Origin of the sequence: Ulvibacterium sp., from assembly GCF_965248315.1 — a bacterium.
GTDB lineage: Bacteria > Bacteroidota > Bacteroidia > Flavobacteriales > Flavobacteriaceae > Ulvibacterium.
This window is the reverse complement of sequence record NZ_CBDFIX010000001.1, coordinates 178,015-293,357: the sequence shown is the minus strand read 5'-3', so window position 1 is coordinate 293,357 and position 115,343 is coordinate 178,015. Positions and strand designations below refer to the sequence as shown.

General features: G+C 41.4%; 111 protein-coding genes and 1 tRNA gene (2 of these 112 only partly in view). 81 read left to right on the top strand and 31 right to left on the bottom strand.

Annotated features, from left to right (window positions below):
- The 8 genes from ACP2AF_RS01310 to ACP2AF_RS01275 form a co-directional block, all read left to right on the top strand.
- A protein-coding gene (locus tag ACP2AF_RS01310) for a DUF3667 domain-containing protein (RefSeq protein ID WP_425234441.1) crosses the window boundary here: on the top strand, positions 1-555 show its final stretch. The gene continues 573 nt to the left of window position 1, outside the view; 555 of the gene's 1,128 nt are visible here — the last part of the coding sequence; its start codon lies off the left edge, out of view; the stop codon is at positions 553-555.
- A 6-nt stretch (positions 556-561) separates the two neighbouring features.
- Positions 562-948: a Co2+/Mg2+ efflux protein ApaG gene (gene apaG / locus ACP2AF_RS01305; RefSeq protein WP_425234440.1), complete on the top strand. Its 387-nt coding sequence runs from the start codon at positions 562-564 to the stop codon at positions 946-948.
- A gap of 86 nt (positions 949-1,034) precedes the next feature.
- Positions 1,035-2,663, top strand: a complete 1,629-nt coding sequence (pruA, locus tag ACP2AF_RS01300; protein WP_425234439.1) for an L-glutamate gamma-semialdehyde dehydrogenase — start codon at positions 1,035-1,037, stop codon at positions 2,661-2,663.
- Between the two features lie 124 nt (positions 2,664-2,787).
- Positions 2,788-3,300, top strand: coding sequence for a DinB family protein (locus ACP2AF_RS01295; RefSeq protein ID WP_425234438.1), 513 nt, complete (start codon positions 2,788-2,790; stop codon positions 3,298-3,300).
- Positions 3,301-3,404: 104 nt separating this feature from the next.
- On the top strand, positions 3,405-3,782 hold the full coding sequence (locus ACP2AF_RS01290) for a hypothetical protein (protein ID WP_425234437.1): 378 nt from the start codon (positions 3,405-3,407) through the stop codon (positions 3,780-3,782).
- Between the two features lie 587 nt (positions 3,783-4,369).
- Entirely contained in the window at positions 4,370-5,338 is a 969-nt protein-coding gene (locus tag ACP2AF_RS01285; RefSeq protein WP_425234436.1) for a GlxA family transcriptional regulator, read from the top strand.
- Between the two features lie 79 nt (positions 5,339-5,417).
- Positions 5,418-6,455: a DJ-1/PfpI family protein gene (locus tag ACP2AF_RS01280; protein WP_425234435.1), complete on the top strand. Its 1,038-nt coding sequence runs from the start codon at positions 5,418-5,420 to the stop codon at positions 6,453-6,455.
- Positions 6,452-7,435: a prolyl oligopeptidase family serine peptidase gene (locus ACP2AF_RS01275; protein WP_425234434.1), complete on the top strand. Its 984-nt coding sequence runs from the start codon at positions 6,452-6,454 to the stop codon at positions 7,433-7,435. The genes ACP2AF_RS01280 and ACP2AF_RS01275 overlap by 4 nt, the downstream gene beginning before the upstream one ends.
- Before the next feature lie 60 nt (positions 7,436-7,495).
- Here ACP2AF_RS01275 and rsmG read toward each other — a convergent pair whose 3' ends face one another.
- The gene (rsmG, locus tag ACP2AF_RS01270) at positions 7,496-8,128 is read right to left on the bottom strand and encodes a 16S rRNA (guanine(527)-N(7))-methyltransferase RsmG (RefSeq protein ID WP_425234433.1); all 633 of its coding nucleotides are present in this window, start codon (positions 8,126-8,128) and stop codon (positions 7,496-7,498) included.
- 118 nt (positions 8,129-8,246) lie between these two features.
- On the opposite strand from rsmG, the gene ACP2AF_RS01265 reads away from it, so the two are divergent.
- The 3 genes from ACP2AF_RS01265 (at position 8,247) to ACP2AF_RS01255 (ending at position 11,556) form a co-directional block, all read left to right on the top strand.
- The gene (locus ACP2AF_RS01265) at positions 8,247-9,350 is read left to right on the top strand and encodes a fatty acid desaturase family protein (protein ID WP_425234432.1); all 1,104 of its coding nucleotides are present in this window, start codon (positions 8,247-8,249) and stop codon (positions 9,348-9,350) included.
- A gap of 13 nt (positions 9,351-9,363) precedes the next feature.
- The gene (locus tag ACP2AF_RS01260) at positions 9,364-10,548 is read left to right on the top strand and encodes a pyridoxal phosphate-dependent aminotransferase (RefSeq protein ID WP_425234431.1); all 1,185 of its coding nucleotides are present in this window, start codon (positions 9,364-9,366) and stop codon (positions 10,546-10,548) included.
- A gap of 204 nt (positions 10,549-10,752) precedes the next feature.
- Complete coding sequence (locus ACP2AF_RS01255; RefSeq protein WP_425234430.1) at positions 10,753-11,556, top strand: MBL fold metallo-hydrolase; 804 nt, start codon at positions 10,753-10,755, stop codon at positions 11,554-11,556.
- A gap of 102 nt (positions 11,557-11,658) precedes the next feature.
- On the opposite strand, the gene ACP2AF_RS01250 is transcribed toward ACP2AF_RS01255, so the two are convergent.
- The 5 genes from ACP2AF_RS01250 to trkA form a co-directional block, all read right to left on the bottom strand.
- Positions 11,659-11,958: a hypothetical protein gene (locus tag ACP2AF_RS01250; protein WP_425234429.1), complete on the bottom strand. Its 300-nt coding sequence runs from the start codon at positions 11,956-11,958 to the stop codon at positions 11,659-11,661.
- Between the two features lie 11 nt (positions 11,959-11,969).
- A complete protein-coding gene (locus tag ACP2AF_RS01245; RefSeq protein ID WP_425234428.1) occupies positions 11,970-12,308 on the bottom strand; it encodes a hypothetical protein in 339 nt (112 codons plus the stop codon).
- Positions 12,309-12,359: 51 nt separating this feature from the next.
- Complete coding sequence (locus ACP2AF_RS01240) at positions 12,360-12,698, bottom strand: helix-turn-helix domain-containing protein (RefSeq protein WP_425234427.1); 339 nt, start codon at positions 12,696-12,698, stop codon at positions 12,360-12,362.
- Positions 12,699-12,802: 104 nt separating this feature from the next.
- Complete coding sequence (locus tag ACP2AF_RS01235; RefSeq protein WP_425234426.1) at positions 12,803-14,293, bottom strand: TrkH family potassium uptake protein; 1,491 nt, start codon at positions 14,291-14,293, stop codon at positions 12,803-12,805.
- A complete protein-coding gene (gene trkA / locus ACP2AF_RS01230; RefSeq protein WP_425234425.1) occupies positions 14,293-15,642 on the bottom strand; it encodes a Trk system potassium transporter TrkA in 1,350 nt (449 codons plus the stop codon). Before trkA ends, ACP2AF_RS01235 begins: the two co-directional genes overlap by 1 nt.
- Positions 15,643-15,896: 254 nt before the next feature.
- On the opposite strand from trkA, the gene ubiE reads away from it, so the two are divergent.
- Positions 15,897-16,625 (top strand): bifunctional demethylmenaquinone methyltransferase/2-methoxy-6-polyprenyl-1,4-benzoquinol methylase UbiE, encoded by a 729-nt coding sequence (gene ubiE, locus ACP2AF_RS01225; RefSeq protein WP_425234424.1) that lies wholly within the window; start codon positions 15,897-15,899, stop codon positions 16,623-16,625.
- 4 nt (positions 16,626-16,629) lie between these two features.
- Complete coding sequence (locus tag ACP2AF_RS01220; protein ID WP_425234423.1) at positions 16,630-17,331, top strand: porin family protein; 702 nt, start codon at positions 16,630-16,632, stop codon at positions 17,329-17,331.
- 56 nt (positions 17,332-17,387) lie between these two features.
- On the opposite strand, the gene ACP2AF_RS01215 is transcribed toward ACP2AF_RS01220, so the two are convergent.
- A complete protein-coding gene (locus tag ACP2AF_RS01215; RefSeq protein WP_425234422.1) occupies positions 17,388-18,107 on the bottom strand; it encodes a TrmH family RNA methyltransferase in 720 nt (239 codons plus the stop codon).
- Positions 18,108-18,131: 24 nt separating this feature from the next.
- Here ACP2AF_RS01215 and ACP2AF_RS01210 point away from each other — a divergent pair, with 24 nt between their 5' ends.
- The 4 genes from ACP2AF_RS01210 (at position 18,132) to accD (ending at position 25,186) form a co-directional block, all read left to right on the top strand.
- Entirely contained in the window at positions 18,132-20,729 is a 2,598-nt protein-coding gene (locus ACP2AF_RS01210; protein ID WP_425234421.1) for a BamA/TamA family outer membrane protein, read from the top strand.
- A gap of 44 nt (positions 20,730-20,773) precedes the next feature.
- Positions 20,774-23,140, top strand: coding sequence for a hypothetical protein (locus ACP2AF_RS01205; protein ID WP_425234420.1), 2,367 nt, complete (start codon positions 20,774-20,776; stop codon positions 23,138-23,140).
- Between the two features lie 84 nt (positions 23,141-23,224).
- Positions 23,225-24,292: a class II fructose-bisphosphate aldolase gene (gene fbaA, locus ACP2AF_RS01200; RefSeq protein ID WP_425234419.1), complete on the top strand. Its 1,068-nt coding sequence runs from the start codon at positions 23,225-23,227 to the stop codon at positions 24,290-24,292.
- A 33-nt stretch (positions 24,293-24,325) separates the two neighbouring features.
- Positions 24,326-25,186, top strand: coding sequence for an acetyl-CoA carboxylase, carboxyltransferase subunit beta (gene accD, locus ACP2AF_RS01195; RefSeq protein WP_425234418.1), 861 nt, complete (start codon positions 24,326-24,328; stop codon positions 25,184-25,186).
- Between the two features lie 55 nt (positions 25,187-25,241).
- On the opposite strand, the gene ACP2AF_RS01190 is transcribed toward accD, so the two are convergent.
- A complete protein-coding gene (locus ACP2AF_RS01190) occupies positions 25,242-26,111 on the bottom strand; it encodes a hypothetical protein (protein WP_425234417.1) in 870 nt (289 codons plus the stop codon).
- 269 nt (positions 26,112-26,380) lie between these two features.
- Here ACP2AF_RS01190 and rpsO point away from each other — a divergent pair, with 269 nt between their 5' ends.
- The 8 genes from rpsO (at position 26,381) to ACP2AF_RS01150 (ending at position 36,167) form a co-directional block, all read left to right on the top strand.
- Positions 26,381-26,650, top strand: coding sequence for a 30S ribosomal protein S15 (rpsO, locus tag ACP2AF_RS01185; protein ID WP_422083837.1), 270 nt, complete (start codon positions 26,381-26,383; stop codon positions 26,648-26,650).
- Between the two features lie 208 nt (positions 26,651-26,858).
- A complete protein-coding gene (locus ACP2AF_RS01180) occupies positions 26,859-29,078 on the top strand; it encodes a polyribonucleotide nucleotidyltransferase (RefSeq protein WP_425234416.1) in 2,220 nt (739 codons plus the stop codon).
- A 109-nt stretch (positions 29,079-29,187) separates the two neighbouring features.
- A complete protein-coding gene (locus ACP2AF_RS01175; RefSeq protein WP_425234415.1) occupies positions 29,188-30,000 on the top strand; it encodes a hypothetical protein in 813 nt (270 codons plus the stop codon).
- Between the two features lie 56 nt (positions 30,001-30,056).
- Positions 30,057-30,620, top strand: coding sequence for an RNA polymerase sigma factor (locus tag ACP2AF_RS01170; RefSeq protein ID WP_425234414.1), 564 nt, complete (start codon positions 30,057-30,059; stop codon positions 30,618-30,620).
- Positions 30,610-32,106 (top strand): hypothetical protein, encoded by a 1,497-nt coding sequence (locus tag ACP2AF_RS01165; RefSeq protein ID WP_425234413.1) that lies wholly within the window; start codon positions 30,610-30,612, stop codon positions 32,104-32,106. Before ACP2AF_RS01170 ends, ACP2AF_RS01165 begins: the two co-directional genes overlap by 11 nt.
- Positions 32,107-32,245: 139 nt before the next feature.
- Positions 32,246-33,109, top strand: coding sequence for a sigma-70 family RNA polymerase sigma factor (locus ACP2AF_RS01160; protein ID WP_120713364.1), 864 nt, complete (start codon positions 32,246-32,248; stop codon positions 33,107-33,109).
- Positions 33,110-33,329: 220 nt separating this feature from the next.
- Positions 33,330-33,530: a DUF1508 domain-containing protein gene (locus ACP2AF_RS01155; protein ID WP_425234412.1), complete on the top strand. Its 201-nt coding sequence runs from the start codon at positions 33,330-33,332 to the stop codon at positions 33,528-33,530.
- A gap of 579 nt (positions 33,531-34,109) precedes the next feature.
- Positions 34,110-36,167 carry a hypothetical protein gene (locus ACP2AF_RS01150; RefSeq protein ID WP_425234411.1) on the top strand — a complete coding sequence of 686 codons (2,058 nt, stop codon included), beginning with the start codon at positions 34,110-34,112 and terminating at the stop codon, positions 36,165-36,167.
- Positions 36,168-36,753: 586 nt separating this feature from the next.
- Here ACP2AF_RS01150 and ACP2AF_RS01145 read toward each other — a convergent pair.
- On the bottom strand, positions 36,754-37,704 hold the full coding sequence (locus ACP2AF_RS01145) for a sugar phosphate isomerase/epimerase family protein (RefSeq protein WP_425234410.1): 951 nt from the start codon (positions 37,702-37,704) through the stop codon (positions 36,754-36,756).
- Between the two features lie 111 nt (positions 37,705-37,815).
- On the opposite strand from ACP2AF_RS01145, the gene ACP2AF_RS01140 reads away from it, so the two are divergent.
- The 6 genes from ACP2AF_RS01140 to ACP2AF_RS01115 all read left to right on the top strand — a co-directional run bounded on the left by ACP2AF_RS01140 (position 37,816) and on the right by ACP2AF_RS01115 (position 43,909).
- On the top strand, positions 37,816-40,461 hold the full coding sequence (locus ACP2AF_RS01140; RefSeq protein WP_425234409.1) for a hypothetical protein: 2,646 nt from the start codon (positions 37,816-37,818) through the stop codon (positions 40,459-40,461).
- Positions 40,462-40,517: 56 nt separating this feature from the next.
- Positions 40,518-41,177: a ribulose-phosphate 3-epimerase gene (rpe, locus tag ACP2AF_RS01135; RefSeq protein ID WP_425234408.1), complete on the top strand. Its 660-nt coding sequence runs from the start codon at positions 40,518-40,520 to the stop codon at positions 41,175-41,177.
- Positions 41,177-42,160, top strand: a complete 984-nt coding sequence (locus ACP2AF_RS01130) for a YpdA family putative bacillithiol disulfide reductase (RefSeq protein WP_425234407.1) — start codon at positions 41,177-41,179, stop codon at positions 42,158-42,160. Before rpe ends, ACP2AF_RS01130 begins: the two co-directional genes overlap by 1 nt.
- Before the next feature lie 97 nt (positions 42,161-42,257).
- Entirely contained in the window at positions 42,258-42,773 is a 516-nt protein-coding gene (locus tag ACP2AF_RS01125; protein WP_425234406.1) for a hypothetical protein, read from the top strand.
- A gap of 4 nt (positions 42,774-42,777) precedes the next feature.
- Positions 42,778-43,521, top strand: coding sequence for a hypothetical protein (locus ACP2AF_RS01120; RefSeq protein WP_425234405.1), 744 nt, complete (start codon positions 42,778-42,780; stop codon positions 43,519-43,521).
- 4 nt (positions 43,522-43,525) lie between these two features.
- Entirely contained in the window at positions 43,526-43,909 is a 384-nt protein-coding gene (locus tag ACP2AF_RS01115; RefSeq protein WP_425234404.1) for a DUF2721 domain-containing protein, read from the top strand.
- On the opposite strand, the gene ACP2AF_RS01110 is transcribed toward ACP2AF_RS01115, so the two are convergent.
- Positions 43,910-45,862 carry a thiamine pyrophosphate-binding protein gene (locus ACP2AF_RS01110; protein ID WP_425234403.1) on the bottom strand — a complete coding sequence of 651 codons (1,953 nt, stop codon included), beginning with the start codon at positions 45,860-45,862 and terminating at the stop codon, positions 43,910-43,912.
- 74 nt (positions 45,863-45,936) lie between these two features.
- Positions 45,937-46,695 carry a flavodoxin family protein gene (locus tag ACP2AF_RS01105; RefSeq protein ID WP_425234402.1) on the bottom strand — a complete coding sequence of 253 codons (759 nt, stop codon included), beginning with the start codon at positions 46,693-46,695 and terminating at the stop codon, positions 45,937-45,939.
- A 328-nt stretch (positions 46,696-47,023) separates the two neighbouring features.
- On the opposite strand from ACP2AF_RS01105, the gene ACP2AF_RS01100 reads away from it, so the two are divergent.
- Positions 47,024-48,172 carry a hypothetical protein gene (locus tag ACP2AF_RS01100; RefSeq protein WP_425234401.1) on the top strand — a complete coding sequence of 383 codons (1,149 nt, stop codon included), beginning with the start codon at positions 47,024-47,026 and terminating at the stop codon, positions 48,170-48,172.
- Positions 48,173-48,412: 240 nt separating this feature from the next.
- Positions 48,413-49,363: a nitrilase family protein gene (locus ACP2AF_RS01095; RefSeq protein WP_425234400.1), complete on the top strand. Its 951-nt coding sequence runs from the start codon at positions 48,413-48,415 to the stop codon at positions 49,361-49,363.
- A gap of 49 nt (positions 49,364-49,412) precedes the next feature.
- On the opposite strand, the gene ACP2AF_RS01090 is transcribed toward ACP2AF_RS01095, so the two are convergent.
- From ACP2AF_RS01090 to ACP2AF_RS01080, 3 genes are read right to left on the bottom strand one after another with little or no spacing between them, the layout of a single operon-like run.
- Entirely contained in the window at positions 49,413-49,874 is a 462-nt protein-coding gene (locus ACP2AF_RS01090) for a Spy/CpxP family protein refolding chaperone (protein WP_425234399.1), read from the bottom strand.
- A gap of 5 nt (positions 49,875-49,879) precedes the next feature.
- Entirely contained in the window at positions 49,880-50,197 is a 318-nt protein-coding gene (locus ACP2AF_RS01085) for a hypothetical protein (protein WP_425234398.1), read from the bottom strand.
- Positions 50,198-50,246: 49 nt separating this feature from the next.
- Complete coding sequence (locus ACP2AF_RS01080) at positions 50,247-50,828, bottom strand: RNA polymerase sigma factor (RefSeq protein WP_425234397.1); 582 nt, start codon at positions 50,826-50,828, stop codon at positions 50,247-50,249.
- 116 nt (positions 50,829-50,944) lie between these two features.
- Between ACP2AF_RS01080 and ACP2AF_RS01075 the strand changes: the two genes are divergently transcribed.
- From ACP2AF_RS01075 to ACP2AF_RS01000, 16 genes are all read left to right on the top strand, one after another.
- On the top strand, positions 50,945-51,244 hold the full coding sequence (locus ACP2AF_RS01075) for an EF-hand domain-containing protein (RefSeq protein ID WP_425234396.1): 300 nt from the start codon (positions 50,945-50,947) through the stop codon (positions 51,242-51,244).
- Between the two features lie 17 nt (positions 51,245-51,261).
- The gene (locus tag ACP2AF_RS01070; RefSeq protein WP_425234395.1) at positions 51,262-52,038 is read left to right on the top strand and encodes a YHYH protein; all 777 of its coding nucleotides are present in this window, start codon (positions 51,262-51,264) and stop codon (positions 52,036-52,038) included.
- Positions 52,025-52,606 carry a toxin-antitoxin system YwqK family antitoxin gene (locus ACP2AF_RS01065; RefSeq protein ID WP_425234394.1) on the top strand — a complete coding sequence of 194 codons (582 nt, stop codon included), beginning with the start codon at positions 52,025-52,027 and terminating at the stop codon, positions 52,604-52,606. Before ACP2AF_RS01070 ends, ACP2AF_RS01065 begins: the two co-directional genes overlap by 14 nt.
- Complete coding sequence (locus ACP2AF_RS01060; RefSeq protein ID WP_425234393.1) at positions 52,587-53,258, top strand: SCO family protein; 672 nt, start codon at positions 52,587-52,589, stop codon at positions 53,256-53,258. The genes ACP2AF_RS01065 and ACP2AF_RS01060 overlap by 20 nt, the downstream gene beginning before the upstream one ends.
- A gap of 269 nt (positions 53,259-53,527) precedes the next feature.
- Positions 53,528-53,716 carry a hypothetical protein gene (locus ACP2AF_RS01055; protein ID WP_120713390.1) on the top strand — a complete coding sequence of 63 codons (189 nt, stop codon included), beginning with the start codon at positions 53,528-53,530 and terminating at the stop codon, positions 53,714-53,716.
- Positions 53,713-54,087, top strand: a complete 375-nt coding sequence (locus ACP2AF_RS01050) for a type II toxin-antitoxin system death-on-curing family toxin (protein WP_425234392.1) — start codon at positions 53,713-53,715, stop codon at positions 54,085-54,087. Before ACP2AF_RS01055 ends, ACP2AF_RS01050 begins: the two co-directional genes overlap by 4 nt.
- A 226-nt stretch (positions 54,088-54,313) precedes the next feature.
- Positions 54,314-54,826, top strand: a complete 513-nt coding sequence (locus ACP2AF_RS01045) for a GNAT family N-acetyltransferase (protein ID WP_425234391.1) — start codon at positions 54,314-54,316, stop codon at positions 54,824-54,826.
- Between the two features lie 273 nt (positions 54,827-55,099).
- On the top strand, positions 55,100-56,038 hold the full coding sequence (locus ACP2AF_RS01040) for a LuxR C-terminal-related transcriptional regulator (RefSeq protein ID WP_425234390.1): 939 nt from the start codon (positions 55,100-55,102) through the stop codon (positions 56,036-56,038).
- A 116-nt stretch (positions 56,039-56,154) separates the two neighbouring features.
- Positions 56,155-56,577: a VOC family protein gene (locus ACP2AF_RS01035; protein WP_425234389.1), complete on the top strand. Its 423-nt coding sequence runs from the start codon at positions 56,155-56,157 to the stop codon at positions 56,575-56,577.
- 14 nt (positions 56,578-56,591) lie between these two features.
- Complete coding sequence (locus ACP2AF_RS01030; protein WP_425234388.1) at positions 56,592-57,470, top strand: glycoside hydrolase family 16 protein; 879 nt, start codon at positions 56,592-56,594, stop codon at positions 57,468-57,470.
- A gap of 100 nt (positions 57,471-57,570) precedes the next feature.
- Positions 57,571-58,149, top strand: a complete 579-nt coding sequence (locus tag ACP2AF_RS01025; RefSeq protein WP_425234387.1) for a Crp/Fnr family transcriptional regulator — start codon at positions 57,571-57,573, stop codon at positions 58,147-58,149.
- Between the two features lie 174 nt (positions 58,150-58,323).
- A complete protein-coding gene (locus ACP2AF_RS01020) occupies positions 58,324-59,079 on the top strand; it encodes a DJ-1/PfpI family protein (protein WP_425234386.1) in 756 nt (251 codons plus the stop codon).
- A gap of 302 nt (positions 59,080-59,381) precedes the next feature.
- Positions 59,382-59,732: a YciI family protein gene (locus ACP2AF_RS01015; RefSeq protein WP_425234385.1), complete on the top strand. Its 351-nt coding sequence runs from the start codon at positions 59,382-59,384 to the stop codon at positions 59,730-59,732.
- A 212-nt stretch (positions 59,733-59,944) separates the two neighbouring features.
- On the top strand, positions 59,945-60,469 hold the full coding sequence (locus ACP2AF_RS01010) for a hypothetical protein (RefSeq protein ID WP_425234384.1): 525 nt from the start codon (positions 59,945-59,947) through the stop codon (positions 60,467-60,469).
- Between the two features lie 93 nt (positions 60,470-60,562).
- Positions 60,563-61,033: a nuclear transport factor 2 family protein gene (locus ACP2AF_RS01005; RefSeq protein ID WP_425234383.1), complete on the top strand. Its 471-nt coding sequence runs from the start codon at positions 60,563-60,565 to the stop codon at positions 61,031-61,033.
- 16 nt (positions 61,034-61,049) lie between these two features.
- Positions 61,050-61,502 carry a GNAT family N-acetyltransferase gene (locus ACP2AF_RS01000; protein ID WP_425234382.1) on the top strand — a complete coding sequence of 151 codons (453 nt, stop codon included), beginning with the start codon at positions 61,050-61,052 and terminating at the stop codon, positions 61,500-61,502.
- A 113-nt stretch (positions 61,503-61,615) separates the two neighbouring features.
- Here ACP2AF_RS01000 and ACP2AF_RS00995 read toward each other — a convergent pair whose 3' ends face one another.
- Positions 61,616-62,008 (bottom strand): VOC family protein, encoded by a 393-nt coding sequence (locus ACP2AF_RS00995; protein WP_425234381.1) that lies wholly within the window; start codon positions 62,006-62,008, stop codon positions 61,616-61,618.
- A gap of 83 nt (positions 62,009-62,091) precedes the next feature.
- Between ACP2AF_RS00995 and ACP2AF_RS00990 the strand changes: the two genes are divergently transcribed.
- The 5 genes from ACP2AF_RS00990 to ACP2AF_RS00970 all read left to right on the top strand — a co-directional run bounded on the left by ACP2AF_RS00990 (position 62,092) and on the right by ACP2AF_RS00970 (position 67,937).
- Positions 62,092-63,090: an AraC family transcriptional regulator ligand-binding domain-containing protein gene (locus ACP2AF_RS00990; protein WP_425234380.1), complete on the top strand. Its 999-nt coding sequence runs from the start codon at positions 62,092-62,094 to the stop codon at positions 63,088-63,090.
- A gap of 175 nt (positions 63,091-63,265) precedes the next feature.
- The gene (locus tag ACP2AF_RS00985; protein ID WP_425234379.1) at positions 63,266-64,939 is read left to right on the top strand and encodes a DUF4038 domain-containing protein; all 1,674 of its coding nucleotides are present in this window, start codon (positions 63,266-63,268) and stop codon (positions 64,937-64,939) included.
- 143 nt (positions 64,940-65,082) lie between these two features.
- A complete protein-coding gene (locus ACP2AF_RS00980; protein ID WP_425234378.1) occupies positions 65,083-66,261 on the top strand; it encodes a DUF6786 family protein in 1,179 nt (392 codons plus the stop codon).
- 68 nt (positions 66,262-66,329) lie between these two features.
- Positions 66,330-66,734: an EthD family reductase gene (locus tag ACP2AF_RS00975; RefSeq protein WP_425234377.1), complete on the top strand. Its 405-nt coding sequence runs from the start codon at positions 66,330-66,332 to the stop codon at positions 66,732-66,734.
- Positions 66,735-66,740: 6 nt separating this feature from the next.
- Positions 66,741-67,937 carry a hypothetical protein gene (locus tag ACP2AF_RS00970; RefSeq protein WP_425234376.1) on the top strand — a complete coding sequence of 399 codons (1,197 nt, stop codon included), beginning with the start codon at positions 66,741-66,743 and terminating at the stop codon, positions 67,935-67,937.
- Between the two features lie 80 nt (positions 67,938-68,017).
- On the opposite strand, the gene ACP2AF_RS00965 is transcribed toward ACP2AF_RS00970, so the two are convergent.
- On the bottom strand, positions 68,018-68,398 hold the full coding sequence (locus ACP2AF_RS00965) for a putative quinol monooxygenase (RefSeq protein WP_425234375.1): 381 nt from the start codon (positions 68,396-68,398) through the stop codon (positions 68,018-68,020).
- Between the two features lie 134 nt (positions 68,399-68,532).
- Here ACP2AF_RS00965 and ACP2AF_RS00960 point away from each other — a divergent pair, with 134 nt between their 5' ends.
- The 10 genes from ACP2AF_RS00960 to ACP2AF_RS00915 all read left to right on the top strand — a co-directional run bounded on the left by ACP2AF_RS00960 (position 68,533) and on the right by ACP2AF_RS00915 (position 80,123).
- Positions 68,533-69,525, top strand: a complete 993-nt coding sequence (locus ACP2AF_RS00960) for a GlxA family transcriptional regulator (RefSeq protein WP_425234374.1) — start codon at positions 68,533-68,535, stop codon at positions 69,523-69,525.
- Positions 69,526-69,757: 232 nt separating this feature from the next.
- A complete protein-coding gene (locus ACP2AF_RS00955; RefSeq protein WP_425234373.1) occupies positions 69,758-70,876 on the top strand; it encodes a tetratricopeptide repeat protein in 1,119 nt (372 codons plus the stop codon).
- Positions 70,877-71,027: 151 nt separating this feature from the next.
- On the top strand, positions 71,028-71,765 hold the full coding sequence (locus ACP2AF_RS00950; RefSeq protein WP_425234372.1) for a DUF6503 family protein: 738 nt from the start codon (positions 71,028-71,030) through the stop codon (positions 71,763-71,765).
- Between the two features lie 50 nt (positions 71,766-71,815).
- A complete protein-coding gene (locus ACP2AF_RS00945; RefSeq protein WP_425234371.1) occupies positions 71,816-72,559 on the top strand; it encodes a hypothetical protein in 744 nt (247 codons plus the stop codon).
- 87 nt (positions 72,560-72,646) lie between these two features.
- Positions 72,647-73,597 carry a TolB family protein gene (locus tag ACP2AF_RS00940; protein ID WP_425234370.1) on the top strand — a complete coding sequence of 317 codons (951 nt, stop codon included), beginning with the start codon at positions 72,647-72,649 and terminating at the stop codon, positions 73,595-73,597.
- A 171-nt stretch (positions 73,598-73,768) separates the two neighbouring features.
- Positions 73,769-76,621, top strand: a complete 2,853-nt coding sequence (locus ACP2AF_RS00935) for a DUF1549 domain-containing protein (RefSeq protein WP_425234369.1) — start codon at positions 73,769-73,771, stop codon at positions 76,619-76,621.
- A gap of 13 nt (positions 76,622-76,634) precedes the next feature.
- Complete coding sequence (locus tag ACP2AF_RS00930; protein WP_425234368.1) at positions 76,635-78,068, top strand: DUF1501 domain-containing protein; 1,434 nt, start codon at positions 76,635-76,637, stop codon at positions 78,066-78,068.
- Positions 78,069-78,169: 101 nt separating this feature from the next.
- Positions 78,170-78,748, top strand: coding sequence for a Crp/Fnr family transcriptional regulator (locus tag ACP2AF_RS00925; protein ID WP_425234367.1), 579 nt, complete (start codon positions 78,170-78,172; stop codon positions 78,746-78,748).
- A gap of 72 nt (positions 78,749-78,820) precedes the next feature.
- The gene (locus tag ACP2AF_RS00920) at positions 78,821-79,501 is read left to right on the top strand and encodes a hypothetical protein (RefSeq protein ID WP_425234366.1); all 681 of its coding nucleotides are present in this window, start codon (positions 78,821-78,823) and stop codon (positions 79,499-79,501) included.
- A gap of 52 nt (positions 79,502-79,553) precedes the next feature.
- Positions 79,554-80,123, top strand: a complete 570-nt coding sequence (locus ACP2AF_RS00915) for a class I SAM-dependent methyltransferase (RefSeq protein WP_425234365.1) — start codon at positions 79,554-79,556, stop codon at positions 80,121-80,123.
- 44 nt (positions 80,124-80,167) lie between these two features.
- On the opposite strand, the gene ACP2AF_RS00910 is transcribed toward ACP2AF_RS00915, so the two are convergent.
- Complete coding sequence (locus ACP2AF_RS00910) at positions 80,168-80,560, bottom strand: response regulator (RefSeq protein WP_425234364.1); 393 nt, start codon at positions 80,558-80,560, stop codon at positions 80,168-80,170.
- Between the two features lie 323 nt (positions 80,561-80,883).
- Positions 80,884-81,774 (bottom strand): leucine-rich repeat domain-containing protein, encoded by an 891-nt coding sequence (locus ACP2AF_RS00905; protein WP_425234363.1) that lies wholly within the window; start codon positions 81,772-81,774, stop codon positions 80,884-80,886.
- Positions 81,775-82,104: 330 nt separating this feature from the next.
- Between ACP2AF_RS00905 and ACP2AF_RS00900 the strand changes: the two genes are divergently transcribed.
- From ACP2AF_RS00900 to ACP2AF_RS00820, 17 genes are all read left to right on the top strand, one after another.
- Entirely contained in the window at positions 82,105-83,019 is a 915-nt protein-coding gene (locus ACP2AF_RS00900; RefSeq protein ID WP_425234362.1) for a helix-turn-helix domain-containing protein, read from the top strand.
- Positions 83,020-83,143: 124 nt separating this feature from the next.
- Entirely contained in the window at positions 83,144-85,063 is a 1,920-nt protein-coding gene (locus tag ACP2AF_RS00895; RefSeq protein ID WP_425234361.1) for a nuclear transport factor 2 family protein, read from the top strand.
- A 446-nt stretch (positions 85,064-85,509) separates the two neighbouring features.
- Positions 85,510-86,892, top strand: coding sequence for an ankyrin repeat domain-containing protein (locus ACP2AF_RS00890; protein ID WP_425234360.1), 1,383 nt, complete (start codon positions 85,510-85,512; stop codon positions 86,890-86,892).
- Positions 86,893-86,977: 85 nt separating this feature from the next.
- Positions 86,978-87,571, top strand: a complete 594-nt coding sequence (locus ACP2AF_RS00885; protein ID WP_425234359.1) for a Crp/Fnr family transcriptional regulator — start codon at positions 86,978-86,980, stop codon at positions 87,569-87,571.
- Positions 87,572-87,653: 82 nt separating this feature from the next.
- Entirely contained in the window at positions 87,654-89,198 is a 1,545-nt protein-coding gene (locus ACP2AF_RS00880; protein ID WP_425234358.1) for an amidohydrolase family protein, read from the top strand.
- Between the two features lie 116 nt (positions 89,199-89,314).
- Complete coding sequence (locus ACP2AF_RS00875; protein ID WP_425234357.1) at positions 89,315-89,803, top strand: DUF1572 domain-containing protein; 489 nt, start codon at positions 89,315-89,317, stop codon at positions 89,801-89,803.
- 202 nt (positions 89,804-90,005) lie between these two features.
- A complete protein-coding gene (gene msrB, locus ACP2AF_RS00870) occupies positions 90,006-90,536 on the top strand; it encodes a peptide-methionine (R)-S-oxide reductase MsrB (RefSeq protein ID WP_425234356.1) in 531 nt (176 codons plus the stop codon).
- Positions 90,537-90,836: 300 nt separating this feature from the next.
- Entirely contained in the window at positions 90,837-91,745 is a 909-nt protein-coding gene (bla, locus tag ACP2AF_RS00865; RefSeq protein ID WP_425234355.1) for a class A beta-lactamase, subclass A2, read from the top strand.
- 158 nt (positions 91,746-91,903) lie between these two features.
- On the top strand, positions 91,904-92,968 hold the full coding sequence (locus tag ACP2AF_RS00860; protein ID WP_425234354.1) for an alkaline phosphatase D family protein: 1,065 nt from the start codon (positions 91,904-91,906) through the stop codon (positions 92,966-92,968).
- 406 nt (positions 92,969-93,374) lie between these two features.
- A complete protein-coding gene (locus ACP2AF_RS00855; protein WP_425234353.1) occupies positions 93,375-93,872 on the top strand; it encodes a Crp/Fnr family transcriptional regulator in 498 nt (165 codons plus the stop codon).
- An 82-nt stretch (positions 93,873-93,954) separates the two neighbouring features.
- Positions 93,955-94,509, top strand: a complete 555-nt coding sequence (locus tag ACP2AF_RS00850; protein WP_425234352.1) for an NADPH-dependent FMN reductase — start codon at positions 93,955-93,957, stop codon at positions 94,507-94,509.
- A gap of 6 nt (positions 94,510-94,515) precedes the next feature.
- Positions 94,516-95,928, top strand: coding sequence for an alginate export family protein (locus ACP2AF_RS00845; protein WP_425234351.1), 1,413 nt, complete (start codon positions 94,516-94,518; stop codon positions 95,926-95,928).
- 35 nt (positions 95,929-95,963) lie between these two features.
- Positions 95,964-97,268, top strand: a complete 1,305-nt coding sequence (locus ACP2AF_RS00840) for a hypothetical protein (RefSeq protein WP_425234350.1) — start codon at positions 95,964-95,966, stop codon at positions 97,266-97,268.
- Between the two features lie 41 nt (positions 97,269-97,309).
- Positions 97,310-98,104 (top strand): hypothetical protein, encoded by a 795-nt coding sequence (locus tag ACP2AF_RS00835; protein ID WP_425234349.1) that lies wholly within the window; start codon positions 97,310-97,312, stop codon positions 98,102-98,104.
- Positions 98,105-98,121: 17 nt separating this feature from the next.
- Positions 98,122-99,135: an LLM class flavin-dependent oxidoreductase gene (locus ACP2AF_RS00830; protein ID WP_425234348.1), complete on the top strand. Its 1,014-nt coding sequence runs from the start codon at positions 98,122-98,124 to the stop codon at positions 99,133-99,135.
- 5 nt (positions 99,136-99,140) lie between these two features.
- Positions 99,141-99,596 carry a YqhA family protein gene (locus ACP2AF_RS00825; protein ID WP_425234347.1) on the top strand — a complete coding sequence of 152 codons (456 nt, stop codon included), beginning with the start codon at positions 99,141-99,143 and terminating at the stop codon, positions 99,594-99,596.
- 19 nt (positions 99,597-99,615) lie between these two features.
- A complete protein-coding gene (locus ACP2AF_RS00820) occupies positions 99,616-100,656 on the top strand; it encodes an AI-2E family transporter (protein WP_425234346.1) in 1,041 nt (346 codons plus the stop codon).
- A 267-nt stretch (positions 100,657-100,923) separates the two neighbouring features.
- On the opposite strand, the gene ACP2AF_RS00815 is transcribed toward ACP2AF_RS00820, so the two are convergent.
- From ACP2AF_RS00815 to ACP2AF_RS00755, 13 genes are all read right to left on the bottom strand, one after another.
- Positions 100,924-100,997, bottom strand: a tRNA-Arg gene (locus tag ACP2AF_RS00815).
- Between the two features lie 31 nt (positions 100,998-101,028).
- Positions 101,029-101,478 carry a GatB/YqeY domain-containing protein gene (locus ACP2AF_RS00810; RefSeq protein ID WP_425234345.1) on the bottom strand — a complete coding sequence of 150 codons (450 nt, stop codon included), beginning with the start codon at positions 101,476-101,478 and terminating at the stop codon, positions 101,029-101,031.
- A 90-nt stretch (positions 101,479-101,568) separates the two neighbouring features.
- Positions 101,569-103,494: a cell division protein FtsZ gene (gene ftsZ, locus ACP2AF_RS00805; protein ID WP_425234344.1), complete on the bottom strand. Its 1,926-nt coding sequence runs from the start codon at positions 103,492-103,494 to the stop codon at positions 101,569-101,571.
- A gap of 44 nt (positions 103,495-103,538) precedes the next feature.
- Positions 103,539-104,864, bottom strand: coding sequence for a cell division protein FtsA (ftsA, locus tag ACP2AF_RS00800; protein WP_425234483.1), 1,326 nt, complete (start codon positions 104,862-104,864; stop codon positions 103,539-103,541).
- Between the two features lie 8 nt (positions 104,865-104,872).
- Entirely contained in the window at positions 104,873-105,592 is a 720-nt protein-coding gene (locus tag ACP2AF_RS00795; protein ID WP_425234343.1) for a cell division protein FtsQ/DivIB, read from the bottom strand.
- Positions 105,582-106,934 (bottom strand): UDP-N-acetylmuramate--L-alanine ligase, encoded by a 1,353-nt coding sequence (gene murC / locus ACP2AF_RS00790; RefSeq protein WP_425234342.1) that lies wholly within the window; start codon positions 106,932-106,934, stop codon positions 105,582-105,584. The genes ACP2AF_RS00795 and murC overlap by 11 nt, the downstream gene beginning before the upstream one ends.
- A 27-nt stretch (positions 106,935-106,961) precedes the next feature.
- Positions 106,962-108,062 carry an undecaprenyldiphospho-muramoylpentapeptide beta-N-acetylglucosaminyltransferase gene (gene murG, locus ACP2AF_RS00785; protein WP_425234341.1) on the bottom strand — a complete coding sequence of 367 codons (1,101 nt, stop codon included), beginning with the start codon at positions 108,060-108,062 and terminating at the stop codon, positions 106,962-106,964.
- Positions 108,049-109,248 carry an FtsW/RodA/SpoVE family cell cycle protein gene (locus tag ACP2AF_RS00780; protein ID WP_425234340.1) on the bottom strand — a complete coding sequence of 400 codons (1,200 nt, stop codon included), beginning with the start codon at positions 109,246-109,248 and terminating at the stop codon, positions 108,049-108,051. Before ACP2AF_RS00780 ends, murG begins: the two co-directional genes overlap by 14 nt.
- A gap of 2 nt (positions 109,249-109,250) precedes the next feature.
- Positions 109,251-110,585 carry a UDP-N-acetylmuramoyl-L-alanine--D-glutamate ligase gene (gene murD / locus ACP2AF_RS00775; protein WP_425234339.1) on the bottom strand — a complete coding sequence of 445 codons (1,335 nt, stop codon included), beginning with the start codon at positions 110,583-110,585 and terminating at the stop codon, positions 109,251-109,253.
- Between the two features lies 1 nt (position 110,586).
- A complete protein-coding gene (mraY, locus tag ACP2AF_RS00770) occupies positions 110,587-111,807 on the bottom strand; it encodes a phospho-N-acetylmuramoyl-pentapeptide-transferase (RefSeq protein WP_425234338.1) in 1,221 nt (406 codons plus the stop codon).
- Between the two features lie 24 nt (positions 111,808-111,831).
- Complete coding sequence (locus tag ACP2AF_RS00765; RefSeq protein ID WP_425234337.1) at positions 111,832-113,295, bottom strand: UDP-N-acetylmuramoyl-L-alanyl-D-glutamate--2,6-diaminopimelate ligase; 1,464 nt, start codon at positions 113,293-113,295, stop codon at positions 111,832-111,834.
- Positions 113,292-115,298 (bottom strand): penicillin-binding protein, encoded by a 2,007-nt coding sequence (locus tag ACP2AF_RS00760; RefSeq protein WP_425234336.1) that lies wholly within the window; start codon positions 115,296-115,298, stop codon positions 113,292-113,294. Before ACP2AF_RS00760 ends, ACP2AF_RS00765 begins: the two co-directional genes overlap by 4 nt.
- On the bottom strand, positions 115,298-115,343 hold the 3' end of the coding sequence (locus tag ACP2AF_RS00755) for an FtsL-like putative cell division protein (protein WP_120713444.1). 278 nt of this gene lie beyond the right edge of the window; the window shows 46 of its 324 coding nt (coding positions 279-324); its start codon lies beyond the right edge, outside the window; it ends in the stop codon at positions 115,298-115,300. The genes ACP2AF_RS00760 and ACP2AF_RS00755 overlap by 1 nt, the downstream gene beginning before the upstream one ends.

The following is a 115,343-nucleotide window of genomic DNA, read 5'->3' as shown; positions in this document are numbered from 1 at the left end:
CTAGATTTTAGCGATCGTTTCTATACCAAGGCAGAATTTTTCAATACATTAATCCGAAAAGATAGGGTGTACACCCTTAAAGATGCCATGGGTAAATATCAAATTCCTGAATCCTTCGAAAACAAGATGTCCTTTGGTGCAGCGGCAGGTTTTGTAAGGGCCTCACGACAACCGGGAAGTTTTATCAGTTCTTTGATTTCAAAGTTACCGTTTGCGGTTTTTTTCTTTCTTCCCGTGTTCACACTGTTCATTGGGTTGGTATACATCAGGAAAAAATATACTTATACCGATCATCTTGTCTTTAGCTTTCACAATACTTCATTGTTATTTATATTGCTCATTATTAGCTATTTGATAGATTCTATATTCAACGTTAGCAGTAATTGGATTTTTATTACCATATTTTCCATATATCTGCTGCAGGCCATGCGGAAATTCTATCAACAAGGCACCTTTAAAACTATTGTTAAATATCTTTTTCTGAACGCGATTTTTTTTATTTTAGCGTTGTTCGGTGTAGTGTTTCTCCTAGCGGGAAACATTTTTACATATTAGACAACTATGATTACTCAAGTAACCAAGGGCATAAAAATTTCGGTACATACTAGTTTTGAGGGTACTTTCTTCAAAAACTACAAAATGCATTTTGCTTTCGGTTATACCATCACCATAGAGAACCAAAGTAAGGATTCCGTTCAATTGACCTCTCGTCATTGGCAGATATATGATGCCCTTAACGATCTGGAAATTCTGGATGGCGAAGGGGTTATCGGTAAGAAACCCGTAATAAGGCCCGGCGAATCCCACACCTATAATTCGGGTTGTTTATTGGCCTCCCCGATCGGAGCTATGAAAGGCCATTACAATATGGTGAATTTTACTTCCACGGAGAAATTTAGGGTCTATATCCCTACCTTTAAATTTCATGCTCCCTTTGCGTTGAATTGAAACGTATTTTTAAGCATTTATTAGTTTTTAATCGAATTCCCATTTAGTACCTTTGCTGCGATTTTTAACACCTAAAAAATAGCATTATGGGCAAGGGTTTTTTTCATGTACCTACAGCGCTGAACGAGCCGATAAAAAGTTACGCTCCCGGCACTCCGGAAAGGAATGACGTATTAAAACAGTACCGAGCGTATTTTAACGGAAAAGTGGAGGTTCCACTATATATTGGGAGCGAAGAAATATACACCGGAAACACCAAACCCATGTCCCCGCCCCACAATCATGGGCATAGTGTTGGCGAATATCATTTGGCTGAAAAACAGCATGTGCAAAAGGCCATCAAAAATTGTCTCGAGGCCAGGACTGCCTGGGCAAATCTGACCTGGGAACAGCGTGCGGCCATATTTTTAAAAGCTGCGGAACTCATTGCCGGACCCTATCGAGCAAAGATGAACGCTGCCACCATGATCGCACAGTCCAAGACCATTCATCAGGCAGAAATAGATGCGGCCTGCGAGTTAATAGATTTTCTAAGTTTCAATGTGGAATATATGTCCCAGATTTATGAGGAGCAGCCTGATTCTGCCGAAGGAATCTGGAACCGAGTAGAATACCGTCCCTTGGAAGGTTTTGTATATGCCGTTACCCCTTTCAACTTTACGGCCATTGCCGGGAACCTGCCTGCGAGTGCGGCCATGATGGGAAATGTGGTAGTTTGGAAACCTAGCGATCATCAAATATTCTCGGCAAAGGTAATTATGGATGTCTTTAAGGAAGCCGGCCTTCCGGATGGGGTCATCAATATGGTCTATGGTGATCCGGTAATGATAACGGATACCGTTTTGGAAAGCCCCGATTTTGCGGGTATCCATTTTACCGGCTCCACCCATGTCTTCAAAGAACTATGGAAAAAAATAGGGAACAATATACATACGTACAAAACCTATCCCAGAATTGTTGGTGAAACGGGAGGTAAGGACTTTATTATTGCCCATTCCACAGCTAAACCAGTGCAAGTAGCTACGGCTATAACCAGAGGGGCATTCGAATTCCAGGGACAGAAATGTAGTGCAGCCTCACGCGTATATTTGCCAAAATCGACCTCAAGGGAAGTATTGGAGCTGGTGAAAAAAGATATCGAATCCTTTAACCCACCGGGTTCTCCAGAGGATATGTCCAACTTTATTACCGCCGTTATCCATGAGGGTTCCTTTGATAAATTGGCCAAATACATTGATGGGGCCAAAAAGGACAAGGACGCGGAAATCGTTGCTGGAGGTGGGTACGACAAATCCAAAGGTTACTTTGTGGAACCCACGGTTATTGTAACCACAAATCCGCATTATACAACTATGGAAACGGAATTGTTCGGTCCGGTGGTTACTGTATTCGTCTATGATGACAAAGACTGGAGCAAAACCTTGGAATTAGTAGATTCCACTTCGGAATACGCGTTGACCGGGGCCGTTTTGGCCACAGACCGATATGCCATTGATCAAGCTACCAATGCCCTTCAAAACTGTGCAGGAAACTTCTATATCAACGACAAACCAACAGGTGCGGTAGTAGGCCAACAGCCATTTGGAGGAGCACGTGCCTCCGGCACTAACGATAAGGCCGGTTCTGCCCAGAATCTATTGCGATGGGTTTCCCCACGATTGATCAAGGAAACTTTTGTAACCCCAGAGGATTATAGATACCCCTTCTTGGGATAGATAGGACAGATATCGTATTTCCTAAATTTTATGGGAAATAGTGCTTGGTTTTTAATACCTTGTAAGCTACATAGTTATCTACTATGACTAGCGAACAATTTATAACAACTTAAACACTTAGAAAATGAAAAAATTAACTGTATTTGCTGCGTTTCTGACGATGGCTATAACGTATGCGCAAGATACCATGGTCCAAAGCACCATCCAAGGAATGCTAACCTACAACCAAGGGCAGGTAATATCCCTAGCGGAAGCCTTTTCCGAGGAACAATATGACTGGCGTCCTGCTGAGGGCATTCGCTCGGTGGGAGAATCCCTTTTACATATTGCCGGAGCCAACTATTACTTGGCCTCCAAATTAGGTTTTGCCCCTCCAGAGGATGTTGATATGATGAACATTGAAAAAATAAAGGGAAAGGAAAATGTTTTGGCAGCCTTAAAAAAATCGAACGAGTTTATCCTTGAGAAGATGACCATGGTGGAAAATGACAAACTTAATGAGGAAGTTGATTTTGGTTTCGGTAAATTCAGCCGACTTTCCGGTCTTTTGATTGTCCTAGAGCACAATGGGGAGCACAAGGGGCAATTGATCGCCTATGCACGATCCAATAACGTAACTCCTCCTTGGAGTAAATAACATAAAAAAAAAGAATTCATTTTTCAACCTCCAGGGGCATGGCTTCTGGAGGTTTTTTGCGCAACCATTTTTTGGTGGGCTATCTATGCTAAAAAGGATATTCTATGAAAACTGCTTCAATCGTATTTTTTGCACTATTTGTACTTCTATCTTGTTCGAATGATGACGATGTTATAAGACCGGCTTGTGGAGTAGACAATCCTGCAAAAGAGTTGTCATGGCTCAGAATGGAAATAGATATGAGGAAGGCCAACATTACGGAAGACACCAAATACTGCTACATAACCCAAGGCGAATACAAAGGGCAGGTGATATTTGTATATTGGGACTGCAACCCTTTGATTGACAAGAACATTCCTATCTTTGACTGTGATGGGAATATGCTAAGTGGCACTCCGGAAAATCCAATTTCTCTCGATGATTTGGAGAATCAGATTATAATTTGGAGACCTGCCCTTTTTGTCTGTGAGCCCGAGCTCTAATTCCAAGTCTATCAACGCATAATTCTTCTGGTATCATCTTTTTGTATGCAGTTCTTGAAGCAAAGAACGTTCAAACAGTAGTTGGACGGGAGAAATTTATTGACATTCACTAAAACAAATCCTACCGAGCTTTACTCCCTGGAATCACCCACAAAAATCTTCTTCGGTCCTAATCGTGCACAATTTATATGTAAATTTAACGTTAATTAATTGTAAATTAAAAGTAATCTATCTAATTTTATACCCTATTAGATGCCTAGCCACTTGTCAAGAAAAAACAGCCATACAATCAAGAGACCAAAATCCGATTCTATTTTTAAAAGTATTTGGACCTATATAAAGGGCTATGCCAAAAAATACAAAAACTTCTACTATCGGATGTTAAGCCTGTAAGCCTGTTGTTGAACTTCGGCAAGGGTTATTTGCTTATCGCATTAGAAATCTTTTATAAAATTTTCCAATACTCCAAAAGTCAATATAGCCATGTATTTTTGCAGTGCTTTTGATTATACTTCTGCTTTTTATCCAATAATACCCTTATTTTTGGAGGGCGAACACACCACTTTTTCAATTCAGAAAACAAATAGTTGCAGAACAATCGCACCTATAACGCCTACTTTTTAATCCCCCCGGAAGTTCAACTTCTGGATATAGCCGGACCAATACACTTGTTTTATGAGGCCAATGAATATGGTGCCCAATTTAAGACCCATTATCTAAGCCTGAATCCTGGTACCGAGGAAATATCCAGTGCTGGCATAGCATTGGGTAGTTTGGAACCTTTTTGGAATTTTACTTTAGGGCCAAATGACCTGCTTTTTATTCCCGGTCTGGAATCCCATTTGTTTTTTGCCGAAGATTTTAAAAGTAAAAACCAACGTTTTTTTAGTTGGCTAAAAGAACAACACCAAAACAAGGGAAAAATCTGCTCGGTTTACACCGGAGCCTACCTCATGGCTTTTGCCGGGCTTTTTGAGGGAAAGAGCTGCACCACCCATTGGAAGTATTTCCGGGATTTCAAAACCCGATTCCCTCTAGCGAAATTGCTATCGGACCGATTAATCGTTAAGGACGGTAATTTGTATTCCAGTGCCGGCGTTTCATCCGGTATTGATTTGGCATTGTTCCTTTTGGAGGAAATATACGGTCCCGTTTTTGCCACCAAAATTGCCAAGGAAGTAGTTATTTATCTTCGCAGAACGGAAAACGATCCGCAACTAAGTGTTTTTCTGCAATACAGAAACCATATGGATAATCGTATTCACCAAGTACAGGATACATTGGCCCAAAACCTGGACAAAAAATTAAAGATCGAGGAACTGGCCGAAAACTCTTATATGAGTCCAAGAAATTTGACTCGGGTATTCAAAAAAACCACAGGCATTACCATAGGGGATTATTTGGCCAAACTTCGTGTCGAACGCGCCCAGCAATTGCTTTCCAACGGTACAAAAGTGAACGCAGTCTCATTGGCCTGCGGTCTTCAAAGCAGTAATCAATTGCGGTCCTTACTTAAAAAACATACCGAATCCCTTCCTTCCCAGCTTCGGGAATAATTGTCCCAATGCTGCGTATTCTTGTCCTTTGCTAAATAGCATGGGCATAGTAGCTTTGAAAAACATCAAAAATCAAAAAATGAACAGATTTGCTTTACTCACCGCTCTGTTTTTTGGAACGTTGTTTTTCCATGGACAGAGCGGTATCCATGAATCCATTATATATGTTTGCCCGCCTTGCGGCCTTAGTTGTGATACGGATGAACATGATGCCCCGGGAAGATGTTCGTTTTGCAATATGGTACTTATGAAAAAAGAAGATGTGAAAACCATTGCTTTTTACCTACAGGACAGGGTTGAAGTCCTAGACTTCGCAGGGCCAATGGAAGTGTTATCCTATGCGGGCTTTGAAGTCTTTACGGTCTCCGCGAAAAAAGGCCCGATAAAGTCTCAGGGAATTCTCAACGTTATTCCGGACTACACTATAGATAACGCCCCGAAGGCGGATATTTTGGCCTTTTTTGGAGGTAATACCTCGCCAACCGTAAAAAACCCAAAGGTCATTGAATGGGTCAAAAATCAAGAACATATTGAATACTATTTTTCGGTTTGTACCGGGGCCTTTATTCTGGCGGAAGCGGGCATACTGGATGAAAAAACCGCAACGACCTTCCATAGCGCATTGGATGATCTGCAGGACTCCTATCCCAAAATCAATGTAAACAAGAATGTTCGTTTTGTTGACAATGGAAATGTAATCACAACGGCCGGGATATCCGCAGGAATAGACGGGGCCCTACATTTGGTGGCAAAACTACATGGACTCAAAGCAGCAAAACGCATCGCCTACAACATGGAGTATGATAATTGGCGATTGGGCGATGGCCTAATTTTATCCAAGGACAACCCCTATACCGAAAAGGTTGCACCATCCTTTTTAAAGCATTTTGAAGGCACCTATGAATACGGAAACGGTTCACAAATAGAGTTGACGTATGACAAAACGAAGGGCGATCTTTATGCCACGATAAATGGTATTGCCTATCCGGTTTATCATGAATACGAGGATGTCTTTTCAAATATTGACCAAGAGCCTATCTTTTTCAAAAGGGACACATCCAATCAAATTAAGGGATATTCACTTGCCGAGGACGGTACTTTTTACAAAAAACTGTGAGGTATCCATATCTATGTTTCAATCTATTTTTGACCCTAGGTTACTTGGGTCTTATCCAAGGGCAACATACCACCAAGTATCGCTGCCCTCCATGTAATTCGGATTGCCATACCGTTCAATATGAAAATCCCGGGGACTGCCCTGTCTGTGCCATGCCCCTTATTGAAATAACAAATACCAAATTTGAGGGATATAACAAAGAGGAAATGGTAATCCAAAATGGGGACATTCGATTGAACGCCGCATATTACACTCCCCAAGATAAAAGCAAAATTCGAGGTGTCCTTGTGGTGGTCCACGGTTCCGCTCCTTCAACTTATGAAGACGTAACATACTATACAAGAATTGGCACAAAACTGGGTATGGCCGTTTTGGCTTATGACAAAAGAGGTGTGGGCAAATCAGAAGGGCATTATCAGTTCTTCAGTGTAGAAGGAAGTGAGAAGTGGTTCAACCTACTTGCTTCGGACGTACTGGCCTGTGTATCCTGGTTAAAAAACCGGCCAGAACTTAGTGCTGCCAAGCTCGGTCTTTTAGGGGGAAGCCAAGCCGGATGGATCATGCCATTGGCTGCATCAAAAAATGATATGATAAAATTTATGATCATAGGAGAGGGGGTTGCCGTTTCTGCAGGGGAGGAACATTACTTTAGCCAATTGACCGGTGATGGGGATGTGCACAAGCTTACCATAGCCGACGCACATTCAAAACTGCAACATTTTAATGGGCACAGGGGATTTGATCCAAGAAGCATCCTAAAAAACTTAAAGACCAAAACTCTGTGGATTCTAGGTACCGAAGATCCAGTAATTCCGGTGGATGCCACCATAAACGAGCTGAAACAGATGAATAATCCCAACTTTCAAATTCAAGTATTGGAATACGGAAACCACGATTTTATTAATACAAAAACTGGAAAACCCTATAATTTACTGGATTATTTGGTACCCTGGTTAACTAAAATTGGTGTTTTAAAATAGCCATATTCCACCCGTAAAGTCACGAGAACAGATGCAGTTAATGAATAAGCCATTAAGAGCTTATTTAAACTTCTGAGGCAAATACACCAATTTTTTGGTCTCGAAAAATGCTTCTTCAAAATAATCGGTTAGTTCAAAAATCCGGGCGGCCCTATATCCCTGTAGTTCTTCTTTAAGATCACCTCCTTTAAGATAGAAAATCCCATTACGTCTTTCATGTAAGGATTCCTTCTTAATTTTCCCCTTTACCCAATGTACAAAAGTCGGCATCACTGCCACAGCACGGCTCACGATGAAATCAAACCTTTCCTCCAGATTCTCGACACGCTCGTTGATGGGCCTAACATTAGTTAATGCCAAACCTTCCACCACTTCCTGTACCACTTTTATTTTTTTTCCAATCGAATCTACCAAAGTAAAATGAACTTCAGGAAAAAGTATAGCTAAGGGAATCCCAGGAAAACCGCCCCCCGTACCCACATCCAAGACAGTACTTCCAGCTTTAAATTCCTGAACTTTGGCAATGCCCAATGAGTGTAAAACATGTCTCAAGTACAGTTCATCGATATCCTTTCTTGACACCACATTTATCTTTATGTTCCAATCTTTATACAGCGCTTCCAACAACAAAAATTGTCTTTTTTGCGCCTCTGATAAATTGGGAAAATATTTGAATACTATTTCACTGCCCATGCGTACATTTGTATTTCGTCAAAAATAGTATATTCACATGGCAAAGATTCCTTTTTAATTAACTCGTAGGAATATTTAGGTTTCTAAATACGTTATATTTATCAAAAGATTGCTTTACATGGACCAAAAAACAATTCGATTTTCACGAAAAGATTCCACCCAATTTTTTAGGACATTGAACAAGCGGGTGAATGATTATTTCCAAGAAAACAAAATAAAGAAAACCGGAAACTGGCGATTACACCTTAAAACGGTGATCATGTTCGCCCTATTCCTCACGCCATATTTCTTGATTCTCACTTTGGGGCTTCCCAATTGGGCCAATGTATTATTGACCATAGTTATGGGAATAGGCATGGCGGGAGTTGGCATGAATGTTATGCATGATGGTAATCATGGCTCCTACTCAAAGAAAAAATGGGTCAACAAGCTTATGGGAGGTAGTATTTACATTCTTGCAGGAAACGTTTACAATTGGCAAGTACAGCATAATGTACTTCACCACACCTACACCAACATCCAAGACCATGATGAGGATATGGAAGCAGGACGTATTTTAAGGTTTTCCAGGCACTCGGAATGGCGAAAGCACCATAAATTCCAACATTACTACTCTATCTTTTTATACGGGTTGTTAACTTTCAATTGGGCAATTACCACAGATTTTCAACAGATGTACCGCTACATGAAACGAAAACTCAGTTATGGTAAGCTACCCAATCCGGTAATAAATTGGAGCACGTTGGTCATTACCAAGGTCCTTTATATCACCATATGGATCGTTTTACCACTTATTTTCATTGACATTGCCTGGTGGAAAGTGCTTCTGGGCTTTTTCATCATGCATTATGTGGCCGGGGTTATTTTAAGTGTGGTGTTCCAATTGGCCCATATTGTAGACGAAGCGGAAACCCCATTGCCCGATGAAAGCGGAAACATGAAAAATACTTGGGCCATTCATCAGCTATTCACAACGGTGAACTTTGGTACGAAAAACAGAATTGTGAACTGGTTTACAGGAGGGTTGAACCATCAGGTAGAGCATCATATTTTTCCTAACATCAGTCATATACATTACACAAAAATTTCCAAAATTGTGAAACAGACGGCAAAGGAATTTAATTTGCCCTACAACGAGTATAAAACTACCAGAAAAGCTATAATTTCGCACTTTAAACACTTAAAGGAATTGGGCAAAAGGCCCGCCCTACAGTACCAGTAAATTTATACCGCAAATGAGCAACCATTTATCCGAAAGAATCAATAGTATGTCTACTTCGGCCACCTTGGCTATGGCCGCAAAAGCACGGGAATTAAGAAACCAGGGAAAAGATATTATAGGTTTAAGCCTAGGGGAGCCGGATTTTAACATCCCCGACTTCATAAAGGAAGCGGCCAAAAAGGCCATTGACGAAAACTATAGCAGCTATTCTCCCGTTGACGGATATGCCGATTTAAAGCAGGCCATTTCCAATAAATTCAAACGGGACAACAATCTGGAATACGGATTAAACCAAATTGTGGTTTCTACAGGGGCCAAGCAGTCCTTGGCCAATATAGCCATGTGCATGCTGAACAAAGGAGATGAAGTAATACTACCGGCACCGTATTGGGTAAGCTATAGCGATATTGTAAAATTGGCCGAAGGGGTTCCGGTTGAAGTGCCTACAAGTATCGAAACCGACTTTAAAATGACCGCAGCGCAACTGGAGCAAGCCATTACGCCCAAGACCAAGATGCTATGGTTTAGTTCGCCCTGCAACCCCAGTGGTTCGGTATATAGTCTGGAAGAATTGGAAGGATTGGCCCAAGTATTACGAAACCATCCTAATATTTATGTAGTTTCAGATGAGATTTACGAGCATATCAATTTTCGTGGCGGGCATGTTAGTATTGCAGGCATTGAAGGAATGTACGACCGTACCATTACCGTAAATGGAGTTTCCAAGGCTTTTGCCATGACGGGATGGCGTATAGGGTACATTGGCGCGGCAGACTGGATTGCAAAAGCCTGTACCAAATTTCAGGGACAGAACACCAGTGGGGCCAACGCCATTGCACAACGTGCCACCATTACGGCTTTGGAGGCACCGATAAGCAAGATTCAGTTTATGATCGACAAGTTTCATGAACGCCGTGACCTGATTCTTGGACTTCTTGGGGAAATCGATGGTTTTAACCTCAACGTACCCGAAGGGGCCTTTTACGTATTCCCGGACATTTCCAGCTTTTTTGGAAAGACACTTAACGGGACCCAAATTGAAAATGCATCGGATTTTGCCTTGTATCTACTGGAAAATGCCAATGTAGCCACGGTTACCGGGCAAGCCTTTGGCAATCCCAATTGTATCCGTATTTCCTACGCCGCTTCCGAGGATGAGATTAGGGAAGCTGTAAAACGGATCAAGGCAGTGGTTTAAAATAAAATCTTACTCAGATGAAACCCCTCCTTGATCAAGGAGGGGTTTTTTGTACCCTAGTGGTGGGCAAAAAATCAAAGTTTGGTCAAAAACTAGGGAATACTTGTTTCCCTTCACATATTTCAACACTATTGTTTTTTCGCAAAATGACCAAGGTCATGGTATGCGATTATTCTTGGATTTAGTTTTGGTCTTTAAATTAAAATGAAATTGGAAATAGGCATACGAGTTTCTTTTATGCTGTTTATGCCCATAATTGTGCTCGTTCAAGGTTGTACCATGGTAAAAATATCCATCAGTGAAAAAAGAAATCCGGCCCTCCAACAAATCAGCATAGGGGAAAATACGGTGTTATCTACCTGGGGAACGATTAAGGTGAATAAATCCCATTTCTTTCCCTCAAGCTTTCAACTCAGAACAAAGGATAAGGTAATTTACATTGACCCGGTTGGAATAGGAACCACCAAAAAAGCGGATTACATTTTGATTACGCATTCGCACCCCGATCACTTTTCCATGAATGATATAGAAAAGGTTATCCAATCGGAAACAAAAATCATTTGTTCCATGGGCATCTCAAAAAAGCTAAAGGCCTATAATCCCCATTTACGGGTTATGAAACCTAGGGATGTCCTCAAATTTGAGAACCTAGATATAGAAGCTACTCCGGCCTACAATACAAAATCAGTTTTTCTATGGATAAAGGCCCACCCTAGATCAAAAGAGAATATTGGTTTTATCTTGAACTTGGAAGGAAATCTAAGGATATATCATGCCGGCGACACGAATTACATTCCCGAAATGAAAGGGTTAAAAGACATAGCGGTTGCTTTAATTCCCATAGGTGGAGACAACTTGACTATGGATGAAGAAGAGGCTGCCCAAATCGTAAACGAAATAGGACCTGAAAAAGTAATTCCCATGCATTATGAAATTAAAAATAGGGAAACACTGAAACGTTTTGAAAGTCTAGTATCCCCAGGCATAAAAGTGGTAGTGCTAGATTAGTAAAAATAATATACCGCGCCTTAAATCGGGTTACTTACCCTATATCTGCAATACTTCTAACAAACTATTATCAACACAGTAGTAGCATACAAAATTAGAGGTCTACTCTACAAGCTGATACGTCTCCAACTCAAACTTGATCTTGCCTTCTTGCATAAAGGCAGTCCATTGTACGGTAACCCCATCAAAATCCTTGCTCTCCATACAAGCCAAATGGGATTGCTGATTCTCCCATACAAGATAGGTAGATAAATGGGTTTCATTCTCCGCTATTAATGATTTCATTTCGATTAATCCTGGTTGTTTCCTAAAAATCTCAGTGGATTCTTTGGACATGGCAAGAACATCCTCCTTGGAGGATTGATCTTCAATAATTGTTCTTGTAATCACATAATACGCCATAACTTTTAAATTTATATTTTCCTTTTTTCTACTTGGTATACCCAAAAGGCCATAAGGATAAAAAGCAAAGATACCGATCCAAATACTACCATCCCGTTCATAAAAACCGCTAAGGAGGCAATTACAAAGGTGGCCATCATCAGTAAGGCCCCATATTTTCTAGTTGGTACAGGGATCAGCAGTATTCCTCCCAATACCTGGACTATACCCAACCCAAATGTGAGTGTTGCAGTCATCCCCAATACTTTAAAAAGTTCAATATCCGCTTCTTGTCGAAGTACTTTGAACACCCCAGTCGCAAGACTCAATACAATGAGTAAGATCAAGTTGATTTTGTAAAGTAATTTCATGGTTTTTTACAAAAATGCAAGCTGTTGAGCAGAAAACCTTATCGAAAATTGCTATTTACTATGGCGTCTTCTAAATTCAGAAGGTGTAAACGAGGTTTCTCTTTTAAAAAGATTGGAAAAGGAAGGTATACTTTCAAAACCGACCTGTGTACATACTTCCTTGATCGGCAAGCCTTTTCTGAGGAGTTTTTTGGCCTTTTCAACCCGCTTGTGTTTTAAATATTGGTGGGGTGTAGTACCATAGGCTTCCTTAAAAAGCCTTAAAAAATGATATTTTGACAAATACACGCTCTCAGAAATATCGCTGAGCTTAATGGGGTCGGAAAAGTGACGATCTATAAGGATTTTGGCATCCTTTATACGTTTGTACAAATAAATCTTCGGATACATGATACTCGCGAGTATAAATGATTCATTCCCAGCTTGGAAATGAAAATACTTAATTTCAACGAAAAACATATCGCGGAAAAGAAGGAATGCCAGCGGAGTCCATGTTAGATCCGTTTCCAGAAATAAGGGGTCAATAAAATCAATACGGTAAAGAGTTCCAACCGACCGGCAAGCATTAAAAAACCACACCACCATTTTCCTGCATCCGGCAGGCCATTAAAATTACTGACCGGATTAAGACTGCCCAGGGCCGGCCCTACATTCCCCAGTGAGGAGGCCGCCCCACCAATGGCGGAAACAAAATCCAATCCCAAAGCTCCCAATACCAAAGCTCCAATAACGAACAATAACATGTAAAGCACAAAAAAGGCAATGATGTTATAAACAATATGCTCGCTTACGGTTTTGTTATTGTATCGCACGGGGATTATAGCGTTCATATGCAAGGTGCGCTTAAATTCCAGCAGACCATTTTTAATAATGAGCAGATGCCGCATTACCTTAATTCCTCCTGCTGTAGAACCTGCTGATCCCCCCAAAAACATCAATCCAAAAAAGAAAATCGTTAAAAATGGGGTCCAAGCTGTAAAATCGGCTGAAACAAAACCCGTGGTCGTTACTACCGCAACGACTTGAAACAAGGCATGCCGAAACGCGCTTTCACCCTCACCCAAAACCATGGGGTGATATTCCGATATGGGAACATTCGCTCTAAAATAAACCACCAAAGCGGCAATAACCATGAAGACAACTATGAAACCTGTATAAAACTTAAACTCCTCGTCCTTGATCACCCGTTGCACTTTTCCCTTAAAGGCAAAATAACTTAGTACAAAATTGGAACCGGCCAAGAACATAAAGAAAATCACGATATATTGGATCATGGGTTGATCGTTCCAATGGGCAAGGCTAGCATTTTTAGTGGAAAAACCGCCTGTGGACAAGGTAGCCAATGCATGGTTTATAGCATCAAAAAAGGACATCCCGGCCAACTTTAACAAAAGCGTTTCTGCAGCGGTATACCCAAAATAAATCAACCAAAGCCGTTTTGCCGTATCCGTAATCCTAGGGTGTAATTTATCGGCGTTGGGGCCCGGAGCCTCGGCGGCGAACAATTGCATACCTCCAATTCCCAAAAGTGGCAGTATGGCAATGGCCAAAACAATAATTCCCATACCTCCTATCCAATGGGTAAGGCTTCGCCAAAAAAGAATACCCTCGGGTAAGGACTCTATATCTTCCAAAATGGATGCACCCGTGGTCGTATAACCAGATATGGTCTCAAAGAAAGCATTGGTTATTCCTGGGATGGCCCCGGAGAATATATAAGGCAACATTCCGGAGATGGACATCACGATCCATCCGAAAGTGACTATGATATATCCCTCTTTACGCTTTACCTCTTTTTTATGGCCTCTGGTGTAAAACATGGCAAACACGCCACCGAACATCGTGGAGATAGCCGCTGTAGTAATTTCCAAGGTAACGCCATCATCATAAATACCGCTCACCAAAGCAGCCAAAAGCATAAAACCTCCGTTACAGACCAACAGGAGGCCCATGAGATGAAATATTATTCTGGAATTAAGGGTCATTACAGGAACAATCTTTCTATTCTGGGAATTACATCAGGTAGGCAACACACTACAACGCGGTCACCTTCTTGGATTTTGAAACCTCCCAAGGCAATAATGCCTTCTCCATTCCTAACAACACCACCAATTGTAGCCGACTTTGGGAAATCCAGCTCACGTATGACACTTCCGGTTACCCGGGAATTCGGTTTTACCACAAATTCCAGTATCTCCGCATTTAAGTTGTTAAGACGCATCAGGGCTACGACCTCTCCCTTCCGAATATATCTAAAGATATTATTGGCCGCCAAGAGTTTTTTATTGATCAACGTATCGATACCAATAGAGTGCGAAAGCTGAAAATAATCCATATTCTCCACCAAAGCTATGGTCTTTTTAATACGTTTGGACTTGGCAACCAGACAAGACATGATGTTGGTCTCTGAATTTCCGGTAACTGCAATAAAGGCATCCATAGAATCCAAACTCTCTTCCTCCAAAAGTTCTACGTTGCGGCCATCTCCATTAATGACCAGGGCATTGGGTAAATCATCGGCCAAATCAAAGGCCTTTTCCTTATTTTTTTCAATGAGCTTTACATTGAATTTTTTGGCGCAAAGATCGCGGGCCGCTTTGAAACCTACCTTACTTCCACCTAAGATCATTACATTCTTAATGTCCGCCTTTTTCTTTCCGGTGAGCTTATATAGCTCATCCACCCCCTCCTTTACCGTAATGAAATAAACCTGATCTCCTTCCTTAAAAACGGTATCGCCCCTGGGTATAACAGTAAACTGCGTGCCCAAACGTTGTAGGGCTATGGGCATAAAATGGAGTTCCGGGAAAATTTTTGCGGCTTCCTTTACCATTTTTCCAACAAAGGGAGCTGTTTTGATTAGGGACACGCCTATCATGATCAACTTGCCATCCTCAAATTCATAGGTGTCATTAAATGCGGATTTGTTCAACAAGAGTTGTATTTCAGTTGCTGCGAGCTCTTCCGGGGAAATCAATTCATCGATTCCTAGGTCCGAAAACTTGATGATTTCCCTATTATCCATAAATTCGGTATTGGATATCCGAGCTATGGTCCGTTTGCTCCCCAACTGCTTGGCCAACATACAAAGCGTTAAATTTGTGGTCTCCGAGGACGTGACCCCAATTACCAAATCAGATTTTTCAACTTTTGCGTCACGAAGGACAGTTATGGAAGTGGCATCTCCCTTCAGTACACGTATATCCAAATGGTTATCCGCATAAACCAAGCTTTCTTTATGGGTATCTATGAGCGTTATGTCCTGGGATTCGTACGAAAGAAGTTTTGCCAAATGAAAGCCTACTTCACCAGCTCCTGCAATTATGATTTTCATTTAATCGGATACATTGTTGTCATTGGCAAGAATAAAATATAAAACCAACTGATCGAAAGAAATAACACTTTGAGTGTCAATACACATTTGTATTACCTGCTTGCCAATTCTGATGTGCAAAATTACATAAATTAATTATGTTGCCCGTCAAAATAATACTTCAAGTATTCAAAATAAGTTCATTTGCCCATATTGAAGGGCAATAATGGAGTCACCTGATCTGTATGCGCTATATTTGCCGAAAATTGCCTGGAATGCAGAAAAAAATCACTCCATATTCCAATTCCCGTTCTGGAAAAAAGGAGCAGGTAACCCAAATGTTCGATGCCATTTCCAAAAACTATGATGGCCTAAATAGGGTTATTTCCTTTGGGTTGGACGTAAAATGGAGAAAGCGGGTGGTAAAGATTCTACAGAAAAAAAAGCCTGTACAAATTCTTGATATCGCCACAGGAACGGGTGATTTGGCCATTAGCCTTGTACGAACGGGAGCTACTAAAATTATAGGTCTCGATATTTCTCAAGGCATGCTGGAGATAGGTAAAAAAAAGGTAAATACTAAAAATCTGGAAAATACGGTGGAGATGGTTGTTGGCGACAGTGAAAATCTTCCCTTTTCCGACAACTCTTTCGATGCGGTAACGGTGGCTTTTGGTGTACGCAATTTTGAAACTTTGGAAAAGGGCCTACTGGAAATCTATCGCGTGCTACGACCATCAGGCACTTTTGTAGTGCTGGAAACTGCGGTTCCAAGCAAAACACCTTTTAAGCAAGGGTATCATTTCTATTGCAAATACATGCTTCCGGCCATTGGCAAACTCTTCTCCAAGGATAAATCCGCCTACTCTTATTTGTCCAAATCTGCATCGGTTTTTCCCCATGGTACGGACTTCAACAATATTTTGCTCAAAACGGGGTTTATAGATGTAGCGAACAAGCCTCAAACATTTGGTGTCGCCTCTATTTATGTTGCCACAAAATAAGCATATGAAGTACATCTTTTTGTTGTGCATGGGTCTACTTTTTCTAGGTATACCCGTCAATGCCCAATTTAACGAAAAACCTATCCTAAATCTGGAAAATGAGGACAAGGCATTACTCAATTGGGGGTATTTTCTGGGGTTTAATCAATATGATTTTAAATTCAACTATAAAAACGATCCCGGGGATACGGATATCCTGGTCAGTAAGTCCATTGGTTTTAATGTAGGGCTGATCGGCGAAATGCGAATCAATGAGTTTTTAGACCTTCGGTTTGAGCCTGGCTTGCTATACAATGCAAGAACTTTGGGTTTTCCAGGATTTACCGAGGAATCTGATGCCATTAGAGAGGTAAAATCCACCTATATCAATTTCCCGCTTTTGATCAAAGCAAGCGCGCGGCGTTTTGGCAACTGGAAGCCTTTTTTAATCGGGGGCGCCTCCGCCTCATTAAATCTGGGCAGTAATGAAACCGCCTTGGACGATAACAGTTCGGGTACCTTTCGGATGAAGAAGTGGGTTTACAATTATGAATTAGGCTTCGGAATAGATTTTTATTTAGAGTACTTCAAATTTACACCCTCTATTAGAGGGGTTTTTGCCATAAGCGATGAATTGGTCCCGGACAATGACCCCAATAGTCCATGGACAGGGAACATAGATGGACTGCGCACAAGAGGATTTTTTATCAATTTTACATTTGAGTAGTTGGGTTGATGGTAAAATGCAAAAATTCAACAACCTCAAAAATCGGAACCCCAATTCTATCTTCTCAGCTCGTTTAACAAAACAGCCGTGGCCGTAGCCACATTTAGGCTTTCTGCCGTCAACTTGCCAAATTGTGGAATGCCTATCTTTTTGTGACATAAGGCTCTGATTTCTTCCGAAATCCCATGGGCCTCATTGCCCATGACCAAAATTCCGGAACTGGGTAACTTTGCACCATAAATACTTTGTCCATCCATGAAAGCACCAAAAACCTGTTGTCCGGATTCCCTTAAAAATTGTGATAGATCCATATATCCCACATGTACCCGGGCGATGGAACCCATTGTAGCCTGAAGTACCTTAGGGTTATAACAATCCACAGTATCCTTGGAACATACCAAATGAGATATCCCGAACCAATCGCAAAGTCGAATAATGGTCCCTAAATTTCCGGGGTCGGATACATTGTCCAAGGCAACGACCCAATCCTTAAAATCCACTTTCCACGTTTCAGGCTTATAAAATACCCCGAGCACGGTATTGGGGTTTTTTAGAGAGCTCATTTGCTTGAGCTCAGATTCGGAAATCAAGACCTGGTAATCACCCCTTCCCTTCAAAATGGATACATCGGTAGTGAATATGCCATATACCCGCAATCCGGAATCCAATAGTTCTTCTACGGTCTTGACGCCCTCTACCAAAAAAAGTCCATGAAGGTTTCGGTACTTTTTTTGATGTAGACTTTTGATAAGTTTTATTTGGTTTTTAACAACCATGCAAATAATGTATTTTTGGCTTCTATGAGGATGTATTTGGGCACCACAGGAACCTGGGCTAAAATAAGCCTATTATTGATAGGTTTCGCAATCACTTCCTGCAACACCCTCAAAAGAGTTGGTGAAGATGAGCTTCTCCTTGTAAAAAATACGATTTACACGGATAGTCTAAAAGTCACCGATGAAGATATAGAAAGTCTTATCGTCCAGAAACCCAATAGCAGAATATTGGGGTATCCCCTACGCTTGAACCTCTATAATATTGCCAAAAAAAATCCGGATTCCTCCTATCAGGATTGGCTCTACAGAAAACCCAAGCGAAAAGATAGGCTGGACAATTTTTTATCCGAAAAACAGGTAGAGCGACTAGGAGAATCCTTTTTAGTAAAAGGGCTTAGTGTTTGGTTAAAAAGAATTGGCGAGGCACCCGTAGTCATTGATACTTCCAATACAAGAAAAAGTCTGGAAAGACTTAGTGTCTATTACGGGAGCAAAGGCTATTTTAATAACAACACCACATTTGAAATTGATAGTGTATCCAGAAAACAAAGAGCGGAAATCAACTATAAGATTTCCCTGGGGGAACCCTATATGGTAGATTCTATATCCCATTCAATTGCTTCCAGTGCTATAGATTCCCTTTATACACTACATTCAGAAGAATCTTTCGTGGAACAAGGGAAACAGTTTGATCTTGCGGACTTTAATGCCGAACGGGAACGTTTGGCGAACATTTTCAGAAATTCCGGTGTTTATGATTTTCAAGAAAGCTCCATAAGCTATAACATTATCCGGGACACTACAAAACTGGGGGAAGACCGTAAAATGGACGTTGAGCTTAATATCGATAATCTGAAAAGAAGAAGCGATACCACCTTGACCACTTCCGAGTATAAAATCCATAGGTTTGATAAGATCAATATCTATACGGACTATCTGTACAATGAACGTGATAGCGAACAACGTTTTACTCGGTTCGGCGATTACACCATATTTTATCACAATAAACTACGCTTTAAACCCGAGACTTTGGCAGATGCCATCTTTTTTGAAAAGGATAGTATTTATAGGGACTTGGACAGAACCCGTACCTACCGCCAAATAAATAACCTCAATGTTTTTAAGTATCCGACCATCACATTTGAGGAAGATAGCACGCGGACAAAACTAACTACCAATGTTTATTTGGCGGCAAGACCAAAGTATTCCTTGGGAATGGGTTTTGATGTTACCCATTCCAACATTCAACGTGTAGGCCTTGCCTTTAGCCCCTCATTGCAGGCCAGAAACCTCTTTAAGGGTGCGGAGAATTTAAGCCTCACCGGAAGACTGAACGTTGGTTCCTCAAGCGATCCGACCATACTTGACAGCCGTTTCTTTAATATTCTGGAATTTGGGGCGGATCTCAATTTGGATTTTCCCAGAATCTGGTTTCCTTTTCTAAACACAAAAAAGATTATCCCCAGTTATACCCTGCCTAGAACACGAATATCCCTAGGAAGCAGTTTTCAACAAAATATTGGCCTGGATAAACAGACCTTTAACTCTATCTTAAGCTACAATTGGAGTCCTTCCGATTTTAGAAGGAATACCGTAGAACTTTTAAACATTCAGTTTGTTCGAAATGTAAACACAGATCGCTTCTTCAACGTCTACAGGAATTCCTATGATAGGTTGGATGAAGTAGCCGATGATTTTGAAGGAGATCCCACCTTGGTCGAATTTTACGAAACACCGGATGGCTCAGACGACCCCCGATTGATCATTCCCGAAGGAACTACAGGTTTTACTGAGGCTATATTAAATGGTGAGGTGGAGGACGTGGACGCACAACAATTGCAAGAGGTGAACAGTATTGAGGAACGCAGAATACGGTTAACGGAGAACAACCTCATCTTTGCCAGTAACTACACCTTTCATAAAAACAATAGGAACGGACTCACCGATAATAACTTTTTTCAATTTCGGTGGACTTTGGAAAGTGCCGGCAATCTGCTTTCCGGCTTCGCCAATTTCATCCCCTTCAACAAAAATGATGATGGGGATCTTTTGGTTTTTAGTGTTCCCTATTCGCAATATATCAAAACAGATATCGATTATGTGAAGTACTGGGATCTTTCTCGTTCAAAGGTCTTGGCCTTCCATACATTTATTGGAATAGCCGTTCCTTATGGCAACTCTACCAACATTCCCTTTGTACGCAGTTACTTTGCCGGGGGATCCAATGATAATCGTGCCTGGTTTCCATATTCTTTAGGCCCTGGAAAGACGAATGCCATAAATGATTTTAACGAGGCCAATTTTAAATTGGCGTTCAATTTGGAGTATCGGTTTCCCATTGTAGGTGATATTAAAGGTGCCCTGTTTGCGGATGCTGGAAATATTTGGAATGTTTTTGATGACCAGGAAAACCCAGATGCCGTTTTTGACGGTCTTGAGGATTTGGGGGATATTGCCCTGGGAACCGGATTTGGGCTTCGCTATGATTTCACCTATTTTCTTTTCCGTGTAGACTTGGGCTTTAAAACCTATAATCCGGCCGAAGAACCTTCCAAAAGATGGTTTCGAGATTATAATTTTGGTAATTCCGTGCTTCAAATTGGTATTAACTATCCTTTTTAGTATTTTATAAGGGTATTTGGACATAAGTCAAAAACGCCCGTGATGTGAAATTCCCCCATAGTCTTCTATTAGTTTTCTGGTGTACTTTTTCAGTTGCTCAATCTTCTTTAATAGAGCAACTACATGCCATGCAAATAAATCCCCGATTGAAGGAAAAGGTGTATGTGCATACCAATAAGACCACCTATTTTCCCGATGATATCATCTGGTTCAAGGCATATGTTGGTGATTCTATTAATTATCCGTCGGCTAGAACCAAAATTTTGGAAGTAAGGTTGTTTGATGAAAATGGTGACCAAATGTTTGCTAGGACTATTTCAATAACGGACGGGACGGGTTTGGGCCAATTTGAACTGAATGACGCCATCGCTCCCGGCACCTATTACCTTCAGGCCCGCACCAACTACATGCGCAATTTCGGGGAAGAATACCAGTACTTGCAAGAAATCACAATTCTGGGGGAAAAAGCATTGAATATACCCAAGAAAGAAGGTCCTATATACGACATACAATTATTTCCCGAAAGCGGCGATCTTGTCGAGGATATTGAAAACAAGTTGGGTATAAAAGCCCTATTGAACGGTAAAAGCATTGATTTTAAAGGAAGCATTATCAACGAAGAAGGAGAAACGATAACCACTTTCCAAAGTGAACATGAAGGACTGGGACGATTTAGCTTTGTCTACAAAAAAGGTGAAACATACAGGGCAAGAATAAAGGTTAAGGATACGGTTCTTGAACAAGCGGTCCCAGCTGCATCCGAAAAAGGTGTGGTGTTGAGTATAGACAATTCAGATGAAGAGTTCCTGCATGTTTATTTAAAAGTCAATGAAGCAACTTTCTATAATCAAATCTATTCCAATTATACGTTGTTGTATCATCAAGACCGGCAGCTCTTCCAGCTCTATTCCGTTGCTCGACTGGATTCGGTCACCTCGTCGATCAAGACCAAAAAGGACATTTTCTTGGATGGCGTACATACCTTGACCCTTTTTGCGGATGACCGGCCCATAGCCCAGCGAAAATTCTATATTGAAACCGATCGAAAAAAAACATTGATTTTTCTGGAAAAATCGAAAATCGATGCCGACTCTGTTACGTATCGCCTTTTATCAAGGGGAAAGAAGAATAATTTAAGCGCCGATCTAAGTATTTCAATACTCCATAAAAAATCGAAGGTCGCAGATCTAAAAAACACCATTAAAAGTGCCTTTCTACTAAGACCCCATGTAAGGGGTTACATTGAAAATCCCGCCTATTATTTCGATATTGAAAATGAAAAAAGAAAGGAACACCTGGACCTTTTGTTACTCACGCAAGGCTGGACGGGGTATACTCTGGATGAAATAATCAAGGAGATCAACCCTATCGAAAAATACGCGTTTGAAACTGGTTTTGAGCTTAAAGGAAAAATTAAGGAAGAGATCAAAAGGAAAAAACTGGTACTAATTCCTAATGACTTCCGCATTATGGACAAGGCCAAATTACAGGATAAATCCACATTTGTTTTTCAAGACCTGGACGTGTTCAAAGGTGACACGGTAAGGGTAGCCTACCAAAATTGGCTGGGCAAAATTAGTAGGCCCTTAAAAATCGAATATGATACCACGACCTACAGTAAAAATAGATATAGGCTTTCAATTGCCGCCAATGAAAACTACAAAGCCGACCACTCCGGTAAAACGGCACAAAATGGAATAACCGGTTGGACTGATGACACTCCTTTTGAAAATGTGGATGGAACCATCGACTTGGATGAGGTAATAGTAACCGAAAGAAAACGTAGCGAACAATACGTACAGAGAAGAAAAACCATTAAAAAGTATGAACCCTTGGTAAGCGACATTGGAAAATACTATAATGTACCGCTTCCCGAAGTATTGAATAACTCTGATAGCAATTTAATGGATTTTCTGGTGAATGAAGGGTTTTCTCTTAAAACAACAGGTACCGGACACTCCTATCTTGGGGGCCATCGCAAGGTCGCCTTCCTATCTATTAATGGTAGACCAATCCGGCCCGAACGGCTGCCGAACTTACAAATTAAAGACATTGAAAACATTATGGTCAACAATCTTGGCTTTAACCCAGCAACCCAGATAAGCACTATGATTTTTCAAGTATTTACCTCAGATGCTTTGGGTCAAAATAAAAATACACTTTACGATAAATTCGTTATTAAAAATGGTTTTCACCGGGCCAAAAAGTATTATACCCCCTTGTATGTTTTTGAGCGATCAAGACCTCTGGAATTAATAGAAGTTGACTGGAAACCCAATGTAATAACGAATAAGAAAGGTGAGGTTAGCTTTAAAATCGTAAGAAAAGATTCGGAGAATGGCTTACTTTTTGAAATACAGGGTTTTTCAAATGAAGGTCATTTGATTTCGAAAACAATATTGACCGATTAATTCATTTTTACAAAACTGCTTTTTTAAGCCTTGTTTATTTTATTACTTTTGTCCCGTTCAATACTAAACTAACAGACCAAAATTATGGCCCACAATATTAAACCGGGGGTTGCCACCGGAGACGAAGTCCAAGAAATATTCAACTATGCCAAGGAAAAAGGGTTTGCCCTACCTGCAGTAAATGTTATTGGTTCCAACACCATAAATAGTGTGCTGGAAACGGCAGCCAGTTTAAATTCCCCTGTAATCATTCAATTTTCCAATGGGGGTGCCCAATTCAATGCCGGGAAAGGCTTGTCCAATGACGGACAACGTTCCGCCATATTAGGAGGAGTTGCGGGAGCCAAACATATACATCAATTGGCCGAAGCCTACGGGGCAACCGTAATCCTACATACAGATCATTGTGCAAAAAAATTGTTGCCCTGGATCGATGGGCTTTTGGATGCCAGCGAAAAGCATTTTGCGGAAACTGGAAAATCCCTTTTCAGTTCGCATATGATCGATCTTTCCGAAGAACCTATTGAGGAAAATATTGAAATCTGCAAGGAATATCTGGCCCGAATGAGTAAGATGAACATGACCTTGGAAATAGAATTGGGCATTACCGGGGGCGAGGAAGATGGTGTGGATAATTCGGATGTTGATGATTCCAAACTATACACCCAGCCCGAGGAAGTGGCCTATGCCTATGAAGAACTTTCCAAAATAAGCCCTAGGTTCACTATTGCTGCCGCATTTGGCAATGTTCATGGGGTGTACAAGCCAGGTAATGTAAAGCTCACCCCAAAGATTCTAAAGAATTCCCAAGAATACGTTTCAGAAAAATACGGCGTGGAACATAACCATATTGATTTTGTATTTCATGGAGGGTCGGGCTCTACCGTCGAGGAAATCCGGGAAGCTATTGGTTATGGTGTCATAAAAATGAACATCGATACCGATTTACAGTATGCCTTCTTGACCGGGGTTCGAGATTACGTGCAAGGCAAAAAAGACTATCTTCAAGCTCAAATAGGCAACCCGGAAGGAGCGGACGAACCCAACAAAAAGTTTTATGATCCCCGCGTATGGCTCAGGGAGGGCGAAAAGACCTTCGTTGAACGCCTAAAGAAAGCATTTGAAGATTTAAACAACGTTAATACGTTGTAGTTCCGAAGATTACCTCTATTTAATATGGAAGATATGACGGCTTGGTTTAAAAGAAAGGAAAAGGGAATACAGACCGCCACGGAGCAAAAGAAGGATACGCCTAGGGGATTATGGTACAAATCGCCTACTGGAAAAATCGTGGAATCCGAGGAGTTGGCCAAAAACTTTTACGTAAGCCCGGAAGACGATTATCATGTGCGAATAGGAAGCAAGGAGTATTTTGAAATCCTTTTTGATGATAACAAGTTCACCGAACTGGATCCGAAACTTTCCTCAAAAGACCCGTTGAAGTTTGAAGACACCAAAAAATATTCGGACCGCCTAAAAGCAGCACAAAAAAAGACAGGTCTAAAAGATGCCGTAAAAACGGCCATAGGTAAATCTATGGGCAAGGACTTGGTGGTGGCCTGTATGGATTTCAGTTTTATAGGGGGCTCCATGGGAAGTGTTGTTGGGGAAAAAATTGCCCGGGCTATTGATCATGCCATTAAAAAGAACGTTCCTTTTGTAATGATATCCAAATCCGGGGGAGCAAGAATGATGGAAGCCGCCCTTTCCCTGATGCAGTTGGCAAAGACATCGGCCAAATTGGCCCAGCTTGCGGAAGCTGGCATTCCATACATTTCGCTATGTACCGATCCAACTACCGGTGGTACAACAGCCTCTTACGCCATGCTAGGAGATATCAACATTTCAGAGCCTGGTGCCCTAATCGGTTTTGCCGGGCCTAGGGTAGTAAAGGAAGCTACAGGCAAGGAACTTCCACCAGGATTCCAAACCGCGGAGTTTGTACAGGAACATGGTTTTTTGGACTTCATTGTCCATCGAAGGGATTTGAAAAAGAACATAAACCTCTACATAGACCTGATCCAAAATAAGCCGATCAGAAAATAAAAAGCCCCGACCAGATAGCCGGGACTTTTCAACCAAATCAATCAAAAAAGATTCATTAATTCCTAAAACGTCGAAGGAAGATTTCCTCGGTTCGCCCATCGGGGTATGTTAAAACTCCTTTGGCATCACATTCCCCGTCCCCAAAATCCAGACTGGCCGTGAGGTCGTTCCGGGAAATTTCCAAAATACCGCTAACGATAAAACGACAGGACCATTCCCTGCGTAATGGGGTTATAGTTTCCTTAATCAATACATTGCCCTGAGGCCCGGTATAGGTTCTTTTACCTGTAATCAAAAACACATTATCGCCCCAAAATCCGCTACCATAACCTTCGATCCATTCACGTGTGCGGTTGCCGGTAAAATTGGAAGTGCTGCCATCCGGCCACGTACCATTGAATATGCCTGTGGCATCTGCCTGCGGATTGCCATTTTCATTAGACCGTACCCTTTCTATTGTGGCCTCACCTTCTACAGCAACTTCATTAAATGTAAAATCTACCAAAGAAAGCGTAATAGTTTTCGTGGCCAACTCCATATCCTTTTCGTAGGAAAGAAAGATAATGCCACTTAGGACATTTCCGTTGGGCAACTCACATCCAAGACCAAAATCGATGGTTTTTTCCCTAGTGTTATCCGTAACCACGGTCGTGATGGTGACACAATCCGGTAGGTAATCCGACCGGTACGAAGCTTTGGAAATTGTACTGATTTCATCCGAGGAATATACATCCTCCGCAACAGTGATGACTTCTTCCGAAATAAGTTCGGCTTCATCACTGGCCGTTAAGGCCACGACATCTAAACTTTGTTCGCCTTCCGTAATAGGTGTTTCATCTTTGTTACAGGAAAAAAATAATAGTGTTGCCAGCCCGATGGTCATCGGAAGTAACCCTGTAAAGTTCATTTTTTTGAGACTTTTCATTTTTTTAATTTTTAAATGGTTTAATAGGTAAAATGTAATCCGCCATTAAAGATTTAGTCTAAAACCAACACTCAAAATGGCTCATTTCACACTAACATTTTTTTAACATTACCTTTCTAGGACTGGAGTATGCCCCAAAAGGTTTAACGGAGCTCAAAAAAAATAATCGACTTGGTTCAAAAAAGTCTCTTAATCTAAAAATATTTCTATCTTTGCGCACTGATTGAAAATCAATCAAATACATAAAAATCATTTAATACAATATTGGAATGTATTTAACCAAGGAAATTAAAGCCGATATTTTCAAAAAATATGGCGGCAAAGACACAAATACAGGCTCTACAGAAGGGCAGATAGCTTTGTTTACACATCGTATCAACCACTTAACACAACATCTCAAAAAAAATCACAAGGATTTTAATACAGAAAGATCTTTGGTACGTTTGGTGGGTAAACGGAGGAGTCTTTTGGACTACTTAAAGAAGAAGGATATTGTAAAATATCGTGAATTGATTAAAGATTTGAATATTAGAAAATAAGAATAAAAGGGGAGTGATGCTCCCCTTTTTAATATGCCAGATTAGTTTTGGCATTTTTAATATGTTTAGAAGACCCCGATAGTCTCGGGGTTAAAAAAGCTGCACACAGTTTTTCATTGGTCAACACACAACAACACAACCCTGGCCGTCCGGTAAGACGGTAGACCATTGTTTAACAAATCCACTACAGGTGGATTAAATCTAATGTATGATTCCAAAAACTTTTAAAGAGGTCATTGACCTCGGTGACGGTAGGGAAATCTCTATCGAAACCGGAAAATTGGCAAAACAGGCCCATGGGTCCGTTGTTGTCCAGTCAGGAAAATGTATGCTATTGTGTACCGTAGTTTCCAATTACAAACAAAGTGATGTCGATTTTTTGCCTCTAACGGTAGATTATCGCGAAAAATTTGCGGCTTCTGGCCGTTATCCTGGTGGATTTTTCAAAAGAGAGGCCAGGCCCAGCGACGGTGAGGTCTTGACCATGCGATTGGTAGATAGGGTACTACGCCCACTTTTTCCAAAGGATTACCATTCGGAGACTCAGGTAATGATCCAGCTCATGTCTCATGATGAGGATGTTATGCCCGATGCCATGGCCGGATTGGCGGCATCCGCTGCTATTCAGCTCTCTGATTTTCCTTTTGAATGCGCCATTTCCGAATGTCGCGTCGGTCGTATTAATGGGGAGTTTATCATCAATCCGACCCGAGCACAGTTGGAAGAAAGTGATATTGATATGGTTATTGGCGCCTCGGCAGATTCCGTAATGATGGTGGAAGGTGAGATGAAGGAAATCTCCGAGGAAGAAATGACCGAGGCCATCAAATTTGCCCATGAGGCGATCAAAGTGCAATGTGCAGCCCAAATACGGTTGGCCGAGGCATTTGGCAAAAAAGAAGTTAGGGAGTACGAAGGTGAGCGCGAAGATGAGGAACTGGCCCAAAAAATACACGACCTTACGTATGACAAGGTTTATGCCATAGCCAAAGCAGGTTCTGCCAAGCAAGAACGGAGCGCTGCATTTGATGCCATAAAAGAGGAAGTAATGGCCACATTTACCGAAGAGGAATTGGAAGAAAACGGCGACTTGGTTTCCAAATATTTTTATAAGGCCGAGAAAGCCGCGGTTCGTGACCTTACCCTAAATGAAGGCTTACGATTGGATGGTAGAAAAACCGATGAGATCAGACCCATTTGGTGTGAAGTGGATTATTTACCTTCCACTCACGGCTCGGCTATCTTTACACGAGGGGAAACCCAAGCTTTGGCAACAGTAACTTTGGGAACCTCTAGAGAGGCCAACCAAATAGATATGCCTTCCTACGAAGGTGAGGAAACCTTCTATCTACACTACAACTTCCCTCCATTTTCAACCGGGGAAGCAAGACCCATACGTGGAACATCCCGTAGGGAAGTAGGCCATGGTAACCTGGCCCAACGTGCTTTAAAGGGTATGGTCCCAGAGGATTGCCCCTATACCGTCCGTGTCGTTTCCGAGGTATTGGAAAGTAATGGTTCATCATCCATGGCTACCGTTTGTTCGGGAACTATGGCCCTGATGGATGCCGGGGTACAGTTAAAAAAACCGGTTTCAGGAATTGCCATGGGATTGATTTCCGATGCGGATAGCGGAAAATATGCTGTGCTTTCGGATATTTTGGGAGATGAGGATCACTTGGGCGATATGGACTTTAAAGTAACGGGTACATCTGATGGTATTACCGCTTGTCAGATGGACATCAAAGTAAAAGGCCTTTCCTATGAAATCTTGGTAAAGGCATTGAAACAAGCCAGCGATGGTCGTCTACACATTTTGGAAAAATTAGTGGATACCATTTCGGATCCAAGACCGGACGTTAAACCGCATGCACCCAAAATGGTTACTACCGTTATTCCAAACGAGTTTATCGGCGCCTTGATCGGTCCTGGTGGAAAAGTAATCCAAGAATTGCAAAAAGAGACCAAGACAACGATCGTTATTAACGAGGATCCTGTAACAGAAGAAGGTATCGTAGAAATTTTAGGTACCGACCAAAATGGTATAGATGCTGTTTTGGCGAAAATAGATGCTTTGATGTTCAAGCCGGAAGTTGGTAGCGTTTATGAAGTAAAGGTTATTAAAATGCTCGATTTTGGAGCTGTTGTCGAATACAACGATGCCCCAGGCAACGAAGTATTGCTTCATGTTTCGGAATTGGATTGGAAACGTACCGAAAATGTTTCCGATGTAGTTAACATGGGCGATGTCTTTGATGTAAAATATATGGGAACAGATCCAAGGACCCGCAAGGAAAAGGTTTCTCGAAAGGCCTTGCTTCCAAAACCGGAAGGTTTTGTGGAAAGACCTCCAAGAAACAATGACCGTAACCGTGGAAGGGACGACCGACGACGGGATAATCGGGATAGGAAGCCCAGACGCAATTAAGTTCTTTTACGGAACAAATTGAAAACCTCAACCTAGCAGTTGGGGTTTTTTTGGTTTTTAACGCAACCTTTTACCATCAGTACGGACTACCAAATAAAAACATATCCCAATGAAAAAAATCAATGTACTGCTACAAATGGCCTTTATCGGTTTTCTTTTGGTCTCTGTATCGTGTTCTGTTGAAAGCGAACCAACTCTTACCGAAAGCCTCCAGAATCCCACACCAACACCTGAGACAACTGTTGTCGGTGGTTCAGAATCCCAGGGCATTCAGAGATCGGTATCCTATAAACTATCCGGTAATTTTTCCGGAAAATTGGACGTAACCTTTCTTTCCAGTGATGGCTTTGCTCCTCCAGATCCTTTTTTGGGTATGGAAATACCTTGGGAAACGGAGTATGATATTCCCGGGCAAACCTATGCTATTGGTGGCTATGCTAATGGACTATACGGCGATGGAAATCCGGAAGAAACTGCTTCCTTACAAATGTTCCTGGATGATAGACTCTTGGAAACCGTCATAAGAACGGCCGACGAAGACGGATTTGTAACATTGCCTTTGGAGTCCTATAGTCTAGAATACGACACATCGGAAAAAACCATTTCAGATAGTAATATTGGTAAACAAATAACCTATAAAGTTGATGGCGATTTTTCAGGAAAAATCATATTGGTCTACAAGATAGCGGACGGAAGCCGGGAGAATATTGAAATAAACGCCCTTCCTTGGGAGTATACTTTCGAAACCACGGTGAACTCGGCAAGAGTTAGTATTTACGGATTAGGTACCCAAGGAATGAAAAACGAAAAAATCCAATATAGCCTATCTTTGAATGGCACGGTAGTAGATTCAGGTAACGTGGAGGCCTATGAAGATGGAAGCATATCCCTAACACCTGAATTCTTTATAGACTTTGATTAAAAATTCGAATCACTTGATACAAAATCGAATGGAACAATTCTAAAAATCCAACTTTTTTGAATTTAGACCAACTTATTAAAAGTTGCATCAAAAAAAATAGAGGGGCTCAGGAAAAGCTTTATACATCATACGAAAAAAAGCTATTTCCTGTATGTCTTAAGTACTGTCGTTCTTATGCCGAAGCAGAAGATCACTTGCACGATGTTTTCCTAGAAATTTTTGAAAACATAGGAAAATATAAAGGCAAGGGTTCTTTTGAGGGTTGGATGAAACGAATTGCCATCAACAAAGCCATAGACAGATACAAAAAAAATGTTGTATTTGACTTAAGGGACTTCGAAGAGGAAAAAATCACCGAAGACATTGCCATTGCTGAAGATGACCTTCCGCTTTCATTTGAAAGATTGATTCAACTTATTCAGCAGTTGCCGGACCAATATCGCATAGTTTTTAGTATGTACGAATTGGATGGCTATTCCCATAAGGAGATTTCAAAATCATTAGGTATAAGCGCGGGTACTTCCAAATCCAATCTACATCGCGCAAAGGCTATTCTAAAGAATAGGATCATACAGTTTAAAAAGGGAGCGAAACAAATTAAAAAGAGCCATGAAAGCTGAGAAAGACTTAGGAAAACTCATAAGAGAACGCTTGGCGGACATTGAGGTAGCACCCGAATCCAACCTGTGGAACGCTATTGAAAAATCCTTGGAACGCAAAAGAAAAAGAAGATTTGGTTTCCTATGGTCTTTGGGGCTTTTGCTATTACTTTTGGGAGCTTTTTCCGTTCTACGATTTTCCCATGAACCCGAGAAACTAGAGCAAAAACAACGTATTAATAATACCGATACCAGAATTCCACTGGAAGATTCCGTCAAAACACATCCATCCGACAGTGAAAAAAAAGGACCGCCGTTTCCCCAGGCTTTGGAGAAAAAAAAGAAAAGGGATAGCGTGCATTCGTCTTATGGGTATAGGGACAGTACACAAGGTACAAGCTCCCGAAATCCCACTGTTGGATTGTCCGATGTAACCATGGAAAAACCAGACCCCGCTTCCCAGGAGAATCCCAATGAAATTGATGTAAGACCTTCAAATAGCAAGTCAGTTGGAGAAAATGATGCGAACAAACCATCTTTATTTTGGGACAATTCAAAATCGGACAATACTTCAGACGTATCAAATCCAAACCCTAAGGTTACCGATATTGAAAAAAAACAACCTAAGGGAAACTATCAACTTGATGAACTGCATCAAAGTAAAGTTGTTGACACATCTAAAATAAATGGAGCAAAAAACACAGTTCAAAAGAATCCGTTTGTGGCCTCCAATAAAAATGAAAGTGCTATTTCGGAATCTGGGGAAGAAGGTGTTCGGAAAACTACCAAAAAAGATTCCTTGCCCTTGAAACGAGAAGAAACCAGTTCCCCAAAAAAATATTACATCTATCCTTTTTTGAGCTCGTCCAGTTATGGAGGGCTTTCAAAAGCTTCGGCCATAGATGAACGACTGAACAGCAACCGAAGATCAAATGAGTTAAGCTATGGTTATGGTCTATATGTTGTCTTTAAACCTAATAAGAAATGGGGCATTCGTTTAGGTGCGGCCTATAGTCAAGTGAAAAAAAATACTTTTGACGTACCTATACGGCCCAATGATTTGAGCACTAATTATTATAGGGACATTTCTTTTCAAAACAATCTCTCGTACCTAGCCTTATCCAATACCTTCTCACAATCGGAAAGCATTACCCTACAGGAAAGGTTGTCCTATCTTCAGGTACCATTGGAAGTGACCCGTATACTTCTAAAACGGGAAAAATTTGAGATTGATGCCATTGCGGGAATAGGGGTCATTTACCTAAAAAAGAATGAAGTAAGCGTTTTCCGAACAACCGGCACCGCTATTGAATTGGGAAAAAATGACAACTATTCAGAAGGAAGTTTTGGAATACACTTCGGGTTTGGTTTGAATTATGAGTTAAATCAGTCGTTCAAAATTCAATTGGAACCGATTGTTAAACCCCAAATCGGATTTTACGAAAAAAGTATCGGAAACCAGCCTTTCATCTTTAATATACAATTCGGTTTGCTGTACAGATTATAAAGGAATAAGGAATCCTGCAAGTGTGTAAATCAACCGAAAAATCAAGTTTTTTTGACCCAATTGTAACATTTCCAGCTTTTTTACGTATAAGTATATGCAGCTTATGCACAATGAACTTAACTAGAAAGGAAAATTGTAGATGAGACAACTAAAGATTACAAAACAGGTTACCAATAGGGAAACCGCCTCTTTGGACAAGTACTTGCAGGAAATTGGCAAGGTGGATCTTATTACTGCGGACGAGGAAGTAGAATTGGCACAACGCATCAAGGCAGGCGACCAGATCGCTCTTGAAAAACTCACGAAAGCCAATCTTCGATTTGTGGTTTCCGTAGCCAAACAATATCAAAATCAGGGCCTTACCCTACCCGACCTTATCAATGAGGGTAATTTAGGGCTGATAAAGGCCGCCCAGCGTTTTGACGAAACACGGGGTTTTAAATTTATATCCTATGCCGTTTGGTGGATTAGACAATCCATTTTGCAGGCTTTGGCGGAGCAATCCCGAATCGTTCGATTGCCCTTGAACAAAATTGGTTCCATCAACAAAATCAACAAGACTTTTGCCTTTTTGGAGCAAGCGCACGAACGCGTGCCCTCCGCTGAAGAAATTGCAAAGGAATTGGATATGACCGTTGAAGATGTAAAGCAATCCCTAAAAAATTCAGGGCGACACGTATCTATGGATGCCCCCCTGATCGATGGTGAGGATTCCAACCTGTACGATGTACTTCGTAGCGGCGAATCTCCAAATCCGGACAAGGATTTGTTACACGAATCCTTGCGCACCGAAATTGAGCGTGCTTTGGAAACACTAACGCCACGGGAAGCGGATGTTATCCGTCTCTATTTTGGTTTGGCAGGACAACATTCCATGACCTTGGAAGAAATTGGGGAAACCTTTGATCTTACCAGGGAGCGGGTCCGTCAAATTAAGGAAAAAGCGATACGAAGGTTAAAGCATACCTCTAGAAGCAAGATTCTTAAGACCTATCTAGGTTAATTATTTGATAAAATAACACGTTAAATATTCCATAAATTGGATTTATGGCATATAAATTGTAATTTTAAGGTTAACAACAGTTTATCATGACTGTTCGTTTTTTGATTGATGAATAAACTCCGGCTGATTACCGGAGTTTTTTCATGTATGGACATTCCAAAAAAAGGGGAAGGCCGGAAAGTTCAGGTTCAACTTGAAGGCCGCCAACGGACAAGTAATTTTGAGCAGTCGGCCATATGAGCAAAAGGCTTCGCGGAAGAACGGGATAGAATTGGTAAAGAAGAATTCATGTGACGATGCAATGTATGAAAGGAAGGAGGCCAAGGATGGCAGCGCCTACTTCAATCTCGAATCATCGAATGGTCGGGCAATAAGGACCAGCGAAATGTACTCCCCGGTATCGGATATGGAGAACGTATAGCTTCCGTAGAGAAGAACTCCACCGGTGCATCTGTAAAGGACAACTTATAACGACCACTCATCCTAGATATTAATAGGCTATATTTATAATCGAAGGACGACCCCTGCTAAGGCCATTCTTTTTTATTTGTCCAAATTGGAAAAGATAGATCTTGCCAACAACATAACGACGACTACAATGATAGCGCACCACTTCTAGACCTGTTCGTAGAATTCCTCGTCCCTATAGTGCTTTCAAGGTCGTCCAGAAGGATAGCGATAAACAAAACCGTTTTCATAACCCATTTAAAATACCCAAAAACAAGTTCTGAAGAAGTCAATCTTTGGTGAACAGGGTATTTATCGGATGAATCGCTATGATAATGGTGAACTGGAAGAAGGACAATGGAGGTAATAAAAGGAGGCGAAGAAATAATACTTGGCCACGATATATTGAAAACAGAATTTGGGTGGCACAAATTGGGTCGAATCTGGCGAATATTACCGACTAAACACTTCATAGGTCAAAACCTTCCCGATTATCGATAATTATATTCAATTTTACAATCCAGTTATTAATTTAGCAGTAAAACCCCGAACCATGACCAATAGATTCCTTTTAGCGAGCTTAATTTCCTTATTTATTTTTTCTTGCAGCCAAGAGAGCCCTTCACCTGAAATCCCTGAATCTACACAAGAAGAACCCCAAATGCCAAATGAGGAAGGGGAAGAGGGAGAGGCTTTGGAAGGGGAAGAAGGTGAATCCGGCACAGGTCAAAATGTATGCCCCGCAGGGGATGTAATAATCCGAAATCTTGAGGAGTTGACCAGTTTTCAGGAGGACTATTCCGGCTGTAATACCATAGAAGGGTCGCTTACTTTCAATTTTAGTAACAATGCCATATCGGATGCCCTTTCGACAATTACCACTGTCACAGGGAATGTTTATCTAAATGATATCCAAGGTGTCGCCGATTTAAGTGGATTCGACAATCTTAGGACAATCGGCGGGAATTTGGAAATTGCAAATTCGAGTACGGAATTTACCAATATTTTCCCGGGTTTAGAGGAAATAAATGGTTATTTAAGACTATTCAAAAATACTCAAGTACAGCATTTTAGTGGATTCGATGTTTTGAAAAGAGTGGGGGGAAATATTACACTAGAGCGTTCGACCATAAATTTACTTGAAGGATTTAGCTCTTTGGAAGAAATCGATGGAAATTTGGTGATTTCTGACAGCAATGCTATCAATAGGATTAATGGATTTGAAATGCTTTCCCTTGTCAATGGAGCACTAAGTATTAGAAGTGCTTCTTCTGAAATTAGGGGTTTTAATGGTCCGTTAAGGATTGGTGGAGGACTTACTCTTTTTGGAGGTGATTCACTAGAATTGATCGAAGGATTCACAAATTTGATTTCGATAAGTGGAAACTTGACGATTAGCAGGAATAACGGTCTCGCCGAAGTAAAGGGGTTCGAAAGTCTAGAAATAGTCGAAGGTGATCTGGAACTAACACAGAACAAATTGCTAGAAATCATACCCCAGTTTAGTTCTTTGGCCCATATTTCCGGAAGATTGATAATTGGTGGTGTACAATCTATAACGGACATTTCTGGATTCGAAGCCTTGGTTTACGTCACAGAGGTCAACTTCAATAGTCCTACAGAATATATCGTATCCGGGCTCAACTCTTTGAAGTCGATAACTATTGGTGGGACTGTTACACCAGGCTTTCTTTTCTTGGCCGGAGAAGGGCTTTCCGATGTTACAGGACTAAGAAGCCTGGAATCGATCGACGGCTCGTTGAATATAGGAAACACCAACTTGCAGGGCTTGGATATCCTGCCCTCATTAACCTCTATTGGCAAAGATCTTAGAATAATAGGTAACCAAAAGTTATTGGCTATCGATGGGTTTTCCTTACTAAGTTCTATAACCGGCAGAACCTGGATATCGAGAAACTCGGTCTTAAGCGAAATATCAGGTTTAAACACTCTTATATCGACAAATGATATTTGGATTGAGCAAAATGACATGCTAATATCGATAAATGGATTTGATGGGCTTATTGCCACCAATGAAATAAACATATCCCAGAATCCCATGTTGAACCGGATAACTGGATTTAATGGAATATCGGTCGCTGAAGTAAACGTTATCCTTGGCAATAATGAAAACTTGGAGCAGATAACCGGATTTAGTAATATCACTAGAATTCTAGGAGTGCTGCAGATAACGATTTGTCCCAGTCTGTCCGATTTATCTGGATTCTCCAATTTAATGGAAATAGAGGATTACTTAAGACTTTTTCGCTTAGGAATGTCCAACTTGGAAGCATTCAACAGTTTATCCTCAGTGCCCAGATTACAGGTCATCGAAAACGAAAATTTGGTCTCTTTAAGTGGTCTGGAAGGCCTTAATTCAGACTTGGATGCAATGGACATAGAATCCAATGCCACGCTAAATGATATATCCGGACTTTCGAATGTTCTATCCGTTTCACATGCAATTAATATTGAAGGTAACCTTATGCTATCGGAATGCGCAATTGCACCGGTCTGTTCACAACTCCAAACTACGCCCGAATTTGTTACTATCAGGAACAATATGACAGGTTGTAATTCTCAAGATGAGATATTACTATCGTGTAATTAGTCATAATTCAACAATTGATGGCACCAAGCTGTTAATTGAAGTCCCATTCACTACGTTTTACCCAATATACCAGAACTCCTATTAAACCAAGGGATATTAATGGAATGAGCCAGAACTAAAGTTTCCCTTTTTTGATTCTGTACTCTAGTTTTTGTGCTTTATCGAAATTTTTTCATCCTTTTTGTCCAAAAGATCTAGGGTCGAACCGTCTTGTTCCGTAATAGTAGTATTCGCTAGTACCCGATTTCCGGGGTCGCGTTCCTAGTATCCTCTTCCTGGTAACCTTATCGGGGTAAAAATATGCAAGTCTGAAAGTGTTCGCGACCTGGGAAAATTGGGCATAGTTTAGGTTTAAAGCCTTAACATCCGTTTCTTCCTATTTGATTACTTTTTTTCTCGAGTCTTCTCGGGTCAGTCCTGAGCAAATTGCTAAGTTATGATACATACTAGCTACCATTCCGGATATTAATTTATAACAACAACCGCAACGCACATATCCATTGATTTCAACTCCTCACGATACAACTGACTATCGGAGTTCTTTTCATTTATATAGATTCCCACAAATTAGGAGAAATCCAAGGACTTACAACTCGTACCAAAAAGCATCACGTAACAGCTCCAAGCCCTTGGGAACAGCCGTATCCGGAGATTCGTTGCCCTCAAATTCAAGTGAAATATATCCTTTGTAGTTATGTCTGCGCATCATTTCCCCAATTTTGGGATAATCGATATCCAAGGTATACCACTTCCCACCCCCGTAATAGGTTTTGGCTTGTACCAAATAGGTTTGGGGTGCCAATAATTCCATCTGGGCTTCCCTATTCTCCAAAAAATTTCCGGTATCCAAAGTTACCTGCAACCAAGGGTTATTGATAGCATCTACAATGCGCTTTACCCCTTCCGCCGTACGTCCCAGGCCCCAGTGGTTTTCCAATCCCAGGACCACTCCGCATCGTTCGGCAGTAGGTATACATTGTTCAATGGCATCGATGACCCATTTAAAACCATCTTCATCGGTATATCCTTCCAAAGTGGGCTCCATTCCCTTATTGGCCATTAAATCATCAAAGGATTTTGAAGTTCCCCAACGCCCTGTATTCAAACGCATGGTGGGAATACCCAATTTGTAGGCCAGTTCTATTTGGTGCAGGGTTTTTGAAATATTTTGTTCCCGATATCTTTTTTCCGGGCTTAAATAGCCTTGATGGGTAGAAAAGCCCATAAGATCTAATCCGGCATGAAAGGCTTGTTTCTTTAATTTTTGAAGATATCCGTTATCCTCGGAATTCATTTGCACCAATAATAATTCTATCCCATCAAAACCCATGGCTGCAGCTTTTTCAATACAAAGTTCCATAGGCACATTTTCCTTAGGCCCGTTGAATTGCCAAAAAGAATACGTGGATACCCCGATGGGATTATGCTTTATTTTTTTGGGTTTTGGAGTGGATGTCAAATCTGATGGTGAAAATCCAGAAATAACGGAACCTGCACCCAACATTGCGGCTCCATTCATAAATTTACGTCGATCCATATCTAAAAAGTCGTTTGAAGTGGTTTACCCCAAAGATAACCATTTACGCACAGCTTGAAATCCCATAGCAATTCCTTACTTTTATACGGAACCCGATAAAAGTTTTATAAAATGACCAAAATCAACATCGCAGCCTATGTACTTCTGGTAGGCTGCCTTATCCTTTCCTGTACCCAAGAAACTTCAGTAAGCCCAGAAAAAGACATTGAATTCAACCTCCCGGATAACTTTGTCCTGGAAGATCTGTATAGACCTAGCATTCATGGGCAAGGATCCTGGGTGGCCTTGGCGCAAGGGCCCAACGACCGAGTATACGCCTGTGACCAGAGGGGGAAAATCTATTTCTTCCAAGCTCCAAAGGAAGGGGATGTTGTTAAGGCATCACAAGTAGATAGTGTTGATCTGAAAATTGGGGAGGCCCATGGACTGTTATGGGCCCACAACAGCCTATATGTATCCGTAAACAAAAAATGGGACGAGGAAGTTCCGGACGAGGAGGAAAACGGTAGCGGGGTATACCGCTTGACCGATACCGATAGCGATGGTGAATTGGATACATTGGACATGCTGTTGAAGCTAGAAGGACAGGGGGAACATGGTCCCCATAGTTTTGTACCGAGTCCAGATGGGAAAGACATCTATTTCATCGCTGGAAACCATACGCTGATTCCCGAATCCCTATTGGAGAATAGCCGGCTTCCCGCTAATTGGGATGAGGACAATCTGTTTCCGCCTTATCTTGATGCTCGGGGCCATGCCAATGACATCAAGGCCCCAGGGGGTTGGATCGCTAAATTCAATGCCGAAGGTACGGATTGGGAAGTCATTTCTGCGGGGTACAGAAATCCCTTCGATATTGCCTTTAACGAAGATGGTGAACTGTTCACCTACGACGCTGATATGGAATGGGACATAGGAATGCCCTGGTACCGGCCAACGCGCATCAATCATGTAACCAGTGGTAGTGAATATGGTTGGCGAACCGGTTCGGGTAAGTGGCCGGAATATTATCCGGATAACCTGCCGGCCGTACATAATTTGGAACAAGGTTCCCCAACGGCGGTCCTTTCCGGGGCCAAACTCAACTTTCCGGTCAAATACAAAAACGGACTTTTGGTAATGGATTGGAGTTTTGGTACGGTGTATTTTATCGACTTAAAGCCAAAAGGAAGTAGCTATACCGGGGAACGTGAAGAATTTCTTTCCGGTACCCCCTTGCCGCTAACAGATATGATCGCCGGTTCCGACGGAAATCTGTATTTTGCTACAGGAGGCCGTGGATTAAATTCCCATTTGTACCGTTTACGCTATACCGGGGAAGCTATGGGAACCGCAGAAGCGGAACAGGATGCAGAGGCCAAGGCTCTTCGGAAACTACGCCAAAATATAGAAAAATACCATACCGAAGAATCCGAAGAGGCCATACCCCTGGCCTGGGCCAATTTGGGTCATGAAGACCAGTTTATACGGTATGCCTCCAGAATGGTTTTGGAGCATCGACCAGTAGATCAATGGCAAAGTCGCTTTTTTAATGAAAAGGATGCCACCAAAGTTCTGGAAGCTGGTATTGCATTGGCTCGACAAGGGGATAAAGGCCTACAAGGACGTATTCTGGACAAGCTTGATCAACTTAAATTGGAGCAACTTACCAACCAACAACAGATTGCCCTGTTGCGAAGCTATGCGCTAGTATTTATTCGCATGGGCGAACCCGATGAGCAACATAGAAGAGCGACAGCCAAAAAATTGAACTCCTATTTCCCACATGCCAACAACACCGTAAACCGAGAACTGGCCCAATTACTGTTATATCTAAAAGCCAATGGAGCCACCGAAAATATAGTACAGCTACTGGAAAAGCACGCCAGGGAAAAAACTATTACAGAGGGTGTGGAACTGCTTTCTGAAGAGGCCACGCAACGCAGTGAACAATATGGGCCGCTGATCCGGGAAGTTATTGCCAAGATGCCCCCTAGCGAATCCATTTATTACGGTCTTCTTCTAAGCCATGCCACTGAGGGTTGGACCAACGAACTCCGTGAAAAATATTTCCTCTGGTTCTATGATGTACTCGGTGCTAAGGGCGGGATGAGTTTTAAGGCATACATGGAAAATGTACGCCTACAAGCCATGACCCATGTTCCTGAAGACAAAAGGGAATATTTTCAGGAAATATCCGGTGTATATTCCCCTTCAACGGCCGTGGCCGACTTACCACAACCCATTGGACCGGGAAGGGAATACTCAGGGCGAGATATGAGCCATATTCTTTGGGGCGGCGGCATGCAAAATTATAGCGGCACTTTTGCGGATGGTGAACGTGCCTACCAGGCGGCTATGTGTGTATTATGCCATCGTATGCGAGGCGAAGGTGGCGCGGCCGGACCGGATTTGACACAGGCCCATACCAAATTTAGTGACTATGATATGCTTTTTGCGATTTACAGCCCACATGACGAAATTTCGGATCAGTATGCCAACACCCTTTTCCATATGACGGATGGGAAGAAAATTGCAGGACGTATCAAGGCAGAGGATGATACAACCATTACCCTCATGCCCAACCCGTTCAATGAGAGCTATACCGTGGAACTGGCTACAAGCGATGTGGAAAAACGGGAACTCTCCCCTATCTCCCCCATGCCTCCAGGGCTTTTGAATCGGTTGAACGAGCAGGAATTGCTGGATCTGTTCGCCTATTTGAAATCCGGAGGGGATGAGAATCATGAGATCTATGAGGGAAAGGCCATGGAGTGATACAAGAACGTTTACATTTCTCTACCTTTGCATGGAAATTAGTTTAGTTTATTGGCATGCATAAAACCAAAATAGCCCCTTCCCTCCTAGCAGCGGATTTCGGCAACCTACAACGCGATGTGGAATTGGTAAACCAAAGTGTAGCGGATTGGCACCATATTGATGTAATGGACGGTGTTTTTGTACCTAATATTTCCTATGGCATGCCCGTTGTGAAGTCCATTGCGGAACATGCCACCAAACCTTTGGACGTTCATTTGATGATCGTGGACCCCAGCAGGTACATCAAGACCTTTGCAAATTTAGGTGCCTCGGTACTCACCGTTCATTATGAGGCCTGTACCCATTTGCACAGAACATTACAGGAAATAAAAGCGGAAGGTATGCAGGCCGGGGTAGCCCTGAATCCCCATACCAACATCAATGTCCTGGAGGATACCATCAACGATATTGATTTGGTACTGATTATGAGTGTAAACCCGGGGTTTGGCGGGCAATCCTTTATAGAACGTACCTATGCCAAGATACGGGACCTAAAAACATTAATCCAGGAAAGGAAGGCCAATACCCTGATCGAAGTGGACGGGGGTGTTAGCTCGGAAAATGCAAAGGTTTTGACCGATGCCGGTGCAGATGTGCTCGTAGCCGGCAGTTTTGTCTTTAAAAGTGAAAACCCTAGCGCTACCATACAGGAGCTTAAAGAAATTGCAGGATAATGAATTTGTACGATGTTGTTATTGTAGGTGGAGGGCCCATTGGAATCGCTTGTGGTTTGGAGGCCAAAAAGAATGGGCTTTCCTATCTCATTATCGAAAAGGGGCCTATTGTAAACTCGCTTTTCAATTATCCCATAAACATGCAGTTTTTTTCCTCCTCCGATCTATTGGAAATTGATAACATTCCTTTTATCAGTAAGGAAGCCAAACCCAAACGGAACGAGGCATTGGAATACTACCGAAGGATAGTGACCTCCAATCAATTGAATATTCATCTTTTTGAGAAAGTTACCCATGTAGAAAAGAACGATAATCTATTTAGTATAACTACCGAAAAAGACAGCTATACTGCCAAAAATATTGTCGTGGCGACCGGATTTTATGACATTCCCAATCGCATTGGCATTCCAGGTGAGGATCTGCCCAAAGTCTCCCATTACTATAGGGATCCCCATTTTTATGCCAGTCAGAAACTGATCGTTATCGGTGCCAGCAACTCGGCCGTGGATGCCGCTTTGGAATGTTACCGCAAGGGAGCCGATGTGACCATGGTAGTACGTGAGCCCGAAATTGGGCAAAGAGTTAAATATTGGGTACGGCCGGACGTTATCAATCGCATCAAGGAAGGCAGTATAAAGGCCCATTTCAATTCCAATGCCCAAGAAATTTTGGATGATGCCGTAATTGTGGATACCCCTGAAGGTACTATCCGTATTGAAAACGATTTTGTTCTGGCCCTTACGGGCTATATGCCCAATTTTGAATTTCTGGAAAAACTCGGGATTCAGCTATCCGATGATGAAAAACGGCTTCCCAGCTACGACCCGGAAACCATGGAAACAAATATAAACGGACTGTACTTGGCCGGTGTTATCTGCGGTGGTATGGAAACCCACAAATGGTTTATAGAAAATTCTAGAATCCATGCGCCCATTATTATCGGTTCCATATTGAAAAAAGTGGCTCAAAACGTAAACGTTTAGATTTTTCTGCGACCAAACGGATATACAGCGTTTGGCAACACTGCCCAAAATAATTTGGAATTGTTGCTAGGACCTCACCCATTTAAATGTGTTCCGTTTGTCAAGATTTTATTTACTTTTTTGGGGATTCCTCCTATGTATGGATCTAAACGCCCAAGAAGGCCTTATGGGTGGTGGGGGCCCTTCCTTTGAACTTGACGAAAATCTCTTCGGGATAAACGCCAGATTGTTTTATGGCACGGATCCTACTTTTTGCTTCGGTCCGGAGGTTACTTTTTTTCCCTATCAGGAAATCGACGAGGAATACGAATTGAGCGTAATCGATTTAAACGCCAATGCCCATTATATTGTTGAAATCTCCCATAAATTGGGCATTTATCCTTTGGGCGGAATCAACTATACCATTGAAAAGGAACGACTGATTTCGGATACCGATGACATGGAAGAAGTTAGTGAGTTCGGCCTCAATTATGGTTTAGGGGCACATTACAATCTTCATCATTTTTTCATTTTCGCTGAATTTAAAGGGGTCGCAGGCCAGCTCAACGACGAATTCTTTACCGCAGGAATCATTTTGCCTTTAGGGAAATCAAACGAAGAAAACCATCAGTAACACAATGATACAACAAGTACATCTCGCCGCACAGTATCTGGCCATGGCCGGAAAAAGCTTTTTACCACCCAAAGAGGATGACAGCCATACCAACATCGGATTTATACCGGAAACCGAAACACTGGAAACGCTGCCCTTACACCCCTCTGGACAAAAGTTGGTTTTTGACTATTCCGACTTCAGTCTAAAATGGGAATCAAATGTGACCCATTCCTTTCCATTGGACGGAAAATCCCATGAGGAGGTAATTGTTTGGATCAATACCATGGTCGCTTTGAGTCCTTTGAGCCAACGGTATGTTTATGAATTGCATTATGAGTTGCCCTACTCGGCCTTAGATGATTTCAAATTTGAACTTGCCGACCCTTCGCAGCTCCAAGAACTGCTGCGCTTACGAAAGTTGGGCCATACGGTTTTACAATCTTTTTTAGAACGGGAAAACTTGCCATCGGATATTTGTATTTGGCCCCATCATTTTGATACGGGTGCTTTTATGCCTCTGGATGATGGTTCGGGAAAATCTATTGGTCTGGGCCTGGCAATCCCCGATTCCATATGTGATGAGCACTATTTTTATATCAGCGGCTATCTAGGCCATAATCCCCTGGACGTCTCCAACTTCAATGCATTGACGCATGGGATATGGGACCCAAAACAGTTAAAGGGAGCCCTGCTTCCAGCTTCTAATAGGGATACCAAAAGTGCGATCCAATTTTTCCAGGAAACACTAAGGGCCTACACCCGTTGATGTCATGGATTGGTACGTTCCCATCACCATTGTTCCCGGAATTGGATTGCTATTATTATCCACCTCCAATATCTTGATTGCACTGAGCACCGAAATCAAAGAGCTAATAGGGAAGCAAAGCGATGTTCAGGCCATTTTATCACGAAAATTAAGGCAGCTTAAGTTACTGAACAATGCCATGGTATTTCTGTATGTCGCCGTGGCCAGTTTTGTGCTTTCCGGACTAATTGCCGGTCTTTACGAGAGCACCCACATTATGGGTACCGAAATACCGATTTATTTTACGGTAGCGGGCATCCTTAGTGCCTTATTGGCCCTATGCATCCTTGTTGTGTATTCCTTTAGGGCCGTAAAAATCCGTCAGGACCAATTTGATAATTCAAATTAGCTAAATCAAATCGACATCGGTGATAATTTCCAAGACTCCAGGACCGGGCTCCCCGAACAGCTCTTTCATGGCGTTTTCCAGTTTGCCCTGTTCGTTGACGCGCTTTCCCCATGCTCCGCAGGACAGGGCAAAATCGGCAAAATTAGGGTTGGAAAGGGACGTTTTCCAAACATCGAATTCACCGGCGCGCTGCTCCTTGGATATCTTACCCAACTCATGGTTGTTTAAAACGATGAGTTTTATCGGCATTTTGTACTTGACCAAGGTGGTAATTTCGGCCAGATATTGGCAGAGTCCCCCATCACCTGCCACGGCTACCACAGGTCTTGTATCACCTACGGCCGTCCAGGCACCAATAGATGCCGGGAGGGCAAAGCCTATGGAGCCCAAGTAACCGGACATCAGGAAATCATGGTTCTTGGATTCAAAATAACGTCCAAAGGAATAGGCATTATTGCCTACGTCCACGCACATGACCGCATTTTCCGGGGTCAATTTGTTCATCGCATCAAAAACGGCAATGGAACTTACACCTTTATCCGAGGTCTCCTCGAGTCGTTTTGCTTTTTCTGCCTTCCAAATCTTCCAGCGCTCCGCAATTTCGCCCCGCTGGTCAACGCTATTGACCGCTCCCTCTAGTTCCGTTTCAAATATTTCCAAGGTCCGGGATATTTCGCCCCAAACGGCCACTTCCACCTTGTGGAACTTGCTTAGGGCCAGGGGATCAAAATCCACCTGAATGATGGGTTTTTTAGGAGTAATCCCCGTATGGTTGGAAAAGGAGGCCCCGAAAACGATCAATAGATCGGACTCGTTCATAAACCAGGAGGCGATAGGCGTTCCACTACGGCCCAATACCCCACCGCCCAGGGGGTGATAATCCGGTATTAATCCTTTTCCTTTAAAGGTGGTTACTACGGCTGCATTGAGACGTTCGGCGAATTGCACCACGCGTTTTTTATGGGCCCGGGCCCCATGGCCCATAACGATTACAGGGCGTTTGGATTTCTTGATCAACTCGACAGCCTCGTCCACCGCCGATGCCGGCGGAGCAATTTCCAGGGAGGTCATCCGTTTCTCCGGGGTCTTTGCCCTTGCTCTAGGATTTGCTTTCTTTTCCTGTACCTCATCGGGAAAGGTCAGATGGGAAACATCGCGCTTTAAAATGGCATGTTTAACCGCCAGAGACATCAGTTCACCATGTCGGCTATCACTTTGCACCCTATGGTTAAATTCCGCTACGCTGCCAAAAGCCTGTACCAGGTCCACTTCCTGAAAATTTCCGGTCCCGACCACTTGTGTAGCCACTTGGCCGGTCAAGGCCAATAAGGGGGCACGGTCCACCTTGGCATCCCACATGCCCGTATACATATTGGTAGCTCCCGGACCCGCAATGGAAAAACAGGCTGCCGGTTTTCCGGTAAGTTTGCCATAAGCCGAAGCAGCAAAAGCGCCCGCTCCTTCATGGCGGATACCATAAAAATTGAGATTCCCCTTTTGTTCCTGCCGTTTCATAGCATCGGCAAAACCCAAATTGGAATGGCCCACCATGCCAAAAACAGTGGTTACCCCCCAATTGATCATGGTTTCTACCATAAGGTCGGACACCGTGGTATCATGCGGTGCCTCCGCTTCCAGGCCTACATAGATGGCGCCGTCCTCTTCCTTTACGGCAAAGGTTTCCACCCCATCGTCATAACCTCCTGGGGGCAGACCCGTACACGGATGAAAATCCCACCCGTGCCAAGGGCAGCGCAGCAAGCCATTTTCGATGGACCCTTCGCCCAAAGGCCCACCTTGATGGGGACATTTGTTGTCCAATGCCGAAAACTTCCCTTCAAAATGGGTAAGGCATATGCCCTTATGGGCCGCGGTAACCGTTTTAACGCGCCCTTCGGGCAAATCGTTCTTATTGTCCAATACCTTGTGCCAGACCGTATTCTCTTTTGCCACTATGCTAAAAATTTAACTGTTTTTCCGTAACCCAATATAACGATTTGGCCGGGGATTCGCGAGGCGTTTTCGCACTATCTTTTATGTTCCGGGCTATCGAATCCGGCCTTACAGCCCGCATCCCATTCATCGGGGAGATTGCCGTACGCGGGTACGCCGCCATTGTCCTTCAACATTCGGGCCAGGTGCAAGCAATTCCATACCAGAAAGGTGGTATTTCGATTCGTAAAATCGTTTTCGGGGCCACCGGAACCTTCATCGCGATACGAGGGTCCAGGACCGGCCGCGCCCATCCAACCGGCATCTGCCTGGGGCGGAACCGTATACCCAATATGGGAGAGGGAGAAGAGGATATTCATGGCGCAGTGCTTTACGCCGTCCTCATTCCCGGTGATCAAGGTAGCGCCCACCTTTCCATAATCCCGATATTGCCCCTTGGCATTAAATTGATGGGTATAGCCGTACATACGTTCCAGGGTACGATTGCATACCGAGGATTTTTCGCCCAGCCATACGGAGGTACAAACAATCAAAATATCGCAAGCATCGATTTCTTTTTGAATTTGAGGCCAATCGTCCCGGTCCCATTCCGGGGTTTGGGACATATCCAGACCCAATCCGGCCGGAATTACATAATCCACTGGGCGAATTATTTTTGTGGTTGCGCCATTAGCCTCAAAGATACGTTGGGCCACTTGGATCAAGCCCTCGGTATGGGAAAGTACCGGGGTCCGGTTTAAGGTACAGTTCAGAAATAGAACGCTTAGATCATCGTATTTTGCAGGCGGATTATCGCAGTGTTTTTGGGTCAGTTCCTTTAGTTGTTCTGTCATTTTGATGTGTTTATTGGGTTAGGTTGAGTTTAGGAAATCCCATACCACGTATGGATATGGGTTATTTGTCTAAGGTTGTTCCCTTGTACTCCATTCTTGGGTCGATGGACCTATACATTCATTACAACGGTAATGTATGAAAAAAAGAACTATTAAGGTATTCCATATATTCCATTGCCGTGGCACGCCATTTCCCAAAGGCAATGGAAACTCACCTCTGTATAGGGGAAACTTTGCTTGATTGCATAGAAGATCTCTTATCTTAGTTCCGCACATAGAAGAGTATAGATCATTAAATAATTGAAATAACTAGAAAGGAAAAGAATCCATGGACCGAAGATTATTTTTGAATTCAGCCATTTCCTTGAGCGCAATAGCGGCAACTTGGCCATTCTTGCAGTGCTCTTCTAAAGGTGGATCAAGTAATTCAAAAGGATTTTTCTCAATTGATAAGAAAGACGGTCACTGGTGGCTGATAACTTCAGATGGGGAACCATTTTTCACAATAGGTTTGAACCATATCGATCCGGCAAGTCTACGATATCCAGAAAATATACATATCTGGCGAGATAAATATCAAGGAAGCACATCAATTTGGCTAAAGGAATCAGTAGCCAAAAATCTAAAAGAATGGGGGTTTAATACCCTTGGCTGGGAACAAGAAGTTACGGTGAGACAATGGGAGCATTCTAGATCATTCACTTTCGAGGAGTACAAAGCACTAAACATGCCTTACTGTCATATGCTTCCCTTTACGGAATCACATCAATGGGAACAACATACTCGCCATTTTGATTTCTATAGTCGTGAATGGGAAGAGTGGTGTGAATATGTTGCGCGGGCACACTGTGCCGAGATGAGTGAGAATCCAAATTTAATCGGATATTTTTATAGTGATTGCCCTACCTGGGTTCACCACCGACCTGTAAATCAATGGAGAGGACCCATATTTAATCCAGAGTTACTCGAAACCGAAGCTGGGAAAAAAGAACTTTCAAACCTAGCGCAACGCTATTACAAAACTACTCATGATGCCATACGACGTTTTGACAAGAACCATTTGATCTTAGGAGATCGATATGAAGCTAACGAGTTGATCGCAGATGAAGTAATTGAAGCTGCTCTACCATATGTTGATGTGCTTTCATTCCAAGATTTTCGAGATCCTGTTACGCATCTTGACGCTTGGTTTAAAAAGACGGGAAAGCCTGTTCTTCTCGCTGATGCAGCAAAAATAAAATGGCAAACCGAACCCGGTGAATTTACGTCCAACAATGGTGAATGGTATGGCGATGTATTGACCCAACTATTTGAAAATTCTGGATGTATAGGTTTCCATCTTTGTGGTGCTTATCAGCGCAACAAAGCTAGACGTTATGGACTGTTGGACGAATTTGAAAATCCAGACACGGAAAATGTCGAGCAAATAAAAACGGCCAACCAAAAAATTAGTCAGTGGATGGAGGAGCGCTTTTAATCTGGACAATTGAAATATCGTATCAACAAGTAGCGGGCAATAAATAATACATACTTTGCGCATTATATACGACCTATAATATTGGCTATAATTCAGTGCTCCCTAGTTAACGCAAAGAATAATTTTTACTTTTAAATGGCCTGATTTCGAACTTGAAAATTTCTGATGAAATTTTCCGTACCGAAATCATAGCCGAAACATTACTCAAAATCAAGTAAAAAATTCAACATACATCCAACTATGAATATAGCGGTAGCTCAATTTCAACCGAAAGACGGGGATAAAACGTACAACTTATCGGTAATTCGAAAACTTACGGAAAAGGCAAAATCCAACGGAGCTGACTTAATAAGTTTTCACGAAATGTCCATTACCGCATACACCTATACCAAGGATTTAAGTCTAGAACAACTAACGGATTTGGCAGAGGACGTTCCCAACGGAAAGAGCACGAGGGAGTTGATCGCAATTTCCAAGGATTTGGACATTCCGATTTTGGCAGGTCTGGTGGAAAAATCAGACGGAAAAATTTATAATACCTATATCTGCGTTGCGGGTGATGGAGTGGTTGCCAAATACCGAAAAATACACCCTTTTATCAACCCATATATGTCCGCCGGAGAGGAGTATTGTGTATTTGACCTACTCGGTTGGAAATGTGGAATTTTAATTTGCTATGACAACAACGTCATAGAAAACGTTCGGGCAACCAGCCTTTTGGGGGCGGAACTGATTTTTGCACCCCATGTAACGGGCTGTACGCCATCCGCAATGCCGCATCGAGATTATGTAGATGATAAATATTGGCAAAATCGTGCAAATGATCCAGTTTCATTACGAATGGAATTTGACGGCCCTAAAGGTAGGCGGTGGTTAATGCGCTGGCTCCCTGCAAGAGCATATGACAATGGAGTTTATTATGCGTTTACCAACCCGATCGGCTATGATGGCGAACATCTGAAAAATGGGAATTCCATGATCATCGACCCTTATGGAGAAGTTTTGTCCGAAATAAAGTCCTTTGAAGACGAAATCACGATTTCAAAAATCACAAAGGAGAGAATCCGACTTTCGGGCGGTTGGCGCTACAAAAATGCTAGAAGACCGGAATTGTACAAGCATATCATCGGTGGTAATCACAAATCGGAAACAACCCCTGTGTGGCTGAAGGAGGAAACGGCCAAAGATTAAGAAAATACCTGTGCCTGGTGATAGCTATTGCAAATAGTTATGTCCCTTTTTACCGATGTGGCGGGGGCGGACCACCTCGTCCGGGGCCCGGCGGTCCAAGCGCTCCGCGGACGATACGCTTGAGCTTTCTTTTTTGTCCGGAATCGCACATATGCTCCAGTGTATTGAAAAAGGAGAAGATTTCCTTTTCCCTTTCCTCACTTAAGTGACCGATACGAGAGGTTATGGAGTCCAATCTCTGGTCTGAAAAATCGGTTGAGCCCAAATTGGAAAAAAGCAATTCCTTCAATTCCCGGGTTCGCTCATCAATGGCCCTCATTTTACGATGGTGTTCCGCATTCACCTCTTGAAACTTCATCTGTTGTTCTTCGGTAAAATTCAATTCCTTTAAAATAAAATCCCGTGGTGGTCTTGGTTTTTTGTTCGGTTCCTTAAAAGTCAAATAAAGCAGTACACCGTTCATGACCATTAGGAAAATCAGTAACAGGGTAAGGAGTAGATTTTTCTTCATAACGGTCAATTTAGCATAGATTCATCTTGAGCCGATGATAAGCCATAGGCCTCGGCAAAGGTCTGAATTTCTTCTTCCCGGTTGGAATCGCTATGGGTATAGAGCACGAGCCCGTTTAAAAGGATAAAAAGGAAAAGGGCGGCTATTTGATATTTGGGCGTAAACCAAGGGAGCCAACCCAGCTGTGGTTGGGAATCCCGAGTTTGGGAAAGCCTGTTCAATACCTTGTCCTTAAAAAAGGGAGGTGTAGAAACCGCCTCGATACCCGAAGCCGAATCTATAAGTTCATCAATGCGTTGGGAAGTATTCTTTTTCTCATTCATGGTTATTGGTATTCCTAGATTTAGATGCCGATCTGTAACAAAACTTGCGTTACCGGCCTTCTTTTTTGTAATATGTTGTTAAAATTTTTCTTAGATTCCTTTTTGCCCTAAAAAGCAGGGACTCCACAGAGGAGATACTTTTTTGGGAAATTGCACTGACCTCCTTATAGCTCAATCCGTCTATATTATGCAAGGTAAACACTATTCTTTGGGCTTCGGGCAATCGATCTATGGCCCGGAACAAGATTTCCTTGTTTTCTTTTTCCTCCAACTGTACCCCCGGATGGTTGAACTCAGTAAAATACCTAGATTTATCCAGAGGAACAGTGTTTCCGGTAATCGATTGCATGAAGCCAAATCTTTTTTGAGCATTTTTTCGGCGGATAAATTCCAAACTTTTGTTTACTGAAATCCTGTAGATCCAGGTGGAAAGCATAGCATTCCCCTTAAACTTTCCAATGGAATTGTAGACCTCTACAAACACCTCTTGAGCAACATCCTCGGCATCTTCAACATTGGGTACAAAAGAGAGACAGGTATTAAAAACCTTCTTTTGATAGAGATCCAAAAGCTGGGCATAGGCGGACTGCCTTTGTGCCTTTAACTCCGTTACAAATTGACTTTCGTCCAAAAGGAAATAGGTGCATTAGTGTGCCTACAAAGTAACGAGATTTAAAAATAATGACTTCAAGCGCAAGTTTTTTTGGGATTCCTCATCTAAACCTAAAAACAGACAAATAGAAGCATATGAATCGTAAACATGTAAAACTAGGAACCGCACTGATCGCTTTGGGGCTTTTAAGCGCTTATTCCCTAGAGGCCCAATCTAGGGAAGGTAGGCGCGAAAATAGAACTCCGCCCACCATAGAACAACTGTTCGAGGATCTGGATGCCAACCAGGATGGAAAACTTTCCGCAAAAGAGGTAAAAGGACCTCTAAAAAAGGATTTTGCCAAAATAGACGCCAACGAAGACGGCTACCTGTCTTGGGAAGAATTGGAAAAAGCGCCCAAACCGGAAAGAAACGGACCCCCAAAAAGAGAGTAATCCCTAAAAAAACAATCATGAAAAGAAATCCCATTGTATTGGGCACAGCATTGTTATTCATTGTTTTTATCGCCTGTAGCTCGGACAACGATACAACTATAGACGATGAAGGCATAGACTTGACGGACGACGATGGTTTTACCGGAGAAGTAAGCTTGAGTGCAGCATTCGCCGAATTTGATGAAGATGAGACCGATATTTATTTGGACGGCTCCAATGTGGTCATTGAAACCACGGGTTTTCCCAACCATAGTACGGTATATTGGGGAGAAGGGCATCCGCTATATCAAGAAGAGCCCGGTGTAGCACTTACTCCAAGTATAATCCCCAATTTTGACGGTTCAGCGACCTTGACCGTTCCGGCCAATCCCGAATTGGCGGCGACCACTACCTCTACCAGTTTGGGTGCCATCGGTATCGCGGTCAGCGGCGCGGCCATTTTTAACGATCAGGAGGGAAACGGTCCCTTGCAAGGTGCCGCGGCCAGTCTGGATTATACCGGTGCCCATATAGGCCCTTCGGTATATCACTATCATTTGGAGCCTACCGCATGGTCGGAAGATGATGATGCGTTGATCGGTATTTTAGCCGATGGCTTTTTTATTTACGGGAGAAAATGTAATGCCACGGGGGCCTATCCTACGGATTTGGACGCCTCGGGCGGCCATACCTCAATTACGCAGCATTCCGATGAGGCTTTGTACCACTATCATATTGAAAACGAGCTTTATTTGAATGCCTACTATATTATTTTTCCGGGAGATTATCAAGGAACGCCCAATGCCATCAATTAAGGTTTTTGGTTGGGCCGTATTTCTTTTTATTTCCTCTTTGGGGTACCATGATGGAGAGGCCGTCAAAATTCCCGATAGAGAAGTAAACAAAAACGAACTACGATTATACCCCAATACCGGTCAATGGTTGTATGTGGGCCGTCCCTTTAACGGATTTGCCATTACCCGTCACCCCAATGGTGTAGTAGCTGAAAAAATCGGGTTCTACGAGGGAAAAAAGCAGGGCACCGCCATAAAATGGTATGCCGATGGTGCCTTGGCGGGCAAAAAAAACTATGTGGAAAACCGTTTGGAAGGTGTCGCCAGAACCTGGTGGCCTAACGGTGCGTTGAGCTCGGAATCCCACTATGTAAACCGCCAACGCCATGGAAAGCAGATAAAATGGTACCCAAGTGGACAGATGGCCCGAATGATGCATTTTGACCAAGGGAAGGAAGAAGGCTTACAACAGGCCTGGTTGCGGACCGGAAAATTGTATGCCAATTATGAGGCCAAGAACGGGCGTTTTTTTGGCCTTAAACGATCTAACCTATGTTACCAATTAGAAGATGAAACTATCCAAAGATAAACTAATCTTACTTCTGGCATTGATCTTCGTTACGCTGGGATGCCGTACCGAAACCAAAAAAGAAGTCGTTAGTCGGGTAGAAAGCCTACCCTATTATGATAACCCTTCGTTTACCCCAAAATGGTTGCCCCAGAACAGCGATTCTATTTTTGGGTTGCATAAAGTGGCCCCTTTTCAATTGGTAAATCAATTGGGGGATACCATTACCCAAAAAACCTTTGCCGACAAAATTTATGTAGCGGACTTCTTTTTTACCTCTTGCCCAGGTATCTGTCCCAAAATGACGGCGAATATGGCCTTGGTACAGGAAGCATTTAAAGACGATAAGGGCATTTTGTTATTGTCCCATTCCGTTACGCCGGAATATGATTCAGTTCCTGTTTTAAAGAAATATGCGGATACCAAAGGGGTTGTCCCCAATAAGTGGCATTTGGCGACTGGGGAACGTAAAACCATCTATGATTTGGGACGTTATGCGTATTTTGTGGAGGAGGATCTAGGTGTGCCTAAGGGCGAAGACGATTTTTTACATACGGAAAACTTTATCCTGGTGGATAAAAACAGGCATATCCGCGGGATTTACAATGGGTTGAACAAAACGGCCATAGCGCAATTGATCGCCGATATCAAAACATTACAGGAGGAGGGATAATAGTGTTCTTATCCTTAAAAAATTCATGCTTCATTAGCGACAGTATGGCCTTGCCTCCCACTTATTTGAATCTGTGGCGTTGGCTTGAGGCGTATACATGTACTATCAGGACCTGGTTAGAGCAAAATGACAGAAATACATTCCCAAGTGGTAATAAATACTTTTGAAAACCCCAAAAATCCGGTAGATTAGCAGTACTAACCAGTACGAGATATACGTACGTTAGGCACATTAAAATCAACTCGTATCTTTGTATTAAACCATTAGAAATGACAACAAAACAGATTAAATCGAGAATACAGAGAGCCCTTGACAATGTCCCGGAGAATGTTCTAGAGGAAATTCTAAATTACCTCGAGGAAATCCAAGGAAAGTCGGCGGATAAAGTTGTCATGTCCCAACGAATTCGTAAAATTCTTTCCGAGGACAAAGAGTTACTCGAAAAGCTTGCACAATGATAGACCTAAAGCAGGCTTTAAGTATTCATCAAATACTAATAGAAAGGTTTGGGGGAGCCGATGGAATCAAAGATCAAGGTGGATTGGAATCAGCTTTGAACAGGCCATATGCCACATTCGACCAAAGAGAGCTGTACCCTACTCCAGTTGAGAAAGCAGCGGCTGTTCTTGAAAGTATTTTAATTAATCATCCTTTTGTAGACGGTAATAAGCGCACCGGTTATGTATTGATGAGGCTTACCTTAATGGAAGGAGGTCTGGATATTGAGACAAGTCAAGCCGATAAATATGAATTTGTCATAAAGGTGACGGAAGGAAAACTTAACATCGACCAAATCAAGGGTTGGATTTCAAGCCGACTTAAAAAATAATGTGCCCTAACAATGCCTACATTCAGCTTGCCCCTATGCTTAAGAAGAAGAAAAATCCCTAAATTCCAACTTAAAATAATCCGGAAAGGAATTCCGTCTGCGGCCCAACTCGCCGAAAAATCCGGCCAAAGGCGGACAGACATACTGGCCAACGTCGTCGTATACCAGCCGTCAAAAAACTGAAATCGCAGCCGGCGGAATCGTCGTCTGCAAGTGAATAGGGAAAATGTACATAAACATAGAAACGGAAAGGCTTAGAATAAGACCAATCAAATTGACAGATGCTGAATTCATTATCGAATTGGTGAATTCCGAGGGGTGGCTGAAGTTTATTGGAAACCGAAATATCTCCGATATAATTGATGCTAAAAAGTATATTCAAAAGATACTGGATGACACAAAAATTTTTTACAATGTTTTTGAACTAAAAGAATCGCAAAAGGCCATAGGAATTGTAACTTTTCTAGAGCGAGAAGATGAAAGATTTCCCGATATAGGTTTCGCCCTATTGCCGGAATTTGAAAAAAAGGGATATACCATTGAAGCGAGCAAAGCATATCTTAAGGAAATTGATACGTCAAATGAATACGAGAACATTATTGCAATTACCCTACCCGACAATCAAAAGTCGATCCGTTTATTGAGAAAACTCGGTCTAAAATATCAAGGTGAATACAAAAAACGGGGTGAAACCTTATCATACCATAGTCTAAAGAAGTTAAAGGAAACCCGTTGGTAACAAAGTGTATGGTATTTATAGCTGGTAAAAGATATTACGCCTCACTTACTTAAGGTTAAGGTTTACTATTTAAAAAATGATAATTTGAATTTTTAAGGCAATCATACCCGAGGAATTGCACAGTGAATTTGAAATACAATTCAAACAAACGGATATTAACGATTAATCGTCCACATTAAACCTAACAGTGACCGTAATTCATGTTGATAACATATGTTGGGACGGGTAGCGGTAAGAACGGTTGGCTATCTTCTATAACCTGAATTGGCAAAAATGAACGATAAGGACTATTTTTTGAATTTATATGAAATAGCGAGTCACCTAAATAAGGAATTCTCCCTACACTCCGCACTCCGTAAATCTTTAGAGAAGACTGTGGAAATCCTTGATTTGGAAACAGGTTGGTTCTGGCTTACCGAACCTGATAATAAATCGGTGTACCTAGCCGCTTCCCACAATCTACCACCAGCTTTAGGCAATCATCCGGAACGCTTATCAGGTTGGTGTTATTGCATAAAACAATATTTGGCGGACGATATTGAACAGGCGATGAATATCAGTGAGATTACATGCTCCAGGTTAAAGGATGTCGGCACAGGTACAAAAGGGTTGAAATTTCACGCCGTAATCCCAATAACGATAAACGGTCAAAAGGTAGGGCTCATGAATTTGCTCAGTAAGGAAACGCGACAATTAAACGAAAAGGAATTGGCCATTCTTAATACCATCAGTGAGTTGATCGGAACGGCAATTCAGCGCACTAGATTGCAACAAACTTATGGTAGTAAGGCTATTAGATCGAATACGGCCATAAGCAAAGTGTTGGAGCGGGTTTTTCATCCAAAACTAGAGGCCCTAATTTCTTGCCTTGATGACCCCCGGCAGGACAAGGACAAAATAAATGAGGCACTCAATAAAGCGAAGGAACTTCAGCAACAACTAACAATGCTAAGTAAAGAAACGAAAAACCAGGAGAGAGCCGAGGCCAACGTAAAGGAACTGCTATATCCCGACCTGCCCTTAACAAACCGTGAATTGGAAGTACTCAGCGCAATAAAAAAAGGGCTTACCAACGGTCAGATCGGCGAACAACTATTTATAACCGAACGTACCGTCAAATTTCACGTTACCGCAATCCTGTCCAAACTTAATGCAAGAACGCGCACCGAAGCTGTTGATATTAGTTTAAAGAGAGGATTTCTAAGTATGTGACCCTGTTCAAACCTCTTGTTGACCTGTACTATGGTACAGTGGCATTTCTGTACTTAAGCCCATTTTATTGCTCATACGTTATTATGATATTTGTTTCAAACTGAAAACAAAATCGTATGAAAACACAACATATATATTTGGAACACGCCAATATTACGGTAAACGACCTTCAGGAGGCCATCAAGTTCTTCCAAACCGCTTTTCCTCACTTTAGGGTAAGAGGTGGTGGTAACGATATTAGGGAATGGGTACATCTTGGAGATGACAATACCTACATAGCACTTAATCAGGCAACGCAAACTGATGTAAAAATTGAAAAAAACCATGAGAAGGCTGGAATAAACCACTTAGGTTTTGTTGTACAAAATGTAGAAGAGATTGCCAATAACCTTTTAATGAACGGATACAAACGAGACTACCCAAAACAAGTGGGGCAATTTAGGATTCGGGACTATTTTGCCGATGCCGATGGCAATCAATATGAATTCGTGCAGTACCTTAGCGAGATTCCAGAAGAAAAAAACAGTTACAACGACTAAATCCAAAACTAGAAATGAAAAAGAAAACAGCAGTTTTCATGGCATTGATCATAGGGGTATTACTTTTTTCATACCTAATAGCCATGGGTTCCAATAAGCTTACAGACGATTCAAAGCAGAATACTGCTATGACCGTTCCAAGTCCTGAATTTAAATCTTTGGTTTGGTCGGATGAGTTTGAGGGTAGTGGAGCTATTAACCCCGAAAAATGGTTCCATCAAACACAACTGCCGCCAGGAGGCAGTTGGTGGGGCGGTTTGGTGCAGCATTATACAGACAGAGTCTCCAATTCTTACGTAAAAAATGGCTATTTGAATCTTGTCGCCAAAAAAGAAATATTCGATGATCAAGGCGAGATCAAAAACTATACCGCGGCCAGGTTAAACTCAAAATATGCCTTCACTTATGGTCGCATAGAAATTCGTGCAAAACTACCGGCAGGCACAGGTACTTGGCCGGCCATTTGGCTTCTCAACAAAAATATTGACGAAGATGGTGCGTATTGGGACAATCATTGTTTTGGAACGACCAAGTGGCCCATATGTGGTGAGATAGACATCTTGGAACATTGGGGCAAGAATCAAGATTATGTGTCAAGCGCGGTTCATAATGCATCAAGCTATGGGAGCGAAGTTAAAAATCTTGGCGGTCAAAAAATAGATAATGTTTCAAATACGTTTCACATATATACTCTTGATTGGACCAAAGAGAAAATGGTATTCAGTGTTGACGGAGTGGAACATTTTCAATACCAACCGTCGCTTAAGAATTCGGAAACCTGGCCCTATGATTCCGATTATTATTTACTATTGAATATAGCCATGGAACCGGATATTGACCCTAATTTTGTTGAAAGCCCAATGGTAGTGGATTACATCCGGATTTATCAATAGTCGATGAATTATATCTTAAAACTAAAGGCTGGATAGAATAGAGTATGGCTTCCTAATGTCTGCCAGAGCCCTAAATACAATTGGACACAAAAGATATGGAATGACAGAAAGTGTTTTAACAGATCATATCAAAACGTATGTAACCCTTTCGGAAGAGGAGTTATCTAAAATCGTACTTTTTTTCGATTGCCATTCGTACAACAAAAAGGAAACACTGCTTTTTGCCGAAAAACGTTGTGACACCTTGTTTTTTGTGGAAAAAGGCTGTTTGCAATTATACTTTATCGACAGTTTAGGCAACCCAAAAACCTCACAATTCGCCATAGAAAATTGGTGGTTGACCGATTTTTTGGCATTTCAAGACCAGAGACCATCCAACTTCTATATTGAAACCGTTGAGCACTCAACGATTTTATCCATCTCTTTTTCAAAGTATCAGGGGCTATTGGATAAATTCCCCAAAATGGAAAAGTACTTTAGGATTATTTACGAAACGGCTTACGGTGCTGCATTAATGCGCTTAAAGTATGTACATAGCCTTTCCAAAGAAGAAATGTTTTTTAGGTTTCGTGATAGTTTTCCGGAATTTGTACAACGTGTACCGCAATATCTTTTGGCCAGCTTTCTAGGCCTGACTCCCGAATATCTGAGTGAAATTAAGGGAAAGCAGCTTTCTTAAACCAGTTTAATTTTTGCCACAATCGGTTTTACCACCTTTGCTCCATAGTAAACAAGGGACAGGTTTTGACTATAACCTTATCAAAATAATGCCATTACAACGGGTTGGGTTACAACATGGGCAAGACCCAATATTTTGGAAGGAGGGTTACCACCTACCTTAAAAAATAACAACATGAAAAATTTACGAAGTATAACACTACTATTTTGTGCCGCTCTTTTGCTAAACTGCATTAGCGAGAAGTCAAAAACCAAACTCAAAACTGGAAATACCGATCTTGTAGCGTCACCATCCGACACCTTAACAAAACACCTAAAACCGTTAAGACCGGAATTACCCACAATAGGCCTTCTTATGTTCAATGGTGTGCTCCAAGGAGAAGTTGTAGCTACATCCGATGTTTTTGGGAAACCGGATAAAAACATGGAACAACTTTTCAACGTAATCACCATAGCGGAAACGGAAAAATCGATCACAACCGAGGAAGGAATGCGATTTATCCCTGATTACACTTTTGAGAATTGTCCCAAGTTGACCGCTTTGTTCGTTCCGAGCGGTTACGATATGTACGCCCAGGTCCATAACAAAAAAATGGTAGAATTCATTAAAAGGAAAAACCAGGAAACCGAATACATTGTGAGCAATTGTGCCGGGGCACAGCTTATCGGGAAGTCCGGGATCGCCGATGGACATAAAATCGTTACCTATATTGGCGGTGGGAAACAACTGCAAAAGGATTATCCCGATTTAAAAGTTCAAGATGATAGTTTAGTAACCTTTGTTGAGGATGGAAAATTTAGTTCATCCAACGGAAACTTAACAAGTTACATTTCGGCCCTCAATTTATTGGAAAAAATGACGAGTGCCGAACACCGGAAATTTATAGAGAGTTATTTGTATATCGATCGACTTCAAAATTGGAAAAAGTAAATATAGGGCCAACTACATATACCATGAAAAGCCTTTGTCCAGTCTCCCGAAACCACAGGAATTCAGATATCTTTTTTTATCCTTGAATTAAGTGGCTTGTTTATGAAAATTAGTACTTAAAAACGGCTACTTTTCGAATACGAAACCCTTAAAAGCAAGTAGATAACACTTAGCAGGAGGAACAATACGAAATGTTAATTGTTCGGCTATAGACAGAAAAAAATTAAATTCATGTCCAATTTCCGGGTTTTCAATCATTATGTATATGAACGTTTACTATTTATTCATTAAAAACAAAAGACATGAAAGATTTTATGATGTTATTCCACAGCGAACCCGATCCCGATTTTAACCCTACTCCCGATCAAATACAGGAGGAGGTGAAAGCTTGGCAAGATTGGATGGAAGGAATTGGTGCACAGGGTAAACTCAAAAGTCCTGGAGAGGCCTTGGGCTTTGAAGGAAAGACCATGCACGCCAATGGGTCCATTACCGACGGTCCATATGCGGAAATCAAGGAAATCGTAGGAGGTTTTATTATTGTCTCGGCAGATTCCGTTGAGGAAGCCATTCAATTGGGCAAGGGTTGTCCCGCATTAGCTAGCGGTGGCAAAGTAGAAGTGCGGGACATCATGATTTTTGATGGCATGTAACATCCCGTTTAGCTCAGAAACAGGGCAGATGATAGGCAACTTTCCGAGATAGTTAGGCTCGAGTATAGCATCCTGGTTGCTGTACTCGGGCTTATCATGGATTGACCGATTTGCAATTGGCTTAGGACATTATTGAGCAAAAGACTATTTCGAAATCACCTACTTTACCTATATTCACCATTGCTTCATTAAGGAACAAATAGTATTACCAAATGAAAGATTTTGAAAGTCGACTTAAAGGCGGACATCCCAACTCATTGGGAAATACCGTAGAAGTCGTTGAAGACGTAATTGCGGAAAATAACCTCTTTAATGAATTGTTCAATTGCTATTTTAGCAAGGATGAAGTTGTACGATTACGGACTTCAAATGCCATGAAACGGATCTGTAAGGCGAAAAAGTCGATGCTAATTCCCTACATTGACCGATTTCTGACCGATATTGCCAAAATTGACCAAGCATCCACCCAGTGGACCTTGGCCCAATTGTTCGGGATGATGAAGCAGGAAATGACCAAAAGTCAAATTGAACAGGCGAAAAAGATCATGAAAAACAATCTTGAACATCATAACGATTGGATCGTGCTAAACCAGACCATGGATACCTTGACAAACTGGTCTAAAAAAGATACGGACTTGAAAGTATGGATACTACCGCATTTGAAACGTTTATCTTCGGATGAAAGAAAATCGGTTTCAGGTCGGGCGAAAAAGATGATTGATAAATTAACGCGATAAAGTAATCATAGCAAAAAGGTAAATTCTTTTGAAATATCCTGTAGCCAGGCCGTAATAGTAGGGCAGGCCAAAGCAATTCAAAAAACAGCTTACATGGAAAAAACAATACTTTTTACGGTATTTGCCATAGCCCTTAACGCTTATTCTCAGGGTTCAGAAACTGCGGACAAGCAAAAAATCAAATCGGTAATACAGCAGTTTTTTGAATCCTTGGAAACAAAGGATTCGGTGCTTATGCAAGAGACGACCATGGATGAGGCTCAAATTTGGCGCAGGTATAACAACAAAAAGCCTATTGAAATGGACATGCGTTTTTCAAAGGACGATCTTCCCAAAATGTACACCTTACCTGATGTAAAAGAGGAGGCTGTACAATTTGAAATTTCTGTGGGTGATGGAATTGCAATGGCATGGGTACCTTATGAATTCTGGATAGAGGATAGGTTTTCGCATTGTGGCATAGATGCATTTACCCTTTTTGAAGAGAATGGAAATTGGAAAATTATCAGTGTGGCCTATACCATAGAAAAGGAGAAATGTACCAGATTAACCGAGAAACATTAGAGCTCACCAAGAAAAAATGAAAATAATATCCGTTAGAGAAAACCCAGGCTATAAAAACAAGGCCATAGCTTATTTTCAAAGAAGCTGGAAAAGTGTCCTCCCCATTATATATGAAGATTGCATTACGCATAGTGTAGGTGCAAGGAACTCCTTACCCCAATGGTATGTATTGGAAAAAAATGCTGAGATCATCGGTTGTGCCGGACTTATCACCAATGATTTTATAAGTAGAGGAGATCTATATCCCTGGGTTTGTGCATTATTTATTGGAGAGAAGCATCGAGGCAACGCCTATGGTTCACTACTGTTGGAGAAGGCAAAGCAGGATACCAAAAAAGCAGGATTCAAATATTTATATTTATGCACGGAACATATTGGTTATTATGAAAAATATGGGTTTAACTATATCGGGCAAGGATACCATCCTTGGGGGGAGGAATCCAGGATTTATGAATTGAAAATAACATAAGTTCCTGATTTCTCTCCCTTTGGATTACCGTTCGGACCAGGCCGAAATCCAGGCCTGCTCCGGTTGAAACATTTGTCTGTTGACATTTTTTCACTTCCTGCATCGCGGGCTTCCTATTCGGAAACCTTTTGGTTAAATGCAATAAAAAAATTGTTACAATCCTTAATGACGAAGGAGCGGTCTCCCCAAAACTGATCTTCAATGGGATCTACAATATTAACGTTGGCTTTCAGCAGGCTATCGTAATATTCGTTAATATCATTCTCAAAGAGTCTGACCCATAAATAGATACCACCCCCCTCAAGAGAAGCTTTTTCAGGATTCAGGTTCAACATCAATGTAGACTCCTCAAAAGTCAATTGTGCATTGGTAGATTGCCCCCTCTCGGATTTAAGACGAAAATTCTCCTTAAATTGAAGTGTGTCAATATAAAAATCCGCAGTCTCATCTATATTAGGGACAGGCAGTACCGGTAATATTCCTTTCGGAAATTGTTCATTTTCCATAATTCTAATTAATTATTGATTTTCGGTGTAAATCTATTGACCAAAATTGCAATTCACTTGACATTTTGTGCCATTTTTGTCATATGTATTTCACAACTACCATTATTTCAGATTTTATTGAATATGCCAAGTCACTAGGAGTGGATGTACGGTCGTTGGAACATAAATTCTCCTATTTACAAAGTCGGAAGTATATTGATTACAGCACCATTGTTGAGGTATTAGGTTATTTACAACAGAAATTGAACGATGAATACCTGGGCTTGCATATAGGAGAACAAATTGCGTTAAAAGCTACCGCTTATGTGGATCAAATCATGCAAAATAGTGAAACACTTGAGGCCTCTTTTAAAAATGCAGTTCACTATTCAAAACTTATCAGTGACGCTTTGGAAAGTTCCCTATTGAAAAATGAGGACAACTACACCGTTGTTTTTGAAGAAAATCCCAATTGGAAAGTACAACACTCCTATGCTAGGAGACAGATACTGGATTTAACGGTTTTATCTTGCTTAAAATCCCTAATGGCATATACAAACAGGACATACTACCCTGTGAAAATCAAGTTCCACACCGAAAAACCAAAGAGTTTAAAGGACTATTATAGGCTCTTTAATTGTAGCCTTAAGTTCAATCAACCAAAGACCGAAATAATCTTTGGGAAACAGATTTTTGATCGACATTCAAGAACAATAAAGTTTGGATTGCTTGAAAATTTAAAACAGAAAGTCGCAAATGAGATCAAGAGTTTGAATACGGAAACCCAGTTAATCTATGATCTAAAAAAATGCATTTTAAACCACAAACCACAGCGTATTCAGATAGCGGAAGCTGCCGCTCAACTTAATTTATCCAAAAGAACGCTTCAGAGAAGGTTAAAAGAACTGCATACGAATTTCAAAAAAGTGGAATATGAGCTTCAACTTAATTTGTCCAAAACCTATCTGGAAGAACAACAGAAATCCATAGAAGAGATAAGTTACCTTCTTGGGTTTTCCGAAAGCAGCGCCTTTATTCGGTTTTTCAAGTTATTGACAAAAAAAACGCCTACTGAATACCTTAACGATGCAGCCTCGCGATAACCGCAATTTTTTACTGGCCCGTTCGCAGGTAGAATGGAATTTGCTAACTTAAAACCTGTTTACTTAAAAAGATGGATTTGAACATATATAAATTCAACGATTCCTTTTAATGTCCCCTTATAGGTTTCAAAATTGAGAGGCCGTCATAAATAGTTGCCGAACTGTTGATCGCATTATGAAAATATTTATCCGTATCACCTTAGTTGCTCTGGGCATATTGAACACCTATTCACAAGATGAAGGGTCTTTATTGGAGCTTAAGGTTAGAAATTGTATTACATTAAAAGTCTCGGAAGATGCTACAAACTTCAATTGGATATCTGGAAATCAAGATATAGCATATGTAGATGAGAATGGCGTAGTTTGTGGAATTAATACCGGACGAACCAGTATTTCGGCAGTTTCAAAAGAATCAAAACAAAATTATTTATTCAACATTAGTATAATTTCAAATCAAAAGCCCCAAATAGAAAAGGAAAAATCCAACACCGTCGAGCAGAATACTATTTGTAGGGAAAGTAAGATAGTATTGGACAAAATACTGAAAAAGCATAACAAAAAATCGACTGACCCGCGAATTGGAATTTCGAAAAATGGGAGATATTTAGTATTCAACGAAAACGATAAACCTGTAGTTTTCATTTCGCAGACCCTCTGGTCCATGACCAGAAGATTGACCAGAAAACAGATTATTGAAATATTGGATATATGTGTTGATCAGGGATTTACAGCCATTCAACTTATTGCCCATTCACATTATATGGGTGAAAATATGTATGGAGACACCCCCTTTAAAAATGAAGATTTTTTATGCCCGATACTAACCGAAGGAAACGATTGCGGCAATGAGTTGCAATATGATTGGTGGGACCACCTTGAATTTATAATTGAGGAATGTATAAAACGGGAATTGCTTGTTTGTTTATTGCCGACCTGGCGTGAACAATGGAATCAAAAAACCAACCTAAATAAACACAATGCTTTTACTTATGGAAAATTCATTGGTTCAAGGTATCGCCATTTAAATGAATGGATTATTTGGGTTATGGGAGGTGATGCAGCGCCTAACGATGAAAACAAGTTGATGATTCAAAGGGAATTGGCAAAGGGAATAGCCTATGGTGTAAATAACATAGAGGCGTATGATAATTTGATGATGTCATATCATACATTTGGACCATCAATGACAAACTTATACTTTCCGGTAGACGAAGATTTTATGGATTTTAATACAATTCAGTCGGGTCAAAGTTTGAATCGATTAAAGGGCATGATAGAAAAAAGTTGGAAAACACAACACAAACCTACCATTGATTTTGAACCATTTTATGATAAAAACGGCGAGTTACAAAATGAAACGAGAACGACCATAATCTCGGGAATTTTTAGGGGTGGATTTGGAACTTCATATGGTTGCTGGAATATTTGGCATTGCGGCGCAAGAAATGATATTGCAAAATTTAGCATTCCAGAATCACTTGAAAATAGTTACGGAGCCCATATAAAGCATCTTAAAAGAATTATAACGCCCCATTTTATTGAATACAGGATTCCCGATCAGGATGTGTTGCTAAACAATACAACATTAGATGATAAAAGGATATTGGCAAATACTTCAATAGATGGCAGTTTTATTTATGTTTATTCGCCAAAAGGTGAACCTTTTACGGTTAATCTAGATTATATTAAAGGTAATCGGATAGTTTCTAAATGGTTCAACCCGACCAATGGACAAATTCAGTTTTTAGATTTGGCAGAAAAAGAAACTGGACAAAGGAAATTCTCTCCACCATCAAATGGGGCATTGCATTCAGGTAACGATTGGATATTAATAATTGAAAAAAAATAACCCAACTTACATTTGTAGACAAATGGCCAACAAAAAAATGGGATTTTTGGGAGCCCTCGAACTGTACGGAACAATGGTTCCTAAAACTCATGTGGTCTGGCAATAAACATACTATTTCCTGTTAACTATCATAAACGGAAACCATGAAAAACACTCTTTGTGCAATACTAGCTTTGTCCATTCTAAATACTTGTATGAAACCCAATGAAAAAGGGACATTTGGTTATGATCTACATTTTTTGAATACGAACAAGAAGACAATTGTACTTAAAAACAATAATGACAAATGCCAGTTGGTAGTCATACCCGATTATCAAGGTCGGGTAATGACCAGTACTTCCAACGGTCTGGAGGGGAAGAGCTACGGATGGATCAATTATGACCTCATAGCATCCCAAAAATTTGAGGAACAAATCAATGTTTTTGGGGGAGAAGATAGGTTTTGGCTAGGACCCGAAGGGGGGCAGTATTCAATCTTTTTTAAAAAAGGGGACGAGTTTACCTTGGAAAATTGGTCTACACCAAAATCAATTGACACGGAACCTTTCTCGTTAGCTGAAAACAAGGAAACTTCCGTTGTTTTTCACAAGGATATGCAACTGACCAACTATCAGGGGTATGAATTTAATGTTAACGTTGGGAGAAGGGTATCGCTACTTGATAAAGCACAGATTAAAACGAACTTACAGCTCAATTTTGATGATGAAATGTTGTTCGTAGGATTTCAATCCGAAAACACAATGACGAATACAGGTTCTTCGGCTTGGACGAAAGCTAACGGACTACTTTCCATTTGGATACTGGGTATGTATACGCCATCGGAAAATACAACCGTTATCATCCCTTATAAAGATTCCCTAAAACTGAATACGGATTATTTCGGAGAGATCGACTCGGATAGACTAAAGATCAACGAAAAGACCATACTTTTCAAAGGAGATGGAAAATATCGATGCAAGATCGGGGTTCCTTTTCAAAATGCCCTGCCAATGTTTGGTAGTTATGATTCGGAAAACAACGTTCTTACCCTAGTGGAGTATTCTACAACGGAGGGAACTTCTTATGTAAACTCTTTATGGAAACATCAAGATGATCCATATAAAGGTGATGTTATCAATTCCTATAATGATGGCCCTTTAGAAAACGGTAAGCAAATGGGACCATTTTATGAGTTGGAATCGTCATCCGCGGCCAAAGAATTAGAACAAGGGAATTCCATTACCCATATCCATAAAACCTATCACTTTGAAGGAGCATATGAAAGCCTGAACAGCATAGCCAAACAAACCCTGAATATCGACCTTGATGAAATTAAGTTTTAACATCAATGGTTGAAAGTCAATACCGTAAAAAAATACTATCTTTCCACAAATCATTAAATCCCAACAAAATGAAAACCAAAATTATTGCTTTGATCCTTGGTGCGGTAATCCTCACCGCTTTTCAGCAGAATACCTCGGCCGATGCCAAAACCAAGAAAGGAATGATAAAAGTAACCATCCTCTATCCCAACGGTGATGGGAAAACATTTGACATGGACTACTATTCCAAGAAGCACATGCCCATGCTCAAGACCTTAATGGGCGACTCCTTAAAACTATTGGAAATAGATAAGGGAATTTCAGGCCGGACACCTGATGAACCTGTTCCCTATTTGGCCATTGGATATTTATACTTCGACAAGCTTTCCGCCTATCAAAACTCCTTTGGACCCAATGCGGAAAAAATTGTAGGTGACATCCCGAACTATACCAATACTCAGCCAATTGTTCAAATTAGTGAAGTATTGCAATAATAACGAATGAAGTATTGTGTTCCCCTCATTTTGTTATTGCTTTTCTCGTGTACTACCAAAAAGAATTACGAGGACCAAAGATTTAAATATTTGGGGCAAGAAACTCCAGATACTATTCCTCGAATTTTTGGAGAAGGTATCGTATCGGTCAAGGGCAGATTTGATATGGGGCTAACCATTTCGCCGGACGGCAAAAGCATGGCCTTTGGGGTAGCCCATGAATCCGATTCCGAGGAAACTTGTATCTACCTTATGAATTATAGGGACGGGAAATGGACTTCCCCAGATAAGTCCTTTCTTCCAGACAATAGCAATACCTTCTTTCCGATGTTCGATCCTACTGGAAAAGAACTCTATTTTACCAAATCAACAGACAGTTCGGAAACAGATTTATGGGTTGGTCACTATTCGAACCATAAGGTTATCGACCCTAGACCCTTGGATTCCGTAGTTAATTCCGAATCAAGGGAGGCCGGGCATGGTAAATCAAAAAATGGAACCTTGTATTTTACCTCTAACCGAGACGATCAAAACCAATGTTGTGGTGATGTCTATCGTTCGGAACTGGAACCGAAAGGTTATGTTACAATTCAAAAGGTGGATGGTCTAAATTCCAATTCGGATGAAGAAAGTCTGTTTTTGTCCCCCAACGAGGATTACATCATTATTCAGGCATGGAAAAACGAATTTGAATCCAAACATGACCTATATATCAGTTACAGAACAAAAAATGGTTCATGGACCATTCCAGATAGGCTAAATCCTAACATAAACGGGAAGGAAATTGAGCAGCGACCATTTGTATCCTCGGATAATAGGTTCTTGTTTTTTAGTAGAATGCACATAACACAAGAGAATGGTCAGGATGTATTTGATTCCGATATCTATTGGGTAAGTACCAAGTCGGTCTTTAAACCATATCCTTATAACACCGAAATTGAAGTTCGGGTAAGCAACAATGAAAAATTTGAGATAAATTTTCCGCACGATTTATTTAAGGACATCGATGATAGTAAGCTATTGTATGAGGTATCTATGGAAAATAATTCCGAATTACCGGAATGGATCAAATTCGATTCCAGTAGTTTATCCTTAAATGGGGTTTGGAAGTCCAAAGTCCCTCAGACCATTAAGGTAATCGCGACCGATAGTTCGTGGAATTCGGGAGCATTCAAATGTAAACTTGAGGAAAAAAGCTACTGACATCATATATGTGAACTGTTAGGCTTCATCCAAAAAAGACGGAACATGTCCTCATCGTTCCGCCTTTCCAAATTGTGTTTTTAGTGATTTAAAGCTCTCTCAAACCCAAAAACCCCTGGTGCAAAAGTGGCGTTAAGGCCCATTCCAATTGCCGCTTGCTTCATCTCTTCCGGGACTTCACCACAAAACAGGAACTCCCCGGGCACCGCTATTTCCAATAGATCCTGGAAATGCCCGGCAGCTGTAGTTCCCAAATGGAATCCGACCGCACCGGCATCTATAAAAAGATCCATGACTACTAGTTTAGAAGATGTATCGTCAAAATAGCACTGAACTTTTAAGGCTCCCGGTTCATTGGAATGCATTTGATTTTCAACTTCTCGATAGATTGCTTTTAACTCTTCTGATTTACCTTCTTTGGCCGTCCAGGTATACACTACCATTACTTCTTGACTTTCCATATTATTTATTTTTCGTTATTGATTACATTTCAAAATTATGGCGTAATTTGGGTATTAAAATGTGTCTTTTACGACTATTTAAGGGGTTGTTTTAGACACTTTAATGAATTATCTTTATAGTTAATTTGTTGATTATGAAACACATTAGTGTAATTGTTCCATCAGGTAATAGCATCGTAGATACCATAATTGCACCTTTCAACCTGCTTAAAATGGCAAACGCACATCATAAACGGTTAAATGGACAAACGGAGAATCTTTTCAAACTCGATTTAGTAGGTCTATCAAAGGAAGCCATAGTATATCAAGGCTTGTTTAGCATACAACCAACCGCCACTATTCATGAGATATCCAAAACCGATCTAATACTTATTTCTCCCATAAGTGGGGATCTGGATGAAGGAATTCGAAATAATATGGATTTTGTAAAATGGATCAAAGCCCAAAGAATTGAAAACGATGCTGAAATTGCCAGCTTATGTAAGGGTGCATTTCTTCTGGCCGAAACAGGTTTGGTAAATGGGAAATCCTGTGCCACACATTGGACCGCCCATGACCTCTTCAAGGCCAAATATCCCGAAGTAAAACTTATTCCTGAAAAGATTATTTGCGAAGACAATGGTATATACTCAAGTGGCGGGGCTTATTCCATCTTAAATTTCACGCTTTACTTGATAGAACGGTATTTTGGAAGGGAAACCGCCATATGGTGCTCAAAGGTCTCCGAAATCGATTTTGATCGATTACGTCAGGATGAGTTTATTATTTTTAGTGGACAAAAGGACCATTCGGACGAACCGATCAAAAAAGCACAACTCTATATTGAAAACAACTATCAGAACAAATTGAATGTGGACGAGATTGCGCAAATGCTGAATTTGAATGGTCGGAGTTTTTTGAGGAGATTTAAGAAAGCTACCCATAATACCCCATTGGAGTACATACAACGAGTTAAGGTTGAAGCGGCAAAAAAGAAACTGGAATCAACCGCAAAAACCGTTCTGGAGGTAATGTACGGCATTGGATACAATGATGAAAAGGCATTTAGAAACACCTTTCGAAAGTATTCGGGACTATCCCCAAAGGAATATCAAAGAAAGTACAACCGCGAAATGGCAATTGCTTAGATTTAGAAAACAAGTGAAGCGTTAATTTTAAAAACAAATCTGCCGTGGTATCCCCTTTCTTCTTTTAAGGTAGAAAGACAAAGAACCCTGTACAACTTCTCACATTGTTTGGAATATACGTCCATTTGGATCTAGCCATACACAACTGTAAAGGTATTTCTATCCACGAATCCGAGATTCGGATATTTTTAATCATTGGATGTATTGCATTCTGTTCAGCTATACCTTAAAGATGAAAAATCATTTCCTTCTCGCATTGGTAGTACAGAATATGGTATTGGCCACATGTTCCGAGTCCAACAAAAATTCCATCATTCAAAAAAACGAAGCCGATCTGCTTATAGATAGCCTTGCCAATACCGATTTACCTAAAAGTGACAAGATTCGTTCGATTAGGAACGCAGGTTTCTCCTATTACTATAACGGTGACATCGATTCGGCCCATACAATGTTCACGTATACTTATCTGCAAGACCCTACCGACATTGAAAATATGTATGCCGTGGCCTTGGTCAATTCCATCCATGGTAATTATGACCAATCTTTGGCGCATTTAAACAAGATAATACACAGAGATTCTATCGCCAAGTTAAGTGCCTATGGATCCATGGCAATGATCTATTCTTTTAGGGGCGAGGAGGAAAAAGCCAGAAACCTTGTCGATACGATGCTAAAAAGCAATCACGATAAAATCCGAAGGGAAGCCTATTCCATTGCATCGGTTTTATCCATTAAAAAGGACTCTATAGCCCAGGCCATAGATTTCATGAAATTAAGGATTCCCATATCCAAAAAACTATATACCTCATCTTCTCCCAGATTGGAACATCCGTATTGGGATTATCACTTAATAGGGAATATTTACCTTACGGAGCACCTACCAGATTCGGCGGCACAGTACTTTGATGAAGGTCTCGCTTTGGTGGATTCGAAAGATAATCCAAAGACTATTAGCGTCATCAAAGATGATTATACCTACTTTAGGAGCATGTATCTTCTGCAAAAAGGATTCTATGATGATTCCTATACCTATTTCAAAACAGACTTTAAGAGCAACAAAAATGGATATGGCGGAATTTGGGCACGAATACTAATTGAAAAGAACCTCCCGGATAGTGCATTGACCATATTGAATACATATTGCCGTAACGGGTACTATAAAAAATTTCTGGAAGGTAAAGTCTATCTCGAGTCGGGTAAGTTTAAAAAAGCTGATACTCTTTTTAAGGAGGTCCTTGGATTCCATCAGGTGGGCGAATGGTATTGGCAACATGAATATGCATTGATTTGCAAAGAAATCCGGGACATTTACCTGGACGCCGGAAAGATGGGAATGGGTGAAAAGGAATGATAAGAATTTGGGTCTCATCTATCCCGTGAAGCGTTAAACTTCTGCTCCATAGCCTAGTACGGTAAATTTCCAAAACCGCCGAGCCCGTAAATCCAATACAAAAAGTTATCTTAGTACTATGTCGAAATAGACCATTCTAAAAAATAGTACCATGAAAACATTGAAATTATTTACTGTATTTTTATTTATTCTGGTAGCATTGGGTTGGAAAACAAATAATCCAAATTGCAAAAACAGTACTTACATATTAAACCAAGTAAAAGAAAAATACGATGTTAATCATCATTGGGCAACTTCGGAGATAAAGGTTCACATCCAAGAACCTAGAGTGAACAACCCTCAAAGATATACCAAATTGAATCTTAAGAATTCAGATGACTATTTTGAAATGGAAAGGTTTAGGGAAGACGGAATCGTCAAAAGGATACTTACCGGAGATGGGGAAAGCAAAATATTCCTCAACGGGGAATCAGAGTTGCCAAAATCTATCATAGAGCAATACAGGTTGAACGTGGAAAGGAGTATAGGCCATAAAAAGTTTTACAAGTTAATGTACGGCCTTCCCATGTCCTTATCCGATAACCTTTGGGAGCAGATAAGACCTGCTCAAAAAGCGGAATTTGGAGGGATGGAAGTGTATAGGGTTGCCATGGAATTAAAAGATGAAATGATAAGCAAGCATTGGACATTACTAATAGAGGTGGAAACGTATACTTTATTGGCAATCGAGTTTAATCATCCGGAAGATCCGGGAAAAGAGGAAGAAATCATTACGTTTGAAGGTGAATTTGAAATTGATGGAATAAAGATTCCCCGAATTAGAAACTGGTATATAAAAGGAACCAATGAATATCTGGGTACGGATATCATTGTGGAAGAGCTTAACTAAATTACACCACGGACAAGGTCAAAACATCAATTCCCCCCAAACGTTAGCTATTGCATTACGGTGGACCGTTATGCCAGACCACTATTATGGAACGCGGTAAAAATCACAATTACTTCTTAAAAACGACGGCTGTTTGCTCTTTTCTCGGAGCCTTGTCCACTGCCTTGCTCATTTTTCTTCCCAATCCGGATGCACCTGATTTTGAAACAAGGTCATCCCTTTATAATAACGGCCTTTACCTCAGCAAGCTTTGGATTCTTTTTATCCACCCACAGGTAAACCTATTGGCCAGCCTTGGAATTGCCTATTTGCTACTCAAAAAATACCCGTTACAGATAGTTTTCGGAACATTTTTTCTACTGGTCTGGGCCTACACGGAAATGGCCCAACAATCGCTCTTGATCGATACGCTGAACCAAATTTGGCGACCAGGATATGTGGAAGCGGACAATGAAGTTTCAAAAAACATGTTCGAAACCTTGATCAAGGCCGCGAACGGCATCTCCGATAGCCAATATTTTTTGGTCATTTATGGTTTTGGCCTCGGGTCCTTATTTTATGGGTTGGCATTGGTACGAGAGGACGGATTGGGAAAATGGATCGGGATAGCCCTATTGTTTATAGGTATTCTTAGTTTGTCCTCGTTTGCTCGGTACTATCTGGGCGTCACATCCCTTAATGAAATTGTCAACTGGTCCTACAAATGGATTTATACGTATTTACAACCCTTGGTAAGAATAGCCATTGGGCTTTGGATTTTAATGGAAATCAAAAAAAGGTACAACACCGCATAAGTTGGCTGTTGTATACATTCTTCTATTCGAACATCTCAAATTGAATTCAAGCCAATAAAAGAATTACATTGGTGAAAATCCAAATCCATGATTCACGTCAAAATTCGTTGTGTACAAAAAAGAATTTTCCTGGCCATTCTTTTAGCAGCCGGACACCAGGCCTCGGGTCAGGAATGTGATCTTGGTCAAAAATCCTATTTTTCACCAAGATGGTCCAAAGACGGAAATTGGATATCATTTCATAGCAACGTAACGGGTAACAGGGAAATTTATCGGTTTGACTATGTGCAATCCAAAGTTGAAAGACTTACAACCACGGCCCACCAAGAACGGGTACCGGTAATTTCACCTGATGGAAAAAGCATTCTCTTCTTTAGAACTGAAAAGGACAAAAAATATTCGGCTTTGTTTACGATGAATCTGGATAATCGAAAGGAAGTGCCCTTAACGGATTTACAGGGCAAAAATTTAGATCCGGACTGGTCACCGAACATGGACCGATTGACCTATGTTTCGACTTCGGACGGAAATTGGGAAATTTATGTTATGGACCAAAATGGTACCAATAATACAAGGCTTACGTATAACGATGTATTGGATTATTCTCCGCATTGGTCTCCCAATGGGGAGCAAATAGCCTTTATTTCAGGGGAATCCGGCCAGGAGGATATTTGGCTCATGAACTCTGATGGAACAAGAAAAAGAAATCTTACTCCGGATAACAGGGAGGAGATTTCCCTTAGTTGGTCTCCGGACGGCAACCAAATCGTGTTCTCATCAAGAAAATCCAAAACAGAATTTTCAAACGCAATTGAAAAGGAAAGATCAAAAAAATCCAACAATAGTTCCGAGATATTCATTTTAGATTTGAAATCAGGCCAAATCCGCCAAATCACATCCAATACCCATTTGGATGTATATCCCAGCTGGTCCCCGGACGGAGACAAAATAGTATTCTGCAGTTGTAAAAATGCCCATTTGGAACTTTATACCATGAAGGTTGATGGAAGTTCCGAGGTTAAAATAGATCTGGACTAATTCTTGAAGTTCGGAACAATGTCAATTACTGCGCTCCTAGCAGGTAACCTAGGTCCTCTTATCTACTTAAAAAGCCCATTGAATATGTTAAAACCCTTAGCAAATCCTTTTCAAATAGTACGCAACATATATCTCAATGGGATTCCATAAAAAATATGCTTATTTTCAAACATGGAAGAAAATGTATGGGCTTGGGTGCTTCAAGTATTGGGTCGGCTACATCCCTTGGTGGTCCATTTTCCCATAGGATTATTGGTGGTTGCCCTGTTTTTGGAAGTACTTACGGTAAAAGGAAAGCGCTCCGGGCTTAGGGAAGGAATCAATTGGATGATATACATTGGAACGTTTTTTGCCGTATTAGCGACAATCCTTGGGTGGTTGCTCCGTACGTTCGATGATTACTCCGGAGAGCTGGTACAGCTACATCAGAATTTGGGCATACTAACAGCAGTACTAAGTGTTATTACCGCCTTCCTCTTGCGGCAGACGGTATCGGGAAAACTTAAGAATTATCTGGCCTACAGATCCGTTTTAATAGTATCGGTTATTTCCCTTTCTATTACCGGTCATTTGGGTGCCAGTCTTACCCATGGCGAGGATTTTTTGTCCAGTGCCCTACCTGGAAACCGGGATTCTTATGACGATAGCAAGGCAGAGGCATTATTGGCCCAATTGCACCAATTGGATTCCTTATCGGAAACCGATTTGGACGACCTTAACTTGGAAGTACGAGCCATTTTTGCTCATAACTGCTATCAATGCCACAGTGAAAACAAACAAAAGGGGGAACTGGTCCTGGAAAACAAAAGAGGGGTTTTTAAGGGAGGAGAATCCGGAGCAGTGATTGTTGCGGGAAAACCCAAGGAAAGCGAAATCTATAGAAGAATAACCCTGCCTCCCAATGCGGATGGGGTAATGCCTAAAAAGGGAAAGGTATTGAAGGACAATGAAATTGCCCTGATCCGGTTATGGATCGAAAAAGGCGCCCATTGGTCCGATCGTGCGCTTAAAGTATTCCCAGAGGCACCACTTGCCTTGACCAAACCGGATTTACCAAAATCGACAGGGGAAGAACACCCCATAGATAAGTTAGTGACTGCATATTTTGAAAAAAATGCTGTTGACTGGCCACAAGTAGTAGATGATAAAACGTTTATACGGAGATCCTATTTGGACATTGTAGGCCTACTTCCCCAACCCGGGTCAATTGACCGATTTGTGACCAATTTAGATCCGAACAAACGAAGTAGACTGATCGATAGCCTGTTAAACGATACCCATAATTACACCCAACACTGGTTGAGTTTTTGGAATGACCTACTACGGAACGATTATTCGGGGACCGGTTTTATTACAGGTGGAAGGAAACAAATCACCGATTGGCTCTACAAATCCCTATTGGAAAATAAGCCCTACGACACCATGGTCAAGGAATTGGTAGATCCAACCCCCGAATCCGAAGGGTTCATTAAGGGCATAAAATGGCGTGGGGTGGTCAATGCCAGTCAACGGACCGAGATGCAGGCTGCCCAGAATATCGGTCAATCCCTAATGGGAGTAAATGTTAAATGTGCTTCATGTCATAACAGCTTTGTAAGTAACTTAACCCTAGATCAGGCGTATGGCTTCGCCTCCATATTTGCCGATTCGGTATTGGAACTGAACAGATGTGACAAGCCCATCGGAAAAATGGCCAAGGTCAATTTTCTGTATCCAGAGTTGGGATCGGTGGAAGCGGATAGCTTGGGCGAGCGCTTATCAAAACTTTCAGAACTTATCGTAAAACCTGAGAACGGGCGGCTGTACCGAACTATTACCAATAGAATTTGGGAAAGACTTATGGGAAGGGGCATCATAGAGCCGGTGGACGAGATGGATAATACCCCTTGGGACGGGGCTTTGCTTGACTGGTTAGCAGCAGATTTCATTGATTCAGGGCATAATCTGAAACAGTTGATAAAGACCATCATGACTTCAAAAACCTATCAGCTCCCGGCTGTAAGTTATAAAAAACTGGAACAAATAAAATCAGCTCAATACGTATTTAATGGCCCAGTGATCCGACGCATGAGCGCCGAACAGTTTGCGGATGCCGTTAGCCAGATCATAGCTCCGGCGTACTACGCTGCGGCTTATGACCCATCCGGAATGGATAGCTCCCCCAATAGAATTTGGCATAGGGAAATAAAATCCGATCGGGATGTACTCCCTGATCCGGGAAAACGATATTTCCGCCACACATTCTCTTTGGCCCGTAAAGAAGTTGTTAAAGCAGATGCCCTGATTTCGGTAGATCATTCCTATGCATTTTATCTAAATGGCCAAAAGGTTTCCATGGGCACGGATTGGAAAAAAGTAGATAAACTGGATGTAACAAATTTCTTGAATCCCGGAAAGAATACAATAGCCATTGAGGGGACCAATGAAGGGAATATAGCCAACCCGGCCGGAATCTTGTTCAGGATGAAAATCCATCAAGAGGATAATCTGGAGACCATCGTAGAATCCGGTAACGGTCAAGATTGGAAAAGTACGGACGTACCTCCGGATAAGGATTGGAGGGATACAGCATTCGATGATGGGCATTGGAAAGCGGTACGGAATTATGGCTCCAAACATTGGGATAGGTTATTGGATTTCAAATTCGGGGACAGTATCCCTTCTTTTGCCCGTGCAAGTCTGGTAAGGCAACATCCCTTTATGAAGGCCCTGGGACGCCCGAGCAGGGAAAATGTAGCCACCTCCCGGGATGACCAGGCTACCTTATTGCAAGCTCTTGAACTCACTAATGGGGCATATTTCAACAAGGTGTTGGAAGAAGGTGCAAGCTCTTGGTTAGCGGAACATGACACGAATACAGAAAATATGGTAACTTCCTTATATCTCAAATCCCTTGGTCGAAAGCCCACAAAAGAAGAAAAGGGTATTATGGTTGCTACCTTGGGGAATTCACCGGATAAAGAAGCGGTACAAGACCTGTTTTGGGCCACTTTGCTTTTACCTGAATTTCAGTTCATCTATTAAGAATTTAAAGGTTATGGAAGAGCATATGGAAAATTCACGTAGGGAGTTTATGAAGAAAATGGGAGCGGCCAGCCTGGCAGCGGCGGCCACAAGTATTCCCACGGCCAGTTTTCTGAGTTCATGTACCTCGGCCCCAACGATTACTTCTAAGGCGGATACCGTAATCCTTCTGTGGATGGCCGGTGGCATGGCCCATACCGAAACATTCGATCCCAAAGCCTACGCACCGTACGAAAAGGGAGTGGAGAGCAAACGGGTCTTAAGTACATTTCCAAAAGTGCCAACGGTTGTGGATGGTCTGTATTTTTCCGAAGGGCTTGAGTCCATCGGTAGCGTTATGGACAAGGGAGCCATTATTCGATCTTATAAATCCGCTGATCTAGGGCATATCCTTCATACACGTCATCAGTATCACTGGCATACCTGTTATGAACCGCCCCAATCTGTTCAAGCCCCGCACATCGGGGCTTGGATTGCCAAGGAATTGGGGGCGGTAAATCCGGTTATCCCTCCTTTTATTGCCATGGGCCAACGTTTTACCGTAGGAGAAGGGGAGGAATTAAAGGCTTTTCATTCTGCCGGTTTTCTAGGTAGCGAATACGGCCCGTTTTTGATTCCGGATCCCTCAAGTGGGCTTGATAGCGTAAGACCCCCGCAAGGGATGTCCCTTAAAAGGTTCGAAGCGAGATATAAACTCTATACTGAATTGGCCAATAAGAACGCCATAATGGAACAAGGCAGTGATTATCAGAGAGAATCCTTGATGCGGTCCATGGAGCAGTCCTATAGGTTGTTGAATTCCCCCGAAGCCCAAGTATTCGATCTTACCCAGGAACCCAAGGAGAAGTATGATATTTATAATACCGGTAGATTTGGTTTGGGATGTTTGACTGCCAAAAGATTGGCCATGAACGGAGCTAGGTTTGTTAGCGTTTCTACGGAATATGAGCCATTTCTTGGATGGGACACCCATGAAAATGGACATACCAGGGTAGTAAAAATGAAGGAACTCATAGACGGTCCTATAGCCCAACTCGTTAAAGATTTGGATGAATCGGGGCATTTGGAAAGGACCCTTATCGTATTGGCCAGTGAATTTAGCCGGGATGCCCTGCTCGAGGGTCGCCCAGGAAAAAAAGTAAAAGATCAGGTGGATCAACCGGATATCATCGAGGATGAAAGATTCTATGGAATGCATAGACATTTTACGGACGGTAGTTCCATATTACTATGGGGAGGCGGAATAAAGAAAGGTCTTGTCTACGGGAAAACGGCGGATGAAAGACCCTGCTCCTCCATAGAAAATACTGTGGTAATCGATCAGGTACATCAATCCATATACCACGCTTTGGGCATACATCCTGAAACAAACTATGTTATAGAAGGAAGACCTTTCTATACCACTCCGGATGGGCAGGGAGAACCTATCTTGGATTTGTTTGCTTAAACCAACTTTTCTCAATGAATTTGATATTAAAAATAGTAGTGCGTATCCCATTTAAATCAATAGCATAGGTTTAGGGGAAATATCATGAAAATTGCGGACAAATGGATAAAAACCGGGACTTGCTCATAAACTTCATCCAAAATATTGTTCCCATTTCCCGGGAAGATGCTTTAGAGATTGCCAACTCCTTCCATCAATTGCAGCTTAAAAAAGGGGAACTTCTAGTGAAGGAAAATCAAACCAGCGATGATTATTTCTACCTCCAACAAGGCTTGATGCGTACTTTTTTGTACGATTTAAAGGGTGACGAAATAACCACGGATTTCTTTATCGAGAACAACATAGTTTTTGAGGTCACCTCGTTCTTCAATCGTATTCCATCAGAGGCAAACATTCAAGCGATTACGGATTGTTCTGGGTTCAGGATTTCGTATAAGGAACTCAACACTCTTTTTCACAATAAAGTCGCGTTTAGGGATTTTGGCCGGGCCATCCTGGTAAAGGAATTCATCTCCTCTAAAAAAAGAAATTATGGGATGATCAACCGTACCGCCGAGCAACGCTATCAAGATCTATTACTTTCAAGACCCAAGATTTTGCAGCACTCACCCTTAAAATATGTAGCCTCTTATCTCGGTATAACGGACAGCACGCTAAGCCGGTTGCGAAAAAAAATGTAACCATTCCCATTTCTTGCCTTTTGTCAATTGACAACTATGAATTTCATCGGAACTTTGCCTTAAAATCAAGAGATGGCAGAAATATCAGTTTTCATAACAATTGGGTTTATTCTTACCACCATAGCTACTATCTGGTTATTTTTTAAGGCATCAGGAAATAGAAGGGTGATACTATTTATCCTTATATGGAGTAGTATCGTCGGCATTCTAGGTCTAAATGGTTTTTATCAAAAACTGAATGCTTCGCCTCCCCGGTTTATTTTCCTATTAGGGCCGGTACTTCTTTTTGTTCTGTTACTGTCCAGGGCCAAAAAAGGCAAAAGGTTTATGGGCAACCTGGATTTAAAATGGCTAACACTGTTACATTGCATCAGGGTACCGGTTGAATTGGTATTGTACTTTGTATTTCTAGAAGGTCTAGTCCCGGAATCGATGACCTTTGAAGGCTATAATTTTGATATTCTTTCCGGACTCTCGGCGCCTATACTGTATTATTTGGTTTTTGTAAAGAAGAAAGTGGGGGTCAATGGTCTTTTGTTTTGGAACATAATTTGTTTAGGCTTACTACTGAATATCCTCACCATTGCCGTTCTAAGTGCGCAAACACCGATTCAAAAAATGGCTTTTGATCAACCGAACATTGGGGTGACCTATTTTCCATTGGTCTGGCTTCCAACGGTTATCGTTCCTATTGTATTCCTCTCGCATTTGGCAAGTATTGGGCAAATTCTATCTTTACGTAAGAAAAATTAGCAGAACCTGGTTAAGCGATTGAAACTAGCATACAAGGGGATTCAAAATAGGGATGGAAAGAGAATATTATAAAACCAAAGAATCCGTTGAGGAATACATCCGTTTGGCAAAGGATGTTAATGGGAGACAACTTATTGAAAAACTTGAACGAGCCTTAGCTCCGAAATCCACTTTATTAGAAATAGGTTCAGGTCCAGGAACGGATTGGAAAATCTTGAATAAATCCTTTCAGGTTGTGGGATCTGATAACTCCCTTGAGTTTTTAAATCACTTGAGGGCTGAAAATCCGAACGGAAAATTCCTAGAGCTCGATGCAATTACACTACAGACTAATAAAAAGTTTGATGGTATATATTCGAACAAGGTATTGCACCACCTAAATGACCATGAATTAGTTGATTCGATCAAAAGGCAATATGAAGTTTTGAATACCCAAGGTGTAATCTGTCATTCCTTTTGGAAAGGGGAAGATTTAGAAATTTTTAAGGGTCTTTTTGTAAAGTATCACACCGAAAAAAGTCTTACAGAAGTCTTTGGGCAGCACTTTAAGATACTTTCTATTGAAAGTTATGCCGAATTTGAGCAAGGAGATTCCCTGCTATTGCTCGGTATCAAAAAATGATGCGGAACAACATACTTCCAAGAGGAATATGATTTTCAAGAAGATTATAGGGAGTAAGATCCGGTCATAATCTCGACCAAGTTTTCAATTTGTAAGGGTTTTTGAACAAAGCCCTTTACAAACTGAGGATATTTTTCCGCTAGGATTTTATCCGCATACGCTGTAGAAGAGGTCACCATTATGACATCAATATTCAATGGAAATTCCTCTAAGGCCATGAATTCCAAAAATTCGAACCCGTTCATTTCCGGCATATTGATATCCAATAATACCAGTTTTGGTGCCATGTTTGATTTGTTAAATCGCAAATCGTCCAAAGCTTCTTCCGGATTTGTAAAGGACTTTACCTTATCCTCCAGATTAAGCTGTCTTAAAAGCACTTGATGCATTAGGTTTGTCATTTCTAAATCGTCCACTAAATAAATTTCTGAGTACATTGCTGTGTAGTTTTATGAATTTGGATTACAAGGTAAAAGAGCAAAGAGCGATAAGAAAATACTTGTTGCAAACCCTTTGTTTTTTATTGTAAAACAAAAAGAACATGTTGTTTTCATTTTATAATTTGAGCGAATCCTCTTATTTAAAACGTGAGTTATACGTCTTCAAGTATAAATGATTTCTTAATTTTCTGAAGTATTTTTGAGTGTTGCTCTCAAGCTTGGAGCTCTAGGAGTATTCTTTAAATAATAGATTTGCCCCTGATTATGAAGCAAAGGAGATATTCGCCATTATAAATACTACTTAACAAAAAGAAGGTTCCCTAGTCTTCTACATCCTCAAACTTGGTGTCCGCAGTACCAATTTCTGCATCCGGAGTAAAGTGCCTAAAATCTCTCTTTTTGAAGTCTTGGCCGTTTCCGTCAAAATCGAAAATGGCTAAACTTTCCCGCATAGTATTGATGTCCTTAAGGTCGAAGGCATCCAAAAAATTACGTTGAAGCTGTAATTGTGCAAGTTGTGGTAATGATAAAATACCTTCAGGAATTCTACCGGAAAATTCATTTTCCGAAAGGACCAGGGTATTGAGGTTTTTAAGCTTGGCCATGTCCTTCGGAATACCTCCTTTTATATGGTTGTCAGAAAGTTCCAAACGTTCCAGGGATTCCATGTTCCCTAGTTCCTCAGGAAGCGAACCTCTTAATTCGTTGTTCGAGAGATAGAGCCATTTCATTTTTTTCAACTTTCCCAATCCCTCGGGTATTTCTCCCGAAAGTGTATTGTCAAATAGATCCAATACCTCCAAATTTGAAAGAGTTCCTATTGCCACAGGTATGGTGCCTGTAAAGTGGTTCTTTCCCAAGCGTAGCACTTTTAACTCCTTTAAAAGCGTAATGCTCTCCGGAATGGTTCCGCCTATATGGTTAAAGGCCAGGTTCAATACTTCCAGATGCTTCAATTTGCCTAAGGAAAGGGGCAAGGTTCCTCCAAGGTTATTGTTAAAAAGTGAAAGGGATACCACTTTGCCGTTCTTTACTTCCACACCATTCCAGGTAGAAACCGGCTTGGATAAATCCCAGTTGACCATCCAGTTTTCGCCTTGGGTACTCTTGTAAAAATCGATAAGTATTTCCTTCTCTTTTTTGGAGACCCCGGCAAAAAGTGTTGCAGAAGTACATGTTAAAACTAGTACGAGGTAGAAAAGTTTTTGCATAGGCTAAAAAATATAGGTTCTGATACTAAGGGCAAAATCTAATTTTGTACAGAATTTACTTACAAAAAAGTTATGTTTTTGGAAAAAGTACAAAATTAATCGATGAAATGCAGTTCAAAAGTCTCCTTTTGTTGTGAAACCAAAAGATGTTGTGGTGAGGAAACAGTTGTCGTATCTCGGCATTGCTGCATCCTCGAGAATAAGAAAGAAGGAAACTTATTTAATTTCAGGTACTGCAGCTAGCTTTTCCCCATCAAAAATAGTTGTGTCCGACCTTATTTCGATTTGTGATTCTTTAGTACTTTATACCCTCAAAGTATTTTTAGGGCAATGCAGCACTTTTCAACATTAGATGCCTATTGTAAAGGCATAGGTATTTCAGGACCAAGGTGGGATTCCTTCGATATCCGCAGTTTTGAGGAGAATATGGGCGAGGTAAAGTCGCAAATGCCTCCTTTTAAGCATGAATTTTATGCCTTAGCCCTTAAACTGGACGGTGGCGGATACGCTAAATCGGGAAACTATTCCACGGAAAACAAAAAGGCCACGCTATTTTTTAACTCGCCCTACCAAATCATACAGTGGGATATAGCGCCCAACTGGGAAGGTTTCTACATTATTTTTTCAGAAGACTTCTATCGTGGGGCCCTTTCCAGAAAACGTATAACGGAAACGTTTCCATTTCTGCTTATAGACAATACCATTCCCATGGAAATAAGCGAAAGGGATGCCCAGCTATTTGTGGATCTTTTTGAGGATATGTATAAAGAGCATCGCTCCAATAAGACCAATGCCGAAAAAATTATTAGACACTACGTCCACATTGCGCTGCACAAGGTGGCACGACTTTACGACTATTCCGTGGACAAGTCCTCGGTAACTACAGCGCAACGCTCCCAAGACCTGTCCGTGGTCAGTCGTTTTAAGACCCAATTGGACCTTGCCTTTCATCCCGGCCAACGCTATCCCAAAGCTTTGCCCAGCCAGGTACGGTATTATGCCGAACAATTGAATTTACATCCCAATCATTTTAACGCAATCGTGAAACGAATTACAGATCAATCGGCTTCGGATATCATTTACGCCCATGTTTTGAACCTGGCCAAATCCAAGCTTTCCCATACCGATAAGAGTGTAAAGGAAATTGCCTTTGATCTGTATTACAATTATCCCAATCACTTTGCAAACTTCTTTAAAAGCAGAATGAAAATGACCCCTTCACAGTATAGAAAGACCTTGAAATAGGGATAAATTTTGTCCTTTTTTACAGTCCGTTTGAATTCCGTACTTCTTGCTTTGAATTCCGTATTGCACTAGGCTCCCAACGCCCATAGTTTTGTGGTATCAAATTAAAAAAACAAGAAATACTATGAAAACATGGATACTCACAGGATTGATAATCGGATTATCGGCCTGTACGAATGGAAATCAAAAAAGTAAAAATCAAAATGAAAAAGTTATGAATACAACAGAGACAAAACAAATGGAAATGGCCACCGAAAAGACGAGCATCCAAACTGTAGCGGAACATCTTTTTAGTGCCACAGACCAGAGGGATTGGGAAACCGTAAAATCCACTATGACGGATTCGGTATACGTAGATTATACCTCTTTAGGCGGCGACGCCGGATTTAAGACCCCAGACACCATTGTTAACGGCTGGCAACAATTACTACCTGGTTTTGACAGAACCGTACACCAGATACACAACTTTGCGATTTGGATTGCGGGAAATCGGGCCACGGCCACTTTTGACGGTATCGCCGCACATTATTTGGAAAACAGGGATTGGACCGTCTTTGTAGGTTATGATACCGAATACATCAAGGAAAATGGGACATGGAAATTGGCACGTATCGATGCCTCGCTCTATGATCAGGCCGGTGATACCTCGTTACCGCAATTGGCCCTAAAACACGTTCAGGAAGGAAATAGCAATGCCTTCGCCAAGACAGACCCTCAAAAGATAACTGCAATCCAAAACTTCTTTGAAGCTCTTGAAGCCCGAAAATTGGAAAATGTCCTATCCTCGTTTACCACCGATGCAGCGCAGATAATGCCTTTTGCCCCGGGGAATTTTCCAAAACAATTGACGGGGATAGCCGCCATCAAAAATCAGTATACTGGCGTAATGGGTTATGAGCAGTCCTATGAAATCGAATATTTCACAACTCAAAGTCCTGATGTATACATAGCCAAGTATCAGGGCACTATCACTACCAACGGGGGGAAACCCTACAATAATAGCTACGTGGGGATATTCACCCTAAAAGATGATAAAATCACGAACTTTGTGGAATACTTCAATCCCAATATTCTCCTCAATGGATGGCCCGGATTAAAGCCTGCACATTATTCCGTACACCAAGCGGGTGCCGCTACGGATAGCGGGGTAACCCTAAAGGAAATAACCTTTAATAGTAACGGTGCAAACCTAAAAGGGCATGTATTTCTGCCACCTAACTTTGATGCTACACAAAAGTACCCAGCGGCCATCGTCACCGGAAGTTGGACAAGCATCAAGGAGCAGATGCCGGACGAATATGCCAGTGTAATGGCCAAGGACGGTTTTGTTACCATGACCTTTGATTTTACCGGATTTGGAGAAAGTGAAGGAGAGCCTAGGCAAGTTGAGGATTACCGTCTAAAAATAGCGGATATCAAGGCGGCCGTGGATTATTTGGAGACCCATCCTAATATTGATATGAATGAGCTGTCAGCCTTGGGTGTCTGTGCCAGTTCCGGGTATATGGCGCATGCCACAGCCCAAGATACCCGTATTAAAAAATTGGTGCTGGTAGCTCCTTGGTTGCACAACCCGGCCATAGCAAAAACTATCTATGACATGCGTCCCGGGGGTACTAATGGTTTACTGGAAGCTTCCAAAAAGGCAAGGCGGAGTTATGCGGAAACCGGTATAATGAAATATGTTCTGGCCGCCAGTGAACTAGATCCCCTAAGTGCCATGTATGTTCCCCAAGGTGCCTTTGATTACTATCTGAGTCCCGCCAAGGCCGCCGGGCCAAAATACGATAACCGTTTTGCAGTGAGTAGTTGGGAACCCTGGTTGACCTTTGATGGTATTTCTGTAGGCAAGGACATTGCACAACCCGTTTTCATCGTACATAGCGAGAGCGGTGCGGTGCCACAGGGAGCCAAAGAATTCTATGAGTTGATCAAAGGGGAAAAGGATATTAAATGGCTAAACGAATACAACCAACAACAATTGTATTTTGAGGAAGATGCGGTACAGGCCGCCATGACAGAAGTCGTAAATTATTTAAAATAAAGATTAGTAACCTTAAAAATTAAAAAGATGAACTATAGACTATTGGGAAATACAGGATTGCGCGTATCGGAAATCGCCTTGGGAACCATGACCTTTGGTACAGAGGCCGGCTGGGGCGCGGACAAGGAAATAAGTTAACAGATGTATGACACCTTTATAAAGCCAACGTAGGCCATGACTTATGGAGGCCAATTGGAAAATAGAATCCATCCCCGGCCGTATATTTATTAAACTTTTAGATTCTTTTTCTAAAAATAGGACTGTTTATTACAGTCCTATTTTTTTATAGCAAGTCTTCAAGGGCTCCTTAATAAGATGTAAAGTGACCTCAATCCTCAAACTTCCCTAAATTGACCCATAACAAGGGATAAAAACGTAAATTAGGCTGGGTATAGCATGTTTTACGGCACCCTCGAAATCATAAAACTGTAACCATTGTTTTAAAAATGAGCCCTAACAAGATAATACTCCTATTGTTCCTCCTCACAAGCTTCACCGCTACGGCCCAAAATCTATTCAGAACAGCTTGCCGCGGAAATCTGGACAAATTGGATTCACTGCTTACCCATCAAGATATTAATCTACAAGATGATAGGGGCAGGTCGCTACTACATTGGGCCATAGGTTGCCAAAAAAAAGAAGTTTTTGACTATTTAATCGAAAAAGGAATCGATACTAACCTGGAGGACAATGAAAGACGGACACCTATGATCGTGGCTGTTAACTTTAACGATGAATATTCCTTTAATCGGCTTCAAAAATTACAGGTAGATAATTCTTGGGTCAAAAACTACGGAACGGCGCTCTTGGAACGTGTCGTATTAAACAAGAATAAACGGTTCGTTGAAAAATTAGTAGGATTAGGGGTCGATAGCAATACCAAGAATAAACGGGGAAGTACCCCCTTGGAAATAGCAAAGCGAGTCGATGCCAAGGAAATCTATGAATTGCTGCTGTCCCTGGGAGCTGATGAAAGCCAAGTTCGTAATTTTATTATGAAGGGTGAATATATGGGACAACAACCCCCAGGGCATATCCCGAAAATATTTGCCCCAAATTTTATCTCGACCGAAGAATCGGAATTTGGTTCTGTTTTTAATACGGAGGGTACCGAATTTTATTTCGGGGTAGATGTAAACGGGAAAAGTGAGATTCGGTATTCCAAAATGACAAAAGATCAATGGAGTAAACCCGAAACCATTTTCTCGCATGAGCGATATGGTTACAACGACCCCTTTCTTTCCAATGATGAAAACAGATTATACTTTATTTCCAAAAGGGCCTTGGACGGCGTGGGGGAACCAAAGGACGTGGACATCTGGTATGCCGAAAAAGAAAAAAAAGGATGGTCGCAACCCATCAATGCCGGCACGAATATCAATACAAAAGGAAACGAATACTATATTTCCTTTACCAAGGATGGTACCCTATATTTTTCATCAAACGGCCAAGATCCAAATAAAACGGACTACGATATCTATTTTTCCAGAAATGTAAACGGTACCTATCAAAAACCGGTCGTATTAAACGATAAAATCAATACGGAGAGTTATGAAGCGGATGTATTTGTTTCACCGGACGAGTCCTACATCATTTTCTGTTCCACACGCGACAATGGATTTGGCCGTGGAGATCTGTACATAAGTTTTAAAGACGAAGATGGCACTTGGATAAAGGCCATAAATATGGGTGAAGCGATAAATACCAGAAATTATGAATATTGCCCCTTTGTGACCAAGGACGGAAAATATCTATTTTACACCAGTAATCAAGATATTTACTGGGTGAGCACTGAAGTGATACAGGAAATCAAAGAAAATAGCAGGTAATACTCACAAGGGGCTATCCAGCTTTTACTCATAATTGCATACAAACAACAATGTAAGTCATTACAGAATCAGGCACACCAAACACATGATGAAGAAAAACCATGAAAGCTACCTTAATTCCTACCTAAAAAATTTGAGTCATTCTACCCCTCAGGAAATTGATTATGTAAGACCTTACCTCAAGATCAAGGAGTATCGCAAACGGGATTTTTTCCTAAAACGGGGTGAGGTACAAAAGGAAATGGGGTTCATTTCCGAAGGCTTGGTTCGCAGATACTACATCAATGAAAAAGGCAATCAAATAACGACGGGCTTTGCCAAGGAGAACGAATATCTTACAGATTATCCGGCCTTTATAAAACAGAGGCCGACCAAATACTTTCTGCAATGTATAGAGCCCTCCGTAATCATTGGTGTACCCTATAGCACTATTCAGTTAAGCTACGAGAAGTTCACGAACGGGCAATTATACGGTCGATTGATGGCCGAGCAGACCCTCACGATCCTAAACGATCGCATTGAGGGCTTTCTATTCAATACGGCAGAAGAAAGGTATTTGAAATTCGTTAAGGAACATCCAGAATTGATGAATCGCGTAAGCCTGACACATTTATCTTCCTTCCTGGGAATTGAAAGGCAATCCTTGAGTAGAATTCGAAAAAGAATCACCAAAAAATGATTTTGTCACAAAGGTGTCAGGTTTTGGTCAACTTAGAAAACCATCTTCGCATTATCTTCTTAGGTACTTAAAAAGGCATGTTATGAATTGGAAAAAAATATGGAAATACATTCTTGTAATGCTAACCGTGGGATTCGTACTCCTTTGGTATTTTTCAGAACGCAAAATAAAGAGGATATATGGAGATCTTACCGAGGAGGTCGTCACTGATAAATTCCTCCTTGATGCACATCCTGTCTTGATCAAAAATATCAGTGTCCTTTCTCAAGATGGAAAACGGTTTGTACCCCATCAATCCGTATTGGTAAAAGAAGGCTTAATAGTTTCCATTGACTCAATTATAGACCATTCCCAAGATGCAAAAATCATCGACGGAGCAGATAAATTTTTAATCCCTGGCCTTATAGACTCTCACGTACACTTGCTGAAGAGCCCTAACGACTTATTGCTATATATCGCCAATGGGGTTACGGAAATTCGAGAAATGATGGGTGATGAAGTTCATTTGCAATGGAGACAAGAGATTGAGCAAGGGAAACGGATCGGGCCGGACATGTACATTGCCTCCCCAAGAATAGGGAGCTTTGGAAAAGTTGAGGGCTGGTTTATGAATTGGACCCAAGGATTTGAATCGGTCAAGAATGAAAAAGAGGCAAAATTGCTCGTTGCGGAGATGGCAGAAAAGGGTTATGATGGCATCAAGATTTATTCTCAATTAAATGCGGACGGTTACAAGTCCATAAATGCGCTCGCCCCAAAAAGCAATCTGGATGTAATAGGCCATATTCCGTTTAGTGTGGACCTTGAGGACTTTTTAATGTCCAACCAAGAGGAAGTAGCCCACTTGGAAGAACTCATGAAACCGATATTATGGGAAAATGGGGGATTTGATGGCATAAAGAACCAAACGGATGCCAATGATTTTCTAGCAGCTGTGAACAAAAAGACCAGGGAACTTGCGCCAAGGTTGGCCGAAAAAGATATCGCCATAACTACCACCCTATGGCTTATGGAAAGCTTTGTAAAACAAAAATTCAATATAGACCAGATCTTAAGTGAAGTAGAACTGACCTATGTAAACCCTGGTTTAAGCGAGTGGGATGAAAACATACCCGGCCTGGGATGGTTACCGACCGTGAATCGGTATCGAATCTTAGATGTCGAAACTTTTACTCCCTCCCAGTTGGAACGAATAAAAATCTTTTGGAACGCTTATGCCGAGGCATGCAGGATTACACTGCGTAACCTAAATGAAAACGGTGTAAGAATACTGGCGGGAACCGATGCAAATGTACCCTGTGCGGTACCCGGCTTTTCGCTACATAGTGAATTGGTGAGTTTAAGAGAGGCGGGCATGTCCCCGGCCGAAGTATTGCACTCCGTTACAAGTGCCCCTGGTGAATGGCTAGGTAAGAATACAGGCGTACTCAAAAAAGGAGCCAAGGCCAACCTAGTTATACTGGATAAGGATCCCCTAATGGACATCGTCAACACCCGAAGCATAAACTCGGTCATGGTCAATGGGCGGTTTTATGAAAAATCCGTGCTAAACGATATGCTCAATGCCGTCAAAAACAACAACGAAGCAAGCAGGACAGTCGATATTACAAAATACACGAAAGAATAATCTAGGGCACATCAAGGAACATGATGAATTAATAGCCGGATTTCCAAGGAGAAAATCCGGCTATCAGTTATCTTTACAAAGGCTTTAAAATCGGCTAACAATTTTCCAAAATCCAAATGAAGTCTTCAATTCAGCTTGCGAATCGATTCAGGGAAGTAATTCTGAACGGAAAATGGATTGCAAATACAAACGTGCAAGATCAACTCAGTGATGTTACCCTAGAACAGGCCATGACCCAAATAGCCGATTTGAATACTCTTACCCAACTGACCTTTCACCTAAACTATTATATTTCCGGGGTATTGAACGTTTTTGAAGGAGGTGACCTAGAAATTCGGGATAAATTTAGTTTTGACCTCCCAAAAATGAATTCGGAACAGGAATGGAACGACCTTAAAGCCGATCTCTTTTCAAATGCGGAAAAATTTGCAAACCATGTTGAACATATGTCGGAAGAAAAGCTGAATGCGGAATTTGTGAATACCGATTATGGCGACTTCCGAAGAAACATCGAAGGTATGATCGAACACTCCTACTATCATCTGGGGCAGATTGTTTTACTAAAAAAAATGATCGCCCAATTATATGGAAAGCAAGAGCGTTAAGCTGAAAATGAATATGTCAGGTTTTTAGTCAATTGAAATTTTTGTTTTAGAAACGTTGGGCCGCCTCAAATCAAGGTGGCGTTAGGTATTACCTATCAAAACGACCTATGAAAAGGATTTATACTACAATTCCATAGTTAATCCATAATTTTACCAAAAAGAAGGTATATCCTTCCAAGTATTCAATGAAAAAGAAAAAACTATGAGGTTATCGCTTATTTTACTTCTTAGCCTTGCTTATATCACCGGGGCTTGCCAGACTAAATCCGACTCAAAAAGGGACGATTCCTCGTACCCTATTCAAAAGACGGATGAAGAGTGGAAGAAAATCCTTTCGGATGAGCAATTTTACATACTGCGCCAGCAGGGTACGGAATATGCTTTTTCCGGGGCCTATTGGGATAATAAGAAAAAAGGGACATATTACTCGGCGGCTACGGGTCAGCCCTTGTTCAGCTCCGAGCACAAGTATAAATCCGGCACGGGATGGCCTAGCTTTTACAAGCCAATTGATGAAAATGCCGTAAAAGAGATTGTTGACAAAAGTCATGGCATGGTCCGTACGGAAGTAGTCGATAGTGGGAGTGGTTCACATCTTGGCCACGTATTTAACGATGGTCCCGCACCGACGGGATTACGCTATTGCATGAACTCAGCTTCCTTGATATTCGTGGCAGACGGTGAGGAACTACCGGCAATAGTAGAGGAATGGAAAGACAACCATGGGGAATAATCCTTTCCAAATAATATAGTCGACGAAATCTAGTTTTAGGGTATTTAATAACCCTACCTCACTTCTTTCCATTTCTGATTTTAGAGAAACAATCCAATCAGATTCAAATTTAGGGGATACGTAATTAATTGTGGTCGGAATTTCCATATCTTCATTTCGCTTAGCACAGGCCCTGAAATTCTTGTAATCAATTATCTTTAGTCTCAAATAGAAATTTTCCGCCACCTTAGGTGCGGTAAGTTAGAAAAGTCTGCACCAATACTTCACGAAACCTCGATATTACAACAAAAGAAAAAAACTATGGTAAAAAAAACGCCACTAACATTTTTAATCCTCCTACTAGTTTTCACACAAGGATATTCTCAAAAAATTGAAACATTACGGCAGAAAATTGAGGGTATTATAAATTCCAAAAACGCAATTGTTGGAGTCGCAATTAATGGGATGGAAGTTAAGGACACCCTCAGTATCAATGGCCAAAGACACTTTCCAATGCAAAGCGTATTCAAGTTTCCAATTGCATTGACAATTTTATCCGAAATAGATAAAGGCAACCTTTCCCTTGACCAAAAAATTGACATCAAGAAAAGTGAGTTATTACCTGGATTATGGAGTCCGATACGAAAAAAATATCCAGAAGGGGGTACACTTACCATAGCTGAAATCATAGAGTATACTGTCGCCCTTAGCGACAATGTTGGCTGTGATGCTTTGTTAAGACTGCTTGGAGAACCTCAAGCTGTTGAAAATTACTTTTCGAATCTTGGTTTTAAGGATTTTGCTGTTAAGATAAATGAAGAAACCATGCAGAATAATTGGGATTTACAATTCCAAAATTGGACAACACCAAAAGAAGCTAATAGGATCCTAGCAACATTTTATGAAAACAAAAACGGTTTACTTTCTAAAGATAGTTATGATTTTATATGGAATGTAATGAAAGGGACCAAAACGGGAAAGAACAGATTAAGGGGACAATTGCCCAAGGAAACAACAGTGGCGCATAAAACAGGCTGGTCAGGAGCTCATAAGGAAACAGGGATAACCGCTGCAGTAAACAACATCGGAGTTGTCTTTTTACCTAATGGGGAATACTTTAGCATAAGCGTTTTTGTCACTGAATCCTTAGAAAGCTTAGAAACTTCTGAGAAATTGATATCCGATATTTCGAAAGCCGCTTGGGATTACTTTACAGACAAACAGCAATAGATTATCCGGATAAAATGTTTAAACCTGTGGGCAGGTGAAACGTGTACAAATAACAGCGGTTTAATCAATAAAATGAAAATATAAAACAAAGGTCGGTGCTAAAGGCTAAAAATCCCCAACCACCCATGGCCGAGACCGTTAACAACAACACAATAAATATGAAAACAAAATTAGCCGTAACATGTATCTCTTTCCTGTTCCTTTATTCATGTAGTGATTCAGCGAAAGTCGAAACCGATTTCAAAACAACAAAAATTGCCTTTGGCTCTTGTGGTCATGAAGACCATCCACTTCCTATATTCAATACGATAACCGGGCATAACCCTGATTTGTTTATTTTTTTAGGTGATAATATCTATGGTGATACAAAAAGCATGGATACGCTACGAGCAAAGTATCAACTATTGGGCGCTAAAAAGTCCTATAGAAACCTAAAGAATCAGGTGCCCATTATCGCCACATGGGATGATCATGATTATGGATGGAACGATATTGGAAAATCCTATTCGCATAAGGAAGAATCAAAACAAATATTTCTTGACTTCTTTGAAGAACCGGAATCTTCGCAAAGGAGAAAACATAAAGGCATATATCATTCTTATCTATATGATTATGGAGATAATACGCTTCAAATAATATTACTTGATGGTAGGACTTTTAGAGATGATTTGAAACCATATGGGGGAGAATATGACAATGACAAAAGATATGATTTTTATAAGAAAGACTACGCTCCCCATACAGAATCTACTCCAACATTATTAGGTGAGGAACAGTGGAATTGGTTGGAAAAAGAGTTACAAGTTCCTTCAGATATAAAGATTATCGGCTCTGGAACCCAATTTGGAATAGAATGGAATGGATATGAGGCATGGGCCAACTTCCCTCATGAAAGGGAACGAATGCTGGATTTGATTAAAAGTACAAAAGCGAACGGTGTCCTATTTATTTCTGGAGATGTTCATTATTCTGAGATATCCAAACTAGAGACAGACTTTTATCCGATATTTGATTTTACCTCAAGCGGTCTTTCCTCTACCTGGAAATTTGCAGCTCCCAACAAAAACAGAATTGAAGGTCCCATAATGGATAATCACTTTGGATTAATTACTATTAACTGGAAGGATAAGAATACCGAAATTAAAATGGAGACATGGGACATCAGTGGTAATCAAAGAACAGAATACACCGTACCACTGAAATCATTACAATTTAAGGAATAAATATCAATGCCGGCAATGTATGGGCAGCATCGAAAACGATGCCTTCTACAAATGTTGTAACCTATCGAAAAAGACCGTGTTGAAATACGCGGAGCCTCTGTAGTTTAATGATAAAAGTACTCCTGAATTATTAGAATCCGGTACTAAATCGAACCTTTATAAGGAGTGCTCAAAGGTAAATGGTGCTATTTAACCTTCACTTGGAAGGTAAGAAACTAAAGCTTTTGAATTGACAAATATAATGGGACTTTCTCGATTGATCAAATAAGTATGGCCAACAGAGTTTACTCCAATTCAAAACTTATCTTCAGAAACCACATAGTTTAATTTCTTAATCTAGATTAACTCCGTTTGATTTAACCTATTAGTAATTTACATTCTTTTGTCCAATCAACAAATTGACTCGATGGCTAAGAAAACTATAAATGCTCGTACCCTTAAAATCCAAAAGGGGGAAATAATACAACATCAAGGTGACACAAACTCAAAAATATACCTTATAAAGAAGGGATTATTGCGAAGCTATTCAATCGACAGCAATGCCAAGGAACACATTTTTATGTTTGCTAGGGAAGGACAACTTATGGGCGATGCAGCACTCCCAGGTGAGCCATGTCAACTTTATATTGGGGCCTTGGAAGATTGTGAACTAATTGTTCGAGATAAAAATATAACTAAAGATGCACGGCCAAGTACATTTAAAATGCTAGTAGAATGTATGGTTCATCTCCAAGAACGGGTTATCATGTTGATGAGTGTTTCTGCTATTGATCGATACACGCACTTTGAAAAAAAATACCCTGAGCTATTACAACGTCTTCCACAACGGATCATAGCAGCCTACTTAGGTATTACCCCACAAGCACTTAGTAAAATCAAAGGAGAAAGAGCCAAAAACAGGTAATCCATTGTGTTTCTTAATGTAGGTTAACACCATCTTATAGTCATTATCGGATATTTGTTGGGTTCACCTTATGAAATTTCAAATGGATACAAAAATTATTGCATTTGGGGCAAGTAACAGTAAACAATCCATTAACCAGAAACTGGCCGTTTTTACAGGGAGTAGGTTGAAAGGTGTCACCACAGAAATTCTCGACCTCAACCATTATCCACTACCCATTTTCTCCGTTGACTCGGAGCGGCTAAAGGGTATTCCCGAGGCAGCCGTTCAATTTTACCAAAAAATCAAAAGTTCACAAGGTATTATCATCTCGCTTGCGGAATATAACGGCCTCCATACTGCGGTATTCAAAAACTTATGGGATTGGCTTTCTCGAATAAAAATGGAAAAACCCATGAGCATCTGGAATAGTAACCCAATGTTTTTACTATCTACCAGCCCAAGCAAGCGATCTATGAGCAACGTCCTGAAGATTTCCAAAGAACTTTTCCCCTATTTTGGAGCAGACATAGTTGCATCCTTTCACCTTCCTTCTTTCAATCACTTCTTCAAGGACGATAAAATAGTAGACCCCTATTATCGACAACTTTTTGAAATTGAGTTGCAAAAGTTTCAAGAAAATATAACCCAAAACTAGGTTCCAATGTCAAGCAAATATGCCCTTATCGTATTTGTTTTTATGGTTGCCCTAGGGCCTAGGGTCAACAACTCATTTGGACAGGAAGCTAATGAAAATGAAGTTCCTCCCATCAATTTATTAAGGGCGGAAGAATCCTATTTGTTCCTTAAAGATGCTGAAGCGGGGCAAGTTTTTCTGCAACCTTTAAAATTCATCTCTCTGGATGATGAAGCGAAAATCCACCTGACACTAGGCGGCGAATATCGGCCACGTGTTGAACATTTTACCAATAGGGATTATACCTCCTTTGACGAAACCTATTATTCCCAACGCCTTAGCCTACATGCCTCATTGAATTTAGGGTCAAGAATACGGCTGTTTGGTGAAGTTTATCATGGACTTACCTCCGGCGAAGACCGGCTTTTTGAAGATGAAGCCATAGACCTGCATCAGGGTTTTTTGGAGTTCGTACTTCACCAAAAAACTAATTCTTCCATCATCTTGCGCATGGGAAGACAAGAAATAGGTTACGGCGTATCTAGACTTATAGGTATTCGGGAAGGACCTAACATGCGGAGGTCTTTTGACTTGATCAGACTGAATTTCAAAAAGAACAAAAGATCCATTAACCTGGTTTACGGCAAGGAATTGAGCTATGGGTTTAATGCCTTTGACAACACTTCGAATTTTTTTGAATCCGACACACAAAACCCAACATTGTGGGGTATTTATGTTCAAGATAATGTCCTAGGTAGAATTGGAAATCTGGACTTTTATTACTTTGGATTCAATTCAAATAGTGCACAATTCAATGATAAGATCGGAGAAGAAACACGACACTCCTTTGGTATCCGATCTTACGGGCAAATAGGACGGTATAGTTTCAATACAGAATTTATTTATCAGTTTGGCGATATTGGAAATAGTACCATTAGTGCGTTCAACCTAGAAACGGACTGGAAATATCAACTCACGGAAGGGGGTTGGAAACCAAAATTGGGCATACAACTTGATTTTTCATCAGGGGATAGAACCATTGGTGACGGTAAAATACAAACTTTTAATCCGCTTTTTGTCAACCCCGCGCTTTACAGCTTGGCAGGAGTCAACACCCCTGCGAACTTGAGTAGTTTCCATCCGAATTTTACGATATATCCTTCTGATGGTCTTTCAATTTTTATCGACTATGCGTTGTTTTATCGCACGAGTGCCAACGATGGTTTGTATACCCCGCCTAGATTTTTGCTAAGAGAAGCAAACGGGTTGGATGAAAAGCATATTGGCGATGTGCTGGGGCTTCAGGTACAATATGAAATCAATAGAAACATTTCTTTTGACCTTCGGAGTTCCTATTTTCTTGCTGGAAAGTTTATAAAGGCTTCAGGGAACTCTGAAAACACCTTTTACATTGCCCCCACGATGAATTTTAAATTTTGACCCATAATGAGCGTTTAACCCTAAATATGAAAATGATGAAAAAAAACAGTGTTATTTCGATTGTACTTATCGCAGCCCTGGCATTGGTTGTTAGCGGATTCTCTTTCTTTGAGAAAGTGAATGACCATTCTCTGGATCTAGAAGAAATTTCGTTGCCGGGAGCGACCGTTTTAGCATTTGGGCCCGGCAATGTCCTCTTTATTGGCGACAGTAAAGCTGCTGTGATTCATGCCATACCGACAAAGGCAGAAAAGTTGGAAGATGCCGTTCCCTTCAACCTCACGGATTTTGATTTGAAACTTGCCAAAGTCCTTGAGATTGAAGCACGTGATTTGATCATCAACGACATGAAAATTCATCCAGTAAGCCAAGAAGCTTATTTTGCGGTGAAAAAAGGACATGCGCCGGATGCGACATCCATGATCGCCATTGTGAGTCCAACGGACGGTGAAATTCGATTTTTGGAAGTAAATGCTTCAAACAGTACCAAAGTTGCCATTAAAAACCCAGCTCCTGAAGCTTTAAAGTTTTGGCGTGATATTCCAGCCTCCACTTTGACCATTACGGATATTGACTATTACGATGGACAAATTTATGTTGCCGGGCTCTCCAATGGAGAATTTGCTTCCACCCTTCGAAAAATCACGTATCCCTTTAGCGGGAAGCAGGAAGAGACCAAAAGCTTGGAAGTATATCATGCCGTGCATACCCAAATGGAAACGCGAGCCCCAATACGGACCATGGCAATAGCAGAGGTTGCTGGAGAACCCACCTTGATAGCCAGTTATACCTGTACGCCTCTGGTGACCCTTCCTCTTTCTCAAATAACCGATGGAAATGCGATTAAAGGAAAGACCATTGCCGAGCTGGGGTATGGGAACACCCCTATTGATATGATAACCTATATGACACAAGAACAGGATGGCAGTATGGACCAGAAGCTTTTGATAACCCACAAACACCGTAGCGGCAGCCTTATTTCCATGAAAGATGTTGGCAAAGCGGCAACCGAAGGGAAGGGAATGGAAGGCATGATGGCCCAGATGCCCACGGGAACCGCTGGAATGAATATCACTTATAGTCCCACAGCCTCAGTGTTGCATGTAGACAATCAAAATCAGATGATGGTGGCCACCCTAAAACGTAATCTAGAAACCGGCGGACTGGATATGGTATCACAACTTAAAGGGGCTTTTCTCCGTTTGAGCGAGTTCATTTCTGAATACGATTTCCCTTCGTACCAGTACGACGAAAAGCAGGCTGCCACCAAACAGTTTCATGATATGGTCAAGCCTATGGAGGGCTATCCAGAATTGGTGTCGGAAAAGACGAAAGAGTAATCCTTATATTGATGCTATAGCTTTTTCAATAGTTAGGTCTTATGGTTGGAAGCAGAGTTTATCTTGGATTTTTATTGGTTTTTCTCTTATCATGCAGCCCTGAAAAAGGGATCCCTAAAACCATTGCCATTTATCCAACTTCGGACACGATTCCCGAAAACCTACTGCGATTTTATCTAAAGTTTTCACATCCAATGAAAGCCATCAATAATATTGAAAATATCAGATTGATGGATGAAAACAATCAAGTGGTAAAAGGGGCTATTTTTAGCAATGTACACGAACTTTGGGATGATAAACAACAGCAGCTTACCCTGATTTTAGACCCTGCCAGAGTTAAATCAGGGCTTCGCGCCAATGAACGATTGGGCAGGGCTTTGATCCAAGGAAACTCCTATCGTCTGGTTATCGCAAAAATGGAGACCGTCGAACATCGTGAAGTAAAGCCCTTCGAAAAGAAATTTATGGTAGGTGATTTGGACACCATTGCCCCCAGTATTGAGCAGTGGGACATCCGATTTCCCCAAGTCCGTAGCACTGTCCCATTAAGAATTGCATTTCCGGAATCAGTCGATTTAATGTCATTATACCATAGGCTGACCATAGCAAATGACCATGGAATTAAAATGGAAGGGGCTATTGAAATTGGCACAAAAGAAAAGCAATGGACGTTCACGCCTATGGAAACCTGGAAGAAAGGGAACTACACTATTTATGTAAACACGCGCTTAGCGGATCCTTCAGGGAATAATCTAAACGGGTTGTTCAATCATAGGGTAGGAAGTCTCAACTATGAAAAGGAAGGTGAAACCATTGAAATTCCTTTCTCACTTTAACCCTTTAAATCAAAAATATGGAAGTTGGAATAGACAGTTTTGCAGCCTCGCCCAAAAAGAATATAGACCGATCGGAGGCAATCAACACACTTTTGGAACGAATAGTGTTTGCAGACAAACAAGGGCTTGATGTTTTTGGGATTGGGGAGCATCACCGTGAAGAATTTCTAGATGCAGCGCCTACCATGATTTTGGCTGCCGCTGCATCGAGGACTGAACGAATCAGATTGACCAGCGCTGTTACTGTACTCAGTGCCGCTGATCCCGTAAGGGTCTTCCAGAATTTTGCAACCTTGGATTTGATTTCGAAAGGAAGGGCTGAAATTGTTGCAGGTAGGGGTTCTTTTACAGACGCCTTTCCACTTTTTGGCTATGACCTAAGAGAATATGACGCTATTTTCAAGGAGAAATTGAAACTACTCCTAACCATAAGGGACAATGAAACCATCACCTGGAATGGAAAATTTAGACCCCCCCTGCGCGAGCAACCGGTCTACCCAAGACCTGTTCAACCCAAATTGCCCATTTGGCTAGGAGTTGGTGGAACTCCGGAATCCTTCATACGAGCAGGTGAGTTGGGCCTTCCTTTGATGTTGGCCGTAATCGGGGGACAAACGCACCGCTTTGCCCCTCTGGTCGATTTATACCGAGAAGCGGGTAAAGAAGCAGGTTTTGCTCCGCAACAACTGAAGGTAGGATTACATTCACTTGGGTATGTTGCCGCCACAACTCAAAAGGCTGTTGAAGATTACTTCCCGGGGTATCAAAAAGTCTTTACAAAAGTTGGAAAAGAAAGAGGTTTTGCACCCGTTACAAAAGCTGGTTTCGATGCGCAAAATACCCTCCCACAAGGAGCATTATTGGTTGGGAGTCCTTCTGACATAGTGGAAAAGATAAAACATCACTCGGATGCCTTAGGCGGTATTTCACGGGTTTCCTTTCAAATGGACGTAGGCTTACCACACGAAAAACTTTTGGAATCCATTAAATTGATTGGACAAGAAGTTCTTCCTCATATTAAATCCCTATGAAGGCAATGAAATACATATTTCGCGGCATTGGTCTCGTTTCTTCCATAAGTTTGTTCATTCTTGGGCTTGCGGTAATTATCTATGCATTTGTTGAAGGGGCTCGCGTCATCCATCATATTCTTGATTTCTCGGCCAGCGAGGCCAACGTTATTTCCGAAGCGATGAGCATATTGGATTTGATATTGTTGAGCTTTAGCGTTTTTATTACGTCCATTGGTATATTTGAGTTATTCGTCTATTCCATTCCCGACCTTCCCGATTGGCTACAAATAAAGAACTTTGACGCCCTTAAAGGGACGCTGATCAAAGTCATAGTGGTGGTTATGGGAATTTCATTTATGGGGCGAGCGGTTACCTGGGATGGTCAAAAGGAATTGTTGGGCTATGGAATTGCCAATGGGATAATCATATTGGCCTTGTCATACTTCTTGAATAGCAAAAAGAACCATGAAAGTCAATAGGTATCTTTAAATCCAGTTAATGAAAAAACTAGCCTATTCAGCAGTCGGAATTGGAGGGGTACTCACTATCCTCATCTTGGCCAAAAGCATCCTCATCCCATTTGTATATGGGATTATCCTTTGGTTCTTAGGTCGATACTTTAAAAACTTACTGCACAAAATCCCGTTTCTTAAGCAACGTATACCCCATTGGCTTCTAAATACCTTTATTTTTGCAATAATCGTCTTTACGGTAAGTTTCATCTCAAGGCTGATTACCGATAACATATCATCTCTGTTGGCCAACAGTGAAACGTACAAAACCAATCTCGATGCTGTTTTGAACCAGATTAATTCAACATTGCAGATAGATTTGGGCCAAGAAATATCAAAGTCGTTGGAGGGATTTGACTATACCACAATTCTCGGAAATATAGCTGATGCCTTATCCGGCGCATTGGGAAATTTGGTTATGATTGTTTTGTATGCGGCGTTCCTATTTGCTGAAGAAGCCAGTTTATCCAAAAAAATCAAAAAACTATTTGACATTAAGGAAAAAAATCAGAAGGCAACGACAATGTTATCCCGTATCAACGATACTTTTAGCGACTACATTCGCCTAAAAACCTACCTAAGCCTGTTAACGGGTTTTGTAGGATATGTTTTTCTAAGCATAGTGGGGGTTGATGCCGCTTTTTTTTGGGCCTTTTTAATGTTTGTACTAAATTATATTCCCACAATTGGTTCCTTAATTGCTACTCTTTTCCCGGCTTTTTTTAGTCTCATCCAGTTTGGTGAGCTAAAGCCTTTTATCATTATTCTGGTCGGACTTGGTATTGTTGAATGGTTTATTGGCAATGTAATGGAACCCAAGCTAATGGGGAAGTCATTGAATTTGAGTCCATTAGCAACTATTCTTGCTTTGGTTATATGGGGTCAAATATGGGGAATTACCGGAATGTTGTTAAGTACTCCAATTACGGTAGTGATGCTAATTATATTTTCCCAATTCAAAAACACTAGAGATGTTGCCATTTTACTATCAGAAAATGGAGATATTGACGAGGTATATAGCTCTTAGAGGTATGGGGCAATTTAAAATGACCGTTTTACGCGAGCACTCCTAAAGGTATTTAACATTTTGACCGAGTGTCCTATTTTTGCCTTTTTTAGTAGTCCCGGAAACAAACATTTGATATTCGGCAAACACTGTGCGCTATTAAAAAAACGCTTTACCGAGGAGTTGTTTGCCTATCTATTTAAATAAGTTCAAATTTCCGTTTTCGTACAAGAACAAAAAAAACGCTCAAGCAAGCTTGGCGTTTTTTCTTGTCTAAGTATTTATTCGTGACCGCGGAGGGATTCAAACCCCCAACCCTCAGAGCCGAAATCTGATGCGCTATTCAGTTGCGCCACGCGGCCAAAGTAATTTTAGCATACTGCTAAAAGCGCGCTAAGATAACTTATTTTTCACTATAGTAGAAATGGTTTTTCCATCTGCCTGTCCGGCCAATTCCTTGGAAACGATTCCCATGACCTTTCCCATATCCTTCATCCCTGAGGCACCTGTGGCATCAATGGTCTGTACCACCACTTTTTCTATTTCTTCCTCGGTCAATTGTTCTGGAAGGAATTGTTCAATAACAGCGGCCTGCGCCAGTTCCGGTTCGGCCAAATCGGCCCTACCTTGTTCCGTATAAATGGATGCACTGTCCTTACGTTGTTTTACCAATTTCTGTACAAGCTTTATTTCATCGGCCTCGGAAAGATTATCTCCCGCCCCACTTTCGGTCTGTGCCAATAACAAGGCCGACTTAATGGCCCTTAGAGATTCCAAAGCTACCGAATCCTTGGATTTCATAGCCGTTTTCATTTGCTCCATTACCTGTTGTTGTAGGCCCATAATTTCTGATTTTTTCGAAAAGCAAAGATAAAAAATAAACCCGAAAATAATGGTTATTTTCGGGTTTGGAATGTTTGGGGAAAACGGCAGCTAATCCACGTTATCATTTAAAAATGAATTGTTGGAGCGTAATTGGATCTCTCCATTACTATCTTCACTAAGGCTAGTTCTAGAAACCTTGGCCTGTCTTGGGTTTTCGTTTAAATCTACACCTTGCCTCTTATAGGCCGGTTCTTTTTCTATCTCATCTATGTTGCTGAGACCGTTCTGGAATTTATAGTTGAAATCCTTTAACTTTCTTCTTCTTTCATCTGCCCTTGCCTTTAATAATTCCTCAATAGGAATTTCCATGGGATCTATTTCCTTGGAAGGGTTTTTCGATTTTAGGTTCCTATCGTTATCGGATATCGTCTTTTTCTCAAAAACTAGCTCATCCTCAATTATTTTGGGGTCATATTCCTCCGCTTTGGACTTGGCCCCGGTAAGTTTATTCTCCAGTTCCATATAATCGTCCAGACTGTAACGGGTTTCACCGTCTTTATTATATTCCAATACGGGCACCACATCAATATAATCCTTTACGTCCATGTCCTTTACTTCCTCATCCAAACTAAATGTAATTACATTTTCTTTTTCCTCATCTTCTTCACTGGACAAAGGCATATCAAAACTCATGGTAATCTGTTCCTTTTTGGACGAGACCACTTCAGGGTCAACCACTTCAATGTCATTGAGGGTATCCTTGGAGTCTATAATGATAAAATCGTCCTCGGAAACTTCTCCTTGTACCACGCCTTCGATTACCTCTTCATAAAAGACATTGAAATTTTTGATATAGTTGGTAGTAGGAATCAAATCCATTCCCAATTCCTCCTCTTCTGGAAGACTGTAGGTTTTTTCAGGTTCTTCGCTCTCCTCTTCCAGCAATTGATGTACAACGGGCTTGGGGGTCAAATCCTGTTCAGCCTTCTGTCCCTCCTCTAAGTTATGGATGATTTTTTTGGATTCCGTATTTACGATGTCATCTTGCTGATCTACATTAAACCCCGTGGCGATAACGGTAACGGCAATAGCCTCCCCTAAATTTTCATCCTCTCCGACTCCCATAATGATATTGGCTCCATAACCTGCCTCTATTTGGATGTAGTCATTGATTTCCCCTATTTCATCAATGGTAATCTCCTGGGAACCGGAAACAATCAACAATAGCACATTTTTGGCCCCAGTTATTTTATTGTCGTTCAGCAAGGGAGAATCCAGGGCCTTTACAATGGCTTCATGGGCCCGTGAGGAACCAGATGCCATAGCTGATCCCATAATGGCCGTACCACTATTTGAAAGTACCGTTTTGGCATCCCTAAGGTCTATATTTTGAGTATAGTGATGTGTAATTACCTCTGCAATACCCCGGGCCGCAGTGGCCAGGACCTCATCCGCTTTGGAGAAACCGGCCTTGAAGCCTAAATTTCCATAAACTTCACGTAATTTATTATTATTGATAACTATGAGCGAATCTACATTGGAGCGTAATTTTTCAATCCCAACCTGAGCCTGTTGGCAACGCATTTTACCTTCAAACTGAAAGGGCATGGTCACTATGCCCACGGTAAGCACGTCCATTTCCTTCGCTTGTTTTGCAATGACAGGAGCGGCACCAGTACCCGTTCCTCCGCCCATACCGGCGGTAATGAAAATCATCTTTGTTGTGGTATCCAGCATACCCTTAATATCTTCCATGCTTTCCAATGCGGCCTGCTCTCCTACCTCAGGATTGGCTCCCGCGCCAAGTCCTTCCGTTAGGGAAACACCCAACTGAATCTTATTAGGTACGGCACTGTTCTGAAGCGCTTGTTGATCGGTATTACAGATAACAAAATCCACTCCGTTTATGCCGGCCTGGAACATGTGATTAATGGCGTTGCTCCCACCACCACCTACGCCAATGACCTTTATAACGTTACTTTGATTTTTGGGCAAATCAAAAGCTATGTTTTCAAATTCCGTGTTCTTGCTCATATTCTTTTTATTACTGGTTATTATATTCTTCTACTATTTTCTTTCTATTCCGCGTTGTCCAAGAAATCCTTTAGTTTTTCCGACCATTTATCAAAAACGGATTTTCTCTCTTTTTTGACCTTTGTACCTCCCACAGTCTCTGGTTCATGACCCGCATAAGCCATTTCTTCTTCATTTTCAACATTTTGAGATGTTAACTTCTCCTTATACTGGTTTTTTAAGGCATTCATTAAAAGGCCAACTGCGGTGGCATATAAAGGGCTGGCAATAGCTTCTTCGGAGTCTCCGGCCAGGTGTTCATTAGGGTAACCGATACGCGTATCCATGCCGGTAATATATTCTACCAATTGCTTCAGGTGTTTTAACTGACTTCCACCTCCAGTAAGCACGATTCCTGCAATGAGCTTCTTTTTCTGCTCTTCATGCCCATAGTTCTTTATCTCAACATATACCTGCTCTATAATTTCGACTACCCTGGCATGAATGATCTTGGAAAGGTTCTTTAGGGTGATTTCCTTCGGTTCCCTACCGCGAAGCCCGGGAATAGATACAATTTCATTGTCCCGATTCTCCCCCGGCCATGCCGAGCCAAACTTGATTTTTAGTAATTCTGCCTGCTTTTCTATAATGGAACACCCCTCTTTGATATCCTCGGTTATAACACCTCCACCAAATGGAATTACAGCGGTATGCCGAATAATGCCATCCTTAAAAATGGCCAAATCCGTAGTGCCTCCGCCAATATCAATTAGGGCAACCCCCGCTTCTTTCTCTTCTTGGCTCAATACGGCATCCGAAGAGGCCAAAGGCTCCAAAGTAATATTGCCCAAATCCAGACCGGCGCTCTTTATACACCTCCCTACATTTTTTATGGACGAAACCTGCCCTACCACCACGTGGAAATTAGCCTCCAAACGTCCCCCATACATTCCAATGGGCTGCTTGATCTCAGCCTGCCCATCTACCTTATACTCCTGTGGCAATACATGAATAATTTCCTCCCCGGGCAGCATAACCAGTTTATAGACCTGATTGCACAATTGGTCCAAATCATCTTCATTAATTACCTCTTCCGAGTCCGAACGTGTAATATAATCGCTATGCTGAAGGCTTCTAATGTGCTGGCCTGCTATCCCCACGACAACCGAACCAATTTTTAGTCCGGAATTGGCCTCGGCCTCCTCAACGGCCTGTTGAATAGACTTAATGGTTTGGGTGATATTGTTCACCACACCCCGGTGTACTCCTAAACTTTTGGATCGTCCAATACCGAGAACCTCAATTTTTCCATATTCGTTTTCCCTACCGATTATGGCCACAATCTTGGTTGTCCCTATGTCCAACCCCACTGAATAGCTACCCTGTTCCATTGTTATCCCTAAATTTTGGTGCATACTACCTGATTATTAAATTCTAAGTTTACCATGGCATATTCCTCCAACGTTTTATCCCGATTTGCTTTGGCATAAAACGCCTTGAAATTGTTAAACTTCTCTTCCAGATTGTCTATACCGCCCAAATGGACTACAAACTGTTCCATCCGAAACTTCAATTGATATCTCTCCTCCTCCTCAATATGGATACCAATTACATTTTTACGGAGAAAATCGTCCTGGTTTATATATTTCAGAATTTCATAAACATCCTCCAAACCTTTGCCCGTAATCTTACCCGTGATTATAGGAACCCTCGCAGAATGACTCATGGACAACGGCATACGTTTCCCTTCATCATCTAGATAAAACTTTGAATTCCCCTCTATGCGTCCGATTGGCTTGCGCTGAACAATTTTAGACGTAAGTTCACCGTTTACTGTAAGATAAACTTGGGCACTTTTCACCATTTCATTGGCCTCGATGACCTTTTCTATAGTATTCAAAACTAATTTTTCTTTAGGCACATTTATGATGGGCCCATAATTTTGTATTAACAATTTATTAACCACGCTTTGTGTAATATAAAGATTTTGATCTCCGACAAATTCGATGTTAACACCCGTCACTTTTCTCTTTTCGTTCCTATGGTTGGAAAATGCGTAAAGCCCCATTAACACAAGGCTAAGCGCACCTATCTTGATGTAGTTCCAATTAATTCGCATACTCCAATTCGCTTTTAATTTTAGATACTTCCAATCCTATATCCCCGGCTCCCATGGTTACAAGGACATCAGGATTTTGATCTCTTATTTCGTGAATTAAATTTGTTTTTTTAATTAATTTTTTGTTTGGATTTTCAACTTTTCCCAGCAACCACTCCGAAGAAATTCCAGGTATAGGTTTTTCTCGTGCCGGATAAATATCCAGAAGTAGAATTGAGTCAAATTTAGACAGGCTTTCCGCAAAATCGTCCGCAAAATCCTTGGTCCTAGAAAATAAATGAGGCTGAAAAACCACTGTACTATTTTTTCCTGGGTGCATTTCCCGAATGGCATCGTAAACCGCATTGATTTCTGTAGGATGATGAGCGTAATCATCAATAAATATGAAATCCTTTGATTTGATTTGATATGAAAACCTTCGCTGCACGCCTTTAAAGGTCGCAAGTGCCCGTGCCAATTTGTCCAAGGAATTCCCGGACTGTTCCGCCATGGCAAAAGCCGCCAATCCATTAAGTAAGTTGTGCCTTCCAGGTTTATTGAACCTAGCTCCCCTAATTGTAGTACCGGGAGTCACCACATCAAAAATATAGGTTCCCTTCTCTATCCGTAGATTACGGATACAATAGTCCGACCCATCTTCAATACCATAGGTAGTACCCTGTAATGGCAGGCCATTCCTTACGAACAGTTGTCCTCCGGGTTTTAAACGTTCCGTGAATTCTTGAAAGGATTTCCGTAGCGAGGCACTATCCCCATAAATGTCAAGATGATCGGCGTCCATAGAGGTAACACAGGCCACATCCGGATACAGCTTAAGGAAGGAACGATCAAATTCATCTGCTTCCACCACGGAATATTGCGCTCCACGAAACAAAAAATTACTGTCAAAATCCTCCGATATTCCACCTAAAAATGCAGTAAGCGGGGTTCTGGTTTCGTTGAGCAAGTGAGCCAAAATGCTTGATGTTGTAGTCTTGCCATGTGTACCGGCCACGGCAAAACAGAAGGTATCCTTGGTGATCAGACCTAAGACCTCAGAACGTTTTTTTATGTCAAAACCTCTCTTTAGAAAGTATTGATACTCGGAGTGCTCCGAGGGAACTGCGGGCGTATAGACCACAAGGGTCTTCTTCATTTCTAAAAACTGATTAGGAATTTTATTGGAGTCATCTTCATAATGCACGGATATCCCCAAATTTTCCAGTTCCTTGGTCAAGGGCGTTTCCGTTTTGTCATACCCCGCCACATTCTTATGAACAAACTTGAAATAACGCGCCAAGGCGGACATGCCTATGCCTCCAATTCCGATAAAATAAACGTTATGTATGTTCGTCAAGTCCAAAATTATACTTCAGGTTCGTTTGATATATTATGTGTCCAATGTCCCTAACAATTTCTCTATTTCGTCCACAATATGCTTTGTTGCATTGGGCATAGCCTCATTCTTAAGATTAACACCCAGTTCTTCTTGCTTTTCCCTGGATTGGTGCAAGTCCGAAAAAACGGTTTCAAATCTTTCATCCAACTCGGTTTCCCGTAACATTAAAGCGGCATTTTGTGTGACCAAGGCCAAGGCATTTTTGGTCTGGTGATCTTCCGCCACATTGGGCGAAGGAATAAATAGTGTTGGTTTGCCTACGATACATAATTCCGATACCGAACTGGCTCCTGACCTTGAAATGATGTAGTCCGCAGCCGCATAGGCCAAATCCATTTTGTTCAAAAAATCGAAAACCTTGACATTCTCGCTAGCATATTTTTTGTACTGTTCAAAATATAATTTGCCACATTGCCACACCAGTTGTAGGTCTTTGGATGCAAAATATTCCAGTTCCTTTTCAATCAACTCATTAATACGCCTTGCTCCCAAGCTTCCACCTAAAATCAGAACCACCTCTTTCTTGGGATCCAACCGAAAAAAGTTCTTTGCCTCGGGTCCCGTTACCTCCGTATTCACTAAATCTTCCCGTACCGGGTTGCCGGTCTTTACAATTTTTGAGACCGGAAAAAACCTTTCCATACCGTCGTAGGCCACACAGATTTTGACCACTTTATCCTTTAGCAGTTTGTTGGTAATACCGGCATAGGAATTCTGCTCCTGAAGCACACAGGGTATACCCCGTCCAGAGGCCACCTGTAACAATGGGCCACTGGCAAACCCTCCTGTTCCTATGACAACATCAGGTTTAAATTGAGATACTATTTTTCGCGATTTTAACAAACTACTCATCAATTTAAAGGGAAACATCAAATTTTTAAGGGTTAGTTTCCGCTGTAACCCGGTAATCCATAATCCTTCAATTTTATATCCCGCTTGGGGTACTTTCTCCATTTCCATACGATCCTTTGCTCCTACAAATAAAAAATCGGCTTTCGGAAACCTCCTTTTCAATTCGTTGGCTATGGCAATGGCAGGATATATATGTCCTCCGGTACCTCCTCCAGAAAGTATGAACCTATAACTGCCCACTCAACACTTGTAAAGGATTTGAATCATCAACATCCAATGTTTTCCTTTCTACATCATTGTCCTTATTGCTTGCACTCAATATGATGCCAATGGCCAAACATGTCATCCAACTGGAAGTCCCGCCACTACTTATCAAGGGCAGGGTCTGGCCCGTTACGGGAAACAGTTCAACTGCAACGGCCATGTTGATCAAAGCCTGAAAAACAATCGGCAGACCGACTCCCAAAACCAACAATTTTCCAAAAATGGTTCCATTACCATTGGCCACCACCACAATTCGGAACAACAAAAACAGATAGAAAAACATTAAAACAAAGCCCCCGACAAGACCATATTCCTCAACAATTATGGCATAAATAAAATCCGAGGAGCTCTGGGGCAAAAAATTCTTCTGTACGCTTTTGCCAGCCCCTTTGCCTACAATTCCTCCAGAAGCAATGGCAATCTTAGCCTTCTCTATTTGATAATCGGCTTCGGTATCCTCGGGATTCCAGAAACTCTCTACCCGACTTATCCATGTATCCACACGATTGGGAAAAAGATCAGGTGCGGCTTTTGCCGTAAGTATAAAAAATGTAAGGCAAACCAATCCTGTACCTACTATTCCAAAAATATATTTTAAGGGATATCCCCCTAAAAAACAAAGCAAAAGCACCATGGAAAATAAGATGGCAGCGGTAGAAAAATTGGCGGGTAATATTAATAAAACCACCAAAAAAACAGGAACCCATAAGGGCAGGATACTTTCTTTAAACTTAATGGTCTTATCCTTGATCTTGGTCAAATACCGGGCAACATAAATCATTAGGACCACCGTAGCTAGGTTTGAAGTTTGGAACGTTATGCCCACAAAGGGAATTCGAATCCATCTGCTGGCATTGGCCCCTGCAATAGTGTCGCCTTGCGCCAAAGTAAAAACCAATAACACAAGAACTATGGGCATAGCGATAATAGATAGACCCTTAAAAAAATGGGAAGGGATTCGATGTACGCCGTAAATAATCCCAAAACCTAAAAACAAAAGTAAAGCGTGTTTGATCAAATGTCCTGTAGTGGTACCATTGCCCACAACATAGACCAAGTTGCTACTGGCACTATAGACCGGCAGAAAGGAAAATACGGCCAATAAGGCCACAACGGCCCAAATGGCTTTATCTCCCTTGATATTTTTAAACAACCGTAACATGGTCATAGATTCTTTATGGCTTCCTTAAATTGATCGCCCCTATCCTCATAATTCTTAAAAAGATCAAAACTGGCACAGGCTGGAGATAGCAAAACCGAATCCCCCCGTTCGGCAATTTTATAAGCTACCTTTACCGCTTCCTCCATGGCAAAAGTCTCCACCATTAGATCCACCACATTGCCAAAAACATCCTTAATTTTTGTATTGTCCAGACCCAGACAAATAATGGCCTTCACCTTTTCACGTACCAAGGGCATCAAAGCCTTATAGTCGTTTCCCTTATCAATGCCTCCTACGATCCATACGGTAGGGGCACTCATGCTATCCAGTGCAAAATAGGTAGCATTTACATTAGTAGCCTTTGAATCGTTGATGTACTGTACATGATGTATTTTTAACACCTTTTCCAACCGATGGGGAGCCCCCTGGAAATTGGCTATGCTCTTCCTAATGGTCTCCTTTCGGATACCCACTAATTTTGCAGCCATGGCGGCCGCCATGGTGTTTTTTAGATTATGTTTTCCTTCCAGTGCCAAAGTGTCCGTTTTCATCGCGATTGCATTGTTTTGTGTACGAATTTGTATTTCGTTATTCTCTATATAGGCGCCTTCCTCCAGCTCTTTTTGAATTGAAAAGGGCAGTAATCGGGATTTGATCGGGTGCTCGGATAACCAATCCATAATCGTATCATCGTCCGCATCATAGATGAAATGATTTTCCTCACCTTGGTTTTTGGTAATCCTAAATTTTGAGGCAACATAGTTTTCAAACTTGTAATCGTAGCGGTCCAAATGATCTGGCGTTATATTGGTAATCATTGCAATTTCCGGCCTAAAATCCACTATACCATCCAGTTGAAAGCTGCTGATTTCCAAAACGTAATATTCATAATCATGTTCCGCCACCATCCTCGCGAAACTATCCCCAATGTTACCGGCCATACCCACCTTAAGCCCATCTTCCTTTAGAATATGGTAGGTCAACATGGTGGTGGTTGTCTTTCCGTTGCTTCCCGTAATACCAATAATCTTGGCATCCGTATAGCGCGCGGCAAATTCGATTTCAGAAATTACCTGGACGCCCCTTCCCCTTAATTTTACAACCAGGGGAACGGTATCCGGAATACCTGGACTTTTCATTACCAAATCTGCATTTAGGATAGCTGCTTCGGTATGACCGCCTTCTTCCCAATCAATCCCAAAATGTTCAAGAGCGTTTCTATATTTTTTTTTTATTTTTCCTAAATCGGATACAAAAACCTCATATCCTTTCTGTTTTCCCAAAACTGCGGTCCCGATACCACTCTCACCACCACCCAACACGACCAATCGCTCCATACTAGCGCACCTTTAATGTCACAAAGCTCACTATGGCCAACAATATTCCTATAATCCAAAAACGGGTAACTATCTTGCTTTCATGGTACCCTTTCTTTTGATAATGATGGTGCAGGGGAGCCATTAAAAAAATGCGCTTCCCTTCACCCAATCTCTTTTTCGTGTATTTGAAATAACCGACCTGTAGCATTACGGAAATCGATTCGGCAAAGAATATTCCACAGAGTATGGGAATAAGCAGTTCTTTCCGTACAATGATTGCAATTACGGCAATGACCCCCCCAATCGTCAAACTCCCTGTGTCTCCCATGAATACCTGTGCCGGATATGCATTGTACCATAAGAAGCCAACCAATGCACCGACGAAGGCGGTAATGAATATTAAAAGTTCGCCCGCTTTCGGAATGTAGAAAATATCCAAATAGTCGGAAAAAATTACGTTCCCGGAGACCCACGCAAAAATTCCCAGGGTCATAACTATGATAGCCGAAGTACCTGCGGCCAGACCATCAATACCATCGGTTAGATTGGCACCATTGGATACCGCAGTTATGATAAAAATTACTATAGGGATAAAAAGCAACCATGCATATTTTTCTGCGCCATCACCCATCCAGGAAACAAGTTCCGTATAATCCAGCTCGTTATTCTTAAAGAAGGGGATATTGGTCTTAATGGATTTAATCTCCTTGCCCTCTACCTCCATAACTTCATATTGTTGGGTTATCATAGTATGGTTCTTTTCCTTCATGGTAACCTCCGGATGGAAATAGAGTGTGGCACCTACGATAAGGCCCAGGACCACCTGACCTAAAACCTTAAACCTGCCCTTTAGTCCTTTTTTGTCCTTTTTAAATATTTTAATATAATCATCGATGAAACCAATAATGCCCATCCAAATAATGGTGACGATCAGCAGGGTAATATAGATGTTCAGGATATCGGCGAATAACAGTACAGGAACCAAAGTGGACATTATAATGATCAATCCGCCCATTGTGGGGGTTCCCGCCTTTTGCTGTTGCCCTTCCAAACCTAAATCGCGTATGGTCTCCCCAATCTGTTTGCGACGAAGAAAAAGTATAATGCGCTTTCCATAGGTAGTTGCCAGCATTAGGGAAAGTAATACCGCCATCGCCGCCCTAAATGTTTGGAATTGGAAAAGACTGGCACCGGGTACCTGATATTCTTTTTCCAAATATTCAAACAAATAATATAACATGGTTAGGTTTTGGGTTTTTAAACTTTATTTATCCATACTGTTCAATACATCCTTTACCACTTTGAAATCATCAAAATCTATACGCTCCCCATTGGTTTCTTGATAGGTCTCATGTCCCTTTCCGGCGACCAAAATGATATCGTCCTTAACAGCCAACTTGCAGGCCGTTTTAATCGCCTGCTCCCTATTTTCTATGGACAAGGTTTTTTTTTTGTTCTGAGGCTCCACCCCTGCTTCCATTTCTTTAATGATTGTCTCCGGTGGTTCTGACCGGGGATTGTCCGAAGTGAAAATAGCGGTGTTGCTCATGGCCGATGCGATATAGCCCATTACCGGACGCTTAGACTTGTCTCTGTCGCCACCACACCCCACAATAGTGATGACGTTTTCATTTCCAGTCCTCAACGTGTTGATAGTATCAAGCACGTTTTTAAGTGCGTCCGGCGTATGGGCATAATCAACAATGGCCGTAATATTTTTTTTTGATTTGTAATATTGAAATCTCCCATTTACATTTTCCAATTCGCTCAATAACCGAAGTGTTTCCAGTTTCTCCAGCCCCAAAAGATCCGCTGTAGCATAGATGGCAAGCATGTTGTACGCGTTAAAATCACCAATAAGTTTGGACCATACTTCGTTATCCTCAATTTTTAATAATTGCCCATCAAACTGATTCTCCAAAATCTGGGCCCTGTAATCGGAGTAAGTCTTTAGGGCATAGGTATACTTTCTGGCCTTGGTGTTCTGCAACATGTATAGACCATTTTTATCGTCAATATTGGTTAGGGCAAATGCTTTTTTGGGCAGGTCGTCGAATAATTTTTTTTTGGTATCCCGATACTCCGCAAAAGTCTTGTGATAATCCAAATGATCATGCGATAGGTTAGTAAACAGGGCTCCCTCAAATACCAGTCCTTCCGATCTTTTTTGATGGATACCGTGTGAACTGACCTCCATAAAACAGAATTCCACCCCCGCATCGTTCATATAAGCCAAATGCATGTTTATCGTAAGGGCGTCCGGGGTGGTCAAGGAAGTAGGATACTCCTTGTCATCTACCATAATTTTAATAGTAGAAATCAATCCTACTTTATAACCGGCCTTTTTGAACAATTGATACAAAAGGCTACTCACGGTAGTCTTTCCATTGGTACCGGTAATTCCAACCAGTTTCAGGTTCTTGGATGGGTTGTCAAAATAATTGGCCGCCATTATGGCCAAAGCACTATTCCCGTTTTTCACTTCCACATAAGTCACCCCATCGGCGATATTCTGGGGAAGTTCCTCGCAGATTATGGCTTGGGCACCGGCTGCCAAAGCCTTATCAATAAACTGATGACCATCCACGACCGAACCTCTGATAGCTACAAAAACATCATCTTTACCTACTTTCCTGGAATCAAAGCAAATAGTATTGACCTTAATATGGGTACTTCCACTAACTGCGGTCAGCCCTACCCCATACAATATGTCTTTAAGTAGTTTCATGAAAGTTCCAATACTATTTTATCCACTGTATTCAGGTCTGTACCCTGGGAGACGGATTGTTTTTTGACTTTTCCATTCCCTTTGACCTCTACTTCTATTCCCAGGTTTTCCAAAATGGACACGGCGTCCATTCCGCACATACCTTTTACATTGGGCACTTTGTTGTACTTTTTTTGCGCCTCCGCAAAGTACTTTTGATAGGAGCTTTCCAAAGTTTGATCTTCTACCTTTTCCATATCCACCTCATCGATCAATGGAGAGGAAGTGTAAACCTTCTGGGCAATGGATTTGAATACCGGACCGGAAACATCGGCTCCATAGTAGCCCACACTTTTATCTGGTTCATGTATCACTACAATGCAGGAGTATTTGGGGTTTTCTGCCGGGAAATATCCGGCAAACGAGGAAATGTAACGGAGCTTATCCGGGTCTTTAGATGCGTAATTCTTTTGTGCCGTACCCGTTTTTCCGGCCATGGAAAAATTAGTGGTATACAATTTATGACCTGTACCGTGTTTTTTGGACACTACATTAGCTAGTAGGTGCTGTACTTTTTCAACAGTTTCCTGGGAACATATAGCAGGATTTATGACCTCTTTATCAAACTTTTGAATGGTCGTGTTCCACTCCTTTACTTCTTTTATCAATCGTGGTTTTACCATTTCTCCATCATTGGCAATGGCGTTGTAAAAGGACAGTACTTGCAATGGTGTCATTGAAACCTCGTAGCCATAGGCCATCTGTGCCAAGGAAAGGCCAGACCAGCCTTTTTCATCGGGATATCTAATTACAGGAGTGCCTTCACCCTTTATAGGCAGCCCCAATTCCTGGTTTAATTGCATACTATACAATCGGTCCACATATTTTTCCGGGTTTTCCTTATAACTTTCATGAACCATTTTGGCAAAGGCCGTATTGGAGGAGACCTCAAATGCCTTGGCCAAGGAAATTTTGCCATACCCTCCCCTTTTGGAATCTTTGATCCTATGCCTATAAATGCGCCAATATCCTCTTTCGGTATCGTAAACGTCACTGGTATCGATGACTTTATCCTCAAGTCCCGCAACTAAATTCATTAATTTGAAGGTTGAACCTGGTTCATGGGACTCCCCAATGGCGTAGTTTAACCGCTCATAGTATTTGCCGGCCTCCGTTCTCCCTAAATTGGAAATAGCCTTGACCTCTCCCGTTGCTGTTTCCATAACAATGACACAACCGTGATCGGCCTTATATTTTTCTAATTGGCCCAAAAGGGCATGATGGGCAATATCCTGTATATTGATATCAATGGTAGACACCACATCATAACCATCCTTGGGTTCTACGATGTTATCAAAGCCGATAGGCTTCCATTGCCCTTTTGCTATTTTCTGTTTCAGACGCTTGCCTTCCACCCCGCGGAGGTATTGCCCGAAGGCTCCTTCCAATCCTACTCGGGTATAATACCCGTTTTCATCCACACGCTCATAGCCCACACTACGTTCGGCAATTTTTCCTAGCGGATGTTCACGCACTATTTTCTGCTCTATGATAAGCCCCCCTTTGTAAGGTCCTTTTCGAAACAATGGGAAATCCTTTATGGCCATATACTCGGAATAGTCTAAATTCCGGGCTACTAAGGCATATCTGTTCTTGTGGGCCTTTGCCTTTCTCAAAAGTTGTTGATAGTGGGAAGATGACTCTCCCAATAATTGGGCAAGGGCATTGGACAAGGGTTTTACGTTTTCCTTAAAATCCGCATCTTTTACGGTAAGAGCATCAAAGCGAATGGTGTATTTGGATACCGAGGTGGCCAACAAACTCCCATCGTCCGAATAGAGGTTGCCCCTATTGGGCTCAATGGTAAATAGTTTTTCCGTGCGTTTGTGGGCCAACTTCCTATACTTTTCGCCTTGCACCATTTGTATGTTCACCAATTTGAACAACACTGCTCCTGCAAACAGAAAAAGAAATCCTGTTACAAAATATAGTCGTTTAAGTATGGTCTTGTCGGTTACTGCCACTAGTCTTCTTTAAGGGAGGTTACCTTTATTTTTTTTGGTGGGACT

Excerpts from the sequence above, each read along its gene's own strand:
- apaG (WP_425234440.1), top strand. The coding sequence starts at position 562 with ATGATTACTCAAGTAACCAAGGGCATAAAAATTTCGGTACATACTAGT.
- pruA (WP_425234439.1), top strand. The coding sequence starts at position 1,035 with ATGGGCAAGGGTTTTTTTCATGTACCTACAGCGCTGAACGAGCCGATA.
- ACP2AF_RS01295 (WP_425234438.1), top strand. The coding sequence starts at position 2,788 with ATGAAAAAATTAACTGTATTTGCTGCGTTTCTGACGATGGCTATAACG.
- ACP2AF_RS01290 (WP_425234437.1), top strand. The coding sequence starts at position 3,405 with ATGAAAACTGCTTCAATCGTATTTTTTGCACTATTTGTACTTCTATCT.
- ACP2AF_RS01280 (WP_425234435.1), top strand. The coding sequence starts at position 5,418 with ATGAACAGATTTGCTTTACTCACCGCTCTGTTTTTTGGAACGTTGTTT.
- rsmG (WP_425234433.1), bottom strand. The coding sequence starts at position 8,128 with ATGGGCAGTGAAATAGTATTCAAATATTTTCCCAATTTATCAGAGGCG.
- ACP2AF_RS01265 (WP_425234432.1), top strand. The coding sequence starts at position 8,247 with ATGGACCAAAAAACAATTCGATTTTCACGAAAAGATTCCACCCAATTT.
- ACP2AF_RS01260 (WP_425234431.1), top strand. The coding sequence starts at position 9,364 with ATGAGCAACCATTTATCCGAAAGAATCAATAGTATGTCTACTTCGGCC.
- ACP2AF_RS01255 (WP_425234430.1), top strand. The coding sequence starts at position 10,753 with ATGAAATTGGAAATAGGCATACGAGTTTCTTTTATGCTGTTTATGCCC.
- ACP2AF_RS01250 (WP_425234429.1), bottom strand. The coding sequence starts at position 11,958 with ATGGCGTATTATGTGATTACAAGAACAATTATTGAAGATCAATCCTCC.
- ACP2AF_RS01245 (WP_425234428.1), bottom strand. The coding sequence starts at position 12,308 with ATGAAATTACTTTACAAAATCAACTTGATCTTACTCATTGTATTGAGT.
- ACP2AF_RS01240 (WP_425234427.1), bottom strand. The coding sequence starts at position 12,698 with ATGTATCCGAAGATTTATTTGTACAAACGTATAAAGGATGCCAAAATC.
- ACP2AF_RS01235 (WP_425234426.1), bottom strand. The coding sequence starts at position 14,293 with ATGACCCTTAATTCCAGAATAATATTTCATCTCATGGGCCTCCTGTTG.
- trkA (WP_425234425.1), bottom strand. The coding sequence starts at position 15,642 with ATGAAAATCATAATTGCAGGAGCTGGTGAAGTAGGCTTTCATTTGGCA.
- ubiE (WP_425234424.1), top strand. The coding sequence starts at position 15,897 with ATGCAGAAAAAAATCACTCCATATTCCAATTCCCGTTCTGGAAAAAAG.
- ACP2AF_RS01220 (WP_425234423.1), top strand. The coding sequence starts at position 16,630 with ATGAAGTACATCTTTTTGTTGTGCATGGGTCTACTTTTTCTAGGTATA.
- ACP2AF_RS01215 (WP_425234422.1), bottom strand. The coding sequence starts at position 18,107 with ATGGTTGTTAAAAACCAAATAAAACTTATCAAAAGTCTACATCAAAAA.
- ACP2AF_RS01210 (WP_425234421.1), top strand. The coding sequence starts at position 18,132 with ATGAGGATGTATTTGGGCACCACAGGAACCTGGGCTAAAATAAGCCTA.
- fbaA (WP_425234419.1), top strand. The coding sequence starts at position 23,225 with ATGGCCCACAATATTAAACCGGGGGTTGCCACCGGAGACGAAGTCCAA.
- accD (WP_425234418.1), top strand. The coding sequence starts at position 24,326 with ATGACGGCTTGGTTTAAAAGAAAGGAAAAGGGAATACAGACCGCCACG.
- ACP2AF_RS01190 (WP_425234417.1), bottom strand. The coding sequence starts at position 26,111 with ATGAAAAGTCTCAAAAAAATGAACTTTACAGGGTTACTTCCGATGACC.
- rpsO (WP_422083837.1), top strand. The coding sequence starts at position 26,381 with ATGTATTTAACCAAGGAAATTAAAGCCGATATTTTCAAAAAATATGGC.
- ACP2AF_RS01180 (WP_425234416.1), top strand. The coding sequence starts at position 26,859 with ATGATTCCAAAAACTTTTAAAGAGGTCATTGACCTCGGTGACGGTAGG.
- ACP2AF_RS01175 (WP_425234415.1), top strand. The coding sequence starts at position 29,188 with ATGAAAAAAATCAATGTACTGCTACAAATGGCCTTTATCGGTTTTCTT.
- ACP2AF_RS01165 (WP_425234413.1), top strand. The coding sequence starts at position 30,610 with ATGAAAGCTGAGAAAGACTTAGGAAAACTCATAAGAGAACGCTTGGCG.
- ACP2AF_RS01160 (WP_120713364.1), top strand. The coding sequence starts at position 32,246 with ATGAGACAACTAAAGATTACAAAACAGGTTACCAATAGGGAAACCGCC.
- ACP2AF_RS01150 (WP_425234411.1), top strand. The coding sequence starts at position 34,110 with ATGACCAATAGATTCCTTTTAGCGAGCTTAATTTCCTTATTTATTTTT.
- ACP2AF_RS01145 (WP_425234410.1), bottom strand. The coding sequence starts at position 37,704 with ATGGATCGACGTAAATTTATGAATGGAGCCGCAATGTTGGGTGCAGGT.
- ACP2AF_RS01140 (WP_425234409.1), top strand. The coding sequence starts at position 37,816 with ATGACCAAAATCAACATCGCAGCCTATGTACTTCTGGTAGGCTGCCTT.
- rpe (WP_425234408.1), top strand. The coding sequence starts at position 40,518 with ATGCATAAAACCAAAATAGCCCCTTCCCTCCTAGCAGCGGATTTCGGC.
- ACP2AF_RS01130 (WP_425234407.1), top strand. The coding sequence starts at position 41,177 with ATGAATTTGTACGATGTTGTTATTGTAGGTGGAGGGCCCATTGGAATC.
- ACP2AF_RS01120 (WP_425234405.1), top strand. The coding sequence starts at position 42,778 with ATGATACAACAAGTACATCTCGCCGCACAGTATCTGGCCATGGCCGGA.
- ACP2AF_RS01115 (WP_425234404.1), top strand. The coding sequence starts at position 43,526 with ATGGATTGGTACGTTCCCATCACCATTGTTCCCGGAATTGGATTGCTA.
- ACP2AF_RS01105 (WP_425234402.1), bottom strand. The coding sequence starts at position 46,695 with ATGACAGAACAACTAAAGGAACTGACCCAAAAACACTGCGATAATCCG.
- ACP2AF_RS01100 (WP_425234401.1), top strand. The coding sequence starts at position 47,024 with ATGGACCGAAGATTATTTTTGAATTCAGCCATTTCCTTGAGCGCAATA.
- ACP2AF_RS01095 (WP_425234400.1), top strand. The coding sequence starts at position 48,413 with ATGAATATAGCGGTAGCTCAATTTCAACCGAAAGACGGGGATAAAACG.
- ACP2AF_RS01090 (WP_425234399.1), bottom strand. The coding sequence starts at position 49,874 with ATGAAGAAAAATCTACTCCTTACCCTGTTACTGATTTTCCTAATGGTC.
- ACP2AF_RS01085 (WP_425234398.1), bottom strand. The coding sequence starts at position 50,197 with ATGAATGAGAAAAAGAATACTTCCCAACGCATTGATGAACTTATAGAT.
- ACP2AF_RS01075 (WP_425234396.1), top strand. The coding sequence starts at position 50,945 with ATGAATCGTAAACATGTAAAACTAGGAACCGCACTGATCGCTTTGGGG.
- ACP2AF_RS01070 (WP_425234395.1), top strand. The coding sequence starts at position 51,262 with ATGAAAAGAAATCCCATTGTATTGGGCACAGCATTGTTATTCATTGTT.
- ACP2AF_RS01065 (WP_425234394.1), top strand. The coding sequence starts at position 52,025 with ATGCCATCAATTAAGGTTTTTGGTTGGGCCGTATTTCTTTTTATTTCC.
- ACP2AF_RS01060 (WP_425234393.1), top strand. The coding sequence starts at position 52,587 with ATGAAACTATCCAAAGATAAACTAATCTTACTTCTGGCATTGATCTTC.
- ACP2AF_RS01055 (WP_120713390.1), top strand. The coding sequence starts at position 53,528 with ATGACAACAAAACAGATTAAATCGAGAATACAGAGAGCCCTTGACAAT.
- ACP2AF_RS01050 (WP_425234392.1), top strand. The coding sequence starts at position 53,713 with ATGATAGACCTAAAGCAGGCTTTAAGTATTCATCAAATACTAATAGAA.
- ACP2AF_RS01045 (WP_425234391.1), top strand. The coding sequence starts at position 54,314 with ATGTACATAAACATAGAAACGGAAAGGCTTAGAATAAGACCAATCAAA.
- ACP2AF_RS01040 (WP_425234390.1), top strand. The coding sequence starts at position 55,100 with ATGAACGATAAGGACTATTTTTTGAATTTATATGAAATAGCGAGTCAC.
- ACP2AF_RS01035 (WP_425234389.1), top strand. The coding sequence starts at position 56,155 with ATGAAAACACAACATATATATTTGGAACACGCCAATATTACGGTAAAC.
- ACP2AF_RS01030 (WP_425234388.1), top strand. The coding sequence starts at position 56,592 with ATGAAAAAGAAAACAGCAGTTTTCATGGCATTGATCATAGGGGTATTA.
- ACP2AF_RS01025 (WP_425234387.1), top strand. The coding sequence starts at position 57,571 with ATGACAGAAAGTGTTTTAACAGATCATATCAAAACGTATGTAACCCTT.
- ACP2AF_RS01020 (WP_425234386.1), top strand. The coding sequence starts at position 58,324 with ATGAAAAATTTACGAAGTATAACACTACTATTTTGTGCCGCTCTTTTG.
- ACP2AF_RS01015 (WP_425234385.1), top strand. The coding sequence starts at position 59,382 with ATGAAAGATTTTATGATGTTATTCCACAGCGAACCCGATCCCGATTTT.
- ACP2AF_RS01010 (WP_425234384.1), top strand. The coding sequence starts at position 59,945 with ATGAAAGATTTTGAAAGTCGACTTAAAGGCGGACATCCCAACTCATTG.
- ACP2AF_RS01005 (WP_425234383.1), top strand. The coding sequence starts at position 60,563 with ATGGAAAAAACAATACTTTTTACGGTATTTGCCATAGCCCTTAACGCT.
- ACP2AF_RS01000 (WP_425234382.1), top strand. The coding sequence starts at position 61,050 with ATGAAAATAATATCCGTTAGAGAAAACCCAGGCTATAAAAACAAGGCC.
- ACP2AF_RS00995 (WP_425234381.1), bottom strand. The coding sequence starts at position 62,008 with ATGGAAAATGAACAATTTCCGAAAGGAATATTACCGGTACTGCCTGTC.
- ACP2AF_RS00990 (WP_425234380.1), top strand. The coding sequence starts at position 62,092 with ATGTATTTCACAACTACCATTATTTCAGATTTTATTGAATATGCCAAG.
- ACP2AF_RS00985 (WP_425234379.1), top strand. The coding sequence starts at position 63,266 with ATGAAAATATTTATCCGTATCACCTTAGTTGCTCTGGGCATATTGAAC.
- ACP2AF_RS00980 (WP_425234378.1), top strand. The coding sequence starts at position 65,083 with ATGAAAAACACTCTTTGTGCAATACTAGCTTTGTCCATTCTAAATACT.
- ACP2AF_RS00975 (WP_425234377.1), top strand. The coding sequence starts at position 66,330 with ATGAAAACCAAAATTATTGCTTTGATCCTTGGTGCGGTAATCCTCACC.
- ACP2AF_RS00970 (WP_425234376.1), top strand. The coding sequence starts at position 66,741 with ATGAAGTATTGTGTTCCCCTCATTTTGTTATTGCTTTTCTCGTGTACT.
- ACP2AF_RS00965 (WP_425234375.1), bottom strand. The coding sequence starts at position 68,398 with ATGGAAAGTCAAGAAGTAATGGTAGTGTATACCTGGACGGCCAAAGAA.
- ACP2AF_RS00960 (WP_425234374.1), top strand. The coding sequence starts at position 68,533 with ATGAAACACATTAGTGTAATTGTTCCATCAGGTAATAGCATCGTAGAT.
- ACP2AF_RS00955 (WP_425234373.1), top strand. The coding sequence starts at position 69,758 with ATGAAAAATCATTTCCTTCTCGCATTGGTAGTACAGAATATGGTATTG.
- ACP2AF_RS00950 (WP_425234372.1), top strand. The coding sequence starts at position 71,028 with ATGAAAACATTGAAATTATTTACTGTATTTTTATTTATTCTGGTAGCA.
- ACP2AF_RS00940 (WP_425234370.1), top strand. The coding sequence starts at position 72,647 with ATGATTCACGTCAAAATTCGTTGTGTACAAAAAAGAATTTTCCTGGCC.
- ACP2AF_RS00935 (WP_425234369.1), top strand. The coding sequence starts at position 73,769 with ATGGAAGAAAATGTATGGGCTTGGGTGCTTCAAGTATTGGGTCGGCTA.
- ACP2AF_RS00930 (WP_425234368.1), top strand. The coding sequence starts at position 76,635 with ATGGAAGAGCATATGGAAAATTCACGTAGGGAGTTTATGAAGAAAATG.
- ACP2AF_RS00925 (WP_425234367.1), top strand. The coding sequence starts at position 78,170 with ATGGATAAAAACCGGGACTTGCTCATAAACTTCATCCAAAATATTGTT.
- ACP2AF_RS00920 (WP_425234366.1), top strand. The coding sequence starts at position 78,821 with ATGGCAGAAATATCAGTTTTCATAACAATTGGGTTTATTCTTACCACC.
- ACP2AF_RS00915 (WP_425234365.1), top strand. The coding sequence starts at position 79,554 with ATGGAAAGAGAATATTATAAAACCAAAGAATCCGTTGAGGAATACATC.
- ACP2AF_RS00910 (WP_425234364.1), bottom strand. The coding sequence starts at position 80,560 with ATGTACTCAGAAATTTATTTAGTGGACGATTTAGAAATGACAAACCTA.
- ACP2AF_RS00905 (WP_425234363.1), bottom strand. The coding sequence starts at position 81,774 with ATGCAAAAACTTTTCTACCTCGTACTAGTTTTAACATGTACTTCTGCA.
- ACP2AF_RS00900 (WP_425234362.1), top strand. The coding sequence starts at position 82,105 with ATGCAGCACTTTTCAACATTAGATGCCTATTGTAAAGGCATAGGTATT.
- ACP2AF_RS00895 (WP_425234361.1), top strand. The coding sequence starts at position 83,144 with ATGAAAACATGGATACTCACAGGATTGATAATCGGATTATCGGCCTGT.
- ACP2AF_RS00890 (WP_425234360.1), top strand. The coding sequence starts at position 85,510 with ATGAGCCCTAACAAGATAATACTCCTATTGTTCCTCCTCACAAGCTTC.
- ACP2AF_RS00885 (WP_425234359.1), top strand. The coding sequence starts at position 86,978 with ATGATGAAGAAAAACCATGAAAGCTACCTTAATTCCTACCTAAAAAAT.
- ACP2AF_RS00880 (WP_425234358.1), top strand. The coding sequence starts at position 87,654 with ATGAATTGGAAAAAAATATGGAAATACATTCTTGTAATGCTAACCGTG.
- ACP2AF_RS00875 (WP_425234357.1), top strand. The coding sequence starts at position 89,315 with ATGAAGTCTTCAATTCAGCTTGCGAATCGATTCAGGGAAGTAATTCTG.
- msrB (WP_425234356.1), top strand. The coding sequence starts at position 90,006 with ATGAGGTTATCGCTTATTTTACTTCTTAGCCTTGCTTATATCACCGGG.
- bla (WP_425234355.1), top strand. The coding sequence starts at position 90,837 with ATGGTAAAAAAAACGCCACTAACATTTTTAATCCTCCTACTAGTTTTC.
- ACP2AF_RS00860 (WP_425234354.1), top strand. The coding sequence starts at position 91,904 with ATGAAAACAAAATTAGCCGTAACATGTATCTCTTTCCTGTTCCTTTAT.
- ACP2AF_RS00855 (WP_425234353.1), top strand. The coding sequence starts at position 93,375 with ATGGCTAAGAAAACTATAAATGCTCGTACCCTTAAAATCCAAAAGGGG.
- ACP2AF_RS00850 (WP_425234352.1), top strand. The coding sequence starts at position 93,955 with ATGGATACAAAAATTATTGCATTTGGGGCAAGTAACAGTAAACAATCC.
- ACP2AF_RS00845 (WP_425234351.1), top strand. The coding sequence starts at position 94,516 with ATGTCAAGCAAATATGCCCTTATCGTATTTGTTTTTATGGTTGCCCTA.
- ACP2AF_RS00840 (WP_425234350.1), top strand. The coding sequence starts at position 95,964 with ATGAAAAAAAACAGTGTTATTTCGATTGTACTTATCGCAGCCCTGGCA.
- ACP2AF_RS00835 (WP_425234349.1), top strand. The coding sequence starts at position 97,310 with ATGGTTGGAAGCAGAGTTTATCTTGGATTTTTATTGGTTTTTCTCTTA.
- ACP2AF_RS00830 (WP_425234348.1), top strand. The coding sequence starts at position 98,122 with ATGGAAGTTGGAATAGACAGTTTTGCAGCCTCGCCCAAAAAGAATATA.
- ACP2AF_RS00825 (WP_425234347.1), top strand. The coding sequence starts at position 99,141 with ATGAAATACATATTTCGCGGCATTGGTCTCGTTTCTTCCATAAGTTTG.
- ACP2AF_RS00820 (WP_425234346.1), top strand. The coding sequence starts at position 99,616 with ATGAAAAAACTAGCCTATTCAGCAGTCGGAATTGGAGGGGTACTCACT.
- ACP2AF_RS00810 (WP_425234345.1), bottom strand. The coding sequence starts at position 101,478 with ATGGGCCTACAACAACAGGTAATGGAGCAAATGAAAACGGCTATGAAA.
- ftsZ (WP_425234344.1), bottom strand. The coding sequence starts at position 103,494 with ATGAGCAAGAACACGGAATTTGAAAACATAGCTTTTGATTTGCCCAAA.
- ftsA (WP_425234483.1), bottom strand. The coding sequence starts at position 104,864 with ATGGAACAGGGTAGCTATTCAGTGGGGTTGGACATAGGGACAACCAAG.
- ACP2AF_RS00795 (WP_425234343.1), bottom strand. The coding sequence starts at position 105,592 with ATGCGAATTAATTGGAACTACATCAAGATAGGTGCGCTTAGCCTTGTG.
- ACP2AF_RS00780 (WP_425234340.1), bottom strand. The coding sequence starts at position 109,248 with ATGTTACGGTTGTTTAAAAATATCAAGGGAGATAAAGCCATTTGGGCC.
- murD (WP_425234339.1), bottom strand. The coding sequence starts at position 110,585 with ATGGAGCGATTGGTCGTGTTGGGTGGTGGTGAGAGTGGTATCGGGACC.
- mraY (WP_425234338.1), bottom strand. The coding sequence starts at position 111,807 with ATGTTATATTATTTGTTTGAATATTTGGAAAAAGAATATCAGGTACCC.
- ACP2AF_RS00765 (WP_425234337.1), bottom strand. The coding sequence starts at position 113,295 with ATGAAACTACTTAAAGACATATTGTATGGGGTAGGGCTGACCGCAGTT.